The organism is Bacteroides sp. AF32-8BH (assembly GCF_003435205.1).
GTDB lineage: Bacteria > Bacteroidota > Bacteroidia > Bacteroidales > Bacteroidaceae > Bacteroides > Bacteroides ovatus.
Genome location: NZ_QVLZ01000028.1, coordinates 1 through 90,404, shown reverse-complemented (window position 1 = coordinate 90,404; position 90,404 = coordinate 1). Strand labels below are relative to the sequence as shown.

Annotated in this window: 64 protein-coding genes, 4 tRNA genes and 1 pseudogene; 54 read left to right on the top strand and 15 right to left on the bottom strand. The window is 40.1% G+C overall.

Translation table 11 applies throughout. The features are described 5' to 3' along the window. Positions 1-117 precede the first annotated feature (117 nt). The 6 genes from DWZ47_RS19625 to DWZ47_RS19600 all read left to right on the top strand — a co-directional run bounded on the left by DWZ47_RS19625 (position 118) and on the right by DWZ47_RS19600 (position 13,302). The gene (locus DWZ47_RS19625; RefSeq protein ID WP_117514340.1) at positions 118-2,772 is read left to right on the top strand and encodes a glycoside hydrolase family 2 protein; all 2,655 of its coding nucleotides are present in this window, start codon (positions 118-120) and stop codon (positions 2,770-2,772) included. A gap of 137 nt (positions 2,773-2,909) precedes the next feature. Next, a complete protein-coding gene (locus DWZ47_RS19620; RefSeq protein ID WP_117514338.1) occupies positions 2,910-7,343 on the top strand; it encodes a two-component regulator propeller domain-containing protein in 4,434 nt (1,477 codons plus the stop codon). Positions 7,344-7,401: 58 nt separating this feature from the next. After that, positions 7,402-9,084, top strand: coding sequence for a polysaccharide lyase (locus tag DWZ47_RS19615; protein WP_117514336.1), 1,683 nt, complete (start codon positions 7,402-7,404; stop codon positions 9,082-9,084). Positions 9,085-9,114: 30 nt separating this feature from the next. Beyond that, the gene (locus tag DWZ47_RS19610; protein WP_117514334.1) at positions 9,115-12,240 is read left to right on the top strand and encodes a DUF6298 domain-containing protein; all 3,126 of its coding nucleotides are present in this window, start codon (positions 9,115-9,117) and stop codon (positions 12,238-12,240) included. A 176-nt stretch (positions 12,241-12,416) separates the two neighbouring features. Next, positions 12,417-12,968, top strand: coding sequence for an RNA polymerase sigma factor (locus tag DWZ47_RS19605; RefSeq protein WP_004296026.1), 552 nt, complete (start codon positions 12,417-12,419; stop codon positions 12,966-12,968). An 82-nt stretch (positions 12,969-13,050) separates the two neighbouring features. After that, positions 13,051-13,302 carry a hypothetical protein gene (locus DWZ47_RS19600; RefSeq protein WP_004309749.1) on the top strand — a complete coding sequence of 84 codons (252 nt, stop codon included), beginning with the start codon at positions 13,051-13,053 and terminating at the stop codon, positions 13,300-13,302. Positions 13,303-13,420: 118 nt separating this feature from the next. Here the strand turns inward: DWZ47_RS19600 and DWZ47_RS19595 are convergent, their stop codons facing one another. Beyond that, on the bottom strand, positions 13,421-14,674 hold the full coding sequence (locus DWZ47_RS19595) for an MFS transporter (protein WP_117514332.1): 1,254 nt from the start codon (positions 14,672-14,674) through the stop codon (positions 13,421-13,423). Positions 14,675-14,751: 77 nt separating this feature from the next. Here DWZ47_RS19595 and DWZ47_RS19590 point away from each other — a divergent pair, with 77 nt between their 5' ends. The 3 genes from DWZ47_RS19590 to DWZ47_RS19580 are packed head-to-tail and all read left to right on the top strand — an operon-like array spanning position 14,752 to position 16,746. After that, positions 14,752-15,519 carry a threonine/serine exporter family protein gene (locus DWZ47_RS19590; RefSeq protein WP_008775697.1) on the top strand — a complete coding sequence of 256 codons (768 nt, stop codon included), beginning with the start codon at positions 14,752-14,754 and terminating at the stop codon, positions 15,517-15,519. 1 nt (position 15,520) lies between these two features. Next, on the top strand, positions 15,521-16,006 hold the full coding sequence (locus DWZ47_RS19585) for a threonine/serine exporter family protein (RefSeq protein ID WP_004318282.1): 486 nt from the start codon (positions 15,521-15,523) through the stop codon (positions 16,004-16,006). An 11-nt stretch (positions 16,007-16,017) separates the two neighbouring features. Beyond that, on the top strand, positions 16,018-16,746 hold the full coding sequence (locus DWZ47_RS19580) for a DUF6064 family protein (protein WP_049702848.1): 729 nt from the start codon (positions 16,018-16,020) through the stop codon (positions 16,744-16,746). Between the two features lie 149 nt (positions 16,747-16,895). Here DWZ47_RS19580 and DWZ47_RS19575 read toward each other — a convergent pair whose 3' ends face one another. Beyond that, positions 16,896-17,705 carry an SDR family oxidoreductase gene (locus DWZ47_RS19575; protein ID WP_117514330.1) on the bottom strand — a complete coding sequence of 270 codons (810 nt, stop codon included), beginning with the start codon at positions 17,703-17,705 and terminating at the stop codon, positions 16,896-16,898. A 37-nt stretch (positions 17,706-17,742) separates the two neighbouring features. Beyond that, on the bottom strand, positions 17,743-18,363 hold the full coding sequence (locus DWZ47_RS19570) for an HAD family hydrolase (RefSeq protein WP_004314330.1): 621 nt from the start codon (positions 18,361-18,363) through the stop codon (positions 17,743-17,745). A 253-nt stretch (positions 18,364-18,616) separates the two neighbouring features. Here DWZ47_RS19570 and DWZ47_RS19565 point away from each other — a divergent pair, with 253 nt between their 5' ends. The 3 genes from DWZ47_RS19565 to DWZ47_RS19555 all read left to right on the top strand — a co-directional run bounded on the left by DWZ47_RS19565 (position 18,617) and on the right by DWZ47_RS19555 (position 23,669). Beyond that, positions 18,617-19,732, top strand: a complete 1,116-nt coding sequence (locus DWZ47_RS19565) for a tetratricopeptide repeat protein (RefSeq protein ID WP_117514328.1) — start codon at positions 18,617-18,619, stop codon at positions 19,730-19,732. 509 nt (positions 19,733-20,241) lie between these two features. Continuing rightward, complete coding sequence (locus DWZ47_RS19560) at positions 20,242-23,379, top strand: DUF2723 domain-containing protein (RefSeq protein WP_008775691.1); 3,138 nt, start codon at positions 20,242-20,244, stop codon at positions 23,377-23,379. An 11-nt stretch (positions 23,380-23,390) separates the two neighbouring features. Beyond that, positions 23,391-23,669 (top strand): DUF3098 domain-containing protein, encoded by a 279-nt coding sequence (locus DWZ47_RS19555; RefSeq protein WP_004296016.1) that lies wholly within the window; start codon positions 23,391-23,393, stop codon positions 23,667-23,669. On the opposite strand, the gene DWZ47_RS19550 is transcribed toward DWZ47_RS19555, so the two are convergent. Beyond that, on the bottom strand, positions 23,641-24,660 hold the full coding sequence (locus DWZ47_RS19550; protein ID WP_004296015.1) for an arginase family protein: 1,020 nt from the start codon (positions 24,658-24,660) through the stop codon (positions 23,641-23,643). The two genes, DWZ47_RS19555 and DWZ47_RS19550, sit on opposite strands and share 29 nt — an antisense overlap. A 91-nt stretch (positions 24,661-24,751) precedes the next feature. On the opposite strand from DWZ47_RS19550, the gene DWZ47_RS19545 reads away from it, so the two are divergent. From DWZ47_RS19545 to DWZ47_RS19500, 10 genes and pseudogenes are all read left to right on the top strand, one after another. Further along, positions 24,752-25,102: a winged helix-turn-helix transcriptional regulator gene (locus DWZ47_RS19545; protein ID WP_004296014.1), complete on the top strand. Its 351-nt coding sequence runs from the start codon at positions 24,752-24,754 to the stop codon at positions 25,100-25,102. Positions 25,103-25,197: 95 nt separating this feature from the next. Further along, positions 25,198-25,749 carry an RNA polymerase sigma-70 factor gene (locus DWZ47_RS19540; protein WP_004296013.1) on the top strand — a complete coding sequence of 184 codons (552 nt, stop codon included), beginning with the start codon at positions 25,198-25,200 and terminating at the stop codon, positions 25,747-25,749. 97 nt (positions 25,750-25,846) lie between these two features. Then, positions 25,847-26,821 carry a FecR family protein gene (locus tag DWZ47_RS19535; RefSeq protein WP_004309739.1) on the top strand — a complete coding sequence of 325 codons (975 nt, stop codon included), beginning with the start codon at positions 25,847-25,849 and terminating at the stop codon, positions 26,819-26,821. Positions 26,822-26,945: 124 nt separating this feature from the next. Then, positions 26,946-29,567: a carboxypeptidase-like regulatory domain-containing protein gene (locus tag DWZ47_RS19530; protein ID WP_117514326.1), complete on the top strand. Its 2,622-nt coding sequence runs from the start codon at positions 26,946-26,948 to the stop codon at positions 29,565-29,567. A 148-nt stretch (positions 29,568-29,715) separates the two neighbouring features. Beyond that, on the top strand, positions 29,716-30,819 hold the full coding sequence (locus DWZ47_RS19525; protein ID WP_004318262.1) for an MBL fold metallo-hydrolase: 1,104 nt from the start codon (positions 29,716-29,718) through the stop codon (positions 30,817-30,819). Positions 30,820-31,006: 187 nt separating this feature from the next. Continuing rightward, positions 31,007-32,514, top strand: a pseudogene (locus tag DWZ47_RS19520) (4Fe-4S dicluster domain-containing protein). 19 nt (positions 32,515-32,533) lie between these two features. Beyond that, positions 32,534-33,937 (top strand): aldo/keto reductase, encoded by a 1,404-nt coding sequence (locus tag DWZ47_RS19515; protein ID WP_074559036.1) that lies wholly within the window; start codon positions 32,534-32,536, stop codon positions 33,935-33,937. Positions 33,938-33,944: 7 nt separating this feature from the next. Further along, entirely contained in the window at positions 33,945-34,364 is a 420-nt protein-coding gene (locus DWZ47_RS19510) for a DUF1893 domain-containing protein (protein WP_008775685.1), read from the top strand. A gap of 30 nt (positions 34,365-34,394) precedes the next feature. Next, positions 34,395-36,284, top strand: coding sequence for a TonB-dependent receptor (locus DWZ47_RS19505; RefSeq protein ID WP_032849461.1), 1,890 nt, complete (start codon positions 34,395-34,397; stop codon positions 36,282-36,284). Between the two features lie 13 nt (positions 36,285-36,297). Then, positions 36,298-36,810 (top strand): hypothetical protein, encoded by a 513-nt coding sequence (locus DWZ47_RS19500; protein WP_004296005.1) that lies wholly within the window; start codon positions 36,298-36,300, stop codon positions 36,808-36,810. A gap of 131 nt (positions 36,811-36,941) precedes the next feature. Here the strand turns inward: DWZ47_RS19500 and DWZ47_RS19495 are convergent, their stop codons facing one another. The 5 genes from DWZ47_RS19495 to DWZ47_RS19475 all read right to left on the bottom strand — a co-directional run bounded on the left by DWZ47_RS19495 (position 36,942) and on the right by DWZ47_RS19475 (position 45,935). After that, positions 36,942-40,925, bottom strand: a complete 3,984-nt coding sequence (locus DWZ47_RS19495; protein WP_117514324.1) for a two-component regulator propeller domain-containing protein — start codon at positions 40,923-40,925, stop codon at positions 36,942-36,944. 229 nt (positions 40,926-41,154) lie between these two features. Further along, positions 41,155-42,339, bottom strand: a complete 1,185-nt coding sequence (locus DWZ47_RS19490) for an ABC transporter permease (RefSeq protein ID WP_115484640.1) — start codon at positions 42,337-42,339, stop codon at positions 41,155-41,157. Then, on the bottom strand, positions 42,323-43,507 hold the full coding sequence (locus DWZ47_RS19485) for an ABC transporter permease (protein ID WP_004306085.1): 1,185 nt from the start codon (positions 43,505-43,507) through the stop codon (positions 42,323-42,325). The genes DWZ47_RS19490 and DWZ47_RS19485 overlap by 17 nt, the downstream gene beginning before the upstream one ends. 22 nt (positions 43,508-43,529) lie before the next feature. After that, positions 43,530-44,516 (bottom strand): HlyD family secretion protein, encoded by a 987-nt coding sequence (locus DWZ47_RS19480; protein ID WP_004296000.1) that lies wholly within the window; start codon positions 44,514-44,516, stop codon positions 43,530-43,532. 6 nt (positions 44,517-44,522) lie between these two features. Next, on the bottom strand, positions 44,523-45,935 hold the full coding sequence (locus DWZ47_RS19475) for a TolC family protein (protein WP_009041125.1): 1,413 nt from the start codon (positions 45,933-45,935) through the stop codon (positions 44,523-44,525). 776 nt (positions 45,936-46,711) lie between these two features. On the opposite strand from DWZ47_RS19475, the gene DWZ47_RS19470 reads away from it, so the two are divergent. The 5 genes from DWZ47_RS19470 to DWZ47_RS19450 all read left to right on the top strand — a co-directional run bounded on the left by DWZ47_RS19470 (position 46,712) and on the right by DWZ47_RS19450 (position 51,204). Continuing rightward, a tRNA-Gly gene (locus DWZ47_RS19470) sits at positions 46,712-46,784 on the top strand. A 139-nt stretch (positions 46,785-46,923) separates the two neighbouring features. Then, entirely contained in the window at positions 46,924-47,352 is a 429-nt protein-coding gene (locus DWZ47_RS19465) for a DUF2867 domain-containing protein (RefSeq protein WP_008647529.1), read from the top strand. A gap of 170 nt (positions 47,353-47,522) precedes the next feature. After that, positions 47,523-49,016: a proline--tRNA ligase gene (gene proS / locus DWZ47_RS19460; protein WP_007752799.1), complete on the top strand. Its 1,494-nt coding sequence runs from the start codon at positions 47,523-47,525 to the stop codon at positions 49,014-49,016. A 214-nt stretch (positions 49,017-49,230) separates the two neighbouring features. Then, positions 49,231-49,908 (top strand): response regulator transcription factor, encoded by a 678-nt coding sequence (locus DWZ47_RS19455; RefSeq protein ID WP_004295994.1) that lies wholly within the window; start codon positions 49,231-49,233, stop codon positions 49,906-49,908. A gap of 21 nt (positions 49,909-49,929) precedes the next feature. Then, positions 49,930-51,204, top strand: coding sequence for a sensor histidine kinase (locus tag DWZ47_RS19450; protein WP_004295993.1), 1,275 nt, complete (start codon positions 49,930-49,932; stop codon positions 51,202-51,204). 129 nt (positions 51,205-51,333) lie between these two features. Here DWZ47_RS19450 and DWZ47_RS19445 read toward each other — a convergent pair whose 3' ends face one another. From DWZ47_RS19445 to DWZ47_RS19435, 3 genes are read right to left on the bottom strand one after another with little or no spacing between them, the layout of a single operon-like run. Continuing rightward, complete coding sequence (locus DWZ47_RS19445) at positions 51,334-52,290, bottom strand: ABC transporter permease (RefSeq protein WP_004295992.1); 957 nt, start codon at positions 52,288-52,290, stop codon at positions 51,334-51,336. After that, the gene (locus DWZ47_RS19440) at positions 52,283-53,026 is read right to left on the bottom strand and encodes an ABC transporter ATP-binding protein (RefSeq protein WP_004295990.1); all 744 of its coding nucleotides are present in this window, start codon (positions 53,024-53,026) and stop codon (positions 52,283-52,285) included. Before DWZ47_RS19440 ends, DWZ47_RS19445 begins: the two co-directional genes overlap by 8 nt. Positions 53,027-53,029: 3 nt before the next feature. Beyond that, entirely contained in the window at positions 53,030-54,181 is a 1,152-nt protein-coding gene (locus DWZ47_RS19435) for an NEW3 domain-containing protein (protein WP_117514322.1), read from the bottom strand. A gap of 317 nt (positions 54,182-54,498) precedes the next feature. Here DWZ47_RS19435 and DWZ47_RS19430 point away from each other — a divergent pair, with 317 nt between their 5' ends. Next, on the top strand, positions 54,499-54,936 hold the full coding sequence (locus tag DWZ47_RS19430) for a PepSY-like domain-containing protein (protein ID WP_004295988.1): 438 nt from the start codon (positions 54,499-54,501) through the stop codon (positions 54,934-54,936). 21 nt (positions 54,937-54,957) lie between these two features. Further along, positions 54,958-55,815 (top strand): PepSY-like domain-containing protein, encoded by an 858-nt coding sequence (locus DWZ47_RS19425; RefSeq protein WP_004295987.1) that lies wholly within the window; start codon positions 54,958-54,960, stop codon positions 55,813-55,815. Positions 55,816-55,902: 87 nt separating this feature from the next. On the opposite strand, the gene DWZ47_RS19420 is transcribed toward DWZ47_RS19425, so the two are convergent. After that, positions 55,903-60,357 (bottom strand): translocation/assembly module TamB, encoded by a 4,455-nt coding sequence (locus tag DWZ47_RS19420; protein ID WP_117514320.1) that lies wholly within the window; start codon positions 60,355-60,357, stop codon positions 55,903-55,905. A 200-nt stretch (positions 60,358-60,557) separates the two neighbouring features. On the opposite strand from DWZ47_RS19420, the gene tsaD reads away from it, so the two are divergent. The 19 genes from tsaD to DWZ47_RS19325 all read left to right on the top strand — a co-directional run bounded on the left by tsaD (position 60,558) and on the right by DWZ47_RS19325 (position 78,163). Continuing rightward, entirely contained in the window at positions 60,558-61,577 is a 1,020-nt protein-coding gene (gene tsaD / locus DWZ47_RS19415) for a tRNA (adenosine(37)-N6)-threonylcarbamoyltransferase complex transferase subunit TsaD (protein ID WP_004306076.1), read from the top strand. Between the two features lie 44 nt (positions 61,578-61,621). Further along, positions 61,622-62,854, top strand: coding sequence for a competence/damage-inducible protein A (locus tag DWZ47_RS19410; RefSeq protein WP_117514318.1), 1,233 nt, complete (start codon positions 61,622-61,624; stop codon positions 62,852-62,854). Positions 62,855-62,976: 122 nt separating this feature from the next. Next, positions 62,977-63,237 carry a 50S ribosomal protein L28 gene (gene rpmB, locus DWZ47_RS19405; RefSeq protein WP_004295983.1) on the top strand — a complete coding sequence of 87 codons (261 nt, stop codon included), beginning with the start codon at positions 62,977-62,979 and terminating at the stop codon, positions 63,235-63,237. A gap of 21 nt (positions 63,238-63,258) precedes the next feature. Further along, complete coding sequence (gene rpmG, locus DWZ47_RS19400) at positions 63,259-63,447, top strand: 50S ribosomal protein L33 (protein WP_002560155.1); 189 nt, start codon at positions 63,259-63,261, stop codon at positions 63,445-63,447. 16 nt (positions 63,448-63,463) lie between these two features. Further along, positions 63,464-63,622 (top strand): DUF4295 domain-containing protein, encoded by a 159-nt coding sequence (locus DWZ47_RS19395; protein WP_004295982.1) that lies wholly within the window; start codon positions 63,464-63,466, stop codon positions 63,620-63,622. Between the two features lie 138 nt (positions 63,623-63,760). Next, positions 63,761-64,720: a signal recognition particle-docking protein FtsY gene (gene ftsY, locus DWZ47_RS19390; protein ID WP_004295981.1), complete on the top strand. Its 960-nt coding sequence runs from the start codon at positions 63,761-63,763 to the stop codon at positions 64,718-64,720. Beyond that, positions 64,717-66,027: a 30S ribosomal protein S12 methylthiotransferase RimO gene (gene rimO, locus DWZ47_RS19385; protein WP_004306074.1), complete on the top strand. Its 1,311-nt coding sequence runs from the start codon at positions 64,717-64,719 to the stop codon at positions 66,025-66,027. The genes ftsY and rimO overlap by 4 nt, the downstream gene beginning before the upstream one ends. Further along, positions 66,020-66,292 (top strand): HU family DNA-binding protein, encoded by a 273-nt coding sequence (locus DWZ47_RS19380; RefSeq protein WP_004306073.1) that lies wholly within the window; start codon positions 66,020-66,022, stop codon positions 66,290-66,292. Before rimO ends, DWZ47_RS19380 begins: the two co-directional genes overlap by 8 nt. Before the next feature lie 12 nt (positions 66,293-66,304). Then, positions 66,305-67,720: an HU family DNA-binding protein gene (locus DWZ47_RS19375; protein ID WP_117514316.1), complete on the top strand. Its 1,416-nt coding sequence runs from the start codon at positions 66,305-66,307 to the stop codon at positions 67,718-67,720. A 237-nt stretch (positions 67,721-67,957) separates the two neighbouring features. After that, positions 67,958-68,953: an AAA family ATPase gene (locus DWZ47_RS19370; RefSeq protein ID WP_004295977.1), complete on the top strand. Its 996-nt coding sequence runs from the start codon at positions 67,958-67,960 to the stop codon at positions 68,951-68,953. 83 nt (positions 68,954-69,036) lie between these two features. Beyond that, a complete protein-coding gene (locus tag DWZ47_RS19365; protein ID WP_004295976.1) occupies positions 69,037-69,906 on the top strand; it encodes a DUF58 domain-containing protein in 870 nt (289 codons plus the stop codon). After that, positions 69,906-70,994 (top strand): hypothetical protein, encoded by a 1,089-nt coding sequence (locus DWZ47_RS19360; RefSeq protein ID WP_117514314.1) that lies wholly within the window; start codon positions 69,906-69,908, stop codon positions 70,992-70,994. Before DWZ47_RS19365 ends, DWZ47_RS19360 begins: the two co-directional genes overlap by 1 nt. Positions 70,995-71,043: 49 nt before the next feature. After that, entirely contained in the window at positions 71,044-72,027 is a 984-nt protein-coding gene (locus DWZ47_RS19355) for a vWA domain-containing protein (RefSeq protein ID WP_004295974.1), read from the top strand. A 45-nt stretch (positions 72,028-72,072) separates the two neighbouring features. Then, a complete protein-coding gene (locus DWZ47_RS19350) occupies positions 72,073-73,101 on the top strand; it encodes a VWA domain-containing protein (RefSeq protein ID WP_004295973.1) in 1,029 nt (342 codons plus the stop codon). 8 nt (positions 73,102-73,109) lie between these two features. Then, on the top strand, positions 73,110-73,832 hold the full coding sequence (locus DWZ47_RS19345) for a tetratricopeptide repeat protein (protein WP_004295972.1): 723 nt from the start codon (positions 73,110-73,112) through the stop codon (positions 73,830-73,832). 31 nt (positions 73,833-73,863) lie between these two features. Beyond that, positions 73,864-75,693, top strand: a complete 1,830-nt coding sequence (locus tag DWZ47_RS19340; RefSeq protein WP_004325924.1) for a BatD family protein — start codon at positions 73,864-73,866, stop codon at positions 75,691-75,693. Between the two features lie 18 nt (positions 75,694-75,711). Continuing rightward, positions 75,712-76,545 carry a tetratricopeptide repeat protein gene (locus DWZ47_RS19335; RefSeq protein WP_004295970.1) on the top strand — a complete coding sequence of 278 codons (834 nt, stop codon included), beginning with the start codon at positions 75,712-75,714 and terminating at the stop codon, positions 76,543-76,545. A 128-nt stretch (positions 76,546-76,673) separates the two neighbouring features. After that, positions 76,674-76,964 carry a hypothetical protein gene (locus DWZ47_RS19330; protein WP_004295969.1) on the top strand — a complete coding sequence of 97 codons (291 nt, stop codon included), beginning with the start codon at positions 76,674-76,676 and terminating at the stop codon, positions 76,962-76,964. A 77-nt stretch (positions 76,965-77,041) separates the two neighbouring features. After that, the gene (locus tag DWZ47_RS19325; RefSeq protein WP_004306068.1) at positions 77,042-78,163 is read left to right on the top strand and encodes a universal stress protein; all 1,122 of its coding nucleotides are present in this window, start codon (positions 77,042-77,044) and stop codon (positions 78,161-78,163) included. Between the two features lie 241 nt (positions 78,164-78,404). Here DWZ47_RS19325 and DWZ47_RS19320 read toward each other — a convergent pair whose 3' ends face one another. Both DWZ47_RS19320 and gyrA read right to left on the bottom strand, forming a co-directional pair. Then, positions 78,405-79,619: a tetratricopeptide repeat protein gene (locus tag DWZ47_RS19320; protein ID WP_004295966.1), complete on the bottom strand. Its 1,215-nt coding sequence runs from the start codon at positions 79,617-79,619 to the stop codon at positions 78,405-78,407. 32 nt (positions 79,620-79,651) lie between these two features. After that, positions 79,652-82,228 (bottom strand): DNA gyrase subunit A, encoded by a 2,577-nt coding sequence (gyrA, locus tag DWZ47_RS19315; protein ID WP_117514312.1) that lies wholly within the window; start codon positions 82,226-82,228, stop codon positions 79,652-79,654. Positions 82,229-82,585: 357 nt separating this feature from the next. Here gyrA and DWZ47_RS19310 point away from each other — a divergent pair, with 357 nt between their 5' ends. The 6 genes from DWZ47_RS19310 to DWZ47_RS19285 all read left to right on the top strand — a co-directional run bounded on the left by DWZ47_RS19310 (position 82,586) and on the right by DWZ47_RS19285 (position 90,113). Further along, positions 82,586-85,114, top strand: a complete 2,529-nt coding sequence (locus tag DWZ47_RS19310; protein WP_074637782.1) for an ATP-dependent Clp protease ATP-binding subunit — start codon at positions 82,586-82,588, stop codon at positions 85,112-85,114. Between the two features lie 134 nt (positions 85,115-85,248). Beyond that, positions 85,249-87,294 (top strand): molecular chaperone HtpG, encoded by a 2,046-nt coding sequence (htpG, locus tag DWZ47_RS19305; RefSeq protein ID WP_117514310.1) that lies wholly within the window; start codon positions 85,249-85,251, stop codon positions 87,292-87,294. Between the two features lie 171 nt (positions 87,295-87,465). After that, complete coding sequence (locus DWZ47_RS19300) at positions 87,466-89,763, top strand: patatin-like phospholipase family protein (protein ID WP_004306064.1); 2,298 nt, start codon at positions 87,466-87,468, stop codon at positions 89,761-89,763. A gap of 79 nt (positions 89,764-89,842) precedes the next feature. Then, positions 89,843-89,916: transfer RNA gene (locus tag DWZ47_RS19295), tRNA-Arg, on the top strand. 20 nt (positions 89,917-89,936) lie between these two features. After that, positions 89,937-90,010 (top strand) — tRNA-Arg (locus tag DWZ47_RS19290). A gap of 29 nt (positions 90,011-90,039) precedes the next feature. Next, positions 90,040-90,113: transfer RNA gene (locus tag DWZ47_RS19285), tRNA-Arg, on the top strand. Positions 90,114-90,404: the final 291 nt, after the last annotated feature.

The window sequence follows — 90,404 nt, the reverse complement described above, 5'->3', positions numbered from 1 at the left end:
CAATAAATATATAATTGTAAGGCTTTCAGCCTAACCGATAAATTCTCATTTAATCGCAAAATTCCCATTTAACCGCTAAATTCCCATTTAACGAATGAAATATATAAATAAAGAATTATGAATAAAAGACCATTTATCATCTTATCAGCTTTTCTGTTGCTATTTTCCTTGATAGAAAAAGGGCAGGCTACAGAAACTTACCGTCCCGAGACATCGGTTGCCGGATTCATCCAGCTTCCCGGTAGCGGGCGACAAGTCTATAATTTCAATCCGGGATGGCGCTTTTTCAGAGGCGATGTCCGGGGAGCAGAAGCAGTAAACTTTGATGACCGCTCCTGGAATGTCGTTTCCACCCCTCATACCGTAGAGTTGATGCCGGCCGAAGGAAGCGGATGCCGCAATTATCAAGGACCGGCCTGGTACCGTAAGCACTTTGTCCTCCCCGCCGAAACAAAAGGGCAACGGGTGGTGCTTCATTTTGAAGCAGCTATGGGCAAACAGATTCTTTATCTGAATGGTAAACGCATTCAGGAACATCTGGGAGGTTATCTGCCTTTTACTTTAGACTTGACCGCCAATGGCGTACAAGCCGGAGACTCCTGTCTGCTCGCTGTTTTCACGGACAACAGTGATGACAAATCCTATCCTCCCGGAAAACGTCAATATACATTAGACTTTGCTTATCATGGGGGCATTTACCGTGATGTATGGATGATTGCCAAATCTCCGGTAGCTATTACTGACGCTATTGATTCACAAACCGTTGGCGGTGGAGGTGTATTCGTTCATTTTGATAAGATCAGTGAAAAGAGTGCGCAGGTATATGTAAACACCGAAGTTCAGAATGACGACGCCCGTTCCGAGTCAGTCACTGTAGAAACGACTTTGACAGACGCGGATGGAAAAGTAATCAAACGCAGTTCAGGAAAACTTTCTTTAAAGCCGGGAGAGAAAAAATCCATCTGTCAACAGATGGAAGTAAAGAATCCTACTCTTTGGTCACCGGATACACCTTATTTATATAGGGTACAATCACGTATTAAAAAAGGAAATAAGTCCATTGACGGAGGCATTACCCGTGTCGGTATTCGTCTGGCAGAATTCCGTGGTAAAGACGGATTCTGGCTGAATGGCAAACCTTTCGGACAACTGGTAGGAGCCAATCGCCATCAGGATTTTGCATACGTAGGCAATGCTTTGCCGAACTCACAGCAATGGCGTGACGCCAAACGTCTGCGTGATGCCGGATGTACCATTATTAGGGTAGCCCACTATCCCCAAGACCCTGCCTTTATGGATGCCTGTGACGAGCTCGGTTTGTTCGTGATTGTCGCTACTCCGGGATGGCAGTACTGGAACAAAGACCCGAAATTCGGGGAGTTGGTTCATCAGAATACCCGCGAAATGATTCGTCGTGACCGTAATCACCCTTCCGTATTGATGTGGGAACCCATCTTGAATGAAACCCGCTATCCGCTCGATTTTGCCTTGAAAGCTCTTGAGATTACCAAAGAAGAATATCCCTATCCGGGACGTCCGGTAGCTGCTGCCGATGTCCATTCGGCCGGAGTGAAAGAGCATTATGACGTTGTTTATGGCTGGCCGGGTGATGATGAAAAGGAAGACAAGCCAGAGCAATGTATCTTTACCCGTGAATTCGGGGAGAATGTAGACGACTGGTATGCTCACAACAATAATAACCGTGCCAGCCGCAGTTGGGGAGAACGCCCGTCACTGGTACAGGCTATGTCCTTGGCAAAGAGCTATGACGAGATGTACCGCACGACCGGTTTATTTATCGGTGGCGCCCAATGGCATCCGTTCGATCATCAGCGTGGTTACCATCCGGATCCTTATTGGGGCGGTATTTATGATGCTTTCCGTCAGAAGAAATATGCGTATGAAGTATTTCGCAGCCAGTCGCCGGCCAGTCTCCAACACCCATTGGCAGAATGTGGCCCGATGATATTCATTGCTCATGAAATGTCACAGTTCTCCGATAAGGACGTAGTTGTATTCACAAACTGTGATTCAGTCCGTCTTTCTATTTATGATGGAACGAAAACTTGGACGAAACCGGTGGTCCATGCCAAAGGGCACATGCCGAATACTCCCGTTATATTCAAGAATGTCTGGGACTTTTGGGAAGCACGCGGATATAGCTATACTCAAAAGAACTGGCAAAAAGTGAACATGGTTGCCGAAGGAATCATCGACGGAAAAGTGGTATGCACTCAAAAGAAAATGCCTTCCCGACGTTCCACCAAACTACGTCTTTATGTAGATACTCAAAAAGTGAACCTGGTAGCTGACGGCTCCGACTTTATCGTCGTAGTTGCTGAAGTAACCGATGATAGTGGAAATGTGCGCCGTCTGGCGAAAGAGAATATCGTTTTCACGGTAGAAGGTGAAGGAGAAATCATCGGAGATGCTACTATTGGCGCCAATCCCCGTGCGGTGGAGTTCGGCTCTGCTCCGGTGTTGATTCGTTCTACCCGGAAAGCCGGAAAAATAAAGGTGAAAGCCCGCGTACAGTTTGAGGGCACTCAAGCTCCGACAGCTACTGAAATTGAACTGGAAAGCGTTCCTGTAGAATTTCCTTTCTGCTATGAGGAACAGACTTATGAAATACAAAGGACAACACCGTCCACTCTCAATGCAAACCCGGGCAAAGAAGCATCTGAAGGAAAAGTGCAACTGACAGAGGAAGAACGCCAACGGGTGTTAGATGAAGTAGAACGTCAACAGACTGAATTTGGAACTGAAAAATAGTACGATAAAAGTGATTAGCAGGTTAGTGATAAGTGATTAGCAGGGTGATCTGCCAACTTGTTTTTTATATGTTACTAAAGCACTATTCAAAAAAAAAGACTATCTTTGAGTACATTTAATTCCAATTATAGCCATCAATGAGAAAACGGAATATTCTAATACTATTAATATCCATGATAGGCATGTATGCTTTTGCCTATCCAAATATGATTGTAGAACACTACACGGCTGAACGTGGTTTGCCTAATAATATCGTAAACTGTACATTAAAAGGACAAGACGGATTTATCTGGTTCGGTACCTGGTATGGACTATGCAGCTTTGACGGAAGTAAATTCCGTTCCTACGATAACCATGACGGGTTTTATTCCACAGATATTCCGCCGCGTAAGATTCAGCGTATCGTAGAAGATAAGAATGGTTTTCTGTGGATTAAAACTATCGACCGTAAACTCTATCTGTTCGATAAACGGCATGAGAGCTTTCATGCCGTCTACGATGATGTGAAAGAATATTCCGAGAACATTCAGATTATCAAAATTCAGACGACCGAAGAGGGCGACGTGTTGTTGCTGACAAAAGATAAAAGTCTTTTGCGTGCGTACACCGACAAGGAAGGTAAAATAACGATGAAACAATTGCATGATTCGCGTCCTAACGTGAACGTGTACGACATGCGTCTGAAACACAACATATTCTGCGAAACAGCCGAATTTATCAATTGGATCGGTATGGATTATCAGATTCTGTCCCTACGGAAAGGGGAAGCGCTGAAAGACAAACCTGCCGACTTTATACAGAAAAAAGTATCTGCCAACCCGGATCAGTTTACTTGTGCCTCCTATAATTCTAAATTCTTATGGTTGGGAGACAAGAAAGGCCACATTTATAGCATTGATCCGCAAAACGGAGTGGTCAACCGTTACGAGATACCGGAAATCAAACAGCCGGTTTCTAATTTGCTGGTAACGGAATCCGGTTTGATGTACATTACCACCAACGAAGGAGCATACGAGTACAATATCGGCTACAAGCAGTTGACCAAACTCCCCTTTACCATCCCCGAAAAAGACAATGGAATTATATTCTATGATAAATATGATAAGGTATGGTTTCAGGAGGGTAACCAAGCATTGACCTATTATGATCCCCTGAACAGGAGCCATCACCGCTTTACATTCCCCAATCAGAACGCAATCGGCAATTTTGAAATGCAGGATGCCGGCGAACAGGGCATGTTCTTTATGACTCCGGGAGGAGAAATTCTTCTATTCGACAGGGAGAAACTGGAAATGACCCGTATCAACCAATTGAAGCCTTTCTCCGACGATCTTCCCAATCAGCTTTTCTTCCATCTTCTGCTGGATAAAGATGGCATCCTTTGGCTGGCATCTACGAGCAGCGGAGTATACAGGCTTAATTTCCCCAAGAAGCAATTCCAACTGCTGACAGAAGTTTCTCCAGCTCCGGTGGTGCCCGAGAGATCGACTTCCTGGAATCAGGGAATACGTGCTCTCTTCCAGGCGCAAAATGGGGATATTTGGGTAGGAACCCGCTGGCAAGCCCTGTATCGCCTGGATCGTAACGGACAAGTGAAACAAATCTTCTCGGATAAGAACTATCTGTTAGGAGCCGTATATCATATTATGGAAGACAAAGACGGTAATCTTTGGTTTTCCACCAAAGGAAACGGGCTTGTTAAAGCCGAACCGGACATGAATTCACCGCACGGGTTGCGTTTTACCCGTTATATCAATGACCCCAAGAATCCGAATTCTATCAGTAACAACGATGTGTACTTTACTTATCAGGACAGCCAGGGACGCATTTGGGTAGGATTACTGGGAGGAGGTCTGAATCTAATTTCCGAAGAGAACGGAGCAATTACCTTTATACATAAATACAATGGCTTGAAACAATATCCTGCATACGGTCTTTATATGGAGGTACGTACCATGACGGAAGATGAAGACGGACGTATTTGGGTAGGAACAATGGATGGGCTGATGTCTTTCGACGGACATTTCACTGCCCCCGAACAGATCCAGTTTGAAACGTACCGCCAGGTCAGCGAAAATTCAAACGTAGCGGATAACGATATTTATGTACTCTACAAAGATACTGATTCGCAAATCTGGGTAAGTGTATTCGGAGGCGGTTTGAATAGATTAGTCCGCTATGATAAAGAAAAACATGAGCCGATTTTCAAATCATACGGCATGCGTGAAGGAATGAATAACGATGTAGTCAAGTCCATCGTAGAAGATAAAAACGGTAACTTATGGTTTACAACGGAAATAGGCTTGTCCTGTTTCAATAAGGCTACCGAACAGTTTCGTAACTACGACAAATACGACGGTTTCCTAAATGTGGAATTGGAAGAGGGTAGTGCCCTCCGTACCTTGAATGGAGATTTGTGGATTGGTACCCGGCAGGGAATCCTAACATTCTCTCCCGACAAACTGGAAACATTGCATACGAACTACGATACACGTATTGTTGACTTTAAAGTTTCCAACCGCGATCTGCGTAGTTTCCGCGAATGTCCGATTCTGAAAGAATCCATCACATACGCCAAAGCAATCGAACTGAACTACAATCAATCCATGTTCACGATTGAATTTGCCGCATTGAATTTCTACAATCAAAACCGGGTATCTTACCGGTATATACTTGAAGGATATGAAAAAGAATGGCATTATAACGGAAAGAATCGTATCGCTTCTTATACCAACGTGCCTCCCGGAGACTATACATTCCGTGTAGAAACCGTAGATGAAGCCAATCCAGAGCTGGTTTCCAACTGTACATTGGCTATTACTATCCTTCCACCGTGGTGGTTGAGCTGGTGGGCAACCCTTATATATGTAATTCTAGGTTTGGCAGCTCTCTATTTCAGCCTGCGCCTGGCTTTCTTCATGCTCAAAATGAAGAATGATATTTATATCGAGCAGAAGGTCTCGGAGATGAAAATCAAGTTCTTTACCAATATCTCTCATGAATTGCGCACTCCTTTGACATTGATAAAAGGTCCGATACAGGAACTAAGAGAACGCGAAAAGCTCTCTCCGAAAGGATTGCAATATGTGGACCTGATGGAGAAGAACACCAATCAAATGCTGCAATTAGTGAATCAGATCCTTGATTTCCGGAAGATTCAGAACGGCAAGATGCGTTTGCATGTGTCATTAATTGATTTTAATGAGATGATAGCCTCTTTCCAGAAAGAATTCCGGGTACTTTCCGAAGAAAACGAGATCAGTTTTACTTTCCAGTTGCCGGATGAACCGATTATGGTATGGGCGGACAAGGAAAAAATGAGCATTGTTATCCGCAACATCATATCCAACGCATTCAAATTCACTCATTCCGGAGGAAGTATTTATATAACTACCGGATTGACGGACGACGGTAAACGTTGTTATGTACGGGTGGAAGATAACGGAGTAGGTATTCCACAAAATAAACTGACCGAGATTTTCGAACGCTTCTCGCAAGGAGAGAACGCGAAAAACTCCTATTATCAGGGCACGGGTATCGGATTGGCACTTTCAAAAGAGATCGTCAATCTGCATCACGGACAGATTCGTGCCGAAAGTCCCGAAGGACAAGGAGCGGTGTTTATTGTAGAACTCCTGATGGATAAGGAACATTACCGTCCGTCGGAAGTAGACTTCTATGTGGGAGATACGGAGACAGCCCCTGTTGCGGTAGAACAAGATCCTGTTGCAAATGCCATATCCGAAGACGGTACGGAGGAAGAAGAACCGGAAATCGACGCTTCATTACCGACCCTTCTGTTGGTGGAAGATAACAAAGACCTTTGCCAGTTGATAAAGCTTCAGTTGGAAGACAAGTTCAATATCCATATTGCCAATAACGGAGTGGAAGGTTTGAAGAAAGTACACCTGTATCATCCGGATATTGTGGTGACCGATCAGATGATGCCCGAAATGGATGGGCTTGAAATGTTGCAATCCATCCGCAAAGATTTCCAAATCAGCCATATCCCTGTCATTATCCTGACTGCGAAGAATGATGAAGGCGCCAAGACCAAAGCGATCACTTTAGGGGCGAACGCCTACATCACCAAACCTTTCAGTAAGGAATATCTGTTGGCACGTATCGACCAGTTGCTTGCCGAACGGAAACTGTTCCGTGAACGAATCCGTCAGCAAATGGAAAACCAGACGACGACCGAAGAAGACAGCTACGAACAATTTTTGGTAAAGAAAGACGTACAGTTCCTCGAAAAGATACATCAGGTCATTGAAGAAAATATGGATGACAGTGACTTTAACATTGACACCATAGCATCCGGTATCGGATTGAGCCGTTCGGCATTCTTCAAGAAACTGAAGAGTCTTACCGGCCTGGCACCCGTCGATCTGGTAAAAGAGATTCGTTTGAATAAATCTATCGAGCTGATTAAAAATACGGATTTAAGTGTTTCCGAAATTGCTTTTGCTGTCGGATTCAAGGATTCGGGATATTATAGTAAGTGTTTCCGGAAAAAATATAATCAGTCCCCTCGCGAATATATGAATGAATGGCGGAAAGGAGAGAGATAACCGATTACAAAATGCTTTCTTAATCGTCCTTTTAGAAACCTAATTAAGATTCGAAAGAATGAACAACATTAAGAAAGTATTATCAGCGTGGATGCTGGTTGCCTGTGTACTACCTGTGGCAGCCCAGTATCCTGTAATTCCGGACTCGGTAAAAGCAAGAGGAGCAAAACAAGAAGCGGAGTTTGAACGGAAATCGGATGCGGCATGGGAAAAAGCTTTGCCGACAGTGTTAGAAGAAGCAAAGAAAGGTCGTCCCTATAAGCCTTGGGCCTCCAAACCCGAAGATTTGATAAAAAGTAATATCCCGGCTTTCCCCGGCGCGGAAGGCGGAGGTATGTATACTCCCGGTGGTCGTGGAGGTAAAGTGATCGTGGTCACTTCGCTGGAAGATTCCGGCCCCGGAACATTACGCGAAGCCTGCGAAACGGGAGGTGCACGTATTATTGTATTCAATGTAGCGGGAGTGATTCGTTTGAAAAGCCCGATTAGCGTACGTGCCCCTTATGTAACGATTGCCGGACAAACAGCTCCCGGAGATGGTATCTGCGTCACCGGACAATCTTTCCTGATCGATACACACGATGTCGTGATTCGCCACATGCGCTTCCGCCGCGGTGCGCAGGACGTAGCTTTCCGTGATGATGCAGTAGGAGGGAATGCGGTTGGAAATATTATGGTAGACCATTGCTCCGCCAGTTGGGGATTGGATGAAAATATGTCTATCTACCGTCATGTATACAACAGAGGGGCAGACGGACACGGGCTGAAACTTCCGACGGTAAACATTACCATCCAGAATTCTATTTTCTCTGAAGCATTGGATACCTACAACCATGCTTTCGGTGCAACCATCGGTGGGCATAACAGTATGTTCTGCCGTAATCTCTTTGCTTCCAACATCAGCCGGAACAGTTCGGTAGGTATGGACGGCGACTTTAACTTCGTCAATAATGTTGTTTTCAACTGGTGGAACCGTTCCGTAGACGGAGGCGATCACAACAGTTTCTACAATATGATAAACAACTACTTCAAGCCCGGTCCGATCACTCCGATAGGTAAACCGATCTCTTATCGTATTCTCAAACCGGAAGCGGGACGTGACAAAAACAGACCGCTTTCATTCGGAAAAGCATACGTAAACGGAAATATTATCCATGGCAATGCCAAAGTTACAAAAGATAACTGGGACGGAGGCGTACAACTTAATGAAGACGTGGACGCCGCAAAGTTTTTGCCGCTAATTAAATCGGACGAGGCTTTCAAAATGCCACCGGTAACTGTAATGGATACCAAAAAAGCTTATACCTTTGTATTAGATAATGTAGGAGCTAATTTTCCGAAACGTGACGCAGTAGATGCACGTGTCATTAAAACCGTACAAACAGGAAAGGCCATTTATGCGAAAGATGCACCGGAGTTTGTCTCTCCTTACGTGAAGAGACGGTTACCGGCTGATTCTTACAAGCAAGGTATCATCACAGATATTCGTCAGGTAGGCGGACTGCCCGAATATAAAGGTGAAGCGGTAGTAGACTCGGACGGCGACGGTATGCCGGATGCTTGGGAAATAGCTAACGGATTGAATCCGAATGACCCGACCGACGCCAACATGGACTGCAACGGTGACGGATATACCAATATTGAAAAATACATCAATGGTATAGACACCAGAAAGAAAGTGGACTGGACAGACTTGAAGAACAATTACGATACATTGTCTAAACGGAAAAGTCTGTTGTAACCGGATGAAAAGAGATTAAAGTTTATTATAATGAATATACAAGTAAGAACGATCCTTTTAGGATTATTGAGCATTGGGTTTGTGCAAAGTTATGCGCAAACCTTTGCTTTACAGGTTAAGAATGACCAGATCACTTACCTGAATGATGATCGGGGAAACCGGATTCTCGATTTCTCTACATGCGGATATAAATCCTCCGAACAGGATATTCCTTCTGTCCGCAATGTGGTGTTTGTACCCTGGAAAGCCGGAGATAATACTGCGCGTATTCAACGTGCCATTGATTATGTAGCTTCGCTGGCTCCTGACGCTTCCGGTTTTCGGGGAGCCGTATTACTCGATCAGGGAGAATTTTCCCTGTCCGGCAGTATTCGTATCTCCGCATCCGGAATTGTATTGCGGGGAACGGATAAAGAAAAAACAATACTGCTGAAAAAGGGCGTAGACAGAGGTGCGCTTATCTATATGGAAGGAGTGGACGACCTGAATGTGCAAGACACATTGAAGGTGCTTTCCCACTATGTTCCGGTAAACGCGAGAAGATTGGAAGTTGCTTCGGGTGTTTCTCTGAAAAAAGGAGATCGCGTCATGGTTACCCGTCCTTCCGGCAAAGAATGGATTGCCTCTTTGGGTTGTGATATTTTTGGAGGAGGTATCAGTGCTTTGGGATGGAAAGAAGGTGACATGGATCTGACTTGGGACAGAACAGTCTGCGAAGTAAACGGCAACCAGATAACACTGGATGCTCCGCTGACCGTGGCTTTGGATGCCAACTATGGAACTTCTTCCCTGTTGACTTATCAATGGAACGGACGTATTCACGATTGTGGCGTAGAAAATATGACACTGATTTCTGATTACGACAAGCGTTATCCTAAAGACGAGGATCATTGCTGGACAGGTATCTCCATTGAAGATGCGGAAAACTGTTGGGTGAGACTGGTTAATTTCAAGCATTTTGCAGGAAGTGCTGTAATTGTTCAGCGTACAGGTTCCAAAATTACCGTTGAAGACTGTATCTCGAAAGAACCCGTTTCAGAAATCGGAGGGATGCGTCGTTGCACTTTCCATACGCTGGGACAACAAACTTTATTTCAACGCTGCTATTCGGAACAGGGTATTCATGACTTTGCTGCCGGATATTGTGCAGCCGGTCCCAATGCTTTTGTACAATGTGATTCGTATGAATCTTTGGGATTCAGCGGTTCTATTGATGCCTGGGCATGCGGACTGCTGTTTGACGTAGTAAATATCGACGGTCATAACCTGACTTTCAAGAATTTGGGACAAGATAAAAACGGAGCCGGTTGGAATACGGCAAACAGTTTGTTTTGGCAATGTACCGCAGCGGAAATCGAATGTTATGCCCCGGCAAAAGATGCGATGAACCGTGCATACGGTTGTTGGGCACAATTCTCCGGTGACGGTGAATGGGCACAATCCAACAATCATGTACAACCTCGTAGTATTTTTTATGCTCAATTGGAAGAACGGTTAAACAAAGAATGTGCAGAACGTGCACGTATTCTGCCCAGAAATACAAGTGCAACCAGTAGTCCTACAGTGGAAGTAGCTATGGAACTCGCTAAAGAAGCATATAATCCACGGTTGACGTTGGAACATTGGATAGGTGATAATAAGTTTGCTCCTTCGGTGGCATCAACCGGAGTAAAATCAATTGATGATATTAAAGAGAAAAAGAGCGCTGCACTTGCAAATTCTTCTTCTTTTTCTGCTGCTGCTAAATTATTAACCCAACCGGAAGTAACTGTAACCAATGGACGTATTCAGATGGACGGAGCTCTATTGGTTGGAGGTAGTCATACCACCCCTTGGTGGAACGGAAAGCTCAAAACCAATTATCTGAAAAAGGCAAGTCCGGCCATCACCCGCTTTGTGCCGGGACGCGAAGGATTGGGATTAACCGACCGCATTGATTCTGTAGTCGACTTTATGAAACAGAAAAACATTCTTGTTTTCGATCAGAATTACGGTCTTTGGTATGACCGTCGCCGGGATGACCACGAACGGGTTCGCCGTCGGGATGGTGATGTATGGGGGCCTTTCTATGAACAGCCATTCGGTCGTAGCGGTCAGGGAACAGCATGGGAAGGATTGAGCAAATATGATTTGAAACGCCCTAATGCATGGTACTGGAGCCGCTTAAAAGAATTTGCGGAAAAAGGAAATAAAGATGGATTACTTTTATTCCATGAAAACTATTTCCAGCATAATATTTTGGAAGCCGGTGCGCATTGGGTAGATTCTCCATGGAGAAGCAGCAATAACATCAATCAGACCGGATTTCCTGAACCTGCTCCATTTGCCGGAGACAAACGAATCTTTGTGGCGGATATGTTCTATGACATCAGTCATCCTGTTCGTCGTGAATTGCACAGACAATATATCCGTCAGTGCCTGAATAACTTCGCAGACAATTCGAATGTTATTCAGTTGACAAGCGCCGAATTTACAGGCCCGTTGCACTTCGTACAATTTTGGTTGGACGTGATAGCTGAATGGGAAGCTGAAACCGGGAAGAAAACGAAAGTGGCATTGAGTACAACGAAAGACGTACAGGATGCAATCCTTGCAGATCCCAAACGCGCTGCCGTAGTAGATATTATTGATATTCGATACTGGCATTATAAGACGGATGGAATCTTTGCGCCGGAAGGTGGAAAGAATATGGCGCCACGTCAGCACATGCGTAAGATGAAAGTAGGAAAGGTGACTTTCACAGAAGCATATAAAGCTGTCAATGAGTATCGTCAGAAATTTCCTCAAAAGGCAGTGACATTCTACGCACAGAATTATCCGGCTATGGGATGGGCTGTGTTTATGGCAGGAGGTTCATGTCCTGTAATTCCGTGCACAGATAAAGCGTTCCTGAAGGATGCAGCAGCAATGGAAGTGGAAGAAACAAATACGGATGAGTACAAGAAAATGGTAAAATCTGATATTGGAAGTATCATTTATTCCAAGTCCGGAACAGAAATTCCTGTTCAATTATCGTCCGGAAAGTATGTATTAAAGTACATCCACCCTGCTTCCGGAAAGATCGAAACGATAAATAAATCACTGAAAATAAACGGTTTATACAATCTAAAGGTACCAGATAAGAAAGAAGGCATTTATTGGTTCCATAAGTTATAAAGCAGAGAATCCCGTTGAAGACCATTCAGTGGGATTTTTGCTTTTTATTGGTAATTTCTAGTAAAAGAGTGTTATAAAACATGATACTTGTTTTTTCAATCCACAAACCAGATTTTACCTAACGTTGCGGTCGATACTGCTTAGTTTTGCAACATCAAATCAATCGAATTAATGCTATGATGGAACAGACTAATCATTCAACCGACACTTTGCTCGCTTCTTTTCAAGCGGGAAACATGGCAGCTTTTTCACAGCTGTATAACTTGCACATCAATGTCCTTTTTAATTACGGATTGAAGTTGACCATTGATAAAGAGTTACTGAAAGATTGTATTCATGACATCTTCGTGAAACTCTATACAAAGAAAGATGAATTAGGAACAATCGATAATTTGAGATCTTATTTATTCATCTCCTTAAAGAATAAGTTGTGTGATGAACTTCGCAGACGTATGTATATGTCTGATACGGCAGTAGAAGAAGTTAGCATATCCACTCCTACAGATGTAGAAGATGATTATATGGAAGAAGAGCAACGCAAGAATGAATTCTCATTGGTAAGACGTCTCTTAGACCAATTATCTCCCCGCCAACGCGAAGCGCTTACATTATATTATATAGAAGAAAAGAAATACGAGGATATTTGCGAGATTATGAATATGAATTATCAGTCTGTACGCAACTTGATGCATCGCGGATTGACAAAATTGCGTAGTCTGGCGAGTTAATTTTAGTAAAAAGGTAAATGGGTTGAGTACATAGACAGGATAACGCCGTCCTACTTATGTAAACGCTTAAAAAGGATGCGATATGTGCTCAAAGGTAATGGATTTTTTGACGGATGATGATTTTATCAACTATGTGCTGGGTGTAACTCCGCAATCAGCTTCCCAATGGGAAACTTATTTCAGAGAGCACCCGGAAGAGATGGCAGATGCAGAAGAAGCTAAAGCTGTATTATTGGCTCCGGCAAATGTAGACTGTGGCTTCTCAATAGTTGAAAATAACGAATTGAAAGATAGGATTATTAGTAGTATAAAAGATTTTTCGGGTATTTTGTAGATAGGTTAGTATAGTTAAGATAAAGTAGTTAGGTTAGTTAAGGCATTAAAAGATTGACGCAGTCTTTCACAGGAAGTTTAATTTTAAACACTGTGAAAGGCTGCGTTTTTTATTTGTTCTATTCAGGTTTATCGCTAGATTCCTGAATATTGAAAGCACTACTGAAACTGACAATTAATACGATGCATCCGCCCAATATGCCGATAAGCATATAAGCGATACGGATATCGAACGCCTGCGAGATGGCACCGATAAGCAGGGGAGCAATCAACGAACCTATAAAACTGATACTTGACAGAATGGTAAGTGCAATACTGACCGGTGTTTTTGATTTGGCTCCCACGAAGCTGTACAAAGTAGGCACAATGCAGGAAATACCCAAGCCGACCAGCATGAAACCCAAAGAATTGATAATTACTTTCATGGCCATAGTTCCAAAAACTCCTCCTAACAGAGCAGAAACAAAAAAACCGATACAGATAAAGCTGCCCGCCAGTTGCAGGACTTTCTTCTTTCCCCAAAGCTGATAAGCATAGTTAGTCAGGAAACGGCCCGTTGCCATCATAATCATAAATACAAGAAAACCGATTTGCAATGATTTAGGTACATGAACCACTGATTCGAAATAAACGGCACTCCAGTCGAACATCGCACTTTCTACAATCAGTGCAAACAGTCCGACAAGTCCTAACTGCAAAAGCAACATTTCCGGTTTTTGAAATAACAGGCGAAAACCATTGGGAGCTTTGGCTGTATTTCTTTCCTGCGTCTTTGTATCAGAAACTTCCGTTTCCTGCGGTGCGCTCTCCTGCAAATATTTCCGCCCGGAAAGTGCAATTATAAGGATGATGATAAATATCAGTGTATAATGCCAGATGGGGGAGACTCCTGCCAAAATCATTACGAAGCCGATAAGTGCTCCTGCACATGCCCCCAGACTCCATCCTCCATGAAAAGTGGCCATAATGGTTTTACCATAGATACGTTCCACCTCAATGCCTTGTGTATTGAATGATATATCGCACAAATTCCAGCACACACCGAAGCAAAAGAGCAGAAAGCCTAAAAGATAGACCTCATGAGCCAGTCCGACACAAAGCAGGGATGAAGCGTATCCCAGGATACTGACCTGTACCATACTCCGGCTTCCTAACTTCGAAACAAGATAGCCAGCCAAGGGGATCGCAACAAACTTTCCGACAGGAATCATAAATAAAATCAGTCCCCAGTAGAAAGCATAATTTGCGGCAAAAACGTCTTTAAAATCAGGGATTCGGCTGGCCCAACTTGCCATACAAAGTCCTTGGGCAAAGAAAAAAGTCAATATGGCAAAACGTATTCTCTCTTTAGGATGCGTAAATTGGTTATTCATGCATTTTTTATTTTTAATCGCGGCAAAGGTATCTATTTTTTTTGTACTTTTGCGCCCGATTTAAAAATATCATATTCATGAAGACAGGCGAATCTTTATTATCCATAGGTAAATTTATTGCAGAATATTCAGCCCATTTAATGGGGGCCGGAGTACACACCTCGCGGGTGGTACGCAACACAAAGCGTATTGGAGAGGCTTTCGGACTAGATGTCAAATTAAGCGTATTTCATAGAAACATCATTCTGACTATTATAGACAAAGAAACAAACGAGGCTTGTAACGAGGTTATAGACATTCCTGCACACCCGATCAGTTTTGAACATAATTCAGAGTTAAGCGCATTGAGCTGGGAAGCAGTAGACAATCATTTGTCATTGGAAGAATTGAAAGACAAATACAAGAAGATTATTTCTGCTCCGCGGATACACTCTCTTTTCGTATTATTATTAGTAGGATTTGCCAATGCCTCTTTCTGTAAATTATTTGGTGGTGATTTAATTTCGATGGGAATCGTGTTCTCGGCTACCATTACAGGATTCTACCTGAAACAACAAATGCAGGCGAAAAAGATCAATCATTATGTTGTATTTATTGTTTCGGCTTTTGTTGCTTCCCTGTGTGCTTCCACCGCGCTGATTTTCGATACAACTTCGGAGATTGCCATGGCGACCAGCGTGCTTTATCTTGTGCCTGGGGTTCCCTTGATTAATGGCGTGATTGATATAGTGGAAGGATATGTATTAACAGGATTTGCCCGTCTGACAGAGGCTTCTTTGTTGATTGTCAGCATCGCTATCGGACTTTCCTTCACATTATTAATGGTAAAAAACAGTTTAATTTGATATGATAGCACTTGACATTCTTACGGATGGATTTTTTGCAGCAGTAGCAGGTATAGGATTTGGTGCAATTTCCGATCCTCCTTTGCGTGCATTCAAGATGATTGCCATACTGGCAGCATTGGGACACGCCTGTCGTTTTTGTTTGATGACCTATTTAGGCGTGGATATTGCCACAGGTTCGTTGTTTGCCGGATTAGTCATCGGCTTCGGTAGTTTGTGGTTAGGGAAAAAGGTATATTGCCCGATGACAGTATTGTACATTCCGGCGTTACTTCCTATGATTCCGGGAAAGTTTGCATACAACATGGTATTTTCACTTATCATGTGTCTGCAAAATGTGAATGATCCGGATAAGCTGGACAAGTTTATGTCGATGTTCTTCTCTAATACTCTGATAGCAAGCACAGTGATTTTCATGTTGGCGGTAGGAGCTACGTTCCCGATGTTCCTGTTCCCACATAGAGCCTTTTCATTAACAAGACACTAAAACGAACTTTTATGGAGATTTTTTGGAGAACAATTGCATATTATAATTCAGCTACCTGGCTGTTACAGATAGTTATCATTCTGATTGGTATTGCATTGACCGGATTGCTTATCGGCCGGCCACGTCCGTGGGTGAAAATGGCGATGAAGTTCTATATGATAGGTCTGTATACGTGGATTTCGGTGGTCTACTATTATATCTACTGTGAAGAACGCAGCTATAATGGGGTGATGGCTATGTTTTGGGGTGTGATGGCTATCATTTGGATATGGGATGCGATTACGGGATATACTACCTTCGAACGTACCCACAAATATGATCTACTGTCTTATGTCCTGTTGGCAATGCCTTTTATATATCCTTTGGTTTCATTGGCACGCGGACTTTCATTCCCGGAAATGACTTCTCCGGTCATGCCTTGTTCGGTAGTTGTGTTTACCATCGGATTGTTATTGCTGTTTGCGCAAAAGGTCAATATGTTTTTGGTATTGTTCCTTTGCCATTGGTCACTGATCGGATTATCCAAAACTTATTTCTTTCAGATTCCGGAAGATTTCTTATTGGCAAGTGCCACGATCCCCGGCCTGTATCTTTTCTTTAGGGAATATTTCCTGAATAATCTGCATGCCGACACCAAGCCGAAAGCAAAATATATCAATTGGCTGTTGATAAGCGTTTGCGTCGGACTGGCCGTGTTGCTGACTACTACCATGTTTTTGGAATTGGTTCCGAAGGGTTAATCTGGAAACATAGAAGATATTCAAATCAAAAAAGAGGCCGTTCAAAAAAGCCTTGATTTTATAAAATTGTCCTTACTACGATAGACTGTAGTAAGGACGATTTTTCTTTTAGGAACTTTGAGAACAGTTTCTTTTATATATCGTATCGTTTACTTAATTGCGTAGAATATCCGTAAGGCATATTGTATCACTGCATCAGGCAACCATTTTTTACTCTTCGCAAACAATACCTGTATCCAGGGACCTACTTTCGTCCGAAAAGGAGGATTGGTACGTTCCACTATCTTACAGATGGCAGCACCCAACTTCTGCGGATGGCATCCATTACGTTCCTCTTTTTCTATAATCTCCAATGATTTCAGAAAACTTTCTCCGTAATCAGCATCCAGTCTTGTCTGTTCGGAGATATTCCGGTTATCAGTAAATCCGGTGTTGAAATCTCCCGGTTCTACTACACAAACCTTTATATGGAACGGATGAACCTCTAAAGCCAATGCTTCGCTATATCCCTCCACTGCAAATTTCGAAGCAGAATAAAATCCCTGATAGGGAATTCCCATTACACCACCGATAGAACTGATATTGATAATCTTGCCCTTTCGCGCCTTTCGCATAGATGGCAAAACAGCTTTACACATATTCACTACGCCGAAGAAGTTTGTATTCATTTGTATATTCACTTCTTCTTCAGTAGCAAGTTCTAATGCGCCGCCGATACCTATTCCGGCATTATTAATCAATACGTCAATCCGTCCCTGCTCCGATAGAATCCGCTCTACGGCCTGACAAACGGAAAGGAAATTGGTAACATCGACAACAAGCATCTTTACTTGATTCATGTCTTCAGAAGGTTTCCGGCTTGTTCCATAAACGATGTGCCCTCGTTCCGATAACATTTGAGCGGTAATCTTGCCGAATCCGGAAGATGCTCCGGTGATAAGTATGACTTGTGGTTGCATATTTCTTATTTGCGGTATGATACTAACTGCTCAATTTTCATTTCTCCAAGATAGCAGTCATTTCTTCCCGCCAATCTTCACCATTCTTCGGCTGGAACGTTTCAAATCCGAGTTCCTTGCCTATATGGATATTTGAAGCGCCGTCATCAACAAATAAAGTTTCGGAAGGAATGATATTACAATCATTCACCATAAATTCGAAAATTTCGGGTGCAGGTTTTGTATGACCGACCTGATAAGACAAATATAGTTTGTCACAATAATCATTCAACGGCTTTTTCTTCGATGAGAAATCGGGGCTGCATGCCCACGACATAACAAAAGGATTGGTATTACTTAAAATATACACATGATAGGACTTTCTCAATTCCAATATATAATCGAGCTTATTTAGATTTACTTCGTTGAAAAAGCCCAGCCATGCCTGTTTGGTTTCCTCCATCGTCAATGGACGGCCACATAAATCCCCCAGTTGTTTCCGAAACTCATCCGCACTTAGCTTTCCTTCTTCCAGTTCTTGAAAGATGCCGGTCTGGTGATATTTATCCAGCCGGGTATCAGCATCTGCTAGTCCCAGTTTGATAAATGCCTGAACCGCTTTGTCACGATCAATATCTACAATCACTCCTCCAAAATCAAATACAATGTTTTTAATCATGATATATAATTTTCTTGTTTGCTACAAAGATACGGCTTATCTTCTTAATTAATAACCCGCATCGGCTTGATATTTGTCAAAAAAACATAGTGACGCTATCCTGTCAGGATAGTGACGCCATTTAGCAAGGATAGTGTCACTATAAGAACAGGATAGCGTCACTATATTTTGTGTAACTTATAGAAGCATAAATGCCGATTATTTTTTATATTTGCAAATCCAATCAATCCTTTGCAAAGACAAAAATAGAGTTATGAATAATCTTCGAATTTTATTGTATATGATGCTCCTTTCACTAGCTGCCTGCCATCCGGAAGGGACGAGCGTGAAGCAAGGGCTGGACAAGGCTGCGCAACTGATGGAGCAGGACCCTGATACAGCATCCATTATTCTTGAGACTATTCAGTCAAGCCAAATGAATGAGGCTCAACTGGCAGAGTATAATTTATTGTGTACCCAGCTCAACGAGGATAAAAACATTCCTCATTCCTCTGATAAGCAGATTAGGCAGGCGGCATCTTATTATGAGAAACACGGTGATGAATATCAAAAATCTAAAGTATATTATTATCTTGCCTGTGTAGAAAGTGATTTGGAACAGAAAGAGGATGCAGAAATCCACTTTAAAGAGGCGATCAAACTTGCCAAAGAAACAGAGGAATACGATCATCTGGCAAAAATATGCAAACGATGTAGTCTTTATTATCAGAAATACGGTAACTTTGATGAAGCACTGGAAATGGAAAGAAAGGCATACGCCAGTCAGTTGATATTAAATGATAACAAAAGTGATTCCTCGGTCATTCTGTCTTCTGCTTTAGGTATGTTTGGTGTGATGTCTTTGTTGCTTGGACTACTCTGGAAGAAAAACCGGCACGCACTTTCCCAACTGGATCTTTTCAAAGAGGAAATACTGAAGAAAGATGTCGAATCGGATAAACTGATGTTGCGGTGTAATCATCTCGAAGAGAAGTATCAGTCTCTTCAGTTACATATCTATGAAAGTTCTCCGGTTGTCTCAAAAGTACGGCAATTTAAGGAACGGAATGTTTTGTCTTCTAAAATCCCTTCTTTCTCCGAGAAAGACTGGACAGAGTTGCTGCGACTTCAAGAGAATGTTTATGGACTTGTTTCTAAATTGAAAGAGATAAGTCCAAAACTCACAGAAGAAGATTTAAGGGTATGTGCTTTTCTACGGGAAGGAGTTCAACCGGCTTGCTTTGCTGATTTAATGAAACTGACTACAGAGACGCTGACCCGGAGAATCTCCAGAATAAAAACGGAGAAACTGATGTTGGCAAATTCTAAAGAGTCACTGGAAGATATTGTGAAATCATTGGGGGATCTTTCATTTTGTGCAAGAAATTAATTATTATCTGGTAATGATTCATTATCTCCTTACTACATTTAAGGCTTTTCGTTGCAGAGATTAATGTTTTTTGGTACAGAAATTAGTAATCTTTTATGCAGTCGGGTAGTTGTCCCGTTATAACGGGACGATGGGCATCCTATAGGGTGACAAATGTCACTTTATAAGGTGATATTTGTCATTCTGTAATATGATTATCTGTCTTTAGAAGAATGAAAGTCATTAAAGATACGAAATTAAATAGCAAAAAACAAGAGTGGCACTTGTTTTTCCTAATATCCCAATAGTTTTTTCATATTTGATACATTGTCATTTTTATGCCATTTACTTTACTATGCCATTATTAATTTGTACCTAATTTATCCTCTGTCTGTTTTTGTCTATCTCTTCACTTTTATTATTATTGATTATCAACATATTATCATTGACGACCGTCCGTATCCGTCCGGTAAAAAATGCCTGTTTTAGCAGTATGTCCTGTAACTTTGCAAATAAAAAAGTACAGAACAATGAGCAACTTATTATTTAAAAGATGGAATGATTTCGGTGGGTGGCTGGTCTTTCTGATAGCAGCATTTGTGTATGGGATGACCATCGAACCAACCGCAAGTTTCTGGGATTGTCCCGAATTTATTTCTTGTGCTGAAAAATTACAGGTAGGGCATCCGCCGGGAGCACCTTTCTATATGCTTGTCGGCAACCTGTTTACCCAGTTTGCTTCCGATGCTTCGCAAGTGTCGGGAATGGTCAACTTTTTAAATGCACTATTGAGTGCCGGTTGTATCTTGTTTCTTTTCTGGAGTATTACCCGATTAGTGAGAGCCTTGCTTGTGGGCGATGAACGGAAATTATCTGTTATGGATGTTATTATCATTCTGGGAGCAGGTTTTGTGGGAGCTTTAGCTTATACTTTCAGTGATACATTCTGGTTTAGTGCGGTAGAGGGGGAGGTATATGCCTTCTCTTCTTTCCTCACAGCCTTGGTATTTTGGATGATTCTTCGCTGGCAGGATGAAGCAGATTCTGTGTCCGGTGACCGCTGGATTATCCTGATAGCCTATATTATAGGGCTTTCAATCGGAGTGCATTTGCTTAATCTGCTTTGTATTCCTGCCATTGTATTAGTGTTCTATTACCAAAAATATCAGACTCTATCACTCAAGGGAGTTATCGGGGCCATTGCATTATCCGGTATTCTTATTGTATTGATTCTTTTTGTTTATATACCCGGAATGGCTGATGTAGGAGGATGGTTCGAATTATTCTTTGTCAATGTGATGGGATTACCCTTCCAGTCAGGATTGATCGTCTTTCTGGGTTTGGTCCTGTTTTTACTGATAGGAGCCATTTATCGGTTCAGAAAACGCATCGTGAATACCGGTTTGTGGTGTTTACTCATGCTCACCATAGGATATACCACCTATGCGGTCATACTCATTCGTGCCAATGCTAATACGCCGCTCAATGAGAATGCACCGGATACTATTTTCACACTCAAAAGCTACCTGAATCGCGAACAGTATGAAAGTGCTCCTTTACTTTATGGGAGAACCTATGCGTCCGAACCGGAGTATGTGCCCGAAGGAGACTATTACAAGGTAAAGACAGAAAAAGGTAGTGCCATCTATCGGCCGGATAAGAAAGAAGGCAAGTATAAAATTATTCGCTATAAGGAAGACGTGTGCTACACTCAAAATATGTTATTTCCGCGAATGTGGAATGATCGTTCGGCCGCTTCTTACAAAGGATGGTCCGGTGGAGGTGCGAATGAGGCTCCTACACAAAAAGAGAACCTGACTTATTTTATCACATACCAACTCAATTACATGTACTGGCGCTATTTCTTATGGAATTTTGTCGGACGACAGAATGATATTCAAGGAAGCGGTGAACCGGAACATGGTAACTGGATTACAGGAATTTCCTGGCTTGATAATCTGCGACTGGGGGATCAAAAACTTTTGCCGGAATCTTTGCGTGAGAACAAAGGTCACAATGTGTTCTATGGCTTACCATTATTATTAGGATTACTCGGTATCTATTGGCAATGGACACGTGGAAAAAAAGGCAAGCAGCAATTCAGTGTCTTATTTTTCCTTTTCTTTATGACGGGATTGGCTATTGTGCTCTATCTGAATCAGACTCCCGGACAACCCCGTGAACGGGATTATGCGTATGCAGGTTCGTTTTATGCGTTCGCTATCTGGATTGGAATGGGAGCCGCCGGATGCTGTGACATGCTTCGCAGGAAACAGGCAAAAATCCTCCCAGTCGGCTTACTTATGCTGCTTTGCCTGTTTGTCCCCATACAAATGGCAAGCCAGACTTGGGATGACCACGATCGAAGCAACCGGTATACCTGTCGTGACTTTGGTGCTAATTATCTGATGACACTTCCCGACAAAGGAAATCCGATCATATTCTGTGAGGGGGATAATGATACGTTCCCCTTGTGGTATAATCAGGATACGGAAGAAGTACGCAGAGATGTACGTATCTGCAATTTAAGTTATGCGCAGACCGACTGGTACATTTATCAGCAACAATGTCCTCTGTACGATGCTCCCGGACTGCCGATCAGTTGGGATCAAAATCAATACCAGGAAGGGAAGAACGAATATGTGGCTGTTCGTCCGGAATTGAAGAAACAGATAGAAGCATTGTATCAGAAACATCCCGAAGAAGCCCGTGATAGTTTTGGAAATGATCCGTATGAAATAAAGAATATCCTGAAATATTGGGTGTTCGCAGAGAAACAGGAATTCCATGTGATACCTACCGATACTATAAATATTTATATTGATAAGGATGCAGTACTCCGTTCTGGAATGATGTTGCCTGAAGCCATTCGTCATTTAAAAGGGGAAGAACTAAGAGATGCAATACCGGATAAACTGTCTATTTCTCTAAAAAATATACGTCTGTTGACTAAAGTGGACTTACTCATGCTCGAGATCCTGGCTAACTGTAACTGGGAACGTCCCCTGTACATGGCTATCTCGGTAGGCAACTCCAGTAAACTGAAATTTGATGACTACTTTGTTCAGGAAGGGTTAGCATTCCGGTTTACTCCTTTCAACTATAAAGAATGGGGAGACGTGGAAGAAGGCAATGGATATGCCATAGATACGGAGAAGCTCTACGAGAATGTGATGAACAGATATAAATACGGTGGATTGGATACTCCCGGACTTTATCTGGACGAAACAACCCTGCGCATCTGTTATTCTCATCGAAGGCTCTTTGCGCAACTGGCTAAAGAATTGGTGAAACAAGGAGACGACATCCGTGCCAGAAAAGTATTGGAATATGCTGGGCAAGCTATTCCGGCATATAATGTTCCTGAAGTATACGAGAGTGGTTCGTATGATATAGCCACCGCTTATGCTTCCATAGGAGAAACGCAGAAAGCGACCGATCTATTGAATCATCTGATAGCAGAATCGGAAAATTATATCGACTGGGCTTTCTCATTGGGAGATAACCGGATAGGGATGGTTCAACAGGATTGTTTGTATAGGTTCTGGCAATGGAATCAGTGTAATGAATTACTGAAGAGTATGGATAAAGAGAGATATGAACAGAGTAATCAGCAATTTGAAAAGAAATATATGCGCTTTACTCAACTAATGAATTATCACAACTAAACTCAAAGAATATGAAATCGAAAAGAATAAGAGAAGAAGAAATAAAAACAGTATTGGGCAAAAGAAATTACGTCATCTTAATTATTGGCTCTATATTGATTATCATAGGATATATATTAATGAGCGGCGAGGGGAGTACCCTTGCCGCCTATAATCCCGATATATTTAGTGGAACACGCATACGTATTGCCCCATTATTGTGTTTATTGGGGTATCTACTGAATGTATTCGGTATTCTTTACCGTCCTCGTCAAAGGGGATTTAATCTTTCAATAGAGGTAACTGATTGAGCATATTTCTAAGTTTGATTGCCACTCGTGGCATAGGTTCGGCAACTGTAAGTCCTACCAGATCATATTCGGAGGATATATCATTAATGATACGAACTACTTCTTCAATCTTCATGCCGTTAGGCTCAACGCCTACGGCAGCGATTATCTCTGCCGGGTCCAATACATCCATATCGAAATGTATAACCACCTTCGAAACCCCGGTACTTTTCAGCCATTCCATAATCTTTGTACGATCATTGGCAACTTCCTGTGGAGATAATCCTTTAATTCCCAGCTTTCTTTGTCGTTCCTGCATACCCTCATCCCATGAGCGGAGTCCGACAATCAGGGCTTTGGAAGCATCCGTTTTTCCCGGAAGTAATTCCATTATTTCTTCATCTCCCATTCCCAAACAAGCTGTTAGTGCCATTGCATGATAACCCTTATATTCATCATAAGGCAGATTGATGTCGGGATGTGCGTCTATCCAGACGATAGCTACATCATCCGGGTATCTATTGATTAAATAAGTAAACGGAACAACACTAACGGAACATTCTCCTCCTAAAGTGACAATCCGATCCGGATGATTCTCTTTAAGCAGATCAAGCGCAGCTTTAGTTTGTTTCAGTATGACACTGCGTGCACTGATACCTTTTTCCGTCGCTCTGTCATTTATATCCAGTGAAACCGGAACTTCGACCGTATTCTGACCGGTCTGTGGGGCTAAATAGTTCAATAACTGTGCTCCCAGATAGTAGCCTCTGGATGAATCTTCCGCCGGAATATCAGGCATCCAATGATCTACAATTCCTCCTTGCCATTGAGGATAGATAAAACGAAGAGTTGATTTTTTATTTTCCATATTTACATTGTTTGTTACTTTTTCTTGTGCATTCATTGAAACGACTCCAACGACTAATGCAAGTGATAATAAATACTTTCTCATCTTTTTGAAGCAAAAGTAGGGAATACCTGAAACATCGGCAAGTAGGGACGAATTATTCATATACTGATAAATTTAGCCCTATACTACATTTGGGGATTATTATTTTTGTTTTTGTAGTGATATCCTTATTTTTGCAGAAAAGCAGAAAACTATGTATAAGAAGAAAATTCCTTTTGATATTGATTGTGGGATAAAGATTACGATGGAAGTGATCGGGGGAAAATGGAAAAGTTGCATCATTCAGGAATTATGCACTGGTCCGAAACGTCCCAGCGAGCTGCATCGTTTATTTACCGAGGCAAGTCCCCGGGTCATCAATCAACAACTGAAAGAATTGGAGATGCACGGCATTATCAGCAAAAAGATATTCATGGAGCTTCCTCCCCATTCGGAATATGCTATCACCGAATTGGGAAAGACGCTGATTCCTCTGATTGAGCAACTGGAAATCTGGGGTGATAGCTTTCGTCCGGAGATGAAGAGAATCTTGAAAATAGAATAAATCTTTCTAATATCATTAATATTTCAAAAAAGACCATCTATCTAAAATAAATTATTGCTTCTTTTGTCCTAATGAAATGAAAATTGGGAGATAGTATGAATAACAACATTGATATAAAAACGCTGGAGGCCTTTCAGGATGGGAATCACAAGGCCTTTGAGACTATTTTTATAGCATACTACAACAAAACCAAAACATTCATTGACGGATATATAAAATCAGAACCTGATGCGGAAGAGCTGACAGAGGATTTATTTGTCAATCTTTGGATCAACCGTCATTCGATTGATACGTCCAGATCATTCAATTCTTATTTGCACACCATTGCAAGAAATGCAGCAATCAACTTTCTGAAACATAAATATGTGTGTGATGCCTATCTGAACAATAATCAAGAAACAGGATATAGCTCTACTTCCGAAGAAGACCTTATTGCCAAGGAATTGGAAATGCTGATTGACGAACTTGTCGGAGGAATGCCCGAACAACGGAGAATGATTTATACATTGAGTCGTAACGAAGGATTATCCAATGCCGAAATTGCCGAACGCCTGAATACTACCAAAAGAAATGTTGAAAGCCAGCTAAGTCTTGCTTTGAAAGAAATACGGAAGGTTATTTCATGTTTCCTGGTATCACTATTATAGCATTATATTTTTTTTCATTCTGCTTTATAAAAAAAACTTCCACTTTCTTATTGAGCTTTTTGCCACTAAACTGTATATATAGTAAAGTGCAGCAAAAATGAAGAAAAGTAATATCAGTAAAATCATCAAAATGTTCCTCTCCGCACGCTTTCCATCCGAAACGGAAGAGAAAGTGCAGAAGTGGATCATTAAAGACCAAAATCAGCAGGCGAAAGCAAAAGCTTCATTGGATTATTGGAATGAATTGGACGTAGAAGCCGATTCGAGCACTTATGTCTCATTGGAACGGGTAAACTTAAGAACAGGATATAATAAGGAGCATCTGACCAACGTAGCTTCTTATCAGAAGTTTGCCCGTGTTGCCGCCGTTATTGTTCCTTTGTTTTTATTGGCAGGAGGAATGTTCTACTATCTTTCTCCCCGAAACGAAATGATAGAGGTATCTGTTGCCTATGGAGAACAGAAGCGTCTAATCTTGCCGGACAGTTCGGAAGTATGGTTGAATGCGGGAAGTTCCATTTTATACCCGGAGACTTTTGCCAAAGATAAACGTCAGGTCATTCTCAACGGTGAAGCTTATTTCTCTGTCAAAAAAGATACTGCAAGTCCTTTTATTGTAGAAACCTCCCAACTCTCTGTGAAAGTTCTTGGAACCAGGTTCAATGTGAAAGCCTATCCTAATGATGAGAAAATAACGACTACATTGACTAGCGGTAAAGTGGAAGTGAGTGTCCGGTCTCAACCTCCCCATATACTAAAGCCCGATGAGCAGCTTACATACGACAAAAAATCATCAGATATTCACATATCAGTGATAGATACGAATGATACAAATTGTTGGATGGCGGGAAAACTAGTATTTACCAATGCCAGCGCCGGAGAAATATTCCGAACCTTGGAAAGGCACTATAACACCACTATTGATAATACAGCAATTATCCCCGCATCCAAACGATATACGGTTAAATTTCTGAAAGATGAAAGTCTGAATGAAATACTAAATATATTGAAAGATATCATCGGCTTTGATTATCAGCAATATGAAAAGAAAATAGTATTAACCCGACAATAAAAAGAAACAGCCTATGAATAAAAAGAACCGGGAAGCAGCTTGAGACCCTCTTCCCAGTTCTGAAATGTCTACCCTCATTCAACAAGTGACGTAAAATGAAGTATCAACATACAAATATAGAATAATGAATCGAATAAATACAAATAAACAGGCAGGTAAGCTCGCCATTTTTTTATTTTTTACTTTTCTATCTCTTACAACTATTGCACAGAATAAAGATAAAAAGATTACCATACAAAATAAAAATATCTCATTAAAAGAGGCTTTTGCACAAATTGAAACACAAACCGGATATAGCATCGCTTATGAACAATCGAACCTGAATATCGAAAAGAAGCACTCTTTATCATTCAAAAATGTAACCATTGACAAAGCTATGGCTCAACTATTGAAGGAAACCGGATATGTATATAAGATAAAAGGATATCATATTATAATTTCTTTGCAGGATATCAAACAAAAGACTACTAGCAATGATACACAAAAACTGACTCAAACCATAAGAGGAATCGTTGTTGATTCCAAAACCAATACACCCATAGAATATGCCTCTGTCTGTATAATAGAAGATCCCTCACGGGGAGGTTCGACTGACGGACGGGGAAATTTCCGGATTAATAATATCCCGGTGGGTCGTTATAATATTCAGGCATCTTTTATGGGGTATCGCCCAAGTATCATCAGCGAAGTATCTGTCACTTCATCCAAAGAAGTATTTGTAGAGATTCCTATGGATGAGAATGTACAAGATTTGGCTGAAGTACTTGTCAAGCCGGAAATAAAAAAAGACCGGACTATCAACCCAATGGCTATCACAGGAGGACGTATGATTAGTATTGAAGAAGCGTCCCGATTTGCCAATGGTTTTGACGATCCTGCACGGTTAAGTTCTGCATTTGCAGGTGTAGCAGGAGATGTCGGTACTAATGCGGTTGCCATCCGGGGAAATGCCCCGCAATTTACACAATGGAGACTGGAGGGAATTGAAATACCTAATCCTACTCACTTTGCTGATTTATCAGGCTTGGGAGGAGGATTCCTGTCCGCTTTGAGTACGCAAGTCATCGGCAACTCCGATTTCTACAACGGAGCTTTCCCGGCGGAATACAGCAATGCCTTATCAGGAGTTTTCGATATGCATCTGCGAAATGGTAATAATCAGAAGTACGAACACGCTTTTCAAGTCGGGCTCATGGGGATAGATTTGGCCTCGGAAGGACCTATCAATAAAAAGCGGGGAAGTTCCTACCTGATTAATTACCGCTTTTCTACTACTTCACTGGCATCGGGTAATGACATCAACCTGAAATATCAGGATTTAGCCTTCAAACTAAATTTTCCCACACGTAAAGCTGGAACCTTTTCGATCTGGGGATTAGGATTGATAGACAGAAATAAAGCAGATGTTTTGGAACGTTCCGAATGGGAAACGATGGGAGACCGGTCGTCGGGATATAATAAACTGGAAAAACTGGCAGGTGGCTTAGCGCACAAATATGTACTGGATGAAAATACTTATATCCGTTCTTCTCTATCCGCTACCTATTCCAAAGACCGTTCATTGGCGGACTTACATACCGACGACGCTATTATTAATGTAGCAGATATTCAGAATAGCAGATGGAATTTAGTATTCAATTCATATCTGAATAAGAAATTCAGTCCGAGGCATACCAACAGAACAGGGATTACCATTACGGAACTTAAATATGATCTTGATTACAAAGTCAGCCCTTATTTGGGATTAAACAAACCTATGGAACAAATATCGAAAGGCAGTGGAGAAAGTACAGTCCTCTCGGCATATAGTAGTTCCGTAATAAACTTGAGCAACAATCTGACAACCAGTTTAGGGGTTACCGGACAATATTTTACTTTAAACAAGAACTGGTCGATAGAACCGAGAGTTGCCCTTAAATGGAAAATAAATCCTGCACATTCTTTAGCAGCAGCTTACGGCTTGCATAGCCGCCGGGAAAGGCTCGACTATTACTTTGTTGAACAGATAATCAATGGTAAAAAGGAATCAAACCGGTACCTGGACTTCTCAAAGGCACATCATTTCGGATTCACTTATGACTGGAATATCAATCAGAGCCTACATCTGAAAATAGAACCCTATTATCAATACTTGTTCCACATACCGGTTGAGGAAAACTCCTCCTTTTCGATTATCAATTATGAAGAATTCTATTTAGACCGCATATTGACAAACACCGGAATAGCCAAAAACTATGGAATAGATATAACACTGGAACAATACATGAAAAACGGCTTCTACTATATGATTACAGCTTCATTATTCAAATCGAAATATAGGGGAGGAGACCGTATCTGGCGAAATACGAGACTGGATAAAAGTTTTTTAGTGAACCTGCTCGCCGGAAAAGAATGGATGGTTGGCAGACTCAAACAGAATGTATTAAGTGTAAACGGCCGTCTGTTCTTTCAGGGAGGAGGACGCTATACACCTGTGGATGAAGAAAAAAGTCAGGAAGAAAAAGACATCGTTTTTGACGAGAGCAAAGCATATACTAAACGATTCAATCCATCTATAAACGGTGATGTTTCGATCAGCTTCCGGATCAATAAGAAAAGAGTATCCCACGAGTTTTCTCTGAAAATACTGAATGTGGGTATGCGCACCGGAATGCATTTCTATCAATACAATGAAAGAACGAGTGTAGTAGAAGAAAAAGACGGAGCGGGTCTGATTCCGAACATCAGCTACAAAATTTATTTCTAAATAACTGAACAAGAAAAGGGTTTGTTCACACAATAGACTGACACCCAACAGGCAACTGCTTTCAGTAATTATGGTATAACAATCTGTAATATATATACTAACAAGCTCTCTGAATACCTGTATATTTGCTGCGTGAAATAATTTAGTTATGAATTATATGCGTATCATATTCAAGAAATTCAAAGCACGTATGATTGTAGGATGTATATTAGCTGTAATAGCATTGCTGGCGGTGTCAGTCATTGTTTTTATCAATCAAGCCAGTTTCGGCAGAACTCCCCGTGGGGAACGGCTGGAAAGAGTCATGAAATCTCCTAATTACAGAAACGGAGAATTTAAAAATCAGCATGAAACTCTATTGATGACTTCCGACAGGGGACGTTTTAGCGGAATCTGGGAGTTCATTTTCAGAAAGATAGACGGTTTGCGCCCCGAACAGGCTGTCAAAGCAATAAAAACAGATTTACGCAAGATTGGCCGTAATGAAGAAATATTGGTATGGTTCGGACATTCATCTTACCTGATTCAAACGGGAGGAAAGCGAATATTGGTTGACCCGGTATTTTGTATGGCTTCTCCCGTATCTTTTGTCAACAAGCCATTCAAAGGTACGGAACTTTATACACCGGATGATATGCCGGACATTGATTATCTCGTGATTAGTCACGATCATTGGGATCATTTGGATTACAACACAGTCAAAAAATTAAAAGACCGGATTGGAGCAGTGATTTGTCCGTTGGGTGTTGGCGAACATTTCGAATATTGGGGATTTGATAAAGAGCGTCTGATAGAACTTGACTGGAATGAAGACGCAAACCTCGCTCCGGGCTTTATGATACATTGTTTGCCTGCCCGTCATTTCTCCGGTCGCAGACTTACTGCCAACCAGTCACTTTGGGCTTCTTTCCTGCTAGAAGCTCCTTCACAAAAGATATACATTGGCGGAGACGGAGGATATGATACGCATTATGCAGAAATAGGCAACCGGTTCCCCGGCATCGACCTCGCAATTCTTGAAAACGGGCAATACAACGAAGAGTGGAGCTTAATTCATCTGATGCCCCAATATATGGCACAGACGGCCAGAGATTTAAAAGCGAAAAGAGTTCTGACCGTACATCATTCTAAATATGCGTTGGCCAAACATCGTTGGGATGAACCTCTCAAAAATGCAGAAGAGATGAAGAATAAAGATTCTCTGAATGTATTGATTCCGGAGATTGGAGAGGTCGTGGCATTAGAAAAATAGTGCTTTACCCAATCGGCTAAAGGTTTTCCCGTCTGTTATCAGTGAAATTGGTAAAACATTCTGTAATTTGTATAGTTGAAAAACAAATTTCCCTGATTAACTTTGCAAAGTTGAAATATAGATGGTTCAATCCTGACAGTTTTAGACATTTAGATATAACTACTATAAATTGAAAATTAATTAGTTTATGCTACGTACTATCAGACTTACAACCGCCATTGTGTGCTTTACACTTATTACCCTGCTCTTTCTCGACTTCACGGGTACATTGCACACATGGTTCGGATGGTTGGCGAAAATTCAATTTCTGCCGGCTTTATTAGCCTTGAACATAGGTGTCGTATTGTTTTTAGTTGTACTTACATTCCTGTTCGGACGTATCTACTGCTCTGTTATTTGTCCGTTGGGAGTGTTTCAGGACATTGTTTCGTGGGTATCCGGCAAACAAAAGAAAAACCGGTTCCGTTATTCACCAGCAATGAAATGGTTGCGGTATGGCGTTTTAGGAGTATTCATTATTATGATGGTTGCAGGATTGAACTCTTTGGCTATCTTGCTGGCACCGTATAGTGCTTATGGCCGGATAGCTTCCAGTCTTTTTGCACCGGTCTGGCAATGGGGAAACAACCTGTTGGCGTACTTCGCCGAACGAGTGGATAGTTATGCTTTTTATGAGGTAGATGTATGGATGAAGAGTCTTTCGACGATGCTGATTGCCATTGTTACCCTTGTTGTTCTTTTCATTCTGGCGTGGCGCAACGGACGAACCTATTGTAATACGATCTGCCCGTAGGCACTGTATTAGGGTTTATATCCAAATATGCGATATTCAAACCGGTAATTGATACTTCCAAATGTAATAGTTGCGGTTTGTGTGCCCGCAATTGCAAAGCATCGTGTATTAATCCGAAAGCTCATGAAATAGATTATAGCCGTTGTGTAACTTGTATGGATTGCATCGGAAAGTGTAAGCATGGAGCCATTACATACACAAGACGGAAACCTAAGAACGAAACAGCTACGAGCGAAGATACGAAAGTAAAGTCTGTCACTACTGAACAGGTAGACAATGCCCGTCGTAGCTTCCTTTCAGCATCGGCCATTTTTGCAACAACTTCTGTACTGAAAGCACAAGAGAAAAAAGTAGATGGAGGATTGGCTACTATCGAAGATAAAAAGATTCCCCAAAGAGAAAATCCTATCTATCCTCCCGGTGCATTAAGCGCACGCAATTTCACTCAACATTGCACAGCCTGCCAATTATGTGTCTCTGTTTGTCCCAACCAGGTATTGCGCCCATCGGACAACCTATTGACATTGATGCAACCGGAAATGTCATACGAACGTGGGTATTGCCGTCCCGAATGTACTAAATGTTCGGAAGTTTGTCCCGCCGGCGCTATTCATCTCACCAGTCTTGCCGAGAAATCAGCTATTCAGATCGGACATGCCGTATGGATTAAAGAGAACTGTGTACCTTTGACAGATGGAATGGAATGTGGCAACTGTGCCCGCCATTGTCCGACAGGTGCCATACAGATGGTAGCTTCCGATCCTGAAAAAACAGATTCTCCAAAGATTCCGGTAGTAAATGTAGAAAAATGTATCGGTTGTGGAGCGTGTGAGAACCTTTGTCCGTCCCGTCCTTTCAGTGCCATTTATGTGAGCGGACATCAGATGCATAGAATTATTTGATCTAAATCAGTATAAGATTATGGAAGATAAAAATAAGAAAGATATAAATAGAAGAGATTTCATTAAGATTGTAGGTATTAGTGCAGCCACGTCGACAGGGCTATTATACGGATGCTCTTCAAAAGGTACTTCCTCTTCAAGCAGCGCAACAGGAGAAGGAGAGGTGCCTACCGATAAAATGACTTACCGCACGTCTCCGACTACCGGTGACCGTGTTTCACTCTTGGGATATGGTTGTATGCGTTGGCCTCTTAAAACTGCTCCCAACGGTAATGGTGAAGTAATCGACCAAGATGCCGTGAATGGACTGATTGATTACGCAATCGCTCACGGAGTAAACTATTTCGATACATCTCCGGCATACGTACAGGGCTTTTCCGAAAAGGCAACGGGTATTGCATTGAGCCGTCATCCCCGTGACAAATATTATATCGCCACCAAGTTATCCAATTTCTCTCCCGATACATGGTCTCGTGAAGCATCGCTCAAGATGTACCACAAATCGTTTGCAGACCTGCAGGTAGATTACATTGATTATATGCTGCTTCACGGCATCGGCATGGGAGGAATGGAAGCCCTTAAAGGACGCTACCTGGATAACGGAATGCTTGACTTTCTGGTGAAAGAACGGGAGGCAGGACGTATCCGCAATTTGGGATTCTCCTATCACGGGGATATCGAAGTGTATGACTATCTGCTTTCACGGCACGATGAATTCAAGTGGGACTTCGTACAGATACAATTGAACTATGTAGACTGGAAACATGCCAAAGAAACCAATACCCGGAATACGGATGCTGAATATCTGTATGGAGAACTGCATAAACGAGGAATTCCATCTATCATCATGGAACCGCTTTTAGGAGGTCGTTTGTCTAAATTGAATGACAACCTGGTGGCACGGCTCAAACAACGCCGTCCGGAAAGTAGTGTCGCTTCCTGGGCTTTCCGTTTTGCCGGTTCATTTCCGGACATTCTGACTGTGTTAAGTGGCATGACTTATATGGAACATCTGCAAGATAATCTCCGCACTTATTCTCCTTTGGAACCGTTGACAGATGAAGAAAAAGAGTTTCTCGAAGAAACGGCACAATTAATGTTGAAATATCCAACGATCCCTTGCAACGACTGCAAATATTGTATGCCATGTCCGTATGGGTTGGATATACCTGCTGTGTTGTTACATTACAACCGTTGTGTCAATGAAGGTAATGTCGCCAGAAGCGGACAGGATGAAAATTATGCGAAAGCCCGACGCGCTTTTCTTGTCGGATATGACCGCAGCGTGCCTAAACTTCGTCAGGCAAGCCATTGCATCGGTTGTAACCAGTGTGTGGCACACTGTCCGCAGAACATTGATATTCCGAAAGAGCTGCATCGGATAGATCAGTTCGTAGAACAATTGAAACAAGGTACTTTATAAAAAAAAGATGGAAGAATTAATCAATTTACTACATACGGGAGGATATTCCTGTACTATTGCCAACAAAGGAGAAATCCGCACTTTCACTCAACGCGGTGTGGCTGATATCTATGATTTACTGACTCAGGAACCGGAGTTTCTTAAAGGAGCCTCGATTGCTGATAAGGTGGTTGGAAAGGGAGCTGCCGCCCTGATGATTCTGGGAGGTATCAAAGAGTTATATACTGATATTATCAGTACCAAAGCTCTGGAGTTGCTTCAGAAATCAGATATAAAAGTTGATTTTACAGAGGAAGTACCTTTTATCTGGAACCGTAACCATACAGAAGGATGTCCTGTAGAGACAATGTGCAGCGAAGTGGAATCAGCAGAAGAAATATTACCACTGATCCGCGATTTTCTGGAAAAGATCAGAAATAAGAAGTAAAAAGAAGAAACTTGAAACACGAAATAAAGTATGAAAAGAAATACAGCCTGTTTATTCCTGTTCGGTAGCTTGCTTTCCCTCTCGGGAATGGCACAGACTAAAAAGGATAGCATACAGGCCGGAAGAAATTATATGATTGATGAAGTCGTAGTCACCGGAACACGTAATGAAACCGATGTGCGTCATCTTCCGATGACCATTTCCGTAGTCGGCAGGCAACAAATTGAGAAAAGATATGAGCCTTCTCTTTTGCCGTTGTTAACGGAGCAGGTACCGGGATTATTCACTACCAGTCGTGGCATCATGGGATATGGCGTATCTACCGGAGCTGCAGGTGGCATGAGCTTGCGTGGTATCGGTGGTAGTCCGACAGCGGGATTATTGGTACTGATTGACGGTCATCCCCAGTACATGGGGTTGATGGGACATCCGATAGCGGATGCTTATCAATCTATGATGGCAGAGAAAGTGGAAGTTTTACGTGGTCCTGCATCTGTACTTTATGGTTCGAATGCCATGGGTGGTGTGATTAATATTGTTACCCGTCGGCAACAGGAAGAAGGTGTGAAGACGAATATGCAAGTTGGGTACGGTTCATATAACACGTTGCAGACTGAATTTTCCAACCGTGTCAAGAAGGGACGTTTCAGTAGCGTCGTAACCGGATCATATAATCGTACAGATGGACATCGTCCCGATATGGGATTCGAGCAATATGGTGGATACGCAAAGTTAGGTTATGATATCAGTTCTTTCTGGAAAGTATGGGGAGATGTGAATGTAACCCATTTTAATGCTTCCAATCCGGGGACTATCCAAGTACCACTGATTGACAACGATTCTCGTATCACTCGTGGAATGACATCGTTCGCTTTGGAAAATCATTATGAAAAGACTTCAGGAGGTTTGAGCTTTTTCTATAACTGGGGACGACATAAAATCAATGATGGCTATCAGATAGGAAAAGAACCGCAAAAATCACATTTCAACTCTAAAGACAAAATGCTGGGTGTATCATGGTATCAGAGTGCCACTTTCTTTACCGGTAATCGTTTGACCGTAGGATTTGATTATCAACACTTCGGAGGTGAATCATGGAACAAAGTACTGGCTACGGGTGAACATACTCCAGGAGTAGACAAGCAAATGGATGAGTTTGCCGGATACGTTGATTTCCGTCAGGATATCAGCAGTTGGTTCTCACTGGACGCAGGTATTCGTGTAGACCACCATTCACACGTAGGTACAGAATGGATTCCACAAGGCGGACTGGCTTTTCATTTACCCAAGAATGCAGAACTTAAAGCAATGGTCAGCAAAGGATACCGTAATCCAACCATTCGTGAGATGTATATGTTTCCTCCTGCCAACCCGGAATTGAAACCGGAAAAACTAATCAACTATGAACTTTCCTATTCACAACGTCTGCTGGAAGGGGTATTGTCCTATGGAATCAGCCTTTACTATATCAATGGCGACAATCTGATTATGTCAAACGGACTCTTTCCTCCATTGAATATCAATTCCGGAGAGATAGAGAATTGGGGAGTTGAAACGAATATAGGCTACCACATCAATTCACATTGGAATGTGAACGCCAATTATAGCTGGTTGCACATGGAGAATCCCGTTCTTGCTGCCCCCGAACATAAATTGTATGCAGGGGCGGACTATACTTCCGGACGTTGGAGTATATCGACTGGAGTACAATATGTGAAAGGACTTTATACTTCTGTTGTAAAGGGTAGCGAGCAACAGGATCATTTTGTTTTATGGAATTTTCGTGGGAATTATCGTGTCTGCCGTTTCGCTAACCTCTTCATAAAAGGAGAGAACCTGCTGGCACAGCGTTATGAAATAAATGCAGGTTATCCCATGCCCAAAGCTACGTTTATGGGTGGTATTAATTTGAACTTTTAAATAATAAAATGATATGGAATCAACTACTGTAAAACTCTATTCGCTGAATTACGGCAATGTGAGAACTTATCTGGCAGCCTCGTTATTCATCGTTGGCAACATCCTTTTTCCCCAATTTTTTCATCTCATACCGCAAGGAGGAATAACCTGGCTGCCTATCTATTTCTTCACACTGATCGGAGCTTATAAGTACGGATGGAAAGTCGGTCTGCTGACTGCTGTTCTTTCCCCTATTATCAACTCCTCACTTTTTGGTATGCCGATGCCGGTGGTGCTGCCTGCTATTTTATTAAAGTCCGTATTGCTCGCCATTGCTGCCGGTTGGGCCGCACAACGTTTCGGACGTATCTCCATCCCGGTATTGGTTGGCGTAGTACTTACCTATCAAGTTGTAGGGACATTGGGAGAGTGGATGTATATAGGAAATTTCTACAATGCCATTCAGGATTTCCGCATTGGAATTCCCGGAATGTGCCTGCAAGTATTCGGAGGTTATTTATTCATTAGATATTTGATTCGCAAATAACTTCCTTATCAATAACCGCTTTTCCCTGAAAAGAGTTATAAGCCTTGAAAAAGAAAGTTCTCCTCTGTTATGGGTATCTATAACAGAGGAGAACTTTTTTAAATACAACGTATCTATTCGCTTTTTATTTATCAATCTTCTTCGTCATCTTCCAGTTCAGCAGAGGGATTGCCTCCTTCTTTAGCATACCTGCTCGGACTCATCTTATAGTATTTTTTGAATACTTCCCGAAAATATTTAGTTTCAGAGAATCCAACCATGTCTGAAATCTCATTAATAGCATATTCACCCTCTTTCAATAACTCGGTAGCACGTTTCAAACGCATCCCCCGAATAAACTCTGTCGGAGACTGTCCCGTCAATGCTTTCAATTTACAATAGAAACTGGTACGGCTCATGCCACTTGATTCACAGAGCACATTAACGGAAAATTCAGGGTTGTTTATATTCTCATCCACGATTTTCTTTACATTTGATATAAACTTCCAATCAAGGCTGTTAGTGCCGTTTGCAGACGGAACCATCGTTTTTTCTATATCCAGATTGGCATATCTCATGCGCAACAGTTCCCGGTTTGCCAGTAAGTTAGCAATATTTGCCCGCAGAATTTTCACGCTGAAAGGTTTGATGAGGTATTCGTCCGCACCAATGGACAAACCGTCAAGAATATTATTTTCATCTCCTAAAGCTGTGAGCAACAATACAGGAATATGTGAAGTCTCAATATCACTTTTGATAGCGACACACAATTCGTCTCCTCCCATCTCCGGCATCATAATATCAGAAAGTACCAGTTCCGGCCAAAACTCTTTTATAATAATCAATGCTTCCTTTCCATTGGCACAAGCTTGTACATTATATATAGAAGATAATGAACTGACCAGATAAGAACGTAACTCATCATTGTCTTCTACAACCAGAATCCGTCGTGAATTTGGATTATCTATGGTAGCAGTTGCTTTTGCAGGTACATTGGGGGTAGGTAGGACAGGAGCCAACGCTTCAAATTTAGAGGGTGCTTCCTCACCGGTATTTTGAAAGTTCTTATTGCTTTTCGGAAAGACTATTTTGATTGTCGTGCCTTGATGTTCAACACTCTCTACACTAATCTTACCACCATGAAGGCTGACCAGTTTTCCCACCAGCATTAATCCTATACCACTACCTGTCACTTTGGAGTTAATGGCATTGCTCGCACGAAAATGTAGCTTGAACAACTTACTTTGTTCACTGGCAGGAATACCGATACCTGTATCCTTGATAATCACTTTCCATGAATCGTTCGTATCAGATACAGAAATGCTGACCTTTCCACTTTCCGGAGTATATTTTAGCGAGTTCGATATTATATTCTTCAAAATAGAATCCATCTTCTCCTTATCAAACGATACATTCATATAGCTGAAAGTACTCTCGTATGTATATTCAATGCGCTTAATGGCTGCATAAGAAGAGAATGTATCATATATTTCATTCATATAAGTATTCAGCTCATACTCAGAAACACTCATTTTAGAGGAATATACATCAGTTCGTTCAAAATTAATCAGATTGCTGACCAGTCGCAGAAGAACTTCCACATTCCTCAATGCAATGTTCGTACGGGTTATCCCGTTGTCGGTAAGATTCTCTTCTTCCAGCAATTCCTCCAAAGGTGCTTTTATCAAAGTTAACGGAGTACGTATATCATGAGCTGTATTAATGAAAAACTGTGTTTTTTCATCAGATATATTTTTTTGTTTTCTTAGATTTATCACACGTAGAATGAAATAAAATCCTCCGATCACAAACAAGATATAGCATAAAATAGCCCACCAACTCGACCAGAAAGGTTGTGTGATGATGATTTTCATACTACGTTCCTGAAAGACAACATCATGTTCTTCTCTGGATACTGCACGTACATGAAGGGTATATTTACCTGGAGGTAAATTGGTGAAACGAATCAAATTATTAGTTCCCGGTTGTGTCCATTTCTCATAAAATCCTTCCAGTCTCCAAGAGTATAATGCATTCTCTGGAGAATCATAGTTGATTGTAGAGACTTCGAATGAAAACGTATTCTCATCATATTTGAGTTCCAATACATCCGTTTCATCAATACTTTTCTGTAAAGGAGAGTACTCAACACCCGGATAAACAGGTTGATATGAAAGATAAAAGTTACTGAATATCAGTCTGGAAAACTTATACTTTGGAAACTTTACATCCTCCGGAAATTCAATCGCTCCATCCGCACTTCCAAATACAAAGCCTTTATTTTTACGCACTGCTCCTGCAGATGCATTAAAATAGGCAGGTAACAATCCTTCTCCTCTAGTCCAGTTAGTGAATATCTTCTCTTTAGTATGAAAACAGGTAATTCCATTCTCTGTACTCATCATTATACGCCCGTTCACTTCCGGCAGTATTGTAAATATCCTGTTTGAAACCAGGGCAGAATTATCAGAAAAATAGTGCTTGAATGTTTTATTTTGATGATTGTACACAAATACTCCCACACCATTTGTTCCGATATATAGCAAGCCATCATCTGCCTGATAAAGCGTATTGATATAAGCAGCTCCTATTTCCATTTCAATAAACTGATATTCACCGGTATTTCGATTTAATAAATACAATCCTCCAACGGTTCCGATCCACATATTGTCTTTGTCTTTTTCAACAATCGATGTGATAGAATTCAACCCCGGATATAAACGAACACTGTTAGTCGCCAGATTAAAACATTTTAGATTATAGTACCCTCCCGACCAGATATATCCTCTCGAATCCTTAACTATATCACGAATATACTTATCCGGGCGCATATTGACGTGAGAAAGCAGGTAAGGAGAGAAGTATTCAACCGACAATGTATTCTTGTTTATTTTATAAATGCCAGAAGTAAATCCCCCTGCCCATATAATACCGGGAGATACTTCACATAAAGTAATAAAGATATGGTTTTTATCTTTTATCTGTTGGTCAAAAGAACTTAGGAACGAGTGCCATTTACCAGTTTTTGACTGATAAAGACTAATACCATTACTGGTTCCAAACCATAAATCGCCATCCTCGTCTTCAATAACCGCATGTACCTGATCGTTGATTAGCGATTGGTGATTACCCATGGAATGTTTCATCCAATGATAATTTTCATAGCGGTTATCCATTATTGTGATCCCGGTAGGATAATTGGCGAGCCATATTCGCTTTTCTTCATCTACAAAGACATCATTGATGTTATTTCCGTTCATTTCATTATAACTCTGATAGTTGGCTACAATGTAATGTTCCAGTTTACACGTGTTTACATCAACTTTATATACTCCCATCCCTTCGGTTGCAATCAACAGTTCCGTTTCATTCAAAGGGCTGATACGAGCTATGTTTACGTCACTAAGGTCAGCGTCCGGCCGTATAATTTCCTGCGTATTCGTATCATACACAAAAAGTCCTCTTTCAAATGAACCGATAAACAGTCTTTTTAATTGCTGGTGAAAATACAGTTCACTCACCTGAGCATGGAAATAGTCTAATGTTTCAACAGGTATAATCTCTAAAACATTATTTTCCTGTTTGACATATCGTACGCCTGCCTCCGTTGCTATAAAGAAATGGTGCTCATCTATTTGCTCTATTGCCGTGATACTACTGTGAAGCACATTAGGGAATTGGAAGATACGAGCATCTTTAATATTATAAAGCAATACAGTATCCTTGCGACATAACCAAATATTATTATTCCGGTCCAAATAACCACAGCTAATTGTTTCAGAAGTATCCGGTAATCTATATACCATTCTGAAATCATCTTTATTAGCGTCATATTGAAAGATTCTCCCTTGCTTGCCAATCACCCAGATGCCTATATGCGGTTCTGTATACAGCCATCCCAGACGTATGGGAGCGTCTAAAGTATTACCTTCTTTATTTAATTTATAGTGTTTTATATCTTTACCGTTGTATCGGTCCATCCCTTCATTTGTAAGGAACCACATATAGCCCTGAGCATCTTTCTGAATATTGAATATCCGGCGATTGCTCAAGCCATCTTCTATTCCTATATATTTGTATGTTTGTGCTGTAACCCAAACAGGAAAAAAGAGAAGAATATATACAATGTATTTCATATAAACAGTTGTTTTTTAAACTACTTCTAACGATCATATAAACATAACAGTTAACGAAACTAGACAAAAGCAATGACAAATGCAAAGAAATAGGAGAGATTCTACAAGAAAACATCTATTTAGAAACATTTTTATTTCCAAAGTTGATTATTTACTTTGCGAAGTTGATTTATCTGAAAGTGTTCTTTTGCTATATGTTATAATTAGCGCATGTTTTGTTTTTGTTAATTTAACTAATCAGATTTGATTCCAGTTTCTTCTTATAGACCCATATACTTATTGTAAAATAAATAAGTGCCTGTATCCAGAGAGTTATATATTCCGGTCTGATATCAGCCATACTGGCTCCCATAGAATTCAGTTTCACAAAAGCGAGTGTGCCTGGTGCAGCAGGGAAAATGTAATGGGCCACTTTCCAATACCAAGGCATTAGTTCCATTGGATAGGAAACGCCGGAAAGAAAGATTAATCCTACGGAGAAGAAAGCGATCATGAGTAGGGGAGCCTCAGAATCCGTAAAATACCTGGACGCAGCTAATCCCAGGAAAGAAGTTGCCATCAAATATGGAATCAATAATAGTACGATGTACAATCCGTTTCCAATATTGGGGATACTGAAAAAGTGAGGGAGTAAGCCTAATAGAAAAAAGGCAAAGATGGCATAAAGAGCACAGTACACGGACGTTTTTCCTGCCACTATACGAATGGCAACTCCCCAGCCATACCCAAAAGGAGTATATGCGCGGATTCCTTTACTACTGTATTCTTCTCCGGTCACCATGCCAATAACCATCAGTAAGGTCTGGAAAATTATAATCATCATGACTGCCGGAATAAGATAGGAACCATATCCTTCGGTATAATTGTAGAGTGCAGTGCCTTCCACATTAATCGGTTTCGCCATAGCTACGGCAAGCAATCCTTGTGGTGGAAGAAACACCGCTTCATCTGGCCGGTATTTATCATTAATAGCCAGCATGACACGTGAAGAAGCACCTTGCAAAGCTTCGAAATACAAGAAGGCATCAGTAGTTGCATAAAGGGAAAATACGGCTTCATCTCCCCGGAACACCCGTTCCTCAAAATCATGAGGCAGGTAGAGTATTCCCTGTACTTTGCCTTCTTTCATCCATTCTTTTGCTTCGTGATAGTCCATAGCCTGACTAAAAATCTCTGCTTGGGGAGTAGCATCCAGCCAACGGATAAAATCACGGCTCAATTCACTGTGCGAATTGTCGACTACGGCAACAGGTACATCGGTTACAATATTCGGTGCATACATATAATTGTAGAGCAACCCGTAAACGAAGATTCCTCCCATCAACACCAGTAAAACCGCATAACTGGTACTGATAGCTAGAAATTCACGACGAATGATGAATGACAACTGTTGTAACTTACTTAATGTTTTCATACTTATGACTTTCTATAGCTCGTTTTAAATGAGGAAGCAGCGACAGGGCCAGCAACGGGAAGATACAGAGTATCACAGCCGACGGCCAAAGATGGATAAACCCACCGCCTCCATAGAGCATGGTTTGCATCATTTCCGTAAAATGACGGACAGGGAACAAATTGGAAGCATCCCTCACCAACGGATACATATTGGGAACCGGAAAGGTTACTCCGGACAAAGTAGCCCCCAGAGAACCTACCATAGAAACTACACTTATAACCAACGATATTGCCGGAAACAGCGAGAATAAAAACAGCCCTAAAGCCTGTGTTGCAATGATGAAAAGCACAGTCATGATATTCATTAACCACCAACTCCCCTGAAAAGGAATATGCAAAATACCAAACATGACGTAATTAGCCAACCATCCTATCAGTATATATATAATGGTATAAGGTAATAATTTACCTAAAACAGCTGTCACTATATTGCCTTTTGCAGTCGCCAGCCAATCATCTGCTGTGCGGAACTTGATTTCAATGCCAACCGCATACACGGTAATCAACAGAATCAAAACCTGAAACAGCACAAAGAAAAAGGGCTGACTTAAATATACCGAATAATCCAGACTAGGGTTATATATCGGATGGTTATTAGCCTGTACGGGTAATAAAAAGGTGGTAATCTGATCCTGTTCTACTCCGAGTGCCATCGCTTGCATCACCACAGGAGAAAGAGCCACCGGAGCTAAGGAAGTTTCGAATGCCGCCATCAACTCACCACCTACCGACATTAATGCATAATGATAATAGTAGGAGAGTGTTGCATTCTTTCCGGTAATCGCATTCTGTTCAAATTGGGGAGGTATGGAAAGATATCCATAAATCTCTTTCTTTTGCACAGATTCACGGGCAGCTGCTTCATTTACAAAATGCTTTGTCACTTTAAAAGTTGGTACGGCAGAAATATTCCTGACTATCGTCCGGGAAGTAGCAGTATTATCCTGATCGACAATACCAATAGGAATGTTTTCCATCTGTCCGTTACCAAAGATCGTAGCCATAAAGAAAAGGGTGAACAATGGCAAGACAATGCAGACACCAAAATAAAGGCGCCGTGAAGTCATTCGCCGCCACTCTCTGAGCAGTACGGAACGAAAAGGGGAATATGTTTGTGATTCATCCATTCTCTGGTTTATTTGATGTCGATTAATCTAAAGTCAATAACACGGACATGCCGGGACGCAAGTCATCCACCTTTTGGGTTGGACGGGCATGAATCTCAAAGGTACGTAAGTCATAACTTCCGGTTTGCTTGGTTGATTTCCAGGTAGCAAAACTGCCTAGCGGACTAATATAATAGATTTTGAATTCAATATTTTTTTTACCGATAGCGGGCACATCCGCAACAAATGTTTCGTCCATTTTAAATTGCGGCATCAGATCTTCCCGCACGTTAAGAACAACATGTATATCATCCATCACCACCAAATTCATAATGGGAGTTCCCGGTGCAACCAACTCTCCACGTTTAGGGAAGATTGTTGCTATCTGACCGTTTTCCGGAGCGGTCAACCGAGCATCGACCAGCAAAGCCGAGACTTCATCCACTGTGCTTCGAGCAGCATCCACCATGCTGGCAGCAGACGCTTTATCTTCTTTTTGTGCACCATCTACAGCCATCTGATACTGTTCATAGGCAGCACGTTCGGCTGCTACAGCCGCTTTATACATAGCTTCTACTTCATCCTTTCTTTGAGAAGTAATGACACTGTCCTTATATAAAGTAAGAATACGGTTGTAAGTTGTCTGGGCGAGAGTAAGATCGCTCTTCGTTTTATTCCATAATTGCAGTGCAGTAGCCACGATCTGACGACGGGTTCCGGCATCTATTTTCTTGTTCTGTTGTACTGCCACCTGTTCCAAGGCATTCACTTGTTGATACTTGGCATGTACTTCAGGGCTATTAATGACGACAAGAGTATCTCCCCGGTGTACCCAGTCTCCCTCCTGAACGAAGAAAGTGTCGATACGGCCGGGAAGTTTCCCACTGATACGGATTTCTGTTGCTTCAGCTTGTCCTTGCAAGACCAGCGGCTGTTTATGCATTAATATAACTCCCAAGCCGGTGAAAATACCGACAGCCAGAAGAATGATGACAAAAGCCCATGATAGGGTTTTACTAGTTGGTTTCATTGTTTGTTACGGTTTAGGTTGATAGTTTGCAAATTGTTCCGGTGTGCCACAAAGCGAGAGTAGATTCATTAGTGCCACATCATATTCATAATATGCTGCCAGGCGAGCCACTTTTACACTGGCAAGCATGGTTTCAGCATCAATAACTTCGGTAGAAGTTGCCATCCCTTCTGTAAATGATTTCTTTCGGATGCGTACCAATTCTTCACTTAAGGCAATCGTTGCATTTAAAGCTTTTACATTATCCTGTGCCTTTTCCAGCTGCGTATAAAGCTTATCTACCCCAACAGCCAGATCATCACGGGCTTTCATCTGCCCTAAAGCCAGAGTTTGTTCCGTTAATTTCGATTGCCGCACTCTTTTTTCACGATCCAGTCCGTCAAAGAGGTTCCATGTAAAACCAATGCCTACCATGGTACGCGGTAATAAATTACTCTGAATACCATGCGAATACAAGGTCTGTTTTCCAAAAAGGGCTATATTCGGCAAATAGCCGCTTTGAGCAATCCGCACTTCTTGTTTGGCAATATGCTGCTGCAGCTGTAATTGGTTGAGTGTATAGTTCCCACTGTTTACTGAAAGATCAAATAGCATTTTAGGTGGCAATGAATCATTCATAAAAAGGGGAGAGGTAGGAATGATATTGGCATCTGCATCCTTTTTATTCAGCAAAACCTTTAAGGCACTTTGCACTACTGTTTCTTCTTTTCGCGCAGCTTCCAATGCACGTTTGGCTTCATCCATATTTACCTGGGCAAAAAGCCTTCCTGCTTTGTCAATCATTCCTGCTGCCTCTAACTTCAAGGCATTTTCATAATGTTTCTTCAATCCGTTGTAGGTTTCTTCACGAACCGTCACAATTTGTTGTGCCAGTCGAAGCCCGTAATAGCTTTCAACCAATAAACTTTGCTGATTGGCCGATACCTGTGCCCGACTTTCCCGTGCCAGATCAACCATCGTTCTTCCGATGTTGGTGGCATGAAAACGCTTACCACCGGAAAAGAGTACCCACTCGGCTGATAAATCAACAGTTGTCAAATTTCTTGGAGTCAAAGGAAATATAAGGGTATTTGCCCCAATTTGATCCAGTATAGACGAAATGATCTGGTCATCCGGAATAATGGAATGTACAAAGTCTTTAGCCGGATCGGTAAACTGCGATAAAGGCTGTTTAACTTCGATCTTCTCCGACATGTGTACAAACGCACCTGTAGACTGAAGACTGGGATACCAAAAAGCATTCAACTTATCACGTTCAGCCTTCGCAATCTCAATACTCTTATCCGCTATTTTCAGACTCTGATTTCCTTGATTCAACAGATGCAGTGATTCTTCGAAACTTAATGGTATCTGTGCATCTATCTGACCGATGGAAAAATACAAAGTCAATAGTATACAAAGTCGCTTATTTTTTTTCATACTGGTTAGGTTATATCTGAATTTGAGATATTCTAACAGATGAAAAGAGAGGTTTGTTCATCAGAAAGAATATAGCAATACAACAAAAGAAGGTTTCAACGCTTTTTTATAAGATGTTCTATTTTTCATCTTCTCTTTGAATCACGTTTGTATCATTTCTATCAGATAGAAAAAATGATGCATAAAATAATGCAAGTATATGCAATAAGCGTGTTATTAATGGATATAAACTACTTGATTATACAAAATATAAATGCATATTGGAGTTGTTTCTTTAAAGGAAAAGCTCTGTTCCTTTAAATGGAACCAACCGTTGGTCGGTGAGAAGCGTGTTCTCCCTTTAAAAGAAAGCTACCAAACAGCCCATAAAGTACCAGTTTGTCTCTAAATCTTATTTATTTTGCTAGAAACTAAATCTGTCAATTTGAAATAATATAAGCAACTTTGTTCTCACATATTCAATATTCATTCTCTATTTAGAACCTAGTGATAGATTATTCACTAAAATAGTTTATATCTGAATCTTATTAACCGGAAATCCTGGAATTTTTTCTATAGCGACTATCGCCAATCTGTATATTTTTAATTATACGGGCTACTAATATGCGTTTTTTCATATCCGGTTGTTTTTCATCAAAACAAAAGAATTGAAGAGGCTTTAATTTCTCTTTTTTCTTGCATTAAAATTTCTGCGATTTTATTTGAGATATAAAAATTATGTTTACCTTTGCATCACCATTTCATAAGGCTTTTGAGTCGAGAAATGCAGTAAATATGCGGTAATAGCTCAGTTGGTAGAGCACTAGCTTCCCAAGCTGGGGGTCGCGAGTTCGAGCCTCGTTTACCGCTCTTTTGAAAATCAGGTGGTTATCTTAAAAAAAACTGCCTGATTTTTTATTTTTCAAGCCCCCTTTTCTATGGTTTTATCTATTATCGGACGAAACCTAAACTGAACATATTGTAGAATAACCCTAATTGAATAACCAATATGGCTAAGAAAATAGAGAAATATCTCCCCGTAGATTACAGTGACAGTTTTTCCATAGAAGTTACAGAAAATCGTTTGTCTCCTAAAGATATTATTTTAAAAGTCTTTGCTCATAACCCCGCTTGGCTCCGAATGTTGTATGCAATAAGGGCCTGTTTAGTCAAACCTTTCGGTATAGAAACTAAAGCTATTGAAAGTGAAGAACTTATTATAGAGGAAGACAAGCAAGAAGCAATTATGAGAAAAGACGATAAACATTTATTGTTTTATGTCGATATTTTCATTACGCCATTGGAAACAGGAAAACAAATGATTGAGGTTACCACATTAGTAAAATACCATAATTGGGTAGGAAAGGCTTATTTCTTTTGTGTAAAACCTTTTCATCGGATCATAGTGCCTTTAGTTCTCAAAAAAGCGCTATGCTGAACAAGCACAGTCGCGGATGCAACTATATAACGAATATGAAAAATGAGATATGTAATATAGAAGTACATGACTTTAGAAAATTAATGCATGAAGAATAGGGCAGTTCATGCATTTTTCGTATTTTTGCACCCTGTTTTAACACTCAAGAAAACTTTAAATAGAAAAATATAATGGCAAAAGAACTGAAAGACCTTACCAAACGTAGTGAAAACTACTCACAGTGGTATAACGATTTGGTGGTAAAAGCTGATTTGGCAGAACAGTCTGCTGTGCGCGGATGTATGGTGATTAAGCCTTACGGATACGCTATCTGGGAGAAAATGCAACGTCAATTGGACGACATGTTCAAGGAAACAGGACACGTAAATGCATACTTCCCGCTATTAATCCCGAAATCATTCTTAAGCCGCGAAGCAGAACACGTAGAAGGGTTTGCGAAAGAGTGTGCCGTAGTAACACATTATCGTTTGAAGAATGCGGAAGACGGTTCAGGAGTTGTAGTAGATCCTGCAGCTAAATTGGAAGAGGAATTGATTATCCGTCCGACATCAGAAACAATCATCTGGAATACTTATAAGAACTGGATTCAGTCATACCGTGACCTGCCTATTCTCTGCAACCAATGGGCGAATGTTTTCCGTTGGGAAATGCGTACCCGTCTTTTCCTGCGTACTGCCGAATTCCTGTGGCAAGAGGGACATACCGCTCATGCTACCCGTGAAGAAGCAGAGGAAGAAGCAATCAGAATGTTGAATGTATATGGTGAATTTGCAGAAAAATATATGGCTGTTCCCGTTGTAAAGGGAGTGAAATCAGCCAATGAACGTTTTGCAGGTGCACTTGACACTTACACAATAGAAGCCATGATGCAGGACGGAAAAGCATTGCAAAGTGGTACTTCCCACTTCCTGGGACAAAACTTTGCAAAGGCATTCGATGTTCAGTTCGTTAACAAGGAAAACAAGTTGGAGTATGTTTGGGCTACTTCATGGGGTGTTTCTACTCGTTTGATGGGTGCATTGATTATGACTCACTCGGATGACAACGGATTGGTATTACCTCCACATTTGGCTCCGATTCAGGTAGTAATCGTTCCTATCTATAAGAATGACGAACAACTGAAACAAATTGACGCTAAAGTAGAAGGCATTGTAGCTAAGTTGAAAGCATTGGGTATCTCTGTGAAATATGATAATGCAGATAACAAACGCCCGGGCTTCAAATTCGCTGATTATGAATTGAAGGGTGTACCTGTTCGTTTGGTTATGGGTGGTCGCGATCTTGAAAACAACACTATGGAAGTGATGCGCCGTGATACACTGGAAAAAGAAACGGTTACTTGTGAAGGCATTGAAACATACGTTCAGAATTTGCTTGAAGAAATGCAAGCTAATATCTACAAGAAAGCATTGGACTACCGTAACTCCAAGATTACAACAGTAGACACCTATGACGAATTTAAAGAAAAAATCGAAGAAGGCGGATTTATTCTGGCTCATTGGGACGGAACTACCGAAACAGAAGAAAAGATTAAGGAAGAAACCAAAGCAACTATTCGTTGTATTCCGTTCGATTCATTTGTTCCGGGCGACAAAGAACCGGGTAAATGTATGGTTACAGGTAAACCATCTGCTTGCCGTGTCATATTTGCACGTTCTTATTAAATAGAAATTGTATATCATTATAAAAAGGATGAAAGCGATTGAATCGTTTTCATCCTTTTCTTTTTTTCCTTCCATATTATATTATTTATGGCCTATCCTAACAGTTCATTAGACATTCAATAGTTATTTCAAGCTCTTTTTTCAATCCATTTCAGTTTTATTTCAGAAATATCCCTTTTCTTTGTAGTATGTAAAAAAGAAAGGAGACAAAATTATGAAGATATTGATTGTAGAAGACGAACCCTCTTTGAGAGAACTGATTCAATGTTCACTTGAAAAAGAACGTTACGTTGTAGAAACAGCCAGTGACTTCAATTCTGCTCTACGCAAAATTGAAGATTACGACTATGATTGTATCTTATTGGACATCATGCTACCGGACGGAAGCGGACTTGATCTTCTTGAACGACTGAAAGCTCTCCATAAGCGGGAGAACGTGATTATTATTTCCGCGAAAGACTCTCTGGAAGACAAAGTTTTGGGATTAGAACTGGGAGCGGACGATTATTTGCCAAAGCCATTTCATTTGGTTGAACTAAATGCACGAATTAAAAGCGTGATTCGTCGCCATCAGCATGATGGAGAGATTGATATCCGCCAAGGCAACGTACGGATAGAACCGGATAAATATCGTGTATTTGTCAACGAGCAGGAAGTGGAACTAAATAGAAAAGAATATGATATCCTGTTATATTTTATCAATCGCCCTGGGAGATTAATCAATAAAAACACTTTGGCCGAATCAGTGTGGGGAGACCATATCGATCAGGTCGATAATTTTGACTTCATATATGCACAAATCAAGAATCTTCGCAAAAAGCTCAAAGATTCCGGTGCAACTATTGAAATTAAAGCAGTCTATGGATTTGGGTATAAAATGATAGTAGAATAAAAAAGAAAGAAATTATTGTCCATGAAATTAATATATTACATCATTCTTCGTATTACTCTTGCTCTGACCCTTATACTGACGGTCTGGGCTATCTTCTTTTATGTTACGATGATCGATGAAGTCAACGATGAAGTGGATGATGCTTTGGAAGATTATTCGGAAACCATCATTATCCGGGCATTGGCAGGAGAGGAGCTACCTTCTAAAACCAATGGCTCCAACAATCAATATTATATGATGGAAGTAAGCAAAGAGTATGCGGAAAGCCGGGAGGATATTCAGTATAAAGACTCTATGGTATACATTGAAGAAAAAGGAGAGACCGAGCCGGCACGTATTCTTACTACTATCTTTAAAGATGATGAAGGACGATACCACGAGCTGACAGTATCAACTCCCAGCATTGAAAAAGACGATTTGAGAGATGCCATCCAGGTGTGGATTATATTTTTATATGTAGCTTTATTATTCTGCATTATTATCATTTCCGTATGGGTATTTTACCGGAATATGCGACCGCTCTATGTACTTCTACACTGGCTGGACGGTTATCAAACAGGAAAAAGAAATAAACCTTTGAGTAACGATACTCAAATCACGGAATTCCGGAAATTAAATGAGGCTGCCATTCGTTATGTGGAACGTACGGAGCAGATGTTCGAACAACAAAAACAGTTTATCGGAAATGCTTCACACGAGATACAAACTCCACTTGCTATCTGCCGTAATCGATTGGAAATGTTGATGGAAGATGATTCGCTATCAGAAAAACAACTGGAAGAACTGATGAAAACGCATCAGACTTTAGAATACATTACTAAATTAAACAAATCCCTATTATTGCTTTCCAAGATTGATAATGGTCAGTTTACGGATACCAAAGAATTGGAACTCAATGTACTTCTCAAACAATATCTGCAAGATTACGAAGAAGTTTATGATTATCGCAACATAGAAGTCACGATAGATGAACAAGGCGTTTTCAAGGTGACAATGAACGAATCCCTGGCTGTTGCTTTGCTCACTAACCTCCTGAAAAATGCATTTGTACATAATATTGATGGAGGACATATCCGAATCACCGTTACTAAGAACGGTATTACTTTCCGAAATTCGGGAGTGGAACATCCGCTGAACAAGGAACATATCTTCGAACGTTTCTATCAGGGTAGCAAAAAAGAAGGATCTACAGGGCTGGGATTAGCTATAGCCGATTCCATCTGTCGTTTGCAACATCTGAATATAAAATATTACTTCGAGCAGAATGAACATTGCTTCGAGATTTCCCAATCATAAGATTCATCTGAAAAACACAGAGGACACGGATTTTAAGTGAACGACCTGTCGGTTATCATAAAACCAATTTGTCAGGTATATCCATCCACCTGTTTCTCCGTGTCCTCTGCGTCTTTTATAGTGAGCAGGTTATCGGGATCGTATTTCTCTCCTCATAAACATGATATAAGAAATAGCGAAGCAAATAACCGTTGCCGCAATCAATCCGGTCAACTGTGGCCATACAACTAAAAGACTTTGTCCCAATGGGAGCGGACTAGGGATAGCTCCCTGTACCTGTTCCATAGTCAATGGCCCCAAACTTCTGACAGAAGGCATCAATAGTGTGGTGGTAGCTTCATTAAACAGTTCACTCGGTGCCAAACGCATCAACCCTAGAATAAACTTCTGATAACTGATAATCTGATAAGGTGATGCCATCTGTGACGGACTCAACCCTTTTGCCACCAAATTAACAATCATGGTATAGAATACACTAAAAAACAGCCAAACAGCCACAGATGCTAAGGCAGAAGTCGCTGCCTGACGGAAACGGAGTGAGAACAGAATAGCCAGATTCAACCAGAATGCTACATAAAAGATACTGGTAATGATGAAGAAAACAATTCTCCAAAACTCTTCTGCCGTAGGAGGAATACCAATAGCAATCAGCCCACATCCCATCACCAGAAAGCCCAATACAAACAACATGATACCTATCACAATCAAAGCAGCCACAAACTTCGCATTGATAATGCAATCGCGATGAATAGGCTGGGACAGCATACGGCTCAATGTTCCTTTATTTTGTTCGGAATTGACTGCATCAAATCCCAAAGCGATTCCCAATAGGGGACCTAAGAAGTTAATAAACAGCACAAAAGAGGGGAGAGTCCCATCTGAAACCGTAAACAACTTCAAGAAAAGAAACGAACCGTCCGGATCATTAGGTTTGATGGCTTCACTAATATTGGTGAGTGCTGTATATAGCGACCCCATACAGGTAAGTGCTATAATACCTATTAGTATAATAAAACGCCAACTTTTGACATGATCGGAAATTTCCTTGTTGACGATAACCCAAAAAGGATGATTGACTTTATTCATGTCTTTCTCCTCCTTCCTCAAAATAATGGTTATAAATATCAGACAATTCCTGCTTCTTATCTTTTAATTCTGCCATATCGATCAAAGCAAGTAATTGGCCATTACTGAACAAACCTACCCGGTCGCACACTTTCTGTACCTGATCCAGATGATGGGAAGAGAAAAGCACTGTCAGTCCTTCTTCTTTACTCAACCAGCGAATCAGTTCGATAAATTCCTGAACACCTGCAGGGTCAATCCCTGAAGTCGGCTCATCGAGAATAATAATCTCCGGATTTTTAATAAGTACATCAGCCAATCCCAACCGCTGTCTCATACCACGAGAGTATTTCCCTGTCTTTTTGGCTAACTGATCTTCAAGGCCTACCCGCTTCATCAGTTCCATAGCCTTGGTTTTTGCCTCTTTATCAGAAATACCATTTAATCGCGCTGTATAGATCAAATTCTCCGGTCCTGTCATATCATCATAGAATCCTACATCTTCTGGCAAATACCCAATTTTCCTTTTTACTTCAATGGGGTGTGTAGTAGAATTGATTCCACAAATTTCAACTGTTCCCGAAGTAGGCTCTGTCAATCCCAACATCATTAAGATAGTAGTTGATTTTCCAGCACCATTCGGTCCCAGTAATCCGAAGATTTCTCCTTTCCGGATATTCAGGCGAATATGATCTACAGCAGTGAAATTACCGTATTGTTTGGTCAAATCGGTAAGTACGATCACTTGTTCGCCCATAATTTACCTCCTTCCATATTTACGGAACAGATAGTAAACCACGCCGATGGTGGCAATAATGATAAGAACGCCTACCCATCCCCATATCATCGGAGTTTTTACTGCAACTCTGAACTGCGCATCTGCATTTACTTCAGGAGTTTTTGCCATGATGGTAGTCACATAGTCGCCTGGCAATGCTTTTTTAGAAGCTTTCAAAGTAGCCATAACCGTTGATGTCTCTCCGGCTTTTAGCGCATCGATTTTTGAAGGTTCGAAAGTTACTTCCCAGTCAGCTGGTTTATTAGCAGACAGCTGAATATCTTTCAGTAATGAAGAACCTGTATTTCTGACTTCCAGTTCTATTTTCTTTATATCACCTGCTGTGACATCTGTACTCAATAACCCACGGGGAGTAGTCAGTTCCATTTGATAAGAGCCGGTAACAACCACTTCCAGTTCCAATTCGGCAGAAGTGGTACCTGTAGCGGCGCGTACCGGAATTTTGTAACTGCCGGCTTCTACATTGGCAGGAGGAGTAATATCTATACTTACATTTTGAGTGCTGTTGGCTTCCACTTGTGCAGAAGTGGCTTGCTTATAGTTAGGTTTAAAAACTACATTCCAACCTCTGGGTGCATTAGCCATCAAAGCATATAGCTGCTGGTCGGCAGTCTGATTCTTTAAAGTGGCACTGAAAGTGAAGGTTGATTTGGAATTTCCCTGCATGTTGGGTTGGTCGGTAGTAAATTCAGTCTGGTATGTTCCTTTTTGAGCAACCACTACATCCAATGGAAGTTTGGCGTTTCCGGCATATACCACAAAGTGATAATTACCTTTATTCACTTTTAATGGGACTTCGACTTTTAAATTGAAAGTCTTTTTCTCTTTGGGAAGTACCGATAGTTGGCTAAGGCTCCAGCCACCGGATTTCATCTCGTGTTTCCAACTGGAGGACAATCCGCTGACAGAAAGATTCGCATTCGTCAACTGGTCTGTGTTGTTGATAAGATCAATACTGTAGTCAATTGACGCTCCGGGAGATACGGAGATTTTTGTGTAAGGTGTGTACAGAATCACGCTCTTAGGTATTGAATCATTGGCGTGCGTGTAACTCATAGGGATAATCCCCAATAGAATAGCTAATAATAAAAAATAATTTGTTCTCATAGTCATACAAAAGTTCTTATGGTTGTTTAATATGAATATTGTCAAATTTGTGTGTGCAAAAATAAACGATGTATCTATTAGTAGTTTTAAAAGAATCCTAAAGAATCTAATTTCAGGAAGAAATTATAGTGACACTATCCCTATAGGATGGTGACGGTATCCTTTATATATAGTGACGCTATGTTAACCGGATAGCGTCACTATATTTTTTCGATTTTTTTTCGGAAATTCTCAAAATTCCCAAATCTTTTCAGATTCTCCTCTCATCTTTGCATTATCAAATTAATAATAATAGTAAAAACCAATATTAAAAAACAACGATTATGAAAAAGTTAGTATTCTTATTAGTGTGTCTTTTCACTTTGCAAACAGTAGCTCGTGCAGATGACGACAAACCAATCCAGGTAACTCAAATGCCACAACCGGCACAGCAGTTTATCAAACAGCATTTTGCCGACAGCAAAGTAGCATTAGCCAAAATGGAAAGTGATTTCTTCTATAAAAGTTATGAAGTGATTTTCACGAATGGCGATAAAGTAGAGTTTGACAACAAAGGTAACTGGGAAGAAGTGAACTGCAAATATAGTTCTGTACCTACAGCAATTATTCCGGCAGCTATTCAGAAATACGTAGCGACCAATTACCCTGATGCTAAAATTCTAAAAATTGAGAGAGATAAGAAAGATTATGAAGTAAAACTGTCCAACCGTACGGAACTGAAGTTTGACCTGAAATTTAATTTGATTGATATTGATTTCTAAACCTATTTAAATTGAACAAAGATGAAACTAAAGATTTATACACTTTTACTGGCACTAAGCGTCACATGGAGTCTGCAAAGTTGTGACAACGATGACGATGGTTCAATAGCTGTTCCTGCCGAACTTCAAAGTGCATTTTCATCCAAATTCCCTAATGCTGCAAATGTGAAGTGGGAAACTAAGTCTGGATATTATGTAGCAGATTTCTATGACGGATATGAAGCATCTGCATGGTTCACCCAAGATGGTAAATGGCAAATGACAGAAACGGACATTCCTTACAATGCATTACCACAAGCAGTAAAAACGTCTTTTGAGAGCAGCGAATATGCCTCATGGAAGCGGGATGATATAGACAAACTGGAACGGACAGGCGTTGAAACTGTTTTCGTAATTGAAGTCGAAAAGCAGAATCAGGAGGTAGATTTGTATTATTCTGCTGATGGAACTCTGATTAAAAGCATTGTAGACACTGATGATGATAACACCGAACATCTTCCTGTACAATTGACTGAAGCTATGAAAAACTTCATCAATGAAAAGTATCCGAATGCAAGAATCATGGAAGTAGACGTTGAGGATGATAGAAATGATTGGGATTTTGGATATACAGAGGTAGATATCATTCATAATGGAATCCCAAAAGATGTATTGTTCAACCAGACTGGAAATTGGTATTCTACTTCATGGGAAATACGTCAGAATGAATTGCCAGAAGCAGTAAACAATACTCTCAATAATCAATATGGAGAATATCGTTTTGACGAAGCGGAGTATATTGAAAAAGCAGATGGTAGCATATATTATCGAATTGAACTTGAGAAGGGGGATGTAGATAAAGTAGTAAACATAGGCGAGAACGGTGCTGTCCTTTCATAGGTCAAAGTGCATAATTCTGAAACTTAATTCTCACAAACAACAAACGATGACATAATTCCTGGTGGATATGTCATCGTTTATTATTTTTTACTGCTCCTGTACACGTTTTCTTTTCACTGCCGATTTAGCAGTTTTATCAGTGATGCTGTCCGTTTGTTGCGGTTTCACCTTTTCAGCTTCTTCCCGTTTCCGCTTATTGCGTAACCGCCATTTATTCCAGAAATATAGATCACTCCATTTATTGAAATCCTTTTTATACATGATACCTACACCTTGTGTAGTCAAGTTTGTTTTTGTGTAATAACGGTCATTTGTCTCATTATAAGCCTTCAAACGAATATCTCCCGAACGGGTAATCAGCCATTCTGCTTCAAAGTCTCCTACAAAGTTAGTATTAGCCATCGGATTATCCCGATAACCGAAGTTTCCGTTTATCAATAAACGGTTATTCAATAATTGTCCCGACAAAATACCTTCTACTTCCATGTCTGTCCAACCCTTATCACCCGTACTCAAATTCGTACCGATATTCCAGTTATTCGTTTCAAAGACCTGTGAAAGTGCATTGTTCAACTGGCCGGAGAGAGTAGATGAGAGCACCGATGACATCACATTCGAATTCTGATTATTATTACGGGCATCTTCCGTATAGAACTTGCCAATACCCAGCAAATAAAGAATCTGCATATTCATTTGCTCTTCCGTACTGATATAATTACGTACCAATGTTTGTATTTCATCTCTTTCATTCGGAAGCTCAATACCCAGTTTGATAGTCGGTCGTACCAGCATACCACTTAGATTCATGATACAATTTACACGCACATTGGGTTGTTGTATAATAGCCGAAGCATCCGGTATCAAATCATTCAAAGAGGCAGAGTTCACTGTATATGAAGCTTGTATGTCCATGTTAGCATCCAAAGGTGCACCATTGAACGTTATTGTACTTCCATCTTTGATAATAAAGTCTTTACGAATCACTTCCTGCAAACTAAATTTATATACTCCTTGATTGATCCGGTAATTACCAAACATTTTCACATCGCCCTTATTATAAAATTCCGTCCGGATATTTCCCGTACCTTTTCCGCTTATATAATCTCCGGCAATAGGGTCCATAATGATTCGCATGGTGGCATCGGGAGTTGCATCCACGAGAATATTCAAACGGATATCTGTTTTCTGCTCTTCCTCCTCCTGACGTTTTTGCTGTATTTGTTCGTAATATGAGATTACTTGAACAGAATCCTGGATAGTACGACGAGGTGTTTTATCCACGAATTTGATAAACTGATTGCTAGTAGCCGATGCTACACTACCATTAATATAGGTAAAGGTAGTATTTCGATTTGTAGTCATGGCCACATTTACATCGAGCCCCTGTATGGCGTTTCCAGAGAGCAATACATTCCCGGTACCATATACCGTACCATAGAAAGGCATATCTGTCGATTCTTTTGTGTTCATCACAAGCATATTATTTGCCTGTATCTCGAAACGATAGTTTAGGTTCTTAAAATGCTGGAAATGCAAATATCCATTCATTCTCCCCGAATGCCCTTCCATATCAGAGATATGTATATTATTGAATGTCAATCCGGTAGGAGCCAAATGAATAGTATCTTTTACCGCAAAATGTGTGTTTAAAATATCAAAATTCATGGATGCATCTGTCATAACCGCACCATCCAGGTTCAATCCTTTAAATTTTCCATAGAAATGTACTTTTCCTGTTCCTCGCCCTTTAATATCATTGGCAATAGACTTCATATAATGTTCGAGGAATTTCAGATTCAATTCATTTGCTTCAATATTTAAATCAAGTCCGCTCTCGGGTTTTAATGGATAAATAATACCCGTGACACGCGACGGAGAAGGAGATATATCCTGAATGGATGCATCCAACCGGATACCTCTGTTTTCATTATCCCACTCACCATATATATCCAGTTCACCCAAACGACCGTGATTGAGTGAGAAATTCTTTATAAATAAACGGGTATTCATGATAGGCTTTTTAAACACTCCGCTTGCATAAGCCGTTCCTGTCGCATCGCCCTCAAAATTTACATCGTCGGATATACTTGCAATATCAAATACATATCCCATATTTATATCCTTTAGATCAACCTTTACAGTATCTTTAGGATTCTCGGAAAGCCGGCCGTTAATACGTACATACCTATCCTGATGACTAAAATAGAAATTATTCACATCCACTCGTCCGGAATCGACCACCACCTGCGAAGGATGTATCTTCCAGAGAGTATCATTTAAAATAACATCAGTAGGCTTCACATCCACCATCGCTTTCAACAATGACTTTTCTCCGCTTGTACGTAGAAATTTGGCAACAGCTGCTAATTTCCCGCTATATGTTGCTGCAGCATTATTTCCCCAATCCAAAGTCGTACTGACATTGTCATCTTTAGCTTGTGCATCCAGAGATAGATTGACTGCCCCTTTCTTTTTCAAATTAGTTAGACGAACCCGTGCACGAATATGATCTGCCGGATTCTCGCACAGAATCATACCTGACTCAATATAGTTGTTCTTATATTGCAGACGGGGAAAATATCCCTCTATACGCAAGCGTTGTAAAGCATCATTAAAATATCCCTTCAACGTAGAATGAGTATATACCGTTAACGGTATATCAAATATCGTAGATAAAATGTCCGTATTATATATATGTATATCAAACAAAAAGTTATTATGGGTTTCAATCGGCTTCTTGGGAGGTAATATCAAAGACGGCACATATTTCCGCATAATATTCAGAATACTGGCAGGCAATGTGTGATATTGGAATTTTCCCTCTATGCTTGCTTTCAGGAATTCGGAAGTCAATCTAAGCTGATTTTCTCCATTTTGTTTGGTTGCCCGGATATTCATATTCTGCATGAAATATGCTTTATCCGGAGCTGTAAATTCCAAGCTATCCACATTGATTTCTCCAATCATCTCATCCACTGATCCACCTGTAAAATTGGCTTTCAGTTTTAAAGAGAACTCTACATCAGGATATTTGGTCGTAAGATTCAAATCATGTGGGCGTACTTTATTGACTACTGCAAGAAAATTAAAAGTAGGAACTTTGGATGCAACATTTACGTCTCCATTCAGATAAATAGAGCCATTAGGATCATCCAACGCAATCTTTCCATTAAATCCGCCTTGTTTGTATTCTCCGTCCAGTGTGATATTTTCATATCTATATCTGCTATAATCTATCGAAGCAATTAGTCCTTTCAATTCTACGGCAGGCAAGTGGTCAGCAATATGCCGGCCATGTACATCCAGATTGAAAGTAATTTCTCCCAATTCCTCATTATCCAATAATTTACCTAGTTGAAAATCCTCTGTTTTGACAGCTCCGGAATACGCAAACAATCCTTTTGTCTTATCAGAACTCAATTTTAAGTCGGTCTTTACATTTCCAAGACTCGTTTGTAATTGTCCATAAGTAACTAAGTCCGTGAAGTATCCCGAAATTTCTCCCTGGAAACTCACGTTGCCCAAACGTTCGAGAAGAGGAGGAACTCCATTATAATTAGGACTCAAATTACGCACTAAAAAACCGACTCCGCGCGTATTGGCCGAAAGTTCGGAAAGGGTTCCATATACATACGCATCTTGTGGATGCGATAAGTCCTGAAGCGATACATCTCCTCGCAGACGGAACTGACGGTCATCGGCTGTAATCTCCAGATGCGAACAAGTCAACTGATCCACAGTTCCCTTCACCTCCATATCCAACGTCACCGGTTCCTTGAAATGCGAGAGGATAGGGACAAAAGGAGAAATATCTTTTAAAGTAACTTGCGATGGCAAAGTACGGAAAGAGAAATGCACCTGTTCTGTAAAACGGTCAAAAGCTTTCAAACTATCATACTCCAAATGAATGGTATCAAGCTTGAGAGAGGTTTCGGGCAATTCTATTGTAAAATTATCAATGTTTGTCTGCTTGTTATTGGCAACCAGTTTCAAACTCATTTTTTTCAAAGAGAAGCCGGATGCTTTTTCATCAAGGCTCAATCGCTTGATCCCTAAATTCAAAGAGTCCTTACTTAATGCCTTCAGCGATATATTAGCGATGATATTTTGAAGCTGAATATGCTTAGCGTTAAATTTCCCCGGTGTTTCTTCTTCCGACAACACATGATAAGACATCCTTCCACGACGAATCAGGATGGAATTAATACGCAAATCAAGGGAGTTTTCTTTCTTCACGGTATCTTTGGAAGCAAAAGCATCCAAAACAAACTTAAAATTAGGAGGGGAATCCGGAGTCTCTTTCCGGAGATTGATATTAAATCCGAAAAGCTGGACACTGCTAATGGATATCTTTCCTTTAAAAAAGGGCATAATATCGAACTTGGCAGACAAACGTGTGACTTTGAGCATTTCCTGACCACTCTGATCGTCAAGCAATACATCATCAATAATAATACGGTTCAATAGACCCATATTAATTCTACCAATCACTACCTTTGTATTTAAAACTTCAGAAAGTTCTTCAGCTACAAATACACTCATTGCTTGCTGAATGTTTGGTATATTCAGCAAAACAATAGTCCCGATATATACTCCCAGTACAATACCTACTACCCAGCGTACAGTCTTTTTCAGCGTTCTGATATGCGATAACTTTTATTTTGCGAACAAAAATATAAAATAGTTCGTTACGAATCGTAGTTTTATGATTACTTTTGCACCGTTTAATAGTTTAAATACTTATGAGTGCAATAATTTTAGGAATTGAATCCTCCTGTGACGATACGTCGGCAGCCGTAATCAAGGATGGTTATTTGCTGTCAAATGTGGTATCAAGTCAAGCCGTACATGAAGCATACGGTGGAGTAGTACCCGAGTTGGCTTCACGGGCACACCAACAAAACATCGTACCGGTAGTACATGAAGCATTAAAACGTGCCGGCGTCACCAAAGAAGAGTTGAGCGCGGTAGCTTTCACTCGCGGACCGGGATTGATGGGGTCTTTGCTTGTTGGAGTCTCCTTTGCAAAAGGATTCGCTCGTTCTTTAAACATCCCAATGATTGATGTTAATCATTTGACCGGACATGTTTTAGCTCATTTTATTAAAGCGGAAGGAGAAGAAGAGAGACAACCTGTTTACCCATTTCTCTGTTTGCTGGTATCTGGAGGAAATTCACAAATCATACTGGTCAAAGCCTATAATGATATGGAGATTCTTGGACAGACTATTGACGATGCCGCAGGTGAAGCTATTGATAAATGCTCTAAAGTGATGGGACTTGGTTATCCCGGCGGACCGATCATTGATAAACTGGCTCGTCAGGGAAATCCGAAAGCTTTTACATTCAGCAAACCGCATATTCCTGGTTTAGATTACAGCTTCAGCGGATTGAAAACTTCCTTTTTATATTCATTACGCGACTGGTTAAAGGAAGATCCTGATTTCATAGAACACCATAAAGTAGATCTTGCAGCATCATTGGAGGCTACTGTAGTGGATATTCTGATGGATAAATTACGAAAAGCCGCCAAAGAATATAAGATTAATGAAATAGCTGTGGCCGGAGGAGTTTCTGCAAACAATGGATTGCGTAATGCTTTCCGGGAACATGCCGAGAAATATGGCTGGAACATTTTTATCCCTAAATTCAGTTATACGACTGATAATGCAGCCATGATCGCCATTACCGGATATTTCAAATATCTGGATAAGGACTTTTGTTCTATTGATCTTCCGGCTTATTCTCGTGTGACGTTATAATTGGGTATACCTTATTATATATAATAGGATAAAAACTAAGAAGTATGTTTGCCGAAATAATAACCATTGGCGACGAACTGTTGATAGGACAGGTTGTCGACACTAATTCAGCCTGGATGGGGCAGGAATTAAATAAAATAGGCATTGAGGTTCTTCGTATTGTTTCAATCCGTGACCGGGAAAAGGAAATCTTGGAAGCGATTGATAATGCGATGGAAAGGGGGAATATTGTTTTAGTAACCGGAGGACTCGGACCTACCAAAGACGATATCACCAAACAAACTTTATGCAAATACTTTCATACAGAACTGGTTTTCAGCGAAGAAGTATTCGAAAATGTAAAACGGGTACTGGCAGGGAAAATACCAATGAATGCACTCAACAAAAGCCAGGCAATGGTTCCGAAAGATTGTACAGTGATAAATAATCCTGTAGGAAGTGCTTCTGTCAGCTGGTTCGAAAGAGATGGAAAGGTACTTGTTTCCATGCCGGGCGTTCCGCAAGAGATGACTGCCGTAATGACAGAAAGTGTATTACCTAAGCTGCACGAGAGGTTTCAAACGGATGTGATTATGCATCAAACATTTCTTGTACAACACTATCCGGAATCCGTATTGGCAGAAAAACTGGAACCGTGGGAGAGTGCTCTGCCAGAATGTATCAAATTGGCATATTTGCCTAAGCTGGGGATTATTCGTCTTAGACTGACAGGACGCGGACAAAACAGGGAAGAAGTAAAAGTTCTTCTTGAACGTGAAAAGGTAAAATTAGAGAAAATACTTGGTGAAGACATTTTCGGTGAAGAAGATACGCCATTGGAAGTTATAGTCGGTGAACTTTTAAAAAAGAAGAAATTGACCGTTTCCACCGCAGAAAGTTGTACCGGAGGCAGTATTGCCGCACGTTTGACCTCCATTGCCGGTAGTTCTGAATATTTTAACGGAAGCGTAGTAGCCTATTCTAATGAAGTAAAAATGGGACTTTTACACGTTTCCTCCGAAACATTGGAGCAACATGGGGCTGTCAGCGAAGAAACTGTGATTGAAATGGTAAAAGGTGCGATGAAAACACTAAAAACCGATTGCGCCGTTGCTACTTCAGGGATAGCAGGTCCTGGAGGGGGTACTCCCGAGAAGCCGGTGGGAACTGTTTGGATAGCCGCTGGTTATAAAAACGAAATTCGTACTTACAAACAGGAAACGAACCGCGGAAGAAGCATGAATATCGAAAGAGCAGGCAATAATGCACTATTAATGCTTCGTGATTTACTCAAATAAAGAAAAATAGGTGCCTGGAAGTGAATTATTTTAGGAAATTCTTGTTTTATACGGATAAAAGTGCTTACTTTGCGTCCTGTTTGAAAGAAGTATAGATATAAAACTATAAAAATAAGATAGAAATGTCGAAGATTTGTCAAATTACCGGAAAGAAAGCCATGATTGGCAACAATGTTTCACACTCAAAGAGAAGAACTAAAAGAACCTTTGATTTGAACTTGTTTAACAAAAAGTTCTATTATGTAGAACAAGATTGTTGGATCAGCCTTAGCATTTGTGCTAACGGGTTGCGTATTATCAACAAAAAAGGACTGGATGCTGCGCTGACTGAAGCTGTGGCTAAAGGTTATTGTGATTGGAAAAGCATTAAAGTAATCGGCTAAACGTAGAGGAGAAAACTTACAATGGCAAAGAAAGCAAAAGGTAACAGAGTACAAGTGATTCTGGAATGTACAGAACACAAAGACAGTGGAATGCCGGGAACATCTCGTTATATCACAACTAAGAACAGAAAGAATACTACAGAAAGACTTGAGTTGAAAAAATACAACCCGATTCTGAAGAGAGTAACAGTACACAAGGAAATTAAATAATAAAGTAGTATAACCCATGGCAAAGAAAACAGTAGCAAGTTTGCACGAAGGTTCTAAAGAAGGTCGTGCTTATACCAAGGTTATCAAAATGGTAAAATCTCCGAAAACTGGAGCATACGTTTTTGATGAACAAATGGTTCCGAACGAAAAAGTACAAGACTTTTTCAAAAAATAATCGAAATAGCATATACGCTATAACTGCAAAATCCTCTCATTGGTGAACAATGAGGGGATTTTTTATTGCTTCTTTTTTTACTTTTCCAATCCTTTGTTATATCTTTGTAGCAAATGTATTATACAAACAAGTGTAAATATGGGATTTTTTAGTTTTTTTTCAAAGGAGAAGAAGGAAACTTTAGATAAAGGATTATCTAAAACCAAAGAGAGCGTATTCAGTAAAATAGCTCGTGCTGTGGCTGGCAAGTCAAAAGTAGACGATGAAGTATTAGATAATCTGGAAGAAGTGCTGATTACATCTGACGTCGGCGTAGAAACAACTTTAAATATTATCAAGCGCATCGAAAAACGTGCTGCTGCAGATAAGTATGTAAATACTCAGGAACTGAATCTTATATTACGTGACGAAATAGCAGCTCTGCTTACTGAAAATAATTCGGGTGATGTAGCTGATTTCGACGTACCCATCGCAAGAAAACCTTATGTCATTATGGTTGTGGGAGTAAATGGGGTAGGTAAAACTACAACCATTGGTAAACTGGCTTATCAATTCAAGAAAGCAGGTAAATCCGTTTACTTGGGAGCCGCTGACACTTTCCGCGCTGCAGCTGTGGAACAGCTAATGATTTGGGGAGAACGGGTAGGAGTTCCCGTAGTTAAACAGAAAATGGGAGCAGATCCCGCATCTGTGGCTTATGACACTCTTAGTTCGGCCGTTGCCAATAACGCAGATGTGGTTATTATTGATACAGCCGGTCGTCTGCACAATAAGGTAGGCTTAATGAACGAGTTGACCAAAATTAAGAATGTGATGAAAAAGGTAGTGCCTGATGCACCGGATGAAGTTTTATTGGTACTGGACGGTTCCACCGGACAAAATGCATTTGAGCAAGCCAAACAATTTACTTTGGCGACGGAAGTTACCGCTATGGCCATCACTAAGCTTGATGGAACCGCTAAAGGTGGTGTTGTGATTGGTATTTCCGACCAATTCAAGATTCCTGTTAAGTATATCGGACTAGGCGAAGGCATGGAAGACCTGCAGGTATTCCGTAAAAATGAATTCGTTGATTCCTTGTTTGGAGAAAATGCATGAAAAGAAAAACAATAGATATTATTACTTTAGGATGTTCTAAAAATCTGGTTGACTCCGAGCAGCTAATGCGCCAATTGGAGGAAGTCGGATACAGCGTAACTCATGACACTGAAAATCCGCAAGGAGAAATTGCGGTAATCAATACATGTGGTTTCATTGGTGATGCCAAAGAAGAATCCATAAATATGATTCTGGAGTTCGCTGAAAGAAAGGAAGAAGGGGATTTAAAGAAACTTTTCGTGATGGGTTGTCTTTCCGAACGCTATCTCAAGGAATTAGCTGTTGAGATACCACAGGTAGATAAGTTTTATGGGAAGTTTAATTGGAAGGAGCTTTTACAGGACTTGGGAAAGGTCTATCACGATGAATTATATATCGAACGGACATTGACAACTCCCCAGCATTATGCTTACCTGAAAATTTCAGAAGGATGTGATCGTAAATGTTCTTATTGTGCTATCCCTATTATTACAGGACACCATATTTCCAAACCAATGGAAGAAATTCTGGACGAAGTACGATACCTGGTATCGCAAGGCGTGAAAGAATTTCAGGTGATCGCACAGGAATTGACTTATTACGGCATAGACCGGTATAAGAAACAAATGCTTCCGGAATTGATTGAGCGTATTTCTGATATACCCGGGGTGGAATGGATTCGCTTGCATTATGCCTATCCAGCACATTTCCCAACAGATTTATTCCGGGTTATGCGCGAACGTGACAATGTATGTAAATACATGGACATTGCCCTTCAGCACATCAGTGACAATATGTTGAAGTTAATGCGCCGACAAGTGAGCAAAGAGGATACTTACCAATTGATCGAACAATTCCGCAGAGAAGTGCCGGGCATTCACCTGAGGACGACTTTAATGGTAGGACATCCCGGAGAAACCGAGGAAGACTTCGAGGATCTCAAAGAATTTGTACGTAAAGTACGTTTTGATCGAATGGGTGCTTTCGCATATTCCGAAGAAGAAGGGACTTATGCTGCAGAAACATACGAAGATTCTATTCCACAAGAGGTTAAACAAGCCCGACTTGATGAATTGATGGATATCCAGCAAGGTATTTCGGCAGAGTTAAGTGCAGAAAAGATCGGTAAACAGATGAAAGTGATCATCGATCGTCTGGAAGGAGATTATTATATCGGACGGACAGAATTTGATTCACCGGAAGTAGATCCGGAAGTATTGATTGATCGTTCAGAGAGAGAACTTAAGATCGGACAGTTTTATCAGGTAGAAGTGGTGAATGCGGACGATTTTGATTTATATGCAAAGATTATAAATGACTATGAATAATAAGGAATTTACATCCGAACTAGCGGAAAGATTGGGATACACAATCAAGGATACTTCCGAATTGATGAATTCTTTGTTGTCCAGTATGACACAAGAATTGGAAGAAGGTAATGTGATTGCAATTCAAGGATTCGGTTCTTTTGAAGTGAAAAAGAAAGCGGAACGGATTTCAATCAACCCGGCAAGCAAACAACGCATGCTGGTTCCACCTAAATTGGTATTATCGTATAGACCTAGCAATACATTGAAAGATAAGTTTAAATAAATATTTCCCGTTATGAATGAAAGACTAACAATTCAAGACCTTACTGACTTATTGGCAGCCAAACATAGCATGACCAAGAAAGACGCCGAAGCGTTTGTTAAAGAGTTTTTCCTCTTGATAGAACAAGCCTTGGAGAACGAAAAGACTGTAAAAATCAAAGGATTGGGAACTTTCAAACTTATTGATGTAGATAGCCGGGAAAGTGTCAATGTCAACACAGGCGAGCGTTTCCAGATAAAAGGACATACAAAAGTCTCATTTTCTCCGGATGCAAATCTAAGGGATACGATAAATAAACCTTTTGCACACTTTGAGACTATTGTATTGAATGAAAATACAATTCTGGAAGATACTCCGATAGAAGAGACTGAGGAAGAAGAAACAGGAGAGGAAGCGTCAGCACAGGCAGTCTTGAATGAGATGGGGGATGACTCTGAAACTACTGTGATAGAAGAAAATGAAGGTACTGATGATGGTCTTTCGGAAGAAGAGCCGATTCAGGAAGAGCAAATAGCCAGTCAGCCACTTGTGGAAGAGTCCATTGAAGAACCTGCTATTACTGAGGAATCTGCAATAGCACAGGAATCGACAGAACAGACGTCTCCTAAAGAGCCCGAAGAAGCCATTACAGAGACTGATATCGAAGAAAAGGTAGAACAGCTGGAAGATGAAGAGGTTCCGGAAGAGGAAGTGATAATCAATGAGCAGCAAGCAGCATTTATAGAAGAAGAAAAAGAAGAGATCACTGCCGAAAAGATTATAGAGCAAGAGCTTCTAAAAGCAAATCTGCAACCTGTGACTCCTATAGTGCCTCCTGCTGAAAAAGAAACGATAAAACCGGTCCAACCGGAACAAGTATCCCAGCCGGTTTCTAAAAAGACAGCCCCAGTGAAGGAAAAATCTCCTGTACCTTATTTAATAGCTGTTATTGTAGTCGTTTTGTTATTATGCGGAGGTGTCATTCTTTTTATTTATTATCCGGATTTATTCTCTTCTTCATCTGACAAGAATGCACTGGATATGCCGCCTGTGACCACTCAACCCGTTCAACCGGAAGCGCAGCTTTCTGATACGATTGCACATAAGGATACTACAAAGGTAATAACGCCTGATGTATCCAAAGTCGCTACCACGACACAACCGGTTGCCAAAAAAGAAGAAGCTATTCCTGTCAAAGCAGAACCTCAAACGGTTACACAACAACCTGCTACTTCTGCCTATCTGGATTCAGCATCTTATAAGATTACGGGAACCAAGACAAAATATACAATCAAAGAAGGAGAAACTTTGACTAGGGTTTCCTTGCGTTTTTATGGTACAAAGGCAATGTGGCCATACATTGTGAAACACAATCCGAAGGTTATTAAGAACCCCAACAATGTACCGTATGGCACAACTATTGAAATACCAGAACTTACAAAAGAATAAGTAGTTATAATCCATTCACCCGACCATGCAAATCCTGTATTGGTCGGGTGAAGTGTTATGGATGTACAAAAGCGTATGAAAGTACCTTAATCTAAAGATTTCGCATTGTTTTTTAATAAAAATTAGTTGCAATCGTTAATTATATGGCGTACTTTTGGGGCAAAATAAAAAGCCTTATGACACAGGCAAGGCTTACATAAAATTAATGGGATTTAAATAATAAAATATTAAGTATTTATGGCTGAATCAATTGATATCCGCGAGCTAAATGAGCGGATTGAAAGACAAAGTGCTTTCGTTACCAATCTTACGACAGGTATGGACCAAATCATTGTTGGTCAGAAACATTTGGTTGAATCACTGCTTATCGGATTACTTTCCGATGGACACGTCCTCTTGGAAGGTGTGCCTGGTTTGGCGAAAACTTTGGCTATTAAGACACTCGCTTCTCTGATTGATGCGAAATATAGCCGTATCCAGTTTACGCCGGACTTATTGCCTGCAGACGTTATCGGTACAATGGTTTACAGTCAGAAAGATGAATCTTTTAAAGTGCAGCGCGGACCTATTTTCGCAAACTTTGTATTAGCTGATGAAATTAACCGTGCTCCTGCAAAAGTACAAAGTGCTTTGCTGGAAGCAATGCAAGAACGTCAGGTTACTATTGGTAAAGAAACATTCATGTTACCGGAACCTTTCCTTGTATTGGCAACTCAGAACCCTATCGAACAGGAAGGTACTTATCCGCTTCCTGAAGCACAGGTTGACCGTTTCATGCTGAAAGTAGTCATTGATTATCCGAAGTTGGAAGAAGAAAAATTGATTATTCGTCAGAATATCAATGGTGAGAAGTTCAATGTGAAACCTATTCTAAGAGCGGATGAAATTATTGAAGCACGTAAGGTTGTTCGTCAAGTCTATCTGGATGAGAAGATCGAGCGTTATATTGTAGATATCGTATTTGCAACTCGTTTCCCAGAAAAATATGACCTCAAGGAACTGAAAGATATGATCGGATTCGGAGGTTCACCTCGTGCGTCTATCAATCTGGCTTTAGCTGCTCGTACGTATGCATTCATCAAACGTCGCGGCTACGTTATTCCGGAAGATGTACGTGCTGTAGCACATGATGTTCTTCGTCACCGTATCGGATTGACATACGAAGCTGAAGCTAACAACATGACTTCGGACGAAATCATCAGTAAGATTCTGAATAAGGTTGAAGTACCCTAATTTGTAGTTATAATACAGTCAATAAGTAGTCATAAATATCTATGCATGACTACTTAACTACCTACTAATTAACTACTGTATAAATGGAAACAAGTGAAATACTAAAAAAAGTTCGCCAAATTGAAATAAAGACACGAGGATTGTCTAACAATATCTTTGCAGGCCAGTATCATTCGGCTTTCAAAGGTAGGGGTATGTCATTTTCGGAAGTCCGTGAATATCAATTCGGTGATGATATACGTGACATAGACTGGAATGTGACTGCGCGCTTCAATAAACCTTATGTGAAAGTGTTTGAAGAAGAACGTGAACTGACAGTTATGTTAATGGTTGATGTTTCCGGAAGTTTGGAATTTGGTACGATCAAGCAGTTAAAGAAAGATATGGTGACGGAAATCGCTGCTACTCTTGCTTTCTCTGCCATCCAGAATAATGATAAAATAGGTGTGATTTTCTTTTCAGACCGGATAGAGAAGTTTATTCCTCCCAAGAAAGGACGTAAACATATCTTGTATATTATCCGTGAATTGATTGATTTCCAACCGGAAAGCCGTCGCACAAATATTCGTCTTGCCTTGGAATATTTGACAAACGTAATGAAAAGGCGTTGCACTGCATTTATCTTATCAGATTTTATTGACCAGGAAAGCTTTAAGAATGCGCTGACCATTGCTAACAGGAAACATGATGTAGTAGCATTGCAAGTATACGACAGGAGAGTCAGTGATCTTCCTCCAGTAGGACTGATGCGAATCAAAGATGCAGAAACTGGGCATGAACAATGGATTGACACCTCTTCCAAAGCTGTACGCCGGGCACATCGCGACTGGTGGATACAAAAGCAGACTGAACTGAACGATACTTTTACCAAAAGTAACGTAGATGCTGTATCCGTCAGAACCGATCAGGATTACGTAAAGGCATTGTTGAATTTATTTGCCAAACGAAATTAATGGAATCAAAGATGAATAGAAATATTATTCTGATAGCATTATTAGGTCTATTGTTTGTCAGTAAAGCAGTAGCACAGTCTGTTACAGTAGAAGCAAAAATTGATTCACTGCAGATACTAATCGGCGAACAGGCGAAAGTGCAATTGCAAGTAGCCATGGATGCCAAACAGCGTGCTATTTTTCCTGCTTACACTGATACACTGGTAAGAGGTGTGGAAATTATAGAAACAGTCAAACCAGATACCCAATTCCTGAATGATCGTCAGAGGATGGTGATTACGCAGGAGTACATTATCACTTCTTTTGACTCTGCTCTATATTATCTGCCGCCAATGCCGGTTACCGTAGATGGGAAAGTGTACAACTCCAAAGCTCTCGCATTAAAAGTATATTCAATGCCGGTTGACACCTTACATCCGGACCAGTTCTTCGGACAAAAACCTGTGATGAAAGCTCCTTTTGCATGGGAAGACTGGTATGGATTGATCGCTTGTTCATTCTTGGCTTTACCTTTGCTTGGCTTGCTGATCTATCTGATTGTTCGCATACGTGATAATAAACCGATTATCCGTAAAATTAAAGTTGAACCTAAATTGCCGCCACATCAGGCTGCAATGAAAGAGATAGAACGTATCAAGACAGAGAAGGTATGGCAGAAAGGGCAATCGAAGGAGTACTATACCGAACTTACCGATGCTATTCGTACATATATAAAGGATCGTTTCGGATTTAATGCATTGGAAATGACTTCTTCTGAAATAATTGATCAGTTACTGGAAATGAATGATAAAGAGGCCATATCAGACCTAAAACTATTGTTCCAGACTGCTGATTTAGTGAAGTTCGCCAAGCATAATCCTCAGATGAATGAAAACGATGCCAATTTGATTAATGCCATTGATTTTATCAATGAGACCAAACAACCGGAAGAGGAAAATCAGAAACCGCAACCAACGGAAATCACTATTATTGAGAAACGTCCTTTACGTGTTAAAGCTATGCTGATTTGTGGAATTGCATTGTTATCAGCAGCATTGATCGGTACCTTTATATATATAGGTCTACAGTTATACAATCTTTTTGTATAAAGGATGTATAGCTTAATACTAAATAGTAAACTGTTAAATCATAAATAAAATGGTTTTTGCCAATATTGAATATCTGTTTTTGCTATTATTGCTTATACCGTATATTGTATGGTATATCCTGAAGCAAAAGAAAAGTGAAGCAACTCTTCAAATTTCAGATGCCCGGGTATATGCGCATACACCTAAAAGTTATAAGAATTATTTGTTGCATGTTCCATTTCTATTACGCTGCCTTGCTTTAGTACTGGTTATTTTGGTTCTTGCACGCCCGCAAACTACTAATAAGTGGCAGAACAGTGAGATAGAAGGAATTGATATTATGCTAGCTATCGACGTTTCTACCAGTATGCTGGCTGAAGACTTGAAGCCGAACAGACTGGAAGCTGCTAAAGACGTAGCTGCAGAGTTTATCAATGGACGTCCCAATGATAATATCGGTATTACATTATTTGCAGGAGAAACTTTCACCCAATGTCCGTTGACTGTAGACCATGCTGTATTATTGGATATGATACATAATATCAAATGTGGTCTTATCACTGACGGTACTGCTGTCGGTATGGGTATTGCAAATGCTGTAACCCGCTTAAAAGATAGCAAAGCGAAATCCAAAGTTATTATCCTATTGACGGATGGTACAAATAACAAGGGAGATATTTCGCCTATGACAGCGGCAGAAATAGCAAAAAGCTTTGGTATTCGTGTATATACCATCGGAGTAGGTACCAATGGAATGGCTCCTTATCCTTATCCAGTCGGAAATACGGTGCAATATGTAAGTATGCCGGTAGAAATTGATGAAAAGACATTGACAGAGATTGCCGGAACGACAGATGGTAACTATTTCCGGGCTACGAGCAACTCGAAGCTTAAAGAAGTATATGAAGAAATTGATAAACTGGAAAAGACGAAACTGAATGTAAAAGAGTATAGTAAGCGGGACGAAGAATATCATTGGTTTGCTTTAGCAGCTTTCCTCTGTGTCTTGTTGGAAGTACTATTACGTAATTCGGTACTCAAGAAAATTCCATAAGGATGTTTGTCAATCGTTATTTGCCAATCATAAAATAGTAAGAAGATGTTTCGATTTGGAGAACCTACATATTTATATTTATTGTTGCTATTACCTTTTTTAGCAGCTTTCTACTTGTATTCCAATTACAAGAGGAGAAAGAATATCCGACGTTTCGGAGATCCGACTTTGTTGGCTCAGTTAATGCCTGACGTATCCAAATATCGTCCGGATGTAAAATTCTGGATTATTTTTGTTGCTATTGGTTTGTTCTCCGTATTACTGGCACGCCCTCAATTCGGTTCAAAACTGGAAACGGTTAAACGCAAGGGAGTAGAGGTAATTATTGCTTTGGACATTTCAAACTCTATGTTAGCGCAGGATGTACAGCCTAGCCGTTTAGAAAAAGCAAAAAGATTAATATCCAGATTAGTAGATGAGCTTGATAATGATAAGGTAGGTATGATTGTATTTGCCGGTGACGCTTTTACACAGCTGCCAATTACAAGTGACTATATTTCCGCTAAGATGTTCTTAGAATCCATTAGTCCTTCGTTGATTTCTAAACAGGGTACAGCTATTGGGGAAGCAATCAATCTGGCAGCCCGTAGTTTCACTCCGCAAGAAGGGGTAGGACGGGCTATTATTGTTATTACTGATGGTGAAAATCATGAAGGTGGTGCAGTGGAAGCTGCCAAAGCTGCGGCAGAAAAGGGTATTCAAGTAAGTGTATTGGGAGTAGGTATGCCTGATGGCGCTCCAATACCGGTGGAAGGAACGAATGATTACCGCCGCGACCGGGAAGGTAATGTGATTGTTACCCGTTTGAATGAAGCTATGTGTCAGGAAATTGCAAAAGAAGGAAAAGGTATATATGTACGAGTAGATAATTCTAATTCAGCCCAAAAGGCCATCAATCAAGAAGTGAATAAAATGGCGAAATCTGATGTAGAGTCGAAAGTATATACGGAGTTTAACGAACAATTCCAGGCTATTGCATGGGTTATTCTACTATTGTTATTGGCAGAAATCTTAATTCTGGATCGCAAAAATCCTTTATTTAAGAACATTCACCTGTTTTCTAATAAGAAATAGTTATACGTATGTTAAAAAGTAAATATATTCTATTCGCTGTATTTCTGTTAGCGGCAGCTGGTGTATCGGCTCAGAAAGCAGAACGCGACTATATCCGTAAGGGAAACCGTCTGTTTAATGATAGCGTATTTGTTGATGCAGAGGTGAACTATCGGAAGGCCTTGGAAGCTAATCCCAAGTCTACGGTATCCATGTATAATCTGGGAAATACCCTTTCGCAACAGCAAAAGTTTCAGGATGCCATGGAACAATATGTATCGGCCAGCAAAATAGAAAAAGATAAAATGAAACTCGCCCATATTTATCACAATATGGGAGTAATTTTCCAGGCTGGTAAAGACTATGCCAAAGCTGTAGATGCATATAAAATGTCACTGCGTAATAATCCTACCGATCATGAAACCCGGTACAATTTGGCTCTTGCACAGAAAATGCTGAAAGACCAACAAAATCAACAGAATCAAGATCAAAATCAGGACCAAAACAAAGATCAGCAAAAACAAGATCAGAAACAGGACCAGAATAAAGACAAACAGAAGGATCAGAAACAAGATGAAAAGAAAGATCAGCAGCAACCACCGAAATCTGAAAAGAAACAAGATAATCAGATGTCAAAGGAAAATGCTGAACAATTACTGAATTCTGTCATGCAGGACGAGAAAGATGTGCAGGATAAAGTGAAGAAGCAACAAAAAGTTATGCAAGGCGGTCGCTTGGAAAAAGATTGGTAATATAAAGTTGATGATATAAATTTCATAAGCAATGAAAAAACTGATTATTATATTGATGGCATTGATAGCATATAGCACTCATGTGTTTGCTGATAAGGTGTCTTTTACTGCTTCTGCTCCTGATGCAGTGGTAGTAGGCGAACAATTCAGGCTGTCGTATATTGTAACTACACAAAAAGTGAAAGATTTTCGGGCACCATCAATCAAAGGTTTTGATGTATTGATGGGTCCAAGCCGTTCACAACAAAGTAGTACTCAAATAGTGAATGGTAATGTTACATCTACTAGTAGTATTACATTTACATACATATTAATGGCTAATAATGCCGGAGAATACACAATACCCGGTGCCTCCATTGTTGCCGATGGTGACCAAATGGTGTCAAACTCAGTAAAGATTAAAGTATTGCCACAAGATCAAGGTGGCAATAGCGGACAAAATAATAGTAGTAGTGGTTCTATACATTCCTCATCTGGTACAAGTGTCTCTAATCAGGACCTTTTTATTATGGCAAGTGCCAGTAAAACAAATGTGTATGAACAGGAGGCTTTTGTCCTGACCTATAAAATATACACCAGAGAATCCAACTTACAACTTAATAATGCGAAATTGCCCGACTTTAAAGGTTTCCATTCTCAAGAAATAGAAATGACAACCAATGCAAGATGGACTCCGGAGCATTATCAGGGACGTAATTACTATACAACGGTTTATCGCCAGTTTGTTCTCTTCCCGCAACAATCAGGAAAGCTATATATTGATCCGGCACAGTTCCAGATGACTATCGGAAAACCTGTGCAATCAGATGATCCTTTTGATGCCTTCTTCAATGGAGGAAGTAATGTCATTGAAATTAAAAAAAATATTTCCACTCCTAAGATAGCAATAAATGTCAATCCGCTTCCTACGGGTAAACCTGCAGATTTTTCAGGTGGAGTGGGAGAGTTCAATATATCTTCTTCTATCAACAGTAAGGAACTGAAAACCAATGATGCTATTACTATTAAACTGGTAATATCCGGTACAGGTAACCTGAAGTTGATTTCTAATCCGGAAATTAAATTCCCGGATGATTTTGAAGTATATGATCCCAAAGTAGACAATCAAGTCAGATTAACCCGGGAAGGACTCACAGGCAATAAAGTTATTGAATATTTAGCAATTCCGAGACATGCCGGAACATATAAGATTCCGGGAGTATCTTTCAGCTATTTTGATATTCGCTCCAAGTCTTACAAAACACTGAAAACAGAAGATTATGTAGTAAATGTTGAGAAAGGTGCAGGTAATGCGGATCAAGTAATTGCTAACTTCACGAATAAAGAGGACTTGAAAGTATTAGGTGAAGACATCCGTTATATTAAACAGAATGAAGTTACTCTCCAACCTAAAGGAAGTTTCTTCTATGGTTCAATGACATATTGGTTATTCTATATCATTCCGGCTCTTGCCTTTATTATTTTCTTTATTATTTATCGTAAGCAAGCTGCTGAAAATGCAAATGTTGCTAAAATGCGTACGAAGAAAGCAAATAAAGTGGCAACGAAGCGTATGAAGCTTGCAGGAAAATTACTCTCCGAAAATAAAAAAGATGCTTTCTACGATGAGGTATTAAAGGCATTGTGGGGATATATAAGTGACAAACTGAATATTCCGGTATCTCGTTTATCTAAAGATAATATTGAAGAGAAACTAAGAAATCACGGAGTAAATGAGGAACTAATCAAAGAATTCCTGAATGCATTGAATGATTGTGAATTTGCACGGTTTGCTCCAGGTGATGAGAATCAAGCTATGGATAAAGTTTATTCTTCTTCAATAGAAGTAATAAGCAAAATGGAGAATTCAATAAAACATTAACCCAGAAGAGATTATGTCATGAAAAAGATATTATTTTTTATATTATTATCAATGTCGCTTACTTGTTTCGGACAAGATTCGTTAAGCATTGATACTAGACAAACGAATGGAGTTGATTCTATCCACGCTTCGCATACCACATTTTCCAGTAATACACTGGAAGATGCAACAAAAGCTGAAGGAGATTCCGCATATATAAAAGAAGATTATGCAGCAGCTATTCAGATATATGAAGCATTACTGAAAAATGGAGAAGCTGCCGACGTCTATTACAATCTGGGAAATAGTTATTATAAAATAGGGGAGATAGCGAAAGCTGTTTTAAATTATGAGCGTGCTCTGCTATTACAACCAGGAAATGGTGACATCCGTGCTAATCTTGAAGTGGCACGTGCAAAAACAATAGACAAGGTTGAACCTGTTCCTGAAGTATTCTTTGTTTCATGGATCAAATCTCTGACAAATAGTATGAGTGTAGATGCATGGGCCACATGGGGTATTGTCTCCTTTATTCTATTGATTATCGCTTTCTATTTCTTTATATTCTCCAAACAGATTATGTTAAAGAAAATAGGATTCATATCAGGAATCATTTTGCTGATTGTCACTGTTTGCTCTAATCTTTTTGCTTCGCAACAAAAAGAGCATTTGGTTAATCGAAGTGAGGCGATAGTAATGAATCCGAGTGTAACAGTACGAAGTACTCCAAGTGAGAGTGGGACTAGCTTGTTTATTCTCCATGAAGGGAGAAAGGTAAGTGTCAAAGACAACTCTATGAAAGAATGGAAAGAAATTCGACTGGAAGATGGAAAAGTCGGGTGGGTACCTGCTTCTGCTATCGAGGTGATATAAAGGTCATTAATAGATTTTATATATTCAAGAAAAAAAGATAAGCAAATAATTTGTTTTATCTTTTTTTTTGCTTAAGTTTATAGCGTGATAAAAAAATCACATAGTATTAACCATTAAATTTATGAGACATGAGAACAATAACGTTTAATGAACTTCGTAAAATTAAAGATTCATTGCCTAGCGGTAGCATGCATAGAATAGCAGACGAACTTGGTTTGCACGTAGATACAGTGCGAAACTTCTTCGGAGGACACAATTTCAAGGAGGGAAAAAGCGTCGGAATACATCTCGAGCCCGGTCCAGATGGTGGGCTTGTAATGTTGGATGACACGACCGTTCTTGATCGGGCTTTAAAAATCCTAGATGAATTGAATATGAGTATGCAAAAAGAACAGGCTACCGAATCTGTGCAAGTTTAAAATATAACAAACTGAATCCCAATTGAATCAAACAATTGGGATTTCTTATTTGTTTTCACCTTATAAAATGTACATTTATGGAAGACAAATTAGTAACCCTGGCCATTCTGACATACACCAAAGCGCAGATCTTAAAGAATGTCTTGGAAAATGAAGGTATAGAAACCTACATTCATAACGTTAATCAAATACAACCGGTTGTTTCATCGGGAGTGCGTTTACGAATTAAAGAAAGCGATCTGCCACGTGCTTTGAAAATAACAGAAAGTTCTACATGGCTGTCTGAAAGTATAGTGGGAGAGAAGGAGCCCAAAGTAAAAGATAAATCAAATAAGATTTTAATTCCCGTCGACTTCTCTAATTATTCGATGAAAGCATGTGAATTTGCATTCAACCTGGCAAAAACAGAAAATGCAGAAGTCATCCTGTTGCATGTCTATTTCACGCCTATTTATGCATCGTCGTTGCCTTATGGGGATGTTTTCAATTACCAGATTGGAGATGAAGAATCTGTAAAAACGATTATCCAAAAAGTCCATTCTGATCTCAATGCTTTATCAGAGAAGATAAAAGAAAAAGTTGCATCAGGCGAATTTCCCAACGTTAAATATAGCTGCATCTTACGTGAAGGTATTCCAGAGGAGGAAATCTTAAGATATGCTAAAGAACAGCGTCCTATGGTTATCATTATGGGTACCCGAGGCAAAAATCAGAAAGACATTGATTTAATTGGCAGTGTAACCGCTGAAGTTATTGACAGGAGTCGCACGGCTGTATTGGCTATTCCGGAAAATACACCATTTAAACAGTTTAGTGAAGCAAAACGGATTGCCTTTATTACCAATTTTGATCAAAGAGATCTAATTGCTTTCGAGGCATTCTTTAATACTTGGAAATCATTCCATTTTTCTGTATCTTTGATACACCTTACAGATTCTAAAGATACCTGGAATGAAATAAAACTAGCAGGTATAAAAGAATATTTTCACAAGCAATATCCGGGGCTTGAAATTCATTATGACGTAGTGATGAATGATAATTTATTAAAAGGACTTGATCAGTATATCAAAGATAATCATATAGATATAATCACTTTGACTTCTTACAAAAGGAATATATTTGCTCGATTATTTAATCCAAGTATTGCCAGAAAAATGATTTTCCATTCAGATACACCATTGCTTGTTATTAACAGCTGATCAAATCAGGCAAAAAATGAGCATCCAAGATTAGGGAATAATAAGTATTATGTTTAATAGAAAAAGGAGTAATATAATGACCTTACTCCTTTTTCTATTTTTATTTAAATGAAGAAATTTACCTGTTCCACTCAAGTCCATATCAAATATAAGATTTTTCAATTACTACTTTAAACTATTGAATAAAAAAAAGAAGACTACTATTTCTAATAGCCTTCTTATATTTTTTCAGAAAACGATCTTACTTCATCATCTTATCGATTTCTTCGAATTCAGGTCCCATATTCAAGTTATAGTAAACTCTGTAAAGACCTTGCAACCATAAATCTTGTTGATCGGGTTTTAAAGCTCTGGCTTTTTCATAGAATGGTTTAGCTTCTTCGTAGAATTTCTTAACCACAGCTTGTGCTTCAGCGTACTTAGGATCATTGATATCTGTTGTTGCTTTATCAGCATAATCCTGTGCTTTCATCAAATATACCAAACCTACATTAGAGTATGCTTCTGCATATTCCGGATCAGCAGCAATAGCTTTTTTGTAGTATTCGATTGCATTATCATATTCTTTCATATTATGATAAAGATATGCTTTTACATACAAATACAACTTGTTATTCGGATCATTAGCTAACATTCTATCAGCAAACTCCATAGCTTTAGAAGCTTGATTAGAGCTATTATAATAATCAACCAAATTAGCGAAGAAATAATCATTTCCAGGGAACTTAAGGATACCCTCTTCCAAAGACTTAATCCATGCAGCAGTATCACCTTTAGCTTTATAAGCATCAGCCATCAATTGCATTGCAAATTTACCTCCATCTTTATCGGATAAAGCCATAGGAGCATATTTAATGATCGCATCTTTATCACCTACTCTATCAGCAGCTAATGTTGCATAATAAGCAATTTGCGGAAGAAGAGTATCGTTTTTAGCCAATTCTTTATCAGCTAACATCGGATAAGAAGCTGACTCTACATAGGTTGCAAAGAACTTCAAAGCCTCTTTATTCTTGTCCAGGTTGAAATACTGAATACCACCATTAATCAAATTAGGACGTTCAGCCAACATACTGGAAGCATTAGCCTTCCGATATTTGTTTTTAACTTTTCCCTTTTCATTAGGTATTTCCGCTAATTCATCACACTTATTATAGTACTCATACATTTTCAGAATACTATTGTATACTTTCAATGTATCATACGGTTTCTTCAAAAAAGCATTTTTCATTTGCTCCTCGTTGATACGTCTCTGAATAAATCCAGCAACGTCCCATGTGTCAGCAAGATCCTTCGTTTCAGGATTCTTCATAGCCTCCTTAATAAGCTGTTCAGCCTGCTTAAAATTAGGTTTTACGTCATTAGCCATACTCTTTGCTTCTTTCACATTCTTCATCTGAGCGAATGAGAAGCTAACAGCCATCAATAAAACCATAGAAAATAATACTCTTTTCATGATTGTTGTTTGATTAATTATTAATATTATGTCTATTCCTCAATTTCGTTATTGCTTTCGTTTTCATTTACGTCCGCTGCATCATCAATATCAGGAACATCAGCATTCGGATCACTCACGATTGTACCCTCTGCCTCTTCTGCCGGAATTTCATCTTCAAGACTTTCTGTCATAACCTTACATACCGAACCAATCTGGTCGTTACGTTTTTCAAGATTTATCAGACGAACGCCTTGAGTAGCACGGCCCATTATACGAACATCCGCTACCTTCAAACGAATAGTGATACCAGACTTATTGATAATCATCAAGTCATTTTCATCGGTTACCGACTTGATTGTTACCAACTTACCTGTCTTTTCGGTAATATTCATGGTCTTCACACCCTTACCTCCACGGTTCGTTTTACGATAGTCTTCAATTTCAGAACGTTTACCATATCCTTGTTCGGAAACTACCATTACAGATTCTGTCTCCAAATCTTTGATACAAATCATTCCTACTACTTCATCCTGACCATCATTATCCAACGTAATACCACGTACACCTGTTGCTGTACGTCCCATTACACGAACTGCTGCCTCATGGAAACGAATTGCACGACCATTGCGGTTTGCAATGATGATTTCATTATTTCCATTCGTCATACGAACTTCAATTACGCTATCATCTTCGCGGATAGTTATAGCATTTACACCATTCTGACGAGGACGAGAATACTGTTCAAGCAATGTCTTCTTTATTACACCTTTCTTAGTACAGAATAATACATAGTGGCTATTGATAAACTCGGAATCCTCTAAACTCTTCACACGCAAGTATGCAGTTACATTATCATCCGAATCAATATTCAACAAGTTCTGAATAGCACGGCCCTTAGAATTCTTCGTTCCTTCAGGTATTTCATATACTTTCAGCCAATAACACTTACCCTTTTGTGTAAAGAACATCATGGTATTGTGCATGGTAGCAGGATAAATATGCTCTACAAAGTCTTCATCACGGGTTTCCGTACCTTTCGAACCTACTCCACCACGATTTTGTGCACGGAATTCGGTCAACGGTGTACGTTTAATATAACCCATATGAGAAATTGTAATAATCATCTGATCATCTGCATAGAAGTCTTCCGGATTAAATTCTTCTGAAGAATAAACAATTTCAGAGCGACGTACATCTCCATATTTCGCTTTGACTTCTAACAATTCCTCTTTCATTACCCGACGACATACTTCATCATCAGCCAGAATACTTTCCAAATAAGCTATCTGCTTCATTATTTCTTCGTATTCCGCATGAAGCTGATCCTGCATCAGACCGGTTAACTGACGCAAACGCATTTCTACAATTGCACGAGCCTGAATTTCTGTCAGGTTAAATCGCTCAATCAAGCCTGTTATTGCGTCATTCGGAGTTTTTGCAGCACGAATGATACGAATTACTTCATCAATATTATCTGAAGCAATAATCAAACCTTCAAGAATGTGCGCACGCTCTTTCGCCTTACGAAGATCGAACTGAGTACGACGAATAACAACTTCGTGTCTATGCTCAATGAAATATTTAATTAAATCTCTTAGATTCAACGTTTTTGGACGTCCATGAACCAAAGCCACATTGTTAACGCCAAAAGAGGTCTGCAAAGCTGTCATTTTATAGAGTTTATTCAACACTACACTTGCATTTGCATCACGTTTTATGTCAATAACAATACGCATACCATCACGGTCAGACTCATCGTTGGCATTTGAGATACCTTCTATCTTCTTATCATTTACAAGATCAGCAATATATTTAATCAGTTCGGCCTTATTTACATTATAAGGAATCTCTGTTATTATGATCTTGTCATGTGTTTGTCCGCTTTCAATTTCAGCTTTCGCACGCATAATTACACGTCCGCGACCTGTCAAATATGCTTCGCGTACACCACTCACACCATATATATATCCGCCAGTAGGGAAATCCGGTGCTTTAACAAATTCCATCAGTTCCTCTACCGTAATTTCCGGATTATCAATATATGCATCACATGCTTCAATCACTTCCGAAAGATTATGAGGAGGCATATTGGTAGCCATACCAACAGCAATACCGGATGCTCCGTTCACCAGAAGGTTCGGGATACGCGTCGGCATCACCTTAGGTTCCACCAGCGTATTATCAAAGTTAGGCTCAAAATCAACGGTTTCCTTATACAGGTCATCCATCATTGCTTCACCCAACTTATTGAGACGAGCTTCTGTATAACGCATAGCAGCAGGGCTATCACCATCCACAGAACCAAAGTTTCCCTGTCCATCTACCAAAGGATAACGCATTGCCCATTCCTGCGCCATACGTACCATTGCAAAATAAACAGAAGAATCCCCATGAGGATGATACTTACCAAGTACCTCACCCACGATTCTCGCTGACTTTTTATAAGGTTTGTCTGAAGTATTGCCTAATTCCATCATTCCGTATAAAATTCTACGGTGAACAGGCTTAAATCCATCTCTAACATCCGGAAGGGCACGCGAAACGATGACCGACATGGAGTAGTCAATGTACGATGACTTCATTTCCTCCTCGATGTTAATCTTTATAATTCTGTCTTGTTCAAGCATTTAAAATGATTATTAATTATACATTCTACGGTTTGTGAAAAACCACGCTAAAGTACTACTTTTCCCCGATATACGAAAGTTTTTAGAAAGAAAGTTTTATCATGACCGAGACGATAACCCGCCAAACTTTAAAATACAAAAATAAAAAGATAAAAACGATAAATATAATATTGAAAGATAAATAACATCGGTAAAAAAGAGCCTATTATTTGTTATACCTTATATATATAATACAAATACACTGTTTTTATGGCACGCCATTTGTAGATATAAGAAATAAAGCAAATATTGCAATACAAACTTGATTAAATGCGTATATTTGCCAGTGAATAACCCTTAGAAGAAAAGGAAAAAAGTATGAATAATCAATTCTCACAAAGAGTTTCCGACATTATCGTCTATAGTAAGGAAGAAGCGAATCGGTTGAGAAGTAGGTATATAGGTCCCGAACACCTGCTTCTGGGAATACTCCGTGACGGTGAAGGAAAAGCTATCGAGATATTGTCTAAACTCAACACCAATCTGGCTGCTATAAAGCAACAGATTGAAGCTCAGCTGAAGGCAGAAGCTGATGAAATGTTATTGCCTGATGCAGAGGTGCCGTTATCTAATGATGCGGCAAAGATATTAAAAATGTGTATTTTAGAAGCTCGTGGAATGAAAAGTAACATCGCTGATACAGAACATGTATTATTGGCTATTTTAAGAGAAAAAAACAATATGGCGGCTTCCGTACTTGAAGCAAACGATATAAACTACGTGAAAGTACTGGAGCAAGCTACATTGCAGCCGGATATCAATTCCGGCATGGGCTTTTCGGAAGACGATGAGGATGACGAAGAAATGTCTTCTCCTCGTTCCGGCAGAGGTGGCTCGGATGAACGCCAACAGGCACAAACCGCTTCCAAGAAGCCGTCTAATGATACGCCGGTACTTGACAATTTCGGTACTGACATGACAAAAGCGGCAGAAGAAGGACGGTTGGATCCTGTTGTGGGCAGAGAAAGAGAAATCGAACGTTTAGCGCAGATATTAAGTCGACGCAAAAAGAATAACCCAATTCTGATTGGTGAACCCGGTGTAGGAAAATCAGCGATTGTTGAAGGTCTTGCATTGAGAATCATTCAGAAAAAGGTTTCGCGTATCCTGTTTGATAAACGAGTCGTTGCTCTTGACATGACTGCTGTTGTGGCAGGAACAAAGTACCGTGGACAATTTGAAGAACGTATCCGTTCCATTCTCAATGAATTGCAGAAGAATCCGAATGTTATATTATTCATTGATGAAATTCACACGATTGTAGGCGCAGGCTCTGCAGCAGGCTCTATGGATGCCGCCAATATGCTAAAGCCAGCATTGGCAAGAGGAGAAATACAATGTATCGGTGCCACCACTCTTGATGAATATCGTAAGAATATTGAGAAAGATGGCGCATTGGAACGTCGTTTCCAAAAAGTAATCGTAGAACCGACTACTGCTGCCGAAACTCTGCAGATTTTGCGTAATATCAAGGATAAATATGAAGATCATCACAATGTGTATTATACAGATGAAGCATTGGAAGCATGTGTCAAGCTGACAGACCGCTATATCACAGATCGTAATTTCCCTGATAAAGCCATTGATGCTTTAGATGAAGCCGGCTCACGTGTACATCTTACTAATGTCAATGTACCCAAAGAGATAGAAGAACAGGAAAAGCTGATCGAAGAAGCTAAAAACAAGAAAAATGAAGCCGTAAAATCGCAGAATTTTGAACTTGCAGCTAGCTTCCGTGATAAGGAGAAAGAACTTTCTATCCAATTGGATGAGATGAAAAAAGAATGGGAAGCCAATCTAAAAGAAAACAGGCAAACTGTTGATGCAGAAGAAATTGCCAATGTTATCTCAATGATGTCAGGCATTCCAGTACAACGAATGGCACAGGCCGAAGGCATCAAGCTAGCAGGTATGAAAGAAGATTTGCAAGCTAAAGTCATCGCACAAGACACAGCGATAGAAAAGCTGGTCAAAGCCATTTTGCGAAGCCGTGTAGGACTCAAAGATCCTAATAAGCCCATTGGCACGTTTATGTTCTTAGGTCCGACAGGAGTTGGTAAAACTCACTTAGCAAAAGAGTTGGCCAAGTATATGTTCGGTTCTGCCGATGCATTGATTCGTATCGATATGAGCGAATATATGGAAAAGTTCACTGTTTCACGCTTGGTTGGAGCACCTCCGGGATACGTAGGATATGAAGAAGGTGGCCAGCTGACAGAAAAAGTGCGCCGTAAACCATATTCTATTGTATTGCTTGATGAAATAGAAAAAGCACATCCGGATGTATTCAATATCCTGCTTCAGGTAATGGATGAGGGTCGTCTGACTGACAGTTATGGCAGAATGGTAGATTTCAAAAATACCGTTATTATCATGACTTCCAATATCGGAACCCGCCAGCTAAAAGAATTTGGACGTGGTGTTGGTTTTGCGACACAAAGCCGCCTGGATGATAAAGAATTCTCGCGAAGTGTAATACAAAAAGCTCTAAATAAATCATTCGCGCCTGAATTCATCAATCGTGTAGATGAGATTATCACGTTTGATCAACTTTCTCTGGAAGCGATAACAAAGATTATAGACATAGAGCTAAAAGGATTGTACGATAGAATAGAATCTATTGGTTACAAGCTTGTTATTGAAGATAAGGCAAAAGAATTCATCGCTAGCAAGGGATATGACGTACAATATGGCGCCCGTCCTTTGAAGCGCGCAATTCAAACCTATCTGGAGGATGGTTTATCCGAGCTCATCATTTCCTCGTCTTTAAAAGAGGGAGATACTATTCAAGTAACCCTTAATGAAGAAAAAGGCGAATTGGAGATGAAAGTTGTTTCTCCGGAATAGAGTTATTTCCTGAATAAGAAAATAATTTAATATGCCATAATGTCAGACCTTCGGGTCTGGCATTTTTTTTGTCTCTGTATGGACAAATATCAATTAAAATTAATCAATAGATAAACTAAAAAAATATACGTATTATGCAAAAAGGTAATATTGGGGTTACAACAGAAAACATTTTCCCTATCATTAAAAAGTTTTTGTACAGTGACCATGAGATTTTTCTGCGCGAGTTAGTATCCAATGCGGTAGATGCCACTCAGAAGCTGAATACGCTTGCTTCTATTGGCGAATTCAAAGGTGAACTGGGTGACTTAACTGTTCACGTTGAATTAGGCAAAGATACTATTACCATTTCTGACCGTGGTATCGGTTTGACTGCAGAAGAAATAGAGAAGTACATCAATCAAATAGCTTTCTCTGGAGCTAATGACTTCCTGGAGAAGTATAAGAACGATGCAAATGCCATTATCGGACATTTCGGACTTGGCTTCTACTCTGCCTTTATGGTTGCAAAGAAAGTGGAGATTATCACTAAATCATACAGAGACGATGCAAAAGCCGTAAAATGGACTTGTGATGGCAGCCCTGAATTCACTATTGAAGAAATAGAAAAAGCCGACCGTGGATCAGATATCATCTTATACATTGATGACGACTGCAAAGAATTCCTCGAAGAAGCACGTATCTCCGAACTTCTGAAGAAATATTGCAGCTTCCTTCCTGTTCCTATTGCATTTGGAAAAAAGAAAGAATGGAAAGACGGCAAACAGGTAGAAACGGCTGAAGATAATATAATCAATGATACCACTCCTTTGTGGACACGCAAACCTAGCGAACTTTCGGATGAAGATTACAAATCATTCTATAGCAAGCTATATCCGATGTCTGATGAACCACTCTTCTGGATTCACCTGAATGTGGATTATCCATTCCATCTGACTGGTATCCTCTACTTCCCGAAGGTAAAGAGCAATATTGAATTAAATAAGAACAAGATTCAGTTATATTGCAATCAAGTATATGTAACAGACTCTGTTGAAGGCATTGTGCCGGACTTCCTGACTTTGTTACATGGAGTAATAGATTCTCCGGATATTCCGTTGAACGTTTCCCGTTCATACTTGCAAAGCGACTCAAACGTGAAGAAGATTTCAACTTATATCACCAAGAAAGTTTCCGACCGTTTACAGTCTATATTCAAGAATGATCGTAAGCAGTTTGAAGAAAAGTGGAACGACTTGAAAATATTTATCAATTATGGAATGCTCACACAAGAGGATTTCTATGATAAAGCGCAAAAATTCGCCCTTTTCACCGATACAAATGACAAACATTACACATTCGAGGAATATCAGACCCTTATTAAAGATAACCAGACAGACAAAGATGGAAATCTAATCTATCTGTATGCAAATAACAAGGACGAACAATACAGCTATATTGAGGCTGCAACCAATAAAGGCTATAATGTCTTGCTCATGGATGGCCAGTTAGATGTAGCTATGGTAAGTATGTTGGAGCAAAAGCTTGAGAAATCCCGTTTCACCCGTGTAGACAGTGATGTTGTTGACAATCTGATTGTAAAAGAAGACAAGAAAGGTGAAACTCTGGAAGCCAGCAAACAAGATGCAATCACAACAGCCTTCAAGAGCCAATTGCCTAAAATGGATAAGGTTGAATTCAATGTGATGACGCAAGCGTTGGGAGAAAATTCGGCTCCGGTCATGATTACTCAAAGCGAATATATGCGTCGTATGAAAGAAATGGCAAATATTCAAGCCGGAATGAGCTTCTACGGCGAAATGCCTGACATGTTCAATCTGATCCTGAATTCAGACCACAAGTTGATAAAACAAGTATTGAATGAAGAAGAGAATGCCTGTCAAGCAGAAGTAGCTCCGATACTCTCCGAAATGGATAACGTCAACAAACAACGTAATGAGTTGAAAGACAAACAGAAGGATAAAAAGGAAGAAGACATCCCAACAGCTGAAAAAGATGAATTAAACGATCTCGACAAGAAGTGGGATGATCTGAAAAGCAAGAAAGAAGCTATCTTTATCGGCTATGCAAGCAATAACAAAGTTATCCGCCAGCTTATCGATCTGGCCTTACTTCAAAACAATATGTTAAGAGGTGAAGCTTTGAATAACTTCGTAAAACGTAGCATTGAGCTGATTTAATATCGCCCCTTTAAACATTACACATACTTCAAGAAAGAGCATTCAACGTTAAATACACGTTGTAATGCTCTTTTTCAATTTAAAACGATCGGCAAAATATCGATTAATTGAAAAGTATTGTATATATTTGAACACTTAATAGACAAAAAATTCAATTGTTTGATTTGGGTTATGAGAAAGATTTTTTTAGTGTTCATTACTTTATGGCTGATTATCCCGGCTATCCATGCCCAAAAAGTAGGACTTGTATTAAGCGGTGGTGGCGCCAAAGGAATGACGCACATCGGCATCATTCGCGCATTGGAAGAAAACAACATCCCTATTGACTACATTGCTGGTACTTCCATGGGAGCCATTATCGGCTCCTTGTATGCCATGGGATACTCTCCTGACGACATGGTAGAACTGCTCAAATCGGAGGACTTTAAACGATGGTATTCCGGAGAAGTGGAAGAGAAATACGTATATCATTTCAAAAAGAATCTTCCCACTCCCGAATTTTTCAATATTCGTTTTTCATTCAAAGATTCACTGAAGAGTTTAAAACCTCAATTCCTGCCTACCAGTGTTGTCAACCCGATTCAAATGAATCTCGTGTTTGTTGACCTATATGCACGTGCTACGGCCGCTTGTAAGGGAGATTTTGATAAACTTTTTGTTCCTTTCCGTTGCATTGCGTCCGATGTGTACAATAAAAAACAGTTAGTCATGAAGGAAGGAGATTTAGGAGATGCCGTCAGAGCTTCCATGAGCTTCCCTTTCATGTTTAAACCCATTGAAATAGACAATGTACTGGCCTACGATGGAGGTATCTATAATAACTTTCCCACGGACGTCATGAGAGATGATTTTCATCCGGATGTCATTATAGGAAGCGTTGTATCCACCAATCCCACTAAACCCAAGGAAAATGACCTCATGAGTCAAATTGAGAATATGGTGATGCAGAAAACCGACTATTCTATTCCGGACTCTATGGGGATTTTAATGACGTTCAAATATGACAACGTCAATCTGATGGATTTTCAACGCATCGACGAATTACATGATATAGGATATAATCGAACCATCAGCATGATGGATTCTATCAAAAGCCGTATCCATCGGCGTGTGAATCTGGACAATATTCGTTTAAGGAGAATGGTATACCGTAGTAATTTCCCGGAACTACGTTTTAAAAATATCATCATTGATGGAGCTAATCCACAACAACAGGCATATATGAAGAAAGAATTTCATAAGTCGGATAACAAAGAATTCACCTATGAAGATTTAAAGCAAGGTTATTTTCGATTGCTATCAGATAAAATGATTTCAGAAATCATACCGCATGCAATTTATAATCCGGAAGATGACACCTATGATCTGCATTTAAAAGTCAAACTGGAAAACAACTTTGCTGTACGGCTGGGAGGTAACATATCCACCTCCAATTCGAATCAGATCTACCTGGGACTTAGTTATCAGGACTTAAACTACTATGCCAAAGAGTTTATTCTTGACGGGCAACTTGGAAAGGTATATAACAACGTGCAATTTATGGCAAAAATAGACTTTGCCACTGCCATTCCTACCTCGTATCGTCTTATAGGTTCGATCAGTACTTTCGACTATTTTAAGAAGGACAAACTTTTTTCGCGAAATAACAAACCGGCCTTTAACCAGAAAGACGAACGTTTCTTGAAATTACAGGTTGGATTACCTTTCCTTTCGAGCAAGCGAGCAGAGTTTGGAGTAGGAATTGCAAGAATAGAGGATAAATATTTTCAAAAAAGTGTCATTGACTTCGGAAATGACAAATTTGATAAAAGCCGCTATGATTTATTTGGTGGATCAATTAGTTTTAATGGAAGTACTCTTAATTCCAAACAATATCCTACACGTGGATACAGAGAAGCCCTTGTAGCCCAGATTTTCGTTGGAAAAGAACGATTCTATCCGGGCGAAGGAAGTACGACCAGCAACAACAAAGATCATCACTCCTGGCTGCAATTATCTTATATGAAAGAGAAATATCATAATATGAGTGAACATTGGGTTTTAGGATGGTATTTGAAAGCCCTGTATGCCTCCAAAAACTTCTCCGAGAACTATACGGCCACAATGATGCAAGCTGGAGAGTTTTCTCCTACATTACATAGCAAATTGACTTACAACGAAGCCTTTCGTGCCAATCAATTTGTCGGAGCCGGCATTCGGCCTATTTACCGTTTAAGCCAGATGTTCCATCTTCGGGGAGAATTTTATGGTTTTATGCCTATTTATCCAATCGAAAAAAACTCGTTGAATAAAGCATATTACGGAAAAGCTTTCTCCAAGTTTGAATATTTAGGAGAAATTTCTGTTGTATGTCAATTGCCTTTTGGAGATATCTCTGCATATATAAATCATTATAGCTCACCGAAAAGGGAGTGGAATGTCGGACTAAGTATAGGTTTACAACTATTCAATTATCGGTTCATAGAATAATTTTCTACAAAAAAAGTCGTTGAAAAGCTTGCTAATTCGGGAAAAGTCCGTATCTTTGCACCCGTTAAAACAAAATAACGGTCGCGTAGCTCAACTGAATAGAGTAGCTGACTACGGATCAGCCGGTTACAGGTTTGAATCCTGTCGCGATCACTTTTTTGAATTAACAGAATGGCCGCGTAGCTCAACTGAATAGAGTAGCTGACTACGGATCAGCCGGTTACAGGTTTGAATCCTGTCGCGGTCACTGAAAAATTTACAAGTTATATTATTTGAGGTCGCGTAGCTCAACTGAATAGAGTAGCTGACTACGGATCAGCCGGTTACAGGTTTGAATCCTGTCGCGATCACAAAATCCTCTGCATTTGATGCGGAGGATTTTTATTTTCTCCCATTTCATCGAAGAAATTAGCTATAACTAAACTAAAAAGATTCAAAAGTCAGTCATTATAAACAAGCGATACATCCCCTCATATCTTTTATTTTCAATTCCCTCTTCACCTTCACCTTTCTTCCGGGCTCCCTATAAATAAGTCGTTTACGGGTGAAGGGCAACTCTTACACAGCCTTTTTCACCTGTTTGGAAATGTAAGCGTCTCCGCGATTCTATATAGTGTATTAAAATAAAAAGGCTAATGATC

Coding starts and splice junctions, on each gene's coding strand:
- DWZ47_RS19330 (WP_004295969.1), top strand. CDS start 76,674: ATGAGAACAATAACGTTTAATGAACTTCGTAAAATTAAAGATTCATTG.
- DWZ47_RS19540 (WP_004296013.1), top strand. CDS start 25,198: ATGAATAACAACATTGATATAAAAACGCTGGAGGCCTTTCAGGATGGG.
- DWZ47_RS19335 (WP_004295970.1), top strand. CDS start 75,712: ATGAAAAAGATATTATTTTTTATATTATTATCAATGTCGCTTACTTGT.
- DWZ47_RS19310 (WP_074637782.1), top strand. CDS start 82,586: ATGAATAATCAATTCTCACAAAGAGTTTCCGACATTATCGTCTATAGT.
- DWZ47_RS19360 (WP_117514314.1), top strand. CDS start 69,906: ATGGAATCAAAGATGAATAGAAATATTATTCTGATAGCATTATTAGGT.
- DWZ47_RS19325 (WP_004306068.1), top strand. CDS start 77,042: ATGGAAGACAAATTAGTAACCCTGGCCATTCTGACATACACCAAAGCG.
- DWZ47_RS19595 (WP_117514332.1), bottom strand. CDS start 14,674: ATGAATAACCAATTTACGCATCCTAAAGAGAGAATACGTTTTGCCATA.
- DWZ47_RS19530 (WP_117514326.1), top strand. CDS start 26,946: ATGAATCGAATAAATACAAATAAACAGGCAGGTAAGCTCGCCATTTTT.
- DWZ47_RS19605 (WP_004296026.1), top strand. CDS start 12,417: ATGATGGAACAGACTAATCATTCAACCGACACTTTGCTCGCTTCTTTT.
- DWZ47_RS19365 (WP_004295976.1), top strand. CDS start 69,037: ATGGAAACAAGTGAAATACTAAAAAAAGTTCGCCAAATTGAAATAAAG.
- rimO (WP_004306074.1), top strand. CDS start 64,717: ATGAAAAGAAAAACAATAGATATTATTACTTTAGGATGTTCTAAAAAT.
- htpG (WP_117514310.1), top strand. CDS start 85,249: ATGCAAAAAGGTAATATTGGGGTTACAACAGAAAACATTTTCCCTATC.
- DWZ47_RS19380 (WP_004306073.1), top strand. CDS start 66,020: ATGAATAATAAGGAATTTACATCCGAACTAGCGGAAAGATTGGGATAC.
- DWZ47_RS19445 (WP_004295992.1), bottom strand. CDS start 52,290: ATGAATAAAGTCAATCATCCTTTTTGGGTTATCGTCAACAAGGAAATT.
- DWZ47_RS19615 (WP_117514336.1), top strand. CDS start 7,402: ATGAACAACATTAAGAAAGTATTATCAGCGTGGATGCTGGTTGCCTGT.
- DWZ47_RS19485 (WP_004306085.1), bottom strand. CDS start 43,507: ATGGATGAATCACAAACATATTCCCCTTTTCGTTCCGTACTGCTCAGA.
- DWZ47_RS19555 (WP_004296016.1), top strand. CDS start 23,391: ATGAAATCGAAAAGAATAAGAGAAGAAGAAATAAAAACAGTATTGGGC.
- DWZ47_RS19480 (WP_004296000.1), bottom strand. CDS start 44,516: ATGAAACCAACTAGTAAAACCCTATCATGGGCTTTTGTCATCATTCTT.
- DWZ47_RS19510 (WP_008775685.1), top strand. CDS start 33,945: ATGGAAGAATTAATCAATTTACTACATACGGGAGGATATTCCTGTACT.
- DWZ47_RS19450 (WP_004295993.1), top strand. CDS start 49,930: ATGAAATTAATATATTACATCATTCTTCGTATTACTCTTGCTCTGACC.
- DWZ47_RS19575 (WP_117514330.1), bottom strand. CDS start 17,705: ATGCAACCACAAGTCATACTTATCACCGGAGCATCTTCCGGATTCGGC.
- DWZ47_RS19350 (WP_004295973.1), top strand. CDS start 72,073: ATGTTTCGATTTGGAGAACCTACATATTTATATTTATTGTTGCTATTA.
- DWZ47_RS19370 (WP_004295977.1), top strand. CDS start 67,958: ATGGCTGAATCAATTGATATCCGCGAGCTAAATGAGCGGATTGAAAGA.
- DWZ47_RS19375 (WP_117514316.1), top strand. CDS start 66,305: ATGAATGAAAGACTAACAATTCAAGACCTTACTGACTTATTGGCAGCC.
- DWZ47_RS19495 (WP_117514324.1), bottom strand. CDS start 40,925: ATGAAATACATTGTATATATTCTTCTCTTTTTTCCTGTTTGGGTTACA.
- DWZ47_RS19570 (WP_004314330.1), bottom strand. CDS start 18,363: ATGATTAAAAACATTGTATTTGATTTTGGAGGAGTGATTGTAGATATT.
- rpmB (WP_004295983.1), top strand. CDS start 62,977: ATGTCGAAGATTTGTCAAATTACCGGAAAGAAAGCCATGATTGGCAAC.
- ftsY (WP_004295981.1), top strand. CDS start 63,761: ATGGGATTTTTTAGTTTTTTTTCAAAGGAGAAGAAGGAAACTTTAGAT.
- DWZ47_RS19420 (WP_117514320.1), bottom strand. CDS start 60,357: ATGAGTGTATTTGTAGCTGAAGAACTTTCTGAAGTTTTAAATACAAAG.
- DWZ47_RS19560 (WP_008775691.1), top strand. CDS start 20,242: ATGAGCAACTTATTATTTAAAAGATGGAATGATTTCGGTGGGTGGCTG.
- DWZ47_RS19515 (WP_074559036.1), top strand. CDS start 32,534: ATGGAAGATAAAAATAAGAAAGATATAAATAGAAGAGATTTCATTAAG.
- DWZ47_RS19610 (WP_117514334.1), top strand. CDS start 9,115: ATGAATATACAAGTAAGAACGATCCTTTTAGGATTATTGAGCATTGGG.
- DWZ47_RS19440 (WP_004295990.1), bottom strand. CDS start 53,026: ATGGGCGAACAAGTGATCGTACTTACCGATTTGACCAAACAATACGGT.
- DWZ47_RS19585 (WP_004318282.1), top strand. CDS start 15,521: ATGATAGCACTTGACATTCTTACGGATGGATTTTTTGCAGCAGTAGCA.
- DWZ47_RS19465 (WP_008647529.1), top strand. CDS start 46,924: ATGGCTAAGAAAATAGAGAAATATCTCCCCGTAGATTACAGTGACAGT.
- DWZ47_RS19340 (WP_004325924.1), top strand. CDS start 73,864: ATGAAAAAACTGATTATTATATTGATGGCATTGATAGCATATAGCACT.
- DWZ47_RS19545 (WP_004296014.1), top strand. CDS start 24,752: ATGTATAAGAAGAAAATTCCTTTTGATATTGATTGTGGGATAAAGATT.
- DWZ47_RS19410 (WP_117514318.1), top strand. CDS start 61,622: ATGTTTGCCGAAATAATAACCATTGGCGACGAACTGTTGATAGGACAG.
- gyrA (WP_117514312.1), bottom strand. CDS start 82,228: ATGCTTGAACAAGACAGAATTATAAAGATTAACATCGAGGAGGAAATG.
- DWZ47_RS19600 (WP_004309749.1), top strand. CDS start 13,051: ATGTGCTCAAAGGTAATGGATTTTTTGACGGATGATGATTTTATCAAC.
- DWZ47_RS19535 (WP_004309739.1), top strand. CDS start 25,847: ATGAAGAAAAGTAATATCAGTAAAATCATCAAAATGTTCCTCTCCGCA.
- DWZ47_RS19590 (WP_008775697.1), top strand. CDS start 14,752: ATGAAGACAGGCGAATCTTTATTATCCATAGGTAAATTTATTGCAGAA.
- DWZ47_RS19620 (WP_117514338.1), top strand. CDS start 2,910: ATGAGAAAACGGAATATTCTAATACTATTAATATCCATGATAGGCATG.
- proS (WP_007752799.1), top strand. CDS start 47,523: ATGGCAAAAGAACTGAAAGACCTTACCAAACGTAGTGAAAACTACTCA.
- DWZ47_RS19425 (WP_004295987.1), top strand. CDS start 54,958: ATGAAACTAAAGATTTATACACTTTTACTGGCACTAAGCGTCACATGG.
- DWZ47_RS19490 (WP_115484640.1), bottom strand. CDS start 42,339: ATGAAAACATTAAGTAAGTTACAACAGTTGTCATTCATCATTCGTCGT.
- DWZ47_RS19580 (WP_049702848.1), top strand. CDS start 16,018: ATGGAGATTTTTTGGAGAACAATTGCATATTATAATTCAGCTACCTGG.
- DWZ47_RS19475 (WP_009041125.1), bottom strand. CDS start 45,935: ATGAAAAAAAATAAGCGACTTTGTATACTATTGACTTTGTATTTTTCC.
- DWZ47_RS19455 (WP_004295994.1), top strand. CDS start 49,231: ATGAAGATATTGATTGTAGAAGACGAACCCTCTTTGAGAGAACTGATT.
- DWZ47_RS19430 (WP_004295988.1), top strand. CDS start 54,499: ATGAAAAAGTTAGTATTCTTATTAGTGTGTCTTTTCACTTTGCAAACA.
- DWZ47_RS19355 (WP_004295974.1), top strand. CDS start 71,044: ATGGTTTTTGCCAATATTGAATATCTGTTTTTGCTATTATTGCTTATA.
- DWZ47_RS19550 (WP_004296015.1), bottom strand. CDS start 24,660: ATGAATAATTCGTCCCTACTTGCCGATGTTTCAGGTATTCCCTACTTT.
- DWZ47_RS19565 (WP_117514328.1), top strand. CDS start 18,617: ATGAATAATCTTCGAATTTTATTGTATATGATGCTCCTTTCACTAGCT.
- DWZ47_RS19505 (WP_032849461.1), top strand. CDS start 34,395: ATGAAAAGAAATACAGCCTGTTTATTCCTGTTCGGTAGCTTGCTTTCC.
- DWZ47_RS19525 (WP_004318262.1), top strand. CDS start 29,716: ATGAATTATATGCGTATCATATTCAAGAAATTCAAAGCACGTATGATT.
- DWZ47_RS19625 (WP_117514340.1), top strand. CDS start 118: ATGAATAAAAGACCATTTATCATCTTATCAGCTTTTCTGTTGCTATTT.
- DWZ47_RS19395 (WP_004295982.1), top strand. CDS start 63,464: ATGGCAAAGAAAACAGTAGCAAGTTTGCACGAAGGTTCTAAAGAAGGT.
- tsaD (WP_004306076.1), top strand. CDS start 60,558: ATGAGTGCAATAATTTTAGGAATTGAATCCTCCTGTGACGATACGTCG.
- DWZ47_RS19345 (WP_004295972.1), top strand. CDS start 73,110: ATGTTAAAAAGTAAATATATTCTATTCGCTGTATTTCTGTTAGCGGCA.
- DWZ47_RS19500 (WP_004296005.1), top strand. CDS start 36,298: ATGGAATCAACTACTGTAAAACTCTATTCGCTGAATTACGGCAATGTG.
- DWZ47_RS19300 (WP_004306064.1), top strand. CDS start 87,466: ATGAGAAAGATTTTTTTAGTGTTCATTACTTTATGGCTGATTATCCCG.
- DWZ47_RS19320 (WP_004295966.1), bottom strand. CDS start 79,619: ATGAAAAGAGTATTATTTTCTATGGTTTTATTGATGGCTGTTAGCTTC.
- rpmG (WP_002560155.1), top strand. CDS start 63,259: ATGGCAAAGAAAGCAAAAGGTAACAGAGTACAAGTGATTCTGGAATGT.
- DWZ47_RS19435 (WP_117514322.1), bottom strand. CDS start 54,181: ATGACTATGAGAACAAATTATTTTTTATTATTAGCTATTCTATTGGGG.